Raw genomic sequence first — 115,343 nt, 5'->3', positions numbered from 1 at the left:
TTTGGCGCGGTAATCGGCACTCATTTGGGTGAAGGTGCGTTAGGAATTTGCTGGTGTTTTAAATAAGGCCAAATCTCCGTTTTTAGAGCGGAGATTTTTTTATATTCTTATTTTAATAGTTGGACAGAAAATATTCATTCAGGCATACTGTCTCGAAAGGAGGCGTGCTATGTGAATGTGCCAGTTGAAAAAAACAGTTCCTTTTCAAAAGAATTGCAGCAGACGCTTCGAAGCCGTCATTTGCTCAGGACTGAGCTCTCATTTTCCGATGAGATGATTGAATGGCATATTAAGAATGGATATATCACTGCTGAAAATTCTATATCCATAAATAAACGGAGATATAGATGTAATAGGTGCGGACAAACTGATCAGCGGTATTTTTCTTTTTATCACTCATCTGGAAAGAATAAGCTGTATTGCCGTTCCTGTGTCATGATGGGCAGAGTGAGTGAGGAGGTTCCTTTATATTCATGGAAAGAGGAAAATGAATCAAACTGGAAGTCTATTAAGCTGACATGGGATGGCAAGCTTTCAAGCGGACAACAAAAAGCCGCCAATGTTTTAATTGAAGCAATATCAAAAAAAGAAGAGCTCCTCATCTGGGCGGTTTGCGGCGCTGGCAAAACAGAAATGCTGTTTCCTGGTATAGAATCAGCGTTAAATCAAGGACTGCGTGTATGTATTGCAACACCTCGCACCGATGTTGTATTAGAGCTTGCTCCAAGACTCAAGGCTGCCTTTCAGGGTGCTGACATTTCAGCGCTTTACGGAGGAAGCGATGACAAAGGGCGGCTATCGCCGCTTATGATTTCCACTACGCATCAGCTTTTGCGATATAAAGATGCAATCGATGTTATGATCATTGATGAAGTTGACGCTTTTCCATATTCTGTTGATCAAACCCTTCAATTCGCTGTTCTAAAAGCAAGAAAGAAAAACAGCACCCTCGTTTATTTAAGTGCAACACCTCCTAAAGAATTAAAAAGAAAAGCATTGAACGGACAGTTACATTCAGTTCGCATCCCCGCAAGACACCACCGGAAACCTTTACCCGAACCGCGCTTTGTATGGTGTGGAAACTGGAAGAAGAAATTAAACCGAAATAAAATTCCGCCAGCGGTGAAAAGATGGATAGAGTTTCATGTAAAAGAAGGGAGGCCTGTTTTTTTATTCGTTCCTTCCGTTTCTATTCTGGAAAAGGCTGCTGCGTGCTTTAAAGGTGTTCATTGCCGAACCGCATCTGTGCACGCGGAAGACAAGCATAGAAAGGAGAAAGTGCAGCAATTCAGAGATGGTCAGCTCGATCTATTAATCACAACAACAATACTGGAAAGAGGCGTCACAGTCCCCAAGGTGCAAACGGGTGTACTAGGAGCGGAATCGTCTATCTTTACGGAAAGCGCACTTGTTCAAATTGCAGGAAGAACCGGCCGGCATAAAGAATATGCGGACGGCGATGTCATTTACTTTCACTTCGGCAAAACAAAGAGTATGCTCGATGCAAGAAAGCATATAAAAGAAATGAATGAATTGGCAGCAAAAGTTGAATGTACAGACTAGCCATTATTTGAAAACGTGGTACAGTATACTCATATAACCGATGATGAGGAGCTGTAAAAATGCTTGTCAATTCAAAAGAAATCGTAATGAAAGAACTGCTCGACCGATATATGGACCAGCTTCATATGGCCTGTACTTGCCAAGTATGCCAAAACGATGTATTGGCACTTTCTTTAAACAAAGTGAGTCCATCCTACGTTACTGATCTTAAAAAGATCGCATATACGAAAGCTGAGCTGGTAGATAAACAAAAAAACACAGCAATGCTTGTCATTTTGGCTGAATCTGCTGCAGTAGTTTCAGAGAGTCCAAGCGATTTATGTCAAACGAAGCAGGAGGAGGCATTCATAAACTGATCTGTTTATTATGTGATTCGCAATTTTCTCAAGATGTTACATGGAGAGCCCTTTTTTTACTAAAGCCTGATGAAAAGGTTTGTTATTCTTGCAGAAGCAAATTAAAGAAAATCACAGGACATATCTGCCCCCTGTGCGGCAGACCTCAATCTGTTCATGCCGTATGCAGGGATTGCGAGGTGTGGAGAACAAGGATCAGAGACAGTTTGCTATTGCGTCAAAACCGTTCAGTTTACACATATAATGATATGATGAAAGAAGCGCTCTCCCGTTTTAAATTTAGAGGAGATGCAGAAATCATAAATGCATTTAAAAGTGATTTTTCTTCAACCTTTTCTAAGGCTTACCCCGATAAGCATTTTGTTCTTGTACCTATTCCGCTGAGCAAGGAACGGGAAGAAGAGCGCGGTTTTAACCAGGCACAGCTCTTGGCAGAATGTTTAGACCGGCCTTCCCACTATCCCCTCATTCGCCTGAATAATGAGAAGCAGTCAAAGAAAAAGAAAACAGAACGCCTGCTGTCAGAGCGCATTTTTGATACAAAAAATAATTCAGCAGCAGGTATGAATATCATTTTAATAGACGATCTTTATACAACAGGCGCCACCTTGCACTTCGCAGCCCGCTGCTTATTAGAAAAAGGAAAAGCCGCTTCAGTGTCATCTTTTACCTTGATCAGAAGCTAAATGATTCTATTTTTATGCCGATATAATCACTAGAAATTGACACAGGCATATTATCTAATAAGGAGAAAAAAGATGGGAGAACTGGCTAATTGTCCGAAATGCAATGCTTTATTTTTAAAAACAAAGCTGCAAACCGTATGTCAGGCGTGTATTAAGGAAGAAGAAAAATCATTTGAGACTGTCTATAAATTTTTAAGAAAACAGGAAAACCGGCAATCAACTTTGAGCCGGATAACTGAGGAAACAGGTGTGGAAGAAGAGCTGATATTGAAATTCATCAGGCAGAAGCGAATTCAGATCACTCATCTTCCTAATTTGGCATACCCTTGTGAAAGGTGCGGGACATCGATTAGAGAAGGCAAGTTCTGCAAGGATTGCCAGTCCGATATTAAGGATCAAATGGATCATTTGAACCACGAGGATGCTCTGAAAATCGAGAAAGAAAATAGTAAAAAAGACACATACTATGCCTATAATACCAAAAACAGCTGATTCCCTAAACTAACTGAAAACGCAGTCGATAAAAGGGTTAAGATTGTTTAAAGACTGCAACGGAAAGCGAGAGGAATCCTATGAAAATCAATCAATTTGGAACACAATCCGTTAATCCATATCAAAAAAATTATGATAAGCAAGCGGTGCAAAAAACTGCTGCACAGCCTCAAGATAAAATTGAAATTTCATCACAGGCTAAAGAAATGCAACATGCATCCGACGCAGTCGCTGGTTCACGACAGGAAAAAATTGCGCAGCTTAAAGCGCAAATTGAAAACGGGTCATACAAAGTAGACGCAAATCATATCGCGAAAAATATGATTAATTTTTATAAAAAGCAATAAAAAAGGAGAAAGCCCATGTCAGCGAAGGCAATTATTGAACAATTGAAGCGACTTTGCGTTCTGCATGAGCACCTGCTCACGCTGTCTGAAGAAAAGACGGAAGCGCTCAAAGCCGGCAAAACAAAAGAGCTTTCTAACATTTTGACAAAAGAGCAAAAATATATTCAAGCGATCACGCAGACAGAAGATGACCGGATCAAAACAACTTCGGCCTTTCTCGGATATAGCGAAAATAATACTATTTCCGCATGTATCGCCAAAACCTCAGGCAGTGAAAAGGAAGAGCTGGAACAACTATACGAATCTCTTTCTCAAGTTCTCGGACGTCTGAAAAAAGTAAATGAGATGAATAGGCAGCTGACAAGAGACGCGCTGCAATTCATCTCTATTTCGTACGATATGCTGGTTCCTAAGGAAAATAACTTCAATTACAGCAAATCAATTAAAGCTGAGCTGCCGAAAAGCAGCCAAATGAAACTGTTTGATTCAAAAGCTTAGCAGAAAGGAATTCAGAAAATGACATCTACCTTTATGGGGCTTGAAACTGCAAGGCGGGCGTTAAGCGCTCAGCAGGCAGCTTTAAGCACTACTGCAAATAACGTGGCAAATGCCAATACTGATGGTTATACAAGACAGCGGGTCTCATTGGAGGCAACTGACTATTTCCCTGCTGTATCCAAAAACGCAGAAAAAACAGCGGGACAAATGGGTACGGGCGTTCAAGGAAAATCAGTTGAGAGAATAAGAGATATCTTTCTTGACTACCAATACCGTCTTCAAAACAACAGTGCCGGATACTATGACACGAAGGCCAAAGCGCTGTCCCAAATGGAAGGCGTTTTAAATGAAACGGATGACAGCGGCTTGAACAGTGTGCTCAATTCGTTTTGGAACTCCCTGCAGGAATTATCGAATAATACAAATGAAGAAAGTGCACGTTCTGTTGTTGCTCGAAAAGGACAAGCTGTAGCTGAAACGTTTAATTATATTTCTGAATCACTTACAAATGTCCAATCGAATTTAAAAGCAGAGCTAAATACAACTGTGTTGGATGTCAATTCTCTGCTTTCTCAATTAAACAGTTTAAATAAGCAAATTGCACAAGTAGAGCCGGTCGGGCTTCTTCCGAATGGCTTATATGATCAGCGAGATTTGCTGATCGATAAATTATCCTCAATGGTTGATATCAAAGTCAGCTACAACAAATCAGGCGGGAATGCACTTGCATCTGCTGAAGGAACTGTATCAATTGAAATCCTTGATAAAAATAAACAGTCGCTGGGAACTGTTTTGGACGGTAAAAATTACGAGGTTTCAGAACTTGCAGCCAACTATGATAATGAAACTGGGTTAGTATCAAGTATTTCAATCGGGGATACAGCTGTACAGGCGGAGTCCTTTAGCAGCAAGGGATCCCTTTTAGGATTTATAGAGTCTTATGGGTATATAACAGCAGATGGCCAAGAAAAGGGCGTATACCCGGAAATGCTTTCTGATCTTGACAATATGGCGCTTGAATTCGCGAAAGCTTTCAATGAAGTGCACAGAAATGGTGTGACCAAGAGCGGTGAACAAGGCGGAGACTTTTTTGATTTTACTGGCGGTGAAACTGAACCTGCCAAGGGCGCGGCGGGCAAGATCAAAGTAGCTGACAGCATAATAGATTCAAAAGGCGCAAACATTGCTTTCTCACTGACTGGCGCAGCCAACGATAACGCAAATGCTACAAAATTAGCAAATGTTTTAACCGGTAAAATAACCATTAACGGTAAAGAAACTAGTGTTTTAGATTATTATGCGGGTCTGATTGGCGAGCTAGGGATCGAAGCTCAAGAGGCTAATCGACTGGCGTCTAATACAGAAACACAGCTGAATGATGCTGACATAAACCGTCAGCAAATGAGCGCAGTTTCTTTAGACGAAGAAATGACGAATATGATTCAATTCCAACACGCATACAATGCAGCTGCAAGAATGGTGACTTTACAAGACGAATTGCTTGATAAAGTGATCAACGGCATGGGTGTTGGAGGAAGGTAGGTAGAGTCACATGAGAGTAACACAAGGCATGATACAGCAAAACTCACTGAGATATATCGGTTCGAGCTACTCGAAGCTGGATAAACTCCAGTCGCAGATTTCTTCAGGGAAAAAAATCTCAAAAGCTTCCGACGATCCTGTAGTAGCAATGAAAAGCTTAAAGTATAATACGCAACTGTCTCAAGTGCAGCAGTACAAAAGCAATGCTTCTCAAGCCTTTACCTGGCTCGAAAACACAGAAACAAACATTACAGAAGGAATTGACATCTTGTCAAAGGTCAGAGAATTAGCGGTTGAAGCTCAAAATGATACAAACGGCGAGTCGGAGCGGCAAGCGATTGGCGTAGAGGTAAAGCAGTTAAAGGAACAGCTTTTAAATATTGCGAATACACAAGTGAACGGCAGATATATCTTTAATGGCACAAATTCAGATAAGCCTCCGGTTACAGATAACGGAGACGGAACTTATACAATTTCTGATACAGCTGATGTCGTAGTCAATATATCAAATAATATGTCATTGAAAGTGAATTCAGATCCAAAGTCAGCTTTTGGAGGCACTTCTGAAAGCGGGCAGAATGTATTTGAAATGCTTGATTCTTTTGAGAAAGCACTAAATTCTGGTTCGCTAGATGGCATGGACAGTGTTTTAGATGATATTGATCATTTTTCTGACGGCATGAGTGCTGAACGATCTGATCTTGGAGCGAGATATAATCGTCTTGAATTGGTTAATACAAGACTGTCAGCGCAAGAAGAAACAGCTACCAAAGTGTTATCAGACAATGAAGATGTAGAACTGGAAGAAGTAATAACTGAATTTATTGCGCAGCAAAGTGTGCACAGGGCTACTCTGGCCGTTAATGCGCAAATTGTTCAGCCTACATTAATTGACTTTTTAAAGTAAGCGGCTCTCAGGAGTTCGCTTTTTTTATAGTTCAGGAGGTAGAGTGATGCAGATTCCCAGATTGATTATGCATAGTGTTCAAGGAAAAATTGGTTTAACAACGACGCCTGCCAGCTTAAAAATGGAGCAGCCTCAAGCTGATCTAGAGATCGAACAGCCGAGTGCGGAAATGGAAATATCGGTGACACCTGGAAAACTCACGATTGACCAGACACAAGCATGGGAAGAATTAGACAGAAAGCATGTTTTCAAGAGAATTGAAGAAGCCGCACAACAAGGGCATGAGGATGTAATGGAGGGAATAGCGCGTACTGCAGAAGAAGGCGACGAGCTTATGAGGATTGAAAATAAGGGGAACCCAATCGCTTCACAAGCAAGGAGGAACTCTGAAATGCACCAAATTCAATTAGGCGAAAATTATGCTCCTTCTCTATCTAGGGTGAAAATACAATATACTCCGTCACAGCTTGATGTTCAGATTACGCCGCGAAAGCCTGTTATTCAGGCTGAGCCGCATAAGCCAATTGTTGAATATACGCCAGGAAATGTTAAGGTTGACATGCTCCAATACCCTGATTTAAATATAGATGTAGAATACCCGAAAGAATCACCCGAAAAGTAAAAAGAAAAGGATCGTGAACAATGATCATTCATACGAAGTACCATGGCCAAATGAACATAAAAGAAGAACAAATCATTCTTTTTGAAAGCGGGATTCCAGGCTTTTTAGAAGAAAAACAATTTGTCATACTTCCGCTTTCAGAAGACTCTCCATTCGTGGCACTGCAGTCCGTCACTTCAGAAAATCTTGCGTTTATCGTCGTAAGTCCGTTTATCTTTTTTAAGAATTATGAATTTGATCTTGATGAATCAACTGCTGAACTTTTGGATATCGATAATATTCAAGACGTAGAAGTCATGACAATATTGACTATGGCAGAGCCATTTGAAAAGTCTACTGCGAATTTATTGGCTCCCATTATTGTGAATCGCAAGAACATGATGGCTAAGCAAGTCGTTTTACACGACTCCTCATATACGACAAAGCATCCGATTGGAGGAGAATCATGCTAGTTTTATCGCGGAAAATAAGCGAAGCGATTCAAATAGGTGCTGATATTGAAGTAAAAGTGATTGCGGTTGAGGGGGATCAAGTGAAGCTTGGAATTGACGCCCCAAAGCATATTGATATTCACAGGAAAGAAATTTATTTGACCATTCAGGAAGAAAATAACCGTGCAGCAGCGTTATCCAGCGATGTGATCTCCGCATTATCCTCACAAAAAAAGTGAGGATTTTTTTATTTTTGTATTAACAAAATCAGAGACAATCCGATATTAATGATGTAGCCGGGAGAGGGCAAAAATGGCTCCGCCGATTACAAAATTGAGGCACAAGGACGTGCCTAAACAACATATTCAGGGAGGATATAAAAATGAGAATTAACCACAATATTGCAGCGCTTAACACACTGAACCGTTTGTCTTCAAACAACGGTGCAGCACAAAAGAATATGGAGAAACTTTCTTCAGGTCTTCGTATCAACCGTGCGGGAGATGACGCAGCAGGTCTTGCGATCTCTGAAAAAATGAGAGGACAAATCAGAGGTCTTGATATGGCTTCTAAAAACTCTCAAGACGGAATCTCTCTTATCCAAACAGCTGAGGGTGCATTGACTGAAACTCACTCAATTCTTCAACGTGTTCGTGAGTTAACTGTTCAAGCGGGTAACACTGGTACTCAAGATGCAACGACAGACCTTCAAGCCATTCAAGATGAAATTGATAACCTTCTTGATGAGGTAGATGGAATTTCTCAACGTACAGCTTTTAACGGTAAAAACCTTCTTGATGGTACGCAGACAAATGGATTCACTTTCCAAATCGGTGCCAACAAAGGTCAACAATTAACAGTTAACATTGGGGATATGAGTACTGCGGCTACAGGTCTTGACATGTTAAAAGCAGATTACAAAGTAACAACAGCTACGGCAGCTAACACAGATGCGCTTTTAACTAAAGTAGATTCTGCAATTAACAAAGTATCTTCTGAGCGTGGTAAACTTGGTGCGGTACAAAACCGTCTTGAGCACACAATCAATAACTTGAGCGCTTCTGGTGAAAACCTGACTGCTGCTGAGTCTCGTATCCGTGACGTTGACATGGCTAAAGAGATGAGCGAGTTCACAAAGAACAACATTCTTTCTCAGGCTTCTCAAGCGATGCTTGCTCAAGCAAACCAACAGCCACAAAACGTACTTCAATTGTTACGTTAATTTTAAAAAAGACCTTGGCGTTGCCAGGGTCTTTTAATTTATATTTCTATCTCCGAATCATTCCTCATCCTGTCACTAACTCGTGATATAATAACCGGATTCTCCACTAACTTTTTATAAATGTATTTCCAAACAAGAAATCTAAAACAGAAGATTTTTTTCCAAAAATATGTGTAATCTTATCTCCATTTAGTCGATATAAACGATAGATTGGGGCATAGGGGATGATCAATTGAACATTGAAAGGCTCACTACGTTACAACCTGTTTGGGATCGTTATGATACTCAAATACATAATCAGAAAGATAATGATAACGAGGTTCCTGTTCATCAAGTTTCAGATACCAATCTTGCTGAAATGGTGGGGGAAATGAACAAGCTTTTGGAACCTTCGCAAGTTCATCTGAAGTTCGAGCTTCATGACAAGTTAAATGAATACTATGTAAAAGTAATAGAGGACTCTACAAATGAAGTGATCCGCGAAATTCCACCAAAACGGTGGCTTGATTTTTATGCGGCTATGACTGAATTTCTCGGGTTATTTGTAGATGAAAAAAAGTAGAATAGGAGTGGTTTGAGATGGTCACAAGAATAACAGGTCTGGCATCAGGAATGGATATAGATGATATTGTATCAAAGCTGATGCAGACAGAAAGAGCGCCGCTTGATAAGCTGAAGCAAAAAAAGCAGACTCTTGAATGGCAGCGTGACAGCTATCGTGAAGTCAATACAAAAATAAAAGAATTGCAAGATTATATGTCTAAAAATACGTTGACATATCCTAGCACGTATCAGAGCAAAACTGTGACAAGCTCTAATGAGTCTGTGTTAACTGCTACAGGAAGCGCAAGTGCACCAAACTCTTCTTCTACTGTTGAAGTGGCGAGCTTGGCAACCGCAGCAACGTATAAGGCAAACAATTATACGGGATACACTCAAGGCGATTACAATTTGGCATTTAACGTTGTTGCGCCTGGCGAAACAACGGCAAAAACAGTGAACATTAGTGTGACGAGCGCCGATACGATTGATAATGTGATTTCTAAACTTAACAGCTCAGATCTAGGAGTGTCAGCTTTTAAAGATAAAATTTGGAATGGTACAGAGTACGTAGAAACAATTGCGTTTTCTTCTAAAGCAACAGGTGCAGGAGGCAGTATACAGGCAGCAGACTCTGCTACAGCTGACTTTATGTCCGGTCAGCTTGGTTTTTCTTTGGATGCTGATAATAAGCTCACTGCTTACAAAGAAGGCACAAATGCCAAAGTCACAATTAACGGCTTTGAAATGGAGAAGCTGACAAACAATTTCACGGTGAATGGTGTTACCTACTCGATTAAAAATACAACTGCAGCCACAGGCCCTGTTACCACATCTGTTTCTACTGATGTTGATGGGATTTATAACCAAATCAAAGAGTTTGTAGATAAATACAATGAACTGGTTGACAGCCTGAATGAAAAGCTGAAAGAAGAAAAATACCGAGACTATACGCCACTCACAAGTGAACAAAAAGAAGCCATGTCCGATAAAGAGGTAGAGCTCTGGGAGGAGAAGGCGAAAAGCGGATTGCTTAGAAATGATTCCAGCATCAGCACCGGCACGAACCAAATGCGGACTGACTTTTATACTCAAGTTAATGCGGATGGGAAAACCTATCAATTGACAGAATTCGGCATAACAACCTCAAGTGCTTACCAAATGCGGGGGCATTTAGAGATTAATGAAGACAAACTGAAAGCCAAAATACAAGAAGATCCACAAAGCGTTGCCGCCTTATTTACAAGCGGAACGAATAGCAGCGCCTATAGTGATAAAGGGATTATGAAACGCATCGGTGACACCCTGAAAAGTACGGTGAAGAGCATTGAAGCAAAAGCCGGCAACTCGACAATGGGAACCAATGATTATTCAATCGGTAAAAATTTAAATACGATCAGCACTGATATTACCAAAATGCAGGACCGGTTGACCACAATAGAAAACCGCTATTATTCAAAATTCAGTGCAATGGATTCTGCGATTCAAAAAATGAACGAACAAGCGTCCTATTTATCACAGCTTCTTGTACAATAAATGTAATTTGGAGGATGACACATGGCGATCCAAAATCCATATACAGCCTATCAGCAAAATTCAGTGAATACGGCTACACCCGGGGAGCTGACGCTTATGCTGTATAATGGCTGTTTAAAATTTATAAGACTTGCCTCTCAGGCCATTGAGAATGATGATATGGAACGTAAAAATGAGAATCTGATTAAAGCGCAAAATATTATTCAGGAATTAAATTTTACACTTAACCGTAACATAGAGCTTTCCGTTTCTATGGGTGCGATGTACGATTATATGTATCGCAGATTGGTACAGGCAAATATCAAAAATGATACGGGCATGCTGGCTGAGGTTGAAGGTTATGTAACAGATTTTCGCGATGCTTGGAAACAAGCAATTCAAAGTGAACGGAAGGACCGGCACGGATCAGGCGGGATCGCATGAATAACATAGATCAACTATACACTGAGACGAAGAGTATGCTGTCACACATACAAAATACGCCGGAAAGCGATGAGCTTTTAAAACAAATTGAAGACTTTGTGGCTAAACGGTCTGAACTGATTCAGGAGATATCTCTGCCGCTTTCAGAAGAAGAGCGAAAGCAGATGAAGCTAGTGCTGACATGGGATCAGCTTATTGTGAAGGAAATGGAACGACTGAAGCAGTCAATCGCAGCAGAACTTCAGCAGATGAAAAGAAAACGTGTGATGCATACGACGTATTTAAACCCTTATAACAACATTACGATTGACGGCACATATTATGACAAGCGTAAATAGGTGAGTGCCTTGAAGAGCATTGAAGATTATACGCTTTTATCAGCTTATTATCATCTTCTTTTTACCATTGAAGAAGGGTTGTGTTATTTGATAGAGGCTGAAGAGAATTTATCAAAAACAGAAGGGGATCGGATCTACCAAGATCTGATCCAAGCCTTTTTTTATTTGGATTCAACACATTCAACACTTCTCTTCATTATGGATTCGCGGTGTGCTGAAATTTGTGTGAAAGCATTTGACCAAATTTTTGCGGAGTTTGATCAATTGGTCTCTTTCTCTTTTCCCTCTCATGAGTTCTGTGAGTATTTAAAGGAACATTTTCTGATTCATTATAGAAAATGGATGCTGTCTATTCATCAATGTATGGAACCCTTTTTAATCAATTAGGCGTGTGTGAGGTATTTGTTTCGTTCAATCAGCATATACATATACCTCCGAACCGCCAATAACAGAGCAAATACAAACAAAATTCGACAAAGTTCACTGAATTTTCACAAAAGATTTATGTTTCAGCAGGAATTGTAAAGGGTAAAAGAGAAATAGATACATATCCTTAATAAAAGGGAGGCGTTCTTTGATGAACTATAACATCAGAGGAGAAAATATTGAAGTGACACCCGCGTTAAAGGATCATGTCGAGAGGAAGATCGGCAAGCTGGAGCGCTATTTTGACCATAGCGTGGATGCTGATGTGAACGTCAACTTGAAGTTTTACAATGACAAGGAGTCTAAGGTTGAGGTTACGATTCCGATGACAGATCTGGCGCTTCGGTCCGAGGTGCATAACGAGGATATGTACAACGCAATTGATCTCGCAACAAACAAACTGGAACGTCAAATCCGTAAGCATAAAACGAAAGTAAACCGTAAATTCCGTGAGCAGGGCTCTCCAAAATATTTATTGGCAAACGGTCTTGGCTCTGATACAGATATTGCGGTTCAGGATGACATAGAAGAGGAGGAGAGCTTGGATATCGTCCGTCAGAAACGCTTTAATTTAAAGCCGATGGATAGTGAAGAAGCGATCTTGCAAATGAATATGCTTGGCCATAATTTCTTTGTTTTCACAAATGCGGAAACAAACCTTACAAATGTCGTGTACCGCAGAAATGACGGGAAATATGGCTTAATTGAACCGACTGAATAATGAAGAGAAGCCTTCCGTGATGTCCGCGGAAGGTTTTTGTTTTTCTTATTTGCAAATTCTTTGGAAATAACAAAAGGTATGATATGATAATGAGAGGTATACATGGACTAGTAAATTATTTATACATGCCTTTAAAATAGGCATGTGATGATAGAGGAGCGTTATAAATGCTTGGAATTTTAAATAAAATGTTTGATCCAACAAAACGTACGCTGAATAGATACGAAAAAATTGCTAACGATATTGATGCGATTCGCGGAGACTATGAAAATCTCTCTGACGACGCATTGAAACATAAAACAATTGAATTTAAAGAGCGTCTTGAAAAAGGGGCGACAACGGATGATCTTCTTGTTGAAGCTTTCGCTGTTGTTCGAGAAGCTTCACGCCGCGTAACAGGCATGTTTCCGTTTAAAGTCCAGCTCATGGGGGGCGTGGCGCTTCATGACGGAAATATAGCGGAAATGAAAACAGGGGAAGGGAAAACATTAACGTCTACCCTGCCTGTTTATTTAAATGCGTTAACCGGTAAAGGCGTACACGTCGTGACTGTCAACGAATACTTGGCAAGCCGTGACGCTGAGCAAATGGGGAAAATTTTCGAGTTTCTCGGTTTGACTGTCGGTTTGAATTTAAACTCAATGTCAAAAGACGAAAAACGGGAAGCTTATGCCGCTGACATTACTTACTCTACAAACAACGAGCTTGGCTTCGACTATTTGCGTGACAATATGGTTCTTTATAAAGAGCAGATGGTTCAGCGCCCGCTTCATTTTGCGGTAATAGATGAAGTTGACTCTATTTTAATTGATGAAGCGAGAACACCGCTTATCATTTCTGGACAAGCTGCAAAATCCACTAAGCTGTACGTACAGGCAAATGCTTTTGTCCGCACGTTAAAAGCGGAGAAGGATTACACGTACGATATCAAAACAAAAGCTGTACAGCTTACTGAAGAAGGAATGACGAAGGCGGAAAAAGCGTTCGGCATCGATAACCTCTTTGATGTGAAGCATGTCGCGCTCAACCACCATATCAACCAGGCCTTAAAAGCTCACGTTGCGATGCAAAAGGACGTTGACTATGTAGTGGAAGACGGACAGGTTGTTATTGTTGATTCCTTCACGGGACGTCTGATGAAAGGCCGTCGCTACAGTGAGGGGCTTCACCAGGCGATTGAAGCAAAGGAAGGGCTTGAGATTCAAAACGAAAGCATGACCTTGGCGACGATTACGTTCCAAAATTACTTCCGGATGTACGAAAAACTTGCCGGTATGACGGGTACAGCTAAGACAGAGGAAGAAGAATTCCGCAACATCTACAACATGCAGGTTGTCACGATCCCTACCAACAGGCCTGTTGTCCGTGATGACCGCCCGGATTTAATTTACCGCACGATGGAAGGAAAGTTTAAGGCAGTTGCGGAGGATGTCGCACAGCGTTACATGACGGGACAGCCTGTTCTCGTCGGTACGGTTGCCGTTGAAACATCTGAATTGATTTCTAAGCTGCTTAAAAACAAAGGAATTCCGCATCAAGTGTTAAATGCCAAAAACCATGAACGTGAAGCGCAGATCATTGAAGAGGCCGGCCAAAAAGGCGCAGTTACGATTGCGACTAACATGGCGGGGCGCGGAACGGACATTAAGCTTGGCGAAGGTGTAAAAGAGCTTGGCGGACTCGCTGTTGTCGGAACAGAACGACATGAATCACGCCGGATTGACAATCAGCTTCGAGGTCGTTCCGGACGTCAGGGAGACCCGGGGATTACTCAATTTTACCTTTCTATGGAAGATGAATTGATGCGCAGATTCGGAGCTGAGCGGACAATGGCGATGCTGGACCGCTTCGGCATGGACGACTCTACTCCAATCCAAAGCAAAATGGTATCTCGCGCGGTTGAATCGTCACAAAAACGTGTCGAAGGCAATAACTTCGATTCGCGTAAACAGCTTCTGCAATATGATGATGTTCTCCGCCAGCAGCGTGAGGTCATTTATAAGCAGCGCTTTGAAGTCATTGACTCTGAAAACCTGCGTGAAATCGTTGAAAATATGATCAAGTCTTCTCTCGAACGCGCAATTGCAGCCTATACGCCAAGAGAAGAACTTCCTGAGGAGTGGAAGCTTGACGGTCTAGTTGATCTTATCAACACAACTTATCTTGATGAAGGTGCACTTGAGAAGAGCGATATCTTCGGCAAAGAACCGGATGAAATGCTTGAGCTCATTATGGATCGCATCATCACAAAATATAATGAGAAGGAAGAGCAATTCGGCAAAGAGCAAATGCGCGAATTCGAAAAAGTTATCGTTCTTCGTGCCGTTGATTCTAAATGGATGGATCATATTGATGCGATGGATCAGCTCCGCCAAGGGATTCACCTTCGTGCTTACGCGCAGACGAACCCGCTTCGTGAGTATCAAATGGAAGGTTTTGCGATGTTTGAGCATATGATTGAATCAATTGAGGACGAAGTCGCAAAATTTGTGATGAAAGCTGAGATTGAAAACAATCTGGAGCGTGAAGAGGTTGTACAAGGCCAAACAACAGCTCATCAGCCGCAAGAAGGCGACGATAACAAAAAAGCGAAGAAAGCACCGGTTCGCAAAGTGGTTGATATCGGCCGAAATGCCCCATGCCACTGCGGAAGCGGGAAAAAATATAAAAATTGCTGCGGCCGTACTGAATAGTTCGCCCCGGCAAGTTTACTGACCGCGGCGCCTGCAGGCGCCTGCGGATCTTTTAATGAGGTGAATGAAATGGAATTATCAGAAATCAGAGCAGAGCTCGAAAATATGGCTTCTCGTTTAGCGGACTTTAGGGGGTCTCTTTGACCTCGAATCAAAGGAGGCCCGCATTGCTGAGCTAGATGAACAAATGGCTGATCCGGAATTCTGGAATGATCAGCAAAAAGCTCAAACGGTTATAAATGAAGCAAACGGTTTAAAGGATTATGTCAATTCGTATAAAAAATTGAATGAATCCCACGAAGAATTACAAATGACTCATGATCTTTTGAAAGAAGAGCCGGACACTGATCTCCAGCTTGAGCTTGAAAAAGAACTAAAATCATTAACAAAAGAGTTCAATGAGTTTGAGCTTCAGCTTCTTCTCAGCGAACCGTATGATAAAAATAACGCGATTTTAGAACTGCACCCTGGTGCTGGCGGTACAGAGTCACAGGACTGGGGCTCTATGCTTCTTAGAATGTATACAAGATGGGGAGAGCGCCGCGGCTTTAAAGTAGAAACACTCGATTATCTTCCAGGTGACGAGGCTGGAATCAAGTCAGTGACATTGCTCATCAAAGGACATAACGCTTACGGGTATCTCAAAGCAGAAAAAGGTGTCCATCGTCTTGTGCGGATCTCACCATTTGATTCATCAGGCCGCCGCCACACATCTTTCGTTTCATGTGAAGTCATGCCTGAATTTAACGATGAAATTGATATTGATATTCGTACGGAGGATATTAAAGTTGACACGTACCGTGCAAGCGGCGCGGGCGGACAGCACGTCAATACGACGGATTCAGCCGTTCGGATTACTCACTTGCCGACGAACGTAGTTGTGACATGCCAAACGGAGCGCTCACAAATTAAAAACCGTGAAAGAGCCATGAAAATGCTGAAGGCCAAGCTGTATCAGCGCAGAATTGAAGAGCAGCAGGCAGAGCTGGATGAAATTCGCGGTGAACAAAAAGAAATCGGCTGGGGCAGCCAAATCCGTTCTTATGTATTCCATCCGTATTCCATGGTAAAAGACCATCGGACCAATACAGAAATGGGGAACGTTCAAGCTGTAATGGATGGTGACATTGATACGTTTATTGATGCCTACCTGCGTTCTAAGCTTTCATAAGCTGAAAAACACACCTGATGCATACGGGTGTGTTTTTTTATTTCTTATATCCTTGATTTCACTGCTGCTTTAGCATATTACCACTGTATTTGGGTGTTATTTACATCTAATCAGGGAAGGATTAAAATGCTATCGGAGAGCATTGGAAGAAACGGAGGATATATGATGGACGTACGGAATAAAACATTGTGGATTTTGCGGGATTATGTATACATATTGATAGGAGCAGCGATTACGGCCGTGTCCTTTAATGTATTTTTGCTTCCGAACAAGATTGCCGCCGGCGGTGTCAGCGGGATCAGTACGATTTTACAATCATATGGTTTTGAAGCAGCGTATGTACAGTGGATTATTAATATCCCTTTATTTATTGCTGGCGTCATTTTGCTCGGTGGGAAATTTGGGCTAAAGACGCTTGCAGGTTCTGTGTTTTTGCCGCTAGTAGTGTTTCTGACAAGGGATATTCAGCCCGCCACTCATCATGAACTCTTGGCGGCGATTTTTGGCGGTGTCGGGATAGGTATCGGAATTGGTATTGTGTACTTAGGGAAAGGATCGACGGGAGGAACAGCCTTGGCTGCACAGATCATTCATAAGTACTCCGGTCTGTCATTGGGGAAGTGTCTCGCCATCATTGACGGAATGATCGTTGTTACGGCTATGATTGTATTTAATATTGAGCAAGGCTTATATGCCATGCTTGGCGTCTATGTGTCCAGCAAAACCATTGATGTTGTGCAAGTCGGCTTTAACCGTTCAAAAATGGCGCTCATCATTACAAAGCAGGAGCAGGCTGTCAAGGAGGCTGTCTTACAGAAGATTGACAGAGGCGTGACAAAAATCTCTGCAGTCGGCGGATATACTGACGATGACCGTCCGATTTTAATGTGCGTGGTTGGGCAAACTGAATTCACCAAATTGAAACAAATCGTCAAACAGATTGATGAGTCAGCTTTTGTAATTGTAGCAGACGCGAGCGAGGTGCTGGGCGAGGGTTTCAAACGCGCTTAAACGAGGTTATAATATGGAAGAGATCGTAAAGGAGTTGTGCTTCTCAACATGAAATCAAAGTTATCGATACTAATGATTGGATTTGCGCTTTCTGTTCTGTTGGCTGCCTGCGGATCAAACGATGCAAAAGAAGAGAAGGCAGACACTGGCAGCAAGACGGAAGCCACTGCATCTGAAGGGGAAGAATTATATCAGCAAAGCTGCGTAGGCTGCCACGGCAAGGATTTAGAAGGTGTGTCAGGGCCTAATCTCCAAGAGGTCGGAGGCAAATACGATGAACACAAAATTGAAAGCATTATTAAAAACGGCCGCGGCAATATGCCAAAGGGGCTTGTAGATGATAACGAAGCCGCTGTTATTGCCAAATGGCTGTCAGAAAAAAAGTAAGATAAAAACATCCTTGCCGAGTGCCGGCAAGGATGTTTTTATGCCTTGACAATATGAATGAAAAGAAACTGTAATAGTATTATGTCTAAATTTGACGTATAATGAAGTGTATTGAAAAAGGGAACTTTCAGATTTTTCATCTTTTTACAAATGAATGGGTCATAAATTGTCGAATGCATTCGAAGAGTATGACCGTGTGATAGATAAAATGATATAAAAGATTAGGTGATTTCATGATAGAGATGAAGGAAGTATATAAAGCCTATCCGAACGGCGTAAAAGCGCTCAATGGGATTTCTGTTACCATTCATCCCGGCGAGTTTGTGTATGTTGTTGGTCCGAGCGGAGCAGGTAAATCTACTTTTATTAAAATGATTTACAGAGAAGAAAAACCGACAAAAGGACAAATTTTAATCAATCATAAAGATCTCGCGACAATTAAAGAAAAAGAGATTCCTTTCGTGCGCCGAAAAATAGGCGTTGTCTTTCAAGATTTCAAGCTTCTTCCGAAACTTACTGTTTTTGAAAATGTGGCATTTGCCCTTGAAGTGATTGGAGAACAGCCGTCTGTCATTAAGAAACGGGTGCTTGAAGTGCTTGATCTCGTGCAGCTGAAGCATAAAGCGCGACAATTTCCTGACCAGCTTTCAGGCGGGGAGCAGCAGCGTGTATCTATTGCAAGATCAATTGTGAACAACCCTGATGTTGTCATTGCTGATGAACCGACAGGAAACCTTGATCCGGATACGTCTTGGGAAGTCATGAAGACGCTGGAGGAAATTAACAACCGCGGGACAACAGTCGTGATGGCGACACATAATAAAGAAATCGTAAACACCATGAAGAAACGTGTCATTGCAATCGAAGATGGTATCATTGTGCGTGATGAGTCAAGAGGGGAGTATGGTTCATATGATTAAAATTCTCGGGCGCCACTTGCGTGAGAGTTTTAAATCTCTCGGGAGAAACACATGGATGACATTTGCATCCATTAGTGCTGTAACCGTTACGCTGATTTTAGTCGGCGTGTTTTTAGTGATTATGCTGAATTTGAATAACATGGCCACGAATGCAGAAAAACAAGTCGAAATCAAAGTGCTGGTTGATCTGACTGCAGATCAGAAGGCACAGGACAAGCTTCAGAACGATATTAAGGAACTGAAGGGCATTCAGAGTGTCACTTTTTCATCTAAAGAAAAAGAGCTTGACCAGCTGGTTGACAGTTTTGGTGACAGCGGAAAATCCCTGACAATGAAGGATCAGGAAAACCCGCTTAATGATGCGTTTGTCGTCAAAACGACAGATCCGCATGATACGCCGAACGTGGCGAAAAAGATCGAAAAAATGGATCATGTTTATAAAGTCACTTATGGAAAAGAAGAGGTCAGCCGTTTGTTTAAAGTGGTCGGCGTTTCCCGCAACATCGGAATCGCGTTAATTATCGGCCTGGTATTTACGGCGATGTTCTTAATTTCCAACACCATTAAAATTACAATTTTCGCAAGAAGAAAAGAAATTGAAATCATGAAGCTTGTTGGTGCGACAAACTGGTTTATCCGCTGGCCGTTTTTCCTTGAAGGATTGCTGCTAGGCGTATTCGGTTCTGTGATTCCGATTGCACTGGTGCTGAGCACTTACCAATACGTTATCGGATGGGTCGTTCCAAAGGTTCAAGGATCATTTGTCTCTCTTCTTCCTTATAATCCATTTGTATTCCAAGTTTCGCTAGTGCTGATTGCAATCGGCGCAGTAATTGGAGTATGGGGAAGTCTGACTTCCATCCGCAAGTTTTTGCGAGTATAAAGTGAAAAAGCCGTTCCGTTTTCGGGACGGCTTTTCATTTGCCTTCTTTTTCTTCTATGATTACATGAAATCTCCATCCTTTACATATACTATCTCTAGGTTTTGGTAAAGACAGTCTGGCATACAGGAGGAGTAAAGGATGAATCAAAAAATAATGGCTGTGATAGCAGCAGGGAGCATGCTGTTCGGAGGCGCTGGTGTATATGCGGGAATCAACCTGCTTGAGATGGATAAGCCCCAGACTGCAGCAGTTCCCGCGACGGCACAAGCTGACTCTGAACGGGATAAAGCTATGGACAAAATCGAAAAAGCGTATGAGTTAATTTCGAATGAGTACGTAGAAAAAGTAGATAGAGAAAAGCTGCTCGAGGGAGCCATCCAGGGAATGCTGTCTACGCTAAATGATCCTTATTCTGTTTATATGGACAAGCAGACAGCTAAGCAATTTTCTGATTCTCTTGATTCCTCATTTGAAGGCATCGGGGCTGAGGTTGGCATGGAAGACGGCAAAATTATTATTGTTTCCCCATTCAAGAAATCGCCAGCGGAAAAAGCCGGGTTGAAGCCTAATGATGAAATTATCAGCATCAATGGAGAATCGATGGCCGGCAAGGATTTAAACCACGCTGTGTTAAAAATAAGAGGAAAAAAAGGGTCCAGCGTTTCAATGAAGATTCAGCGGCCTGGAACGAAGAAGCAGCTGTCATTCCGGATCAAGAGAGCTGAGATTCCGCTCGAAACGGTTTTTGCATCAGAGAAAAAAGTACAGGGGCATTCTGTCGGATATATTGCCATCTCTACTTTTTCTGAGCACACCGCAGAGGATTTTGCAAAAGCGCTGAGGGAGCTTGAGAAAAAAGAAATAAAAGGACTTGTCATTGATGTACGCGGCAACCCGGGCGGATATCTTCAAAGTGTGGAAGAAATTCTTAAGCATTTCGTTACAAAGGATCAGCCGTATATTCAGATTGCTGAACGCAATGGGGATAAAAAACGTTATTTTTCAACATTGACCCATAAAAAAGCGTACCCTGTCAATGTGATTACGGATAAAGGAAGTGCCTCTGCATCAGAAATTCTTGCCGGCGCATTAAAGGAAGCTGGCCATTATGATGTTGTAGGCGATACGTCTTTTGGAAAGGGAACGGTTCAACAGGCTGTGCCAATGGGGGACGGCAGCAACATCAAATTAACGCTTTACAAGTGGCTGACGCCAAATGGAAATTGGATTCATAAGAAAGGAATTGAACCGACCATTGCGATTAAGCAGCCCGATTATTTTTCCGCTGGGCCTTTACAGCTGAAAGAGCCGCTTAAAGTGGACATGAACAATGAAGACGTCAAGCATGCGCAGGTATTGTTAAAAGGTCTCAGCTTTGATCCGGGACGTGAGGATGGCTATTTCAGCAAAGACATGAAAAAAGCGGTTATGGCTTTTCAGGATCAAAACAAGCTGAATAAAACCGGTGTGATCGACACTCGCACTGCAGAGACATTAAATCAGCAGATAGAAAAGAAAAAATCAGATGACAAAAATGATTTGCAGCTTCAAACAGCATTGAAATCATTATTTGTCAATTAAAGGAGATGGTATTCCATCTCCTGTTTCTTTGTACTTAAAGAGATTATGGATCATAAGTCACATAAAAAATGAGTTTTTGACAAGAAATTAAAAAAATTTTCACAAATAAACATTTATAAAGGACTGTTATTACCCGATATCAATATATGAGAGAGACTTTCTAACGAGTTAATATGCATTTAAAATGAAACTTTTGCAAGTTGCCTAGTCTTTGTTTACTTCATACAATATAAGAAGGTTCTAAAAAGAACAGTAATCAGGTTAATGGCAGCTGAACGACAGGTATTTAAAGAGTAACGTTAGCGAGAATGCTTGTTAGCACTCCAGTACTGCTGCTTATACTGGCCCGTGCTTATCTGTATAAAGAAAATGGGGGTTCACAATTGAAGAGGGCAAGTATTGTGCGTGAAAAAAAATATTATGAATTAGTGGAACAATTAAAAGACAGAACACAAGACGTAACATTTTCAGCTACAAAAGCACTAAGTCTTCTTATGCTGTTCAGCAGATATTTGGTCAATTACACCAATGTCGAATCAGTAAATGACATTAATGAGGAATGCGCCAAACATTATTTTAACTACTTAATGAAAAACCATAAGCGATTAGGAATTAATCTGACAGATATAAAAAGGTCGATGCATCTAATCAGCGGGTTATTGGATGTGGATGTAAACCACTATTTAAAGGATTTTTCACTATCGAATGTCACGCTGTGGATGACGCAAGAGAGATAAACTCTCCTGAGGATATCCAAGCCATTTAATATTTGATAGAATATGAGTAACATGTTTGGCTTGAGGCGGTGAGAGATAGTGTCTGTTCAATGGGGAATTGAACTGTTAAAAAGCGCGGGCTTGTTCTTCTTACACCCGCTTTTCTGGTTTTTTATCATCATAACCCTGGCTTTCGGCTATGTAAGAATCAAACGGGAACGAAAAACCTTTCATACAAGAATAGCAGATATTTATGATGATCTGAAATTTACATATACAAAGGGACTGATTCCAGGTCTTCTTTTGTCAGTTATTTTAGGTGGACTCGGAATATCGATTCCTCTCGGTTTACTTGCGATTATTGCCGTTATCACTGCAGCGGCAGCGTTCACTCTTCGCGCAAACTGGATGTCTGCTGCATATATCGTCAGTGTGAGTATGCTGATAGGTTTTGGACTGCAAATATATCAGGCGGAGCCCTTTCTGGAGAGATTTCAGCAAGGATTTGCAGTTGTTTGGCCGGCTGTGGCTGTGTTTCTAGGTTTGCTGATTATCACTGAAGGAGCGGTTGCTTATCGTTCTGCGCATGTGAGAACATCACCGGCACTTGTCGTAAGCAGCCGCGGTTTGCCGATCGGACAGCAGCTGGCAAACCGGGTTTGGCTTTTGCCGCTGTTCCTTCTCGTGCCCGGTAATGGTTTAGAATCGCACCTTAGCTGGTGGCCCGTGTTTACTGTTCCCGGCGGCTCATTCCATTTTCTATGGATTCCTTACTTTGTCGGATTTGGACAAAGGGTACAGGGATCGCTGCCTGAAACGAGTATAAGGATCACAGCGAAACGCGTTTGTATTCTCGGTCTTGCCGTCGCAGTTCTCGGTGCAGCGAGCTTACTGTGGACGCCGCTTGCGGGTGCAGCGGTCTGTACTGCTTTGTTAGGGCGCATTTTTCTGTCCATAAAGCAAAGAGTGAATGATAACGCGGCTCCGTTTTATTTCTCGAAAAGGGATCAGGGCTTAATGGTGCTTGGGATTATCCCCAATACGCCGGCTGAGGATCTGGAATTGAAAATCGGGGAAATCATAACGAAAGTCAATGGCATACCGGTTAAGAACGTTTCTGATTTCTATGAAGCGCTTCAGCATAACCGTGCATATGTAAAGCTTGAAATTATCGGTTTGAATGGAGAAATTCGTTTTGACCAGCGAGCTTCTTATGAAGGAGAACATCATGAATTGGGCATCCTCTTCGTAAAGGATGACCGTGAAGACGAAGCAGCCGCTTCTGGATCATAAAAGGCAGCCCGGCACCGCAGGAAGATGCGATGCCGGGCTGTTTTGCGTTACGCTGAGTTTTTTTCTATCCGTGCCGTTTCATCAGATTTGATGCCCAATGAAACAAAAACGCCGATGATGGATACAGCAAAGAGAATCATAAATAGTATGTGATATCCCGAAATCAGGCCAATTAAGGCTGATGAAATGATGCTTCCGAAATAACGGAAGGTCGAGAAAATGCCGGATGCCACTCCTGACATTCCGGGGTCTACTGTGGCAAGGGATGAAACCTGCATGCTGGTCAGACCGACTCCGGAAGCGAGCCCGCCAAGGATAAGAGAGAGCATGAGGAACAAGACAGAATGCGAGCTGCTTAACAGCAAAAATAATAGATTCGCACCAGCCATCATGGCAAATGAAAGAAAAATGATTTTTTTGGCTCCCCATTTGTGATGGAGCTGCGCGCCCACCCAGTTGCTGGCTGACATGAAGATCGAAAATACAGAAAGCGCCATCCCGCTGTTAGACGTATTAAGCCCAAATTGGTTCGTCATAAATAACGGCATAATCAATAAGACGGCATACATCATCAAATTGCTTAACAAGACTGATAGATTCGCATTTGTAAAGGTTGAGCTTTTAAACAGTGCAAAGTCAATGATAGGGTGCTTGGTACGTTTTTCTCTTCTGAAAAAAAGCGGAACAAAAAGAAGTATCAATACACTGTATACCGCATATCCCCATGGAGCCTCATTTTTCGTCAGCAGGATAATTGAAACGATGCTGCCTGCAAGCAAGAGAGAGCCGATGATATCCAGCGGCGCGTCAGATTTATTTTCTTTATATTGAGGAAACATCGTTAATGCCGTAAATAAAGCAATAGCGAGGAACGGGATGTTGACCCAAAAAATCGAATGCCAGCTGAAGCTGTCAATCAGTATAGAGCCGATAAAAGGCCCGAGTGCTGCACCAAGTCCCGCGCCCAGTCCGAAAAATCCAAACACTTTCGGTAGGCGTTTTTCAGAAACAACATGCCGGATAATGGCAATGCTGTTTGGCGTAAGCAATGCCCCGCCGACAGCCTGCAATGCCCGAAAGACAATTAACAGGAGCAGACTCGGTGAAAGGGCGCAGCCTAGAGATGCGATTAGAAAAAGGCCGACTCCCCATAAGTACATTGTTTTATTACCGTACATGTCACCGAGCTTTCCTGCAATCGGCTGTGTGACTGCCATCACGATTAAATAAACGGTAACCACCCAAGTGATGCTTGCGATGGACTCGTTATACGTATGGGAAATAGATGAGAGCGCGACCGCGATCATCGTTGAGTTAATGGGAACCAGAATGGCCCCCAATAATAGCGAGACGATCAGCGCCCATTCTTTTCTTGAGCTCATTGGGATCCTCCTTTTTATTATGCCAAGGAGTTAATCAGCAGAAATTCCTTTGACAAATAGAGCTGTGCTATGCTCCAGCATTTTTTCCTGGGGCATTGATATGACCCGGTCTCCTAAGTGGAGACGGTGAATGAAATAACCGAAGATAATCGACATGAACACGTCGGCATGCTCCGCTTCATTTCTTGTCTGAATAACCCCTTTCTCACCCATCGTTTTGAGATAATCAACCAATAGCTGTTTCATAGATTGGGGATATTCAGTGACGTGGTTAATGACATCCTGAAACATGGCCGGTTCACGAAAGCTGATTTTAATGATATCTTTTCTATGTTCGAGCTCCTCCAAGAGACAGGTTCCGATATGAAGCAGGTCTTTGTACAAATCCCCTTCTGTTTGTTCCAAAATGCTGCCTCTGTTTGAAGAATGCTGAGAAAGCAAAGCCTCAACTAGTCCTTGTTTGTTTTTAAAGTTCCTGAAAATCGTCGCTTCACTTACATTTGCTTTTTCTGCAATTTCTTTTGTAGTCGTTGCGCGATATCCTTTTTTGACGAGCAGCTGCATGGCAGCATCAAGGATTCTCTTGTTTGTCGGTCTCAATACGTTTCACCTCACGAATATACTGGCAGGACAAGTATACACCCGCCCCGCTTGTATAAGAAAGAGGGGGACGCATCAGGACCGGCTGACAACTGTGATTTTGCCGCTGCTTCCGTCAACAGTGATGATGTCACCGTCTCGCAGTCTTTCGGTTGCCGTGCGTGTGCCGAGAACGGCTGGAATGCCGTATTCACGGGCAATAATCGCAGCGTGAGACAAAATGCCGCCTGTGTCTGTAATAATCGCTTTGGCGTCTTGAAACAGGCTGGTCCATAGCGGTGTGGTCATCTTGCAAACGAGTACGTCTCCAGGCGCGAATTGAGAAAATTCATTGGCGTCCCGAATGATTTTCACCGGACCTGTCGCAATGCCGCTTGATGCCGCAATGCCAAAAATATGATTCTCTGTGTTTTTTTCATCCTCTATCACAGCGCCGACAATTTCTTCAGCTGCTTTGAGCTGTTCTTTTGTCGGGGTGCCGAGGTAGGCCGGGGCTTGGGCCAGCTCATACTCATGAAAAATCTGTCTGCGTTTTTCAGCCTTTTCTTGCAGGGATACAGGGTGAAGAAGCGCTTGTTCCACTTCGTCATCATATAAGAACCAAAGGTCCTCACGATCTTGAATGACACCGTTTTCCGCCAGCAATTCACCTATCTTCAGCAGAAAGATTCTCGCCTTGGCATCCAGCATGGCGTCAATATAAAAGTGGTGATCATCTTTTATATTTGCAGAGTTCAGTGTCCATTGATAATAGCGGTCAAATTCGGTGCGTAAACCGGGATCTTCTATGTTTTCCAAGAATTCATTGTATAATTTCTCTCGTTTTTCTTTCGTTTTCTGAAATTCATTGTCAAAATGATAGCCATTACGGACATAATTTTGAATATTGGCCAGAGCGAAATACGGATTTTCCACCCAGATTTGTTCAATCAGATCATGACTTTTAACAGATCTCCATCCGTATTCTTGCAAGAATTCATGGACGTTCTTCAGGAAGTGTCTTCCCTCATCTGTTTGTTCCAATTTCTCCTGGAGCTGTTCAGGCTTGTTGTTTTCAAAAATGGCCAGAAGGTTCGGGTTCTCCTGAACTTCCACAGAAAATAGCCATAAGCAACGGTCCGTTTCCAGTGATTTGTTCATTTTTCCTGTCAGCATCTCGTAAAAATGAGCGTTTTCGGACTCTCCTTGAATGTCCTGATACATCGCTTGCAGTTTGTTTGTTAAAAGGATTTGCGGGAAAACGATATTAAAGTGCTCTTCATAAGCCGTGAGATAAAAGGCCTTTAGTTTTTGAAAAGCTTCCAGTGCGCTTTCTGCGGTATGCTCAGTTTGTGCGAGCTGGTCCAGTGTCCGGTAAAAAGGGAGGTATGTGTGATTGATGATGTCATACATATGCTCCGATAAAATCGGGAAAAGCTCTTTGCCACAGTCTTCAGAAGGAGGCTGCTGTCCGCCTTGGTTTTTGGAATAAATATGTCCGCGATAAAGTTTTACTTCATCAACAACTACACCAATCGGAAACTTTTGCATGCTCTTCTTCAAGCCATATTCCAACGCCGGCACGATGAAGGATGAAAATAACGGACTCACCGGACCTTCAATATTAGACTCCATGTTAAGCCAGAAATCATTCATATCAGTGTCGGTAATCATGAAGCTGCGTTTTTCTTCTGCCGCTTTTTTGTCCTGATCAATGGTTGTAATCGGGCGAGCTTGCAGAAGGTATATTTGATGATCAGCAATTCCAAATTCTATATCAACAGGATATCCGTACAGGTCTTCGGTTTTTTTTGTGATTTCAGCCAATTCAATCACTTGTTCATCTGTAAGGCAAAAACGGCTGCGCATGTCTTCACTCGTTTCTTTTTCAGCAATTCCTTCTGCCGCAGACTCCATGTAGATTTCCTTTGCACCTATTTCTTTCTGAATCTCAAACGAAGATTTATTAACAATGAACGTGTCTGGGGTAACACTTCCTGAAACAACAGCTTCACCCAACCCGTAGCTGGCGCTGATTAAAAGCTCTCTATCATCATGGGTAACAGGGTTGCGGCTGAAGATAACACCTGACATTTCTGAATCGATCAGCCCCTGAACGACTATTCCCATTAACGGCTCTGCGATTTGATTGTTCATTTTTTTCTTATAGCTGCTGACCCGCACAGAAAAAAATGAGGCCCAGCATTCTTTCACTTTAGCCAGAAACTCTTCCTCTGTTTTGATATTTAAGTAGGTTTCATATTGACCCGCGAATGAGGCGCCTTCTAAATCTTCCGAAGCAGACGAAGAACGCACGGCTACGGATCGATATGATTCTCTAAGCTTATAAAAGGAACTAGTCAGCTCATCTTTCAGCTCATCCGAAAATGTTCCGGAAATGATCCCGCCTTCGACGTTTTCACTAGTCTCTTGAAGCTGGTTGTCCTCCATAAAACGTGCGAGCGCATTCGTTTGAATAATAAACCCGTCCGGAACAGGAAGACCGTGTTTGGTCAATTTAATCAAATTCATTCCTTTTGCTCCAGCCAGCTGGCTGGACTCTTCTGCCTGGCGAAATAAAACAGAATACATATTTGAAACCCCTCTTTTCTTCATTCATTTTGTTTTTCTCTCTAGTCTTTTTATTGCGGAGCCTGTGTTTTAAAAAATGATAGTAAACACTATCATTCAATTGTAGGTTTTCAGGAAAATGCTGTCAAACGCAGAAAGTCCTAAATAAAATGAATAGTTAAGTTAGTTAGATTATCATGAAAAATGCGGCCGTACTGGTACTGTATGCCTATTTTCTTTTATTCTCGGAATCTGGCGGCGGACTTGATGATGTAATAAAAAAAGTGCCGCTGATTAGAACAGCGGCACCATGGAATAAGTTTTGACCGGCACCAAAATGCAAATATGGTGATTGATTTTGGCTGAAAAGGGGTATGGTGTAGTAGAGGGAGCGAATGCACGATTGTCCGATTCTTCATTTTTTACTATAATCAGATCAGATGAAGAATCCCTGAGGAGGGTTTTTGTTGATTACAAAAGCCGTTTTTGCATTGTTTTTCCCTTTTATGCTTGTTGTTCTATTTACTAGAGTCACCTTTAATCATTATGTGGCGATCGCTTTAACAGCTGCATTGCTGTTTGCCTCTTATTTAAAAGGCTATACAGAAACGTATTTTATTGTAGGATTGGATGTTGTGTCTCTTGTGGCTGGCGGACTGTATATGGCCAAAAAAGCTGCAGAGAAAAAAGAAGAATAAATCGGACATAATGAATATAAAGACTGAATACCTGCTTTTACGTTTTAAAAGCAGGTTTTTTATACACAAAAACAGCTGGAAATAAAAAACCACCGAACTTTAGTTCGTATTTTTAGTGATTTTGCTTTCCATTGTGTTACTATATCTATAGGAAGATTTCGTTAAAGAAACGGAGGCTTATTTTTGTGAAAGATCGCTTTGAGTTAGTCTCGAAATATCAGCCCCAGGGAGATCAGCCGAAAGCCATTGAAAAGCTTGTGAAAGGAATTCAGGAGGGCAAGAAGCATCAGACTCTGCTGGGTGCAACAGGAACTGGGAAAACATTTACGGTGTCCAATTTGATTAAAGAAGTCAATAAGCCGACTCTCGTGATTGCCCATAACAAAACCCTTGCTGGACAGCTTTACAGTGAGTTCAAGGAATTTTTTCCGAACAATGCTGTCGAGTATTTTGTCAGCTACTATGATTATTATCAGCCGGAGGCGTATGTTCCTCAAACGGATACATTTATAGAGAAAGACGCTAGTATTAATGATGAAATTGATAAACTGAGACACTCCGCCACATCAGCTTTGTTTGAGCGTAGAGATGTCATTATTATTGCGAGTGTGTCTTGTATATACGGCCTCGGTTCGCCTGAGGAATACCGGGAAATGGTCGTGTCACTGCGGACTGAAATGGAAATTGAGCGCAACGAGCTGCTCAGAAAACTTGTAGACATCCAATATGCCCGCAACGATATCGACTTTCAGCGCGGTACATTTCGTGTGCGCGGGGATGTAGTGGAAATCTTTCCGGCATCCCGTGATGAGCATTGTATCAGAGTTGAATTTTTCGGTGACGAAATCGAACGGATTCGGGAAGTGGATGCGCTGACAGGAGAAATTCTCGGCGACCGAGATCATGTTGCGATTTTCCCGGCATCCCACTTCGTAACGCGGGCCGAGAAAATGGAGAAGGCGATTCAAAATATCGAGAAGGAGCTTGAGGAGCAGCTGAAGGTCATGCATGAAAACGGAAAGCTCCTTGAAGCGCAGCGTTTAGAGCAGCGGACAAGATATGATCTTGAAATGATGCGTGAAATGGGTTTCTGCTCCGGCATCGAGAACTATTCAAGACATTTGACGCTGCGGCCTCCAGGTTCAACGCCGTATACGCTTCTTGATTATTTCCCAGACGATTTTATGATCGTGGTGGATGAGTCGCATGTGACAATTCCTCAGGTGCGCGGCATGTTTAACGGAGACCAGGCGCGGAAACAGGTGCTCGTGGATCACGGCTTCCGGCTTCCATCAGCGCTTGATAACCGTCCGCTTCGTTTTGAGGAATTTGAAAAGCATATGCACAATATCGTGTATGTATCAGCAACACCAGGGCCGTACGAGATTGAACATACAGATGAAATGGTCGAACAGATCATTCGTCCGACGGGGCTTCTTGACCCGCTTATTGACGTCCGTCCAATCGAAGGTCAGATTGACGACTTGATCGGCGAAATTCAAGCTAGAATCGAGCGGAATGAACGGGTGCTTGTGACAACTTTGACGAAGAAGATGTCAGAGGATCTGACCGATTATTTAAAGGAAATCGGCATTAAAGTAAACTATCTGCATTCTGAGATCAAGACGCTTGAACGGATTGAAATTATCCGCGACCTGCGCCTTGGCAAGTACGATGTGCTTGTCGGCATCAACCTGCTGAGGGAAGGTTTGGACATTCCCGAAGTATCCCTTGTTGCGATTTTGGATGCGGATAAGGAAGGTTTCCTTCGTTCGGAGCGGTCGCTGATCCAGACCATCGGACGGGCAGCGAGAAATGCGGAAGGCCGCGTCATTATGTACGCCGATAAAATAACGAAGTCTATGGAAATTGCGATTAATGAAACAAAACGCCGCCGCGAGCAGCAGGAGCGGTTTAATGAAGAGCACGGCATTACGCCGAAAACGATAAATAAAGAAATTCGCGATGTCATTCGTGCCACAGTAGCAGCTGAGGATAAAGCGGAATACAAAACAAAAGCCGCGCCGAAGCTGTCGAAAATGACGAAGAAAGAACGCCAGAAAGTCGTTGAACAGATGGAGCATGAAATGAAGGAAGCCGCCAAGGCGCTTGACTTTGAGAGAGCCGCGGAGCTTCGCGATTTACTTTTAGAGCTAAAAGCGGAAGGATGATGAACAAATGGCTATGGATCGGATAGAGGTGAAGGGAGCCAGGGCGCATAACCTGAAAAATATAGATGTAACGATTCCGAGAGATCAGCTTGTCGTTGTCACGGGTTTGTCCGGGTCAGGTAAATCCTCCCTTGCCTTTGACACGATATATGCTGAAGGACAGAGACGGTATGTCGAGTCGCTGTCTGCCTATGCCCGCCAGTTTTTAGGGCAAATGGATAAGCCGGATGTGGATGCAATTGAGGGGCTCTCTCCCGCCATCAGCATTGATCAGAAAACAACGAGCCGCAATCCGAGGTCCACTGTCGGTACGGTAACTGAGATTTATGATTATCTGCGTCTTTTATATGCGAGAGTAGGGAAGCCTCATTGTCCGGAACACGGAATTGAGATTACATCCCAGACCATCGAGCAAATGGTGGACAGAATTCTGGAATACCCGGAACGGACGAAGCTTCAGGTGCTGGCGCCGATTGTCTCGGGCCGAAAAGGCGCTCATGTCAAAGTGCTTGAACAGATTAGGAAACAAGGCTATGTCAGAGTCAGAATTGACGGCGAGATGGCTGAGCTTTCCGACGATATCGAATTAGAAAAGAACAAGAAGCATTCCATTGAGGTAGTCATTGACCGGATTGTCGTGAAAGAAGGCGTGGCAGCCCGGCTGTCAGATTCATTGGAAACGGCGCTTCGTTTAGGTGAAGGACGGGTTATGATCGATGTCATCGGTGAGGAAGAGCTGATGTTCAGCGAGCATCATGCCTGTCCGCACTGCGGATTTTCAATTGGTGAGCTTGAGCCGCGTCTGTTTTCGTTTAACAGTCCGTTCGGGGCGTGTCCGACGTGTGACGGTCTCGGAATGAAGCTTGAAGTGGATGCCGATCTTGTCATCCCCAATCAAGATTTGTCATTGAAGGAGAATGCGGTCGCCCCTTGGACACCGATCAGCTCACAATATTATCCTCAGCTGCTTGAGGCAGTCTGCACCCACTACGGGATTGATATGGATGTGCCGGTCAAAGATTTGCCGAAGCATCAACTGGATAAAGTGCTGTACGGCAGCGGGGATGACCTGATTTATTTCCGATATGAAAATGATTTTGGACAAATCCGCGAAGGTGAAATTCAATTTGAAGGCGTATTGCGCAACATTGAAAGACGCTATAAGGAGACAGGCTCCGATTTCATACGTGAGCAAATGGAGCAGTATATGTCTCAGAAGTCTTGTCCGACGTGCAAAGGCTATCGGTTAAAGAAAGAGGCGCTTGCCGTACTGATTGACGGCCGCCACATTGGGAAAATTACCGAGCTGTCTGTCGCCGACGCACTTGCCTTCTTTAAAGATCTTACCCTTTCTGAGAAGGATATGCAGATCGCCAATTTGATTTTGCGCGAAATTGTGGAGCGCTTAAGCTTTCTGGACAAAGTCGGCCTCGATTACCTGACATTGAGCAGGGCAGCGGGTACATTGTCCGGAGGAGAGGCGCAGCGCATCAGGCTGGCGACTCAAATTGGCTCGCGTTTATCCGGTGTGCTTTATATTTTAGATGAGCCGTCTATCGGTCTGCATCAGCGTGATAACGACCGCTTGATCAGCGCTCTGAAAAATATGAGAGACCTCGGGAACACGCTGATTGTTGTCGAACATGATGAGGACACGATGATGGCAGCAGATTATTTAATAGATATTGGACCGGGAGCCGGCATTCACGGCGGACAGGTGATATCTGCGGGTACGCCGGAAGAAGTGATGGAAGATCCAAACTCATTAACGGGCAGCTATTTATCAGGGAAAAAGTTTATCCCATTGCCTCCTGAAAGAAGAAAGCCGGACGGACGTTACATTGAAATTAAAGGTGCATCAGAAAACAACCTGAAAAAAGTGAATGCCAAGTTCCCGCTTGGGACGTTTACAGCAGTTACAGGTGTTTCCGGTTCAGGAAAGAGTACACTCGTTAATGAAATTTTGCATAAGGCGCTGGCGCAAAAGCTTCATAAAGCGAAAGCGAAGCCCGGCAGCCATAAAGAGATTAAAGGTTTGGATCATTTAGATAAAGTCATTGACATTGACCAGGCGCCAATCGGAAGAACGCCGAGATCCAACCCTGCGACATACACCGGTGTATTTGATGACATTCGTGATGTATTCGCGCAGACAAATGAAGCGAAGGTCCGCGGCTATAAAAAAGGCCGTTTCAGCTTCAACGTGAAGGGCGGACGATGTGAAGCCTGCCGCGGAGACGGGATTATTAAAATTGAAATGCACTTCCTTCCTGACGTATACGTTCCATGCGAGGTGTGTCACGGCAAACGCTATAACCGTGAAACGCTTGAAGTGACGTACAAAGGAAAAAGCATCTCTGATGTGCTTGATATGACGGTTGAAGATGCTCTTTCTTTCTTTGAAAATATCCCGAAAATCAAACGCAAGCTCCAAACCCTTTATGATGTTGGTTTAGGTTATATTACGCTCGGCCAGCCGGCGACGACCTTGTCAGGCGGAGAAGCGCAGCGCGTGAAGCTCGCGTCAGAGCTGCACAAACGCTCAACCGGACGCACGCTCTACATTTTAGATGAGCCGACGACAGGTTTGCATGTCGACGATATCGCCAGGCTTCTTGTCGTGCTGCAACGGTTGGTAGACAACGGAGACACTGTACTGGTTATTGAGCACAACCTTGATATCATTAAGACGGCCGATTACATTGTGGATTTGGGCCCGGAAGGCGGAGCCGGAGGCGGAACCATTGTCGCGTCTGGAACGCCTGAGGAAATCACTGAAGTGGAAGAATCGTATACAGGCCGTTATTTGAAGCCTGTTATCGAACGTGACAAAACACGCATGAAATCGCTCTTGAAAGCAAAAGAAACAGCTACATCTTAAAAAAACCTCTGTTAAGAGGGGACAGCTTGTCAGCAAGTCCATCCTTGGGCTTAGCAGGCAAGCTTTTTCTTTACGGCATAATAGGTTTAGATTCGTCTTTGGTATAATTTCTTTGGGAAAACGCCTAAACATTTACAAATTGCTGTCGATATATGAATTGAAAGGCGGATGATGATTTCCAAATTAAGCAGACAAACCCTATTAAGGGGCTTAAAGGCATCCTAAGCAATAACTGAATCTACATAGGTTAGAAGCTTTATTGGAATCTGATACGCCAGAAATCAAAGAAAAGGAAGTCTTTGATTTCAAAAACATATACACATGGAGGTATTTTTCACATGAGAATCAACCACAATATTGCAGCGCTTAACACACTAAACCGTTTGTCTTCAAACAACAGTGCGAGCTCAAAAAACATGGAGAAACTTTCTTCAGGTCTTCGCATCAACCGTGCGGGAGATGACGCTGCGGGTCTAGCGATCTCTGAAAAAATGAGAGGACAAATCAGAGGTCTTGAAATGGCTTCTAAAAACTCTCAAGACGGAATTTCTCTTATCCAAACAGCTGAGGGTGCATTGACTGAAACCCATGCAATCCTTCAACGTATGCGTGAACTTACTGTTCAAGCAGGAAACACAGGTACACAGCAAACTGAAGATTTAACTGCAATTAAAGATGAAATGGATGCTTTAACTGAAGAGATCGATGGAATTTCTCAACGTACTGAATTTAACGGAAAAAAACTTTTAGACGGTAGTGAAACAGCAGGATTTACATTCCAAATTGGTGCAAATGCTGGCCAAAATATTAATGTTACAATTGGTAACATGGATGCAACAACTTTAGGAGTAAAAGGTATCGATGTTTCAGCAGATGATTTTAGTTTTGACACTGAGATTGTTAAAATCGATAGTGCAATTACAAGTGTTTCAAACCAACGTGCTAAACTTGGTGCGGTACAAAACCGTCTAGAGCACACAATTAACAACCTTGGTGCTTCTTCTGAAAACTTAACAGCTGCTGAGTCTCGCATCCGTGACGTTGACATGGCGAAAGAAATGAGCGATTTCACAAAGAACAACATTCTTTCTCAAGCTTCTCAAGCGATGCTTGCTCAAGCAAACCAACAGCCGCAAAACGTGCTTCAATTGTTACGTTAATTTTGAACGGCTATCTCTTTCTGATAGTTACAGCTTGCCGACAGAGTCCATTAACTGGATGTGCCGGCAGGCTTTTTTTGTTACAATCATTTTGTGACAGCCAGGGAATCACTTGTTTTTTCAAAACAAAAAAGGCAAGATATTGTCATCTAACCTTTAGCTTTGTTTCAGTTATAATGAATGATATGTTTTCCGCAATTACAAAGTCTTCTTATACAGCTGCTTACTTACACTCATTAAATCTTGAACAATATGCGTGTTGCTGCTGTCGAGCAGCACTTTTATATATTGGATATCGTGAGAGATCGGGAAGGGTCCGTGAATCTGCTCAAGCTCGGCGATCATTTCACGATTCATTCTTTTTTGTTCATGAATCAGCTTTAACACTGATTCTTGTGTTACTGTATAGTCACTGGGATCTTTCTCCATTGCTTGTCCAGCCTCCTTGGTTGCCGTAAGCTTTTTACATATTGTAATCGGTATAGCCGGAAGATTCTACTTCTAAAACTTTTTAAAATCCAATTTCCGTAAATTGGGGCATGTCTAAAGAATGAATTTGAAACCTGAGAAGATTTTAAACGTATAAATAAGTAAAACGTCCCTGATCTTTTGTCATGGACAATTCACAATAGGAGTGTGGAATGAATTGAACCGTAATCAAGCTATTATTGCATCACTTTGTTATTTCAGTGTGTTCATTGCGCCAATCATTGTGCCGATTGTCGCATATTTTGTTGTAAATGAGAAAGAAACAAAACGCCATGCGATACGCTCTCTTATTTCTCACATAGTTCCGTTTGTCGGCTGGCTGTTCCTTTTTATTGCTTTACTTGGCGGAGCCGTTGCGATTGATGGAGACAGCTTGCTCCCTGTATTTGTAATCATCGGGGGAGCGGTTATTTATTTCTTAGTTGTCATTGGCATTATCATTTGGAATGTGATTCAGGGCATTAAGGTCCTGCGTGCAGCATAAGTAGACAATGGGGAGGAGATCGTAATGAAGCAAGAAAAGGAACGAATCCTTAAGCTTGTTGAGGAAGGAAAGCTTACAGCACAAGAAGCTTTGACACTGATTGAAAAGCTTGACAGCGACTACAAGGAAAAAGAAGAGAAAATCACAGCGCTCTCAGTTCACGTTCATGACGAGGAAGAGCCATTTACAACGGCAAAAAAAGAAAGCGGCAAACCGTCTTTAGGAGCCAAGCTGTTTGACTGGATTGATTCTGCTGTGAAAAAGGTCAAGGAAGTTGACCTTGATTTAAACTTTGGCCATGCGTATGATGTTCAGCACATTTTTCAATTTAAAGATACTGACTTTTCCAGTGTTGAGCTGCAAATTGCCAACGGCAGCGTGAATATCGTCCCTTGGGAAGATGACGATATCAGAGCGGAATGCCAGGCGAAGGTATATCGCGCTGACAGCCAGGATGCGGCGAGACACGCATTTCTTCAGCATATTGAATGTGAAATCAAAGGAAATAAGTTTTTTATCCGTACTGAGAAAAAGACGATGAAAACGAATGTCACTTTGTATATTCCTCAGAAGGAGTATGATAAGATTCGGGTGAAGCTGTTTAACGGTCCGGTCAGAGGGGAACATTTACATGTAAAAGAGTTCTCAGCGAAAACGACAAACGGCGTGCTGTCGTTCTCGCACTTAACAGCCGAAAAAGCCATAGCTGAAACGGCCAACGGGCAAATTAAGCTCGCCAGCCACAGCTGCGGAACGATAGAAGCGGAAACCATTAACGGATTGATCGATCTCCGAGGGAAAAGCGAATCCATTGACGTTCAAAGCTTTAACGGAAATATTGCGATTAACGTAACAGAATCAGACTGCCGCTCCATTTATGCAAAAACAACGACTGGAAGTGTGGAGCTTGCGATTCCGGACGATCTCGCAGTGAAGGCAGAGCTGAAAAGCAATCTTGGTTCGCTGTCCCATGAATTAATGGATGTTGAGATGCTGAAGGAAAAAAATGATACCATTCAAAAAGAAATGATGTTCACTTCAAATCAGGCACATGATCAAAACATCACCGTCTTCTCAGAATCACTAACAGGCGCCATCAAACTAAAGTACTCACAGAGGTGATCGAATGAATAAGCTTTATCGCTCAGAAAAAAATAAGAAAATCGCCGGTGTTATCGGAGGTCTCGCGGAATATTTCAATTGGGACGCATCACTCCTCAGAGTCATAACTGTCATCTTAGCCATTATGACAAGTGTCTTGCCGGTTTTGCTCATTTATATCATTTGGATTTTTATCGTCCCGTCAGAAAGGGATATGAAATGACATGGTAAAATGGGCAGTCAGCATTTTAGTCAATGCATTGTTATTAATCGTCATTGATGGATATATTGACTCCATCCATATCAGCAGCATCGGGGCAGCGATTATCGCCAGCCTCATTTTATCGATCTTAAACGTGCTGATTAAACCACTTTTGATTATCTTTACACTGCCAGTCACGATGGTGACGCTTGGACTCTTCTTGTTTGTGATTAACGCCATCACGCTTATGATGACCGCGTCCATTATGGGTGACAGCTTTCAAATCGACGGCTTCGGCACAGCGATATGGGCATCCGTTATCCTGTCGGTCTTCCATTTGCTGATTCAAAAAGGCATTTTAGAGCCGCTTAGAAAAAAATAAAAAAAAGCTGCCCGCAAAGGCAGCTTTTTTACATGTTCTGCAGCCTCCTTAAAAAATTGTGAAGTGAAGTGTTCGCTTTTTGTCAGCAGTCCCGCGTATATGTCGTATACTATCTGCTTTGTCAGATTGGATATTGTTTAAAAATGAACTCATAAGCTTCCCTGTTCAGACGCAAAATACATGAAAAGGGAGGTGCTTTGATGAGGAAATACACGGTTATTGCTTCTATATTATTGTCTTTTCTTTCCGTTTTGTCTGGCGGCCATCATGAATCGAAAGTTGTTCCTGTTGTTCAGCAGGAACCATTTCAGACGCCTCATTACATACCCTTGCTTGAAAATCCTCCTCAAATTGATGTGAAAGCTGAAATGAGAAGCAATCTAATGATTGAGGCTCAAGTTCGCGATAATTCGTATCAAGCATTTTCCGCCTTTCTTTTTTATAAACAAAGTAATGAGCTGGGCTACAAAATGGTGCCGATGGACCCGACCCCCGGAGCGGTCCGCAAGTTTTTGGCACAAATTCCGAAACGTTTGATTTGGAACAGCGAGCTTGAGTATTACATTGTGATGTCGAATGGGAAGCAGCGGGTTGAGTCGGAGACGAAGAAACTGAAGCTTGAAGGATACCAGGCTGACCTTGCCCATATTCCGGAGCTTCTGATCACAGAACTGGCAGTTGATACGAAGAATATAGGACGCGCAGACGGTTATGAATTTATTGAGATTTTTAATACGACTGACAGAACGATTGATTTTAAAGACTACCATATCCGTTACCGCTACCCAAAAGAAGGGCCTGACTCCGATCTGATTTGGAGACCTGATGAAAGGATCTTGATACCATCCGGCGAAACGTTTGTCGTCTGGCTGAAGCCTGCCGGGCATCCAGAATTGACGTCAGAGGATTTCAATCGTTATTATCAGACACAACTTAAAGAAGGAAAAAATCTCGCGGTGATAGACGAGACAGAGGGTATGGCCAATACGAGACCGCGGGCCGTTGTGATATCAACGAATACAGGAAAGGACATTTCGGTTGCGCATTATCGGAAACATGCGCTGCGTCGGCTGTCATCAGTGCTTTATAAGTATCCACTGAACGGAACAGCAGAACTTCTGAACATTTCAATCGGGGAAAAGAATCCGTCTCCCGGAACCGTATTACAGGCACAGGTGCCCGACCAGAAACGGAAAATCAAGCTCGATAAAGAAAAGCCGGTTATTGAGGATTTGACTGACCGCAAGCCTGTCCGCCCTGCTGAAAGCATTGAGCTGCGGGCTGACATACGGGACCGAAGTCTAGTGAAAACAGCTGCCTTTTACTACCGGACGGATGAGAACAAACCGTTTAAGCGAATTCTTGCTGAAAAAGACCGTAACGATAATCTCTACCATTATATTGTGTATTCGCCTGAATTGATCGGGAAGGATCAACTAGAGTATTATGTGGCGGCCGGGGACGGGATCAATGAAGCGAGAACGCCGGTCAAAATGATTGATATTAAACAAACAAGCAAGGCGCACGGTCTGCGGTTGAATATTGAAAACAGAGACACGCTGTCGGGAACTCAATTTCTCAAAGCCACGACAGAAGGGCGAGCTGACAGCATTAAGCTGTGGATTGACGGGAAAAAACAAGTGACAGAGCCTGCGATGGAAAAGGAAGTATATTTTGCATTCGATACGAGGAAAACGAACCTTTATTTTAAAAACGCGGTAACGATGGAAGGCAAAGTGCTGAAGGTGTTCGATGATACAACAAATAAATACCGCACCTATTCTGTTCCATTGCCAGAGACACTGCTTCGGAAAGGGAAGCAGCTGCAGCGTATTACAATACGATCGGGTTCGAAGGTGTCTCCGTTTGATACGGCTGAAAACCGTGATGACTTCTTAGTCAAAAACGCCCGATTGGTGTTATCGGATGGAACGGTGATCAGGGATCAGAGGGTGTCCCCTGAGAAGGAACTCTTTATTGGCGATAATCAGCGCTCGAATAAAAGCTGGCAATTTCAGTTCAATCTGCCTGACGGACTGTTTACATCACAGCTGCTGGAGTGGGATACATCAAAGCTTTCTGAAGGCGCTCACCATATTCAAGCAAGCGACGGCAAGGAAAATGTCAGCCTGGTTGTACGGGTAGATAATTCAGGACCTCACATTGAGCCGAATATCACCGAGGGGCAAACGTATAAAGGAAACCTTATCCTGCAGGCGGATATGTATGATAAATGGAGCAAAATCGAGGAAGCGAAGGCGTCTTTAGATGGAGAAAGCATTACACTCCCATATCATACGTCATCTTCTGACCTTTTGCCGGGAAAACATTCTCTAAAAGTGACAGCAACGGATCTCGCGGGCAATAAAACAGTGATTGAGAGGACGTTTAAAACCGAACGAGAGCATCCGGACCAGCCGGAGGTTATAGACAGCGAAGCCGACACGCATAAGGCCAAGCTTTCTGTACGGGTGAAAGATCCGACGAATGATGCCATGGATGTTGGTTTTTATAGGGGATTTCAATATACAGCGCGCAATCATGTGAAAATATTTAAGCACGCGTCACTGACTGAACCGCCGAAAAGCTTTGTGCCGGAAAGGGAGACCCCATTTACGAATAAAGAATTGGAGCGGGTATCAGCTGCTGATGGAAAAACAGTATCGACAGAAAACAAAGAGCTTTTCCCTTATCATCGCTTTGAAGTGACGGTTGATCTATCAATTGATGAGAATGATCTGGCAGAAGCAGTCTGGAAGGGCAGTTCTTTGCCGGGGAGAAAGGTGACGATGTATGCTTGGAATTATCGGACAAACGAATGGCAGCCTGTTGACAGCTTCGTCGCGAAGGATGACAAACCGTTTACGCTGAAAGCGTCTGTGATTGCCGCCGATTTTGTACGGGAGTCGAAAATGAATGTGATTGTACAGGATGAAATTCCTCCTGCTAAGGATATGTACACATTTGTCTGGATGTCTGATACACAGTATTACGCCGAAAGCTATCCGCATATTTTTGATAAACAGACCGAATGGATAAAAGATAACCAAAAGCAGCTCAATATCAAATATGTGTTCCACACGGGTGATATTGTAGATGATTCCGCCGATATCAGACAGTGGAAAAACGCTGATCGGTCAATGTCCGTTCTGGATAAGAGCGGAATACCTTACGGCGTGCTGGCCGGCAATCACGATGTCGGGCATAAGGACGGCTCCTACAGGGCGTTTGGCAAATATTTTGGCAGCGATCGTTTTGATAAAAAATTGCATTATGGCGGTTCCTATAAAAACAACCGCGGACATTATGACCTGATTTCTAGCAACGGCAATGATTATATCATGCTGTACATGGGATGGGGCATTACGGATGAAGACATCGCGTGGATGAATCAGGTGCTGAAGAAACACCCTGACCGGATGGCAATTTTAGCTTTTCATGAGTATTTGCTGGTCAGCGGAAACAGAAGCCCGATCGGGGAGAAAATATTCAAAGAAATCGTAAAGCCGAACCCGAATGTCGTGATGGTATTGAGCGGGCATTATCATAGTGCGATGAGAAAAACAGATGAGCTGGATGATGATGGTGATGGGAAGCCGGATCGTCTTGTACATCAAATGCTGGCCGATTATCAGGGCGGGCCAGAAGGCGGTCAAGGGTATTTGCGTTTGCTTCAATTTGACCAGGCCAATGACATGGTGCACGTATCGACGTATTCTCCGTATGTAAAGGATAAGAATTACTATGATACGGATACCTATGGCAACAAGGATGAATTTTCCCTTTCGCTTGATTTGAAGCCAAGAATCAAAAAGGTGGAAACCGATTATTTTGAATGTAATGTTTATACCAATGAAGAGCTCGGAAAACGGGAGCAAGTGAAGAGCGGGGATACAGCTGAATTCCGCTGGGATCACCTTGAACCGCAGTCTGTTTATTATTGGTACATTATAGTGGAAGACAGTTTTAACGGCAAAACGAAATCACCGATCTGGAAGTTCAAGACGAAAAAAGAAACATATCGTCCGGCACCAGACCAGTTTGATTTTCGCCATGTCTCCAATCCTTAAAAAGGGTTGGAGGCTTTTTTTTATGAAAGACGATCCATATAGTGGACAAATGTATAACGGTCGCCTCTGTATACGGATTTTGCATGCTCAAAAGCAGTTCCGTTCTGCAGATATGTTGTTCGTTTAATTAATAGGACTGGCGCTCCCTTTTGAATACCAAGAATGTTCGCTTCTTCCGTGGTGGCAGCGCTTGGCTCAAGCTCCTGTTTTGCACGGGAAATCGGTATGCTGTTATACCTTTCAATATGAGCATAGATCGACGACTGAAAATGCGATTCGTTCAATTCACCCGCAAGCTCAAACGGAATATGTGAGGACTCAATCGCCATTGGAATATCATTTGCCAGCCGCACCCGAGTGATTTTATGGATAGAGGAGGGGTGCCCGCAGCCTAATATAGCCGCGAGCTCCTCAGTTGAATCAATAAGCTGATAATCAATGAGCCTGCTGCCCGGTGTCATCCCGCGGCTTTTCATATCCTCGGTAAAGCTTGTCAGCCCTTGAAGTGCTTGTTCCATTTTTGGCTTGCTGACAAAGGTGCCCCGTCCTTTCAGGCGATAGAGCAAGCCTTCATTAACTAAATTAGAAAGCGCCTGGCGAACTGTCATCCGGCTGATCCCGAATTGTTCGGCATATTCGCGCTCGGAAGGAAGAGGCATATCCGGCTGCAGCTCTCCGTTCTTAATTTGGGTTTTTAATTGCTCCATAATCTGATAGTAAATCGGAATAGGCGATTGTTTATTGATATTCATAAGTCAGCATGTTCCTTTCAAGGTCTTAATGACGCGGCTTCACGATCAATCAAAACCGTAACATCGGAATGCAGGTGCAAAGCAGATGCGGGAAAATCTTCGCTGATGTTTCCTTCTAACAGCTTACGAACAGCTTCCGCTTTGCTTTTTCCAGAAATAAGCAGCAGAATGCGCTTGCTTGAGAGTATCGTTTGAATTCCCATTGTCAGTGCTTTTTTCGGCACGCTGTCTATGGAAGGAAAATATCTGGCATTCGCTTGGCGGGTTTGCTCATTTAATGTCACAACATGAGTTCGCGACTTGAAAGAGGTTCCCGGTTCGTTAAAGCCGATGTGTCCGTTTCGGCCGATGCCGAGAAGCTGAATGTCAGTGCCGCCGAGGGACTCGACTAGCTGTTCATACCGTCTGCATTCGGCTTCCAAATCGTCTGCATTTCCATTCGGAATAAAATGCCGGCTAGGCTTGCTGTCGATATGCTGAAATAAACGGTCATTCATATAGAAGTGATAGCTGTTCGGGTCATTGCTTGAAAGTCTGGCGTACTCATCCAAATTAACTGTAGTGACGTTTTGAAATGAGAGATTCTCAGTTTGGTGCAGGCGGATCAGCTCGCGATAAGTGCCTTCCGGTGTGCCGCCCGTCGCTAACCCGAGAACGGCATCAGGTTTTTCTTTGATTGTATCTGCCGTTATTCTGGCTGCTTTTTGGCTTAGCTCTTCATACGTTTGACATTCCATTACTTTCATATCTGGTCAGCCTCCTTGGATATAAATGCAATGTTTCCGCGGCAAATGGTGAGAATCACCTCGCAATCACTGCTGACAATCACCAAATCTGCATCTTTTCCCACAGTCACACTGCCTTTTCGGTCAAAGATGCCCAGCTGTTTGGCCGCGTTTGCAGAAGTTATATTAGCTATATCCGTCCAAGAGCAATTTGTAAACTCACGCATATGCCGTGCGCCCTCGTTCATTTTGAGGATCGAACCGGCAAGGGTTCCGTCTGAAAGAAGAGCTGTTCGTCCTCTTACCGTCACACTTTGGCCGCCGAACTCATAAACGCCGTCTTTCAGGCCTTTTGCCCTCATGGAATCGGTAATTAAAATGAGCTTGCTGCTGCCTTTCGCCAAAAAAGCAAGCTTTGCAGCTAAAGGATGGGAGTGAATGCCATCGGCGATAAGCTCTGTCACAAACCCATCATGGGCCAGCGCCGTTCCGATCACTCCGGGCTCTCGGTGATGAAACGGGCTCATCGCGTTGTACAGATGAGTCATATGGCTCGCCCCTGCTTTTGCGGCATCCGACAGCAATGCGGAATCGGCATCCGTGTGCCCCATGGATGCGATAATCGATTCGTCTTTCAAATGGCGGATCAGTTCAAAATGCTGATCCTCCTCTGGCGCAAGTGTAACAATTTTGATCAGTCCGCCCGCCTCCTGCTGCCACTTTTTGAAAAGCGCAACATCCGAAGGCCTAATCCACTCTTTTGGCTGCGCTCCGGCTCTTTTAGGAGAAACAAAGGGGCCCTCTAAATGAATACCGAGCAGTTCTGCACCTAATAAAGAGGACTCTTCAGCCGCTTTCCACTCTCTTGCGTTCACCAAAGCTTGAGAAATGTTCCCATGCTCTTGGGTAATCGTTGTGGCTAAAAAGCTCGTCGTGCCTTCTTCGGGAAGTCTTGACGACATGATGTCGAGCGCAGAAAAGCTTGCATCCATCGTATCTGCGCCATAGCCGCCGTGGATATGAATGTCAATCATGCCGGGAAGCAAAACGGAATCCGCAGGTGCTTGAATCTCTTTTGAATATGACTCCTTGGGCCGTTCTGTTGAGACTGTGCTGATTTTTCCGTCATTGATTCCGACATAGCCGTTTTTGATTACTTCATTTTCTGTCACGATCGCAATGTCTTTGATAAGAAGACTCTCTGCCATAGATGATCCGCCTTTCTGGAATTTGAATACCTTTATTTTACTCTTTTTCAGACTAGTGATCTAGACCAGCTGAGGTGTTTTCCCACCCTTTTATAAAATCTGTTTTAGGTTCAAGCCTGAAAGTGATAAAATGAAAGTATTGTGAGCAAGCTCGGGGCAGCCCGGAACAGGAGGAACATATCGTGGCAAAGGTTCGCACAAAAGACGTAATGGAACAGTTCAATTTGGAATTAATCAGCGGAGAAGAAGGAATTAACCGCCCGATTACAATGAGTGACCTATCAAGACCAGGCATTGAAATTGCCGGATATTTTACATATTACCCGAGAGAGCGCGTGCAGCTTCTCGGAAAAACAGAGCTTTCTTTCTTTGAACAGCTTCCTGAAGAGGAGAAAAAACAGCGAATGGATTCTCTGTGCACTGATGTAACACCAGCTATTATTCTTTCTAGAGATATGCCCATCCCGCAGGAGCTGATTGACGCCTCCGAGAAAAATGGGGTGCCTGTCCTCAGATCGCCGCTGAAAACGACAAGACTGTCAAGCCGTTTAACCAACTTCCTTGAGAGCAGGCTGGCGCCTACCACAGCAATTCATGGCGTCCTTGTCGATATATATGGTGTCGGCGTGCTGATCACAGGAAAGAGCGGCGTCGGAAAAAGCGAAACAGCGCTGGAGCTTGTGAAAAGAGGGCATCGCCTTGTTGCCGATGATTGCGTTGAAATTCGGCAGGAGGATCAGGATACCCTTGTCGGAAACGCTCCGGAATTAATTGAGCATCTCCTTGAAATCAGGGGGCTTGGCATTATCAACGTGATGACGCTGTTTGGCGCCGGCGCGGTCAGAAGCAATAAACGAATCACGATTGTCATGAACCTTGAACTTTGGGAGCAGGGCAAGCAATACGACCGGCTCGGACTTGAGGAAGAGACCATGAAAATCATTGATACAGAAATTACAAAACTGACGATTCCCGTCCGCCCAGGCCGAAATCTTGCAGTCATCATCGAAGTGGCAGCAATGAACTTCAGATTGAAGCGGATGGGGCTGAATGCCGCTGAACAATTTACCAACAAGCTGGCGGACGTCATTGAAGACGGTGAACAAGAAGAATAGGAGTTGGCGTTAAATGAATGAAGCGATAGAACCACTCAATCCGATAGCATTTCAGCTGGGGCCGTTAGCTGTCCATTGGTACGGAATCATTATCGGTCTCGGCGCTTTGCTCGGGCTGTGGATTGCGATGAGGGAAAGTGAAAAACGGGGGCTGCAGAAAGATACGTTTATTGATCTTGTCCTGTTTGCCATTCCGATTGCGATTATTTGCGCGCGAATTTATTACGTTGCCTTTGAATGGGATTATTATGCGGCACATCCGGGAGAAATCATTAAGATTTGGAAGGGCGGCATTGCCATTCATGGCGGATTAATCGGCGCCATTTTAACGGGTTATGTGTTTTCGAGAGTGAAAAAACTTTCGTTCTGGAAGCTTGCGGACATTGCCGCGCCCAGCATTTTGCTCGGCCAGGCGATCGGGCGCTGGGGGAACTTCATGAATCAGGAAGCGCACGGCGAGGCTGTCAGCAGAGCCTTTTTAGAAAACCTGCACCTGCCTGAATTTATCATCAATCAAATGTATATCAATGGGCAATATTATCATCCTACTTTTTTATATGAATCACTATGGAGCTTTGTCGGCGTCATTGTTTTACTGCTGCTGCGCAGAGCGAATTTGCGTAGAGGCGAGATGTTCTTGATCTATATCATTTGGTATTCAATCGGAAGATACTTTATTGAAGGAATGCGGACTGACAGCTTAATGCTGACTGATTCACTTCGCATCGCTCAGGTGATTTCAATCGTATTAATTGTTTTGGCTGTGGCAGCCATCATCTTCAGACGCGTCAAGGGATACTCGAAGGAGCGGTACGCGGAGTAGACGTTAACAAAGGGGGATGAGGGATGAAGAAGATCTTTCTGGCCGGTCTTGCAGCAGGTTTTCAAACAACATGGACGCTGGGTAAAGTGATTTTCCCGGTAACGCTATTGGTCACTTTGCTTCAGCATACCCCTGTCATGGATTGGCTTGTACGGCTGATTACACCGGTAATGGGTCTCTTCGGGCTTTCTGGTGAAGCGGCCATTCCGCTTGTACTGGGAAATATGCTGAATCTGTATGCGGGAATTGCCGGGATTTTAACATTGGATTTATCTGTGAAAGAAGTCTTTATTTTAGCTGTTATGCTTTCTTTCTGTCATAACTTGATTATCGAATCGACAGTTGCCGCAAAGGTTGGTATCAGAATTGGCGTCATATTGGCCGTGCGCATCGGTTTGGCCGCTGTGTCAGCCATCGTCATCAACCTCATTTGGCATGGCGGAAAGGAAACGGCGCAGTACGGTTTTATCGCTGCGAAGAGCGCGGCGCCAGACAGCTGGCTAGGAATGTTGGCAGAAGCATTAACGAAAGCCGGACTTGGTGTTTTGCAGCTGGCGGCAATTGTCATCCCGCTGATGATTATCATCCAGTTTTTAAGAGATTTAGGCTGGCTGCATCGGTTTTCCAGGTGGCTGTCGCCGTTTACGCAGCTGCTTGGCATGAATAAAAATACGTCTATGACGATGGTGGCGGGACTGACGATTGGTCTGGCCTACGGAGCGGGTGTCATGATCAAAGCTGTCGAGGATGACGGCGTGAGCAAGCGGGATATGACATTGGCATTTATATTTCTCGTTGCCTGCCACGCGGTCGTGGAAGATACACTTGTCTTTATTCCGCTTGGCATACCCGTCTGGCCGCTTCTTTTGATTCGTGTCACCACAGCAGTTCTGCTGACAATGGCTATTGCGCACACGTGGAAAAAATGGAAACCCTCAGCGGTTGGAAAGGAAGCAATATGAGTGACAAACAAGTAACGACGATTCTGTTTGATTTAGACGGAACGCTTATTAATACGAATGAATTAATTATCGCGTCCTTTTTGCATACACTGGAGCATTATTATCCGAGCAAGTATAAACGAGAAGATGTCCTTGCATTTATCGGGCCGTCTCTTTTTGATACGTTCTCTTCGATGGACCCTGATAAATGCGAGGATATGATCGCTATGTACAGAGCGTACAATCATGACATGCATGATTCACTCGTCACTGAATATGAAACGGTATATGAGACCCTGGATGCATTAAAAAAAGCCGGCTTTACATTAGGAATTGTGACAACAAAATTAAGAGATACTGTCAATATGGGCCTCAAGCTCACGGGAATCGGCGAATTCTTTGAAACAGTTGTCACCCTTGATGATGTGACGAATGCAAAGCCTGATCCCGAGCCTGTGCTGTTAGCGCTGAAACAGTTAGGAAGCAAGCCCGAGGAAGCCATTATGGTCGGAGATAATTACCACGATGTGCTGGCAGGCAAAAACGCCGGTACAAAAACGGCAGGAGTCGCATGGACGATTAAAGGGCCGGAAATGCTGGCGAAGCATGAGCCGGATTTTATGCTTGAGAAAATGAGTGATCTATTACAAATCGTTGGAGTGAAGTAATCTGTGAGAAAAACAGATCGTCATCCGGTCTCGGGGGCCAACTCACTGTGGCATGTCTATCAAACGGTACCTTTTTTAAAGGTCGTCAAAAATTTCATTGTCATTCAAATTGCGAGATATACGCCGTTTATAGGGATGAAAAACTGGCTGTACCGTACATTTCTACGGATGAAGGTTGGAAATCAGACATCCTTTGCCCTCATGGTGATGCCAGATATCATGTTTCCGGAAAAGATCTCAGTCGGAACAAATACAATCATCGGGTACAATACGACCATTCTGGCCCATGAGTATTTGATTCACGAATACCGGATCGGCACAGTTCTGATCGGAGACGAAGTGATGATTGGTGCCAACACGACCATTCTGCCCGGGGTGAAAATAGGAGATGGCGCAGTTGTGTCCGCCGGAACACTTGTCCATAAAGACGTGCCTGCCGGCGCATTTGTCGGCGGAAATCCGATGAGGATCATCTATACGAAGGAAGAAATGCAAGAAAGATTGAAAAAGTCCGCTGAATAACATCAGCGGACTTTTTTGGTTAAAATTGAGTGTTGTTGTTTTCGTAAATATGCTGAACACCAATCCATTTTTGACCGACATTAGAGTAGCGTGTATTTGTCATTCTGACCGTGCTTGTTTTGCTGTCCGTCCGGAATATCGCTTCCTTCATGTTTGTGATGGTGCACTTATCGATGATCACATCAACGTGGAAGGTTGAACCGCCAAGCTGTCTTATGAACTTTCCGCCATTGTCTGCCGTGAAGTTTTTCACTGTGAATGTACTGGCTTTATTGATTTGGAATATCTTATCTGACGCTTTTTGTGCAGAACCGCCGTCGATCGTCACTTTTCCTTCCTTCTTCACCGTTAACGCATCCTCACCAACATCTTCCCATTTCACATTCTGAATGTTAACGTTTCCATAAGTGTGTACGCCATCAGCGGCAGGGGCGCCAAGCACCACATTTTTCAGGGTTGCACCATCCTCCACACGAAAAACAGGGTCTTGGTTTTCTGACTGGCTTCCGTCGCCTAATTCTTTCCCTGCCACAAACCGCTGTCCTTTCCCGTCATATGTTGTATTTTTTGGTACGATAATTGTTTCGTGCACCACTTTGTCTGCTGCAAAAGCGGTTGATGACTGAAACTGGCTGAACCCCATAACCAAACCGAACATAAATAGGATAGACACGAATTTTTTCAATGATAAATCCTCCCCGGATATCTTTCATTTTTTGCAAGAGAAGCGTCAGCGACTTGCACCGGCTTCTCTCGCATAGATCGGGGCAAGGCTGAATCTGCTTTAATCATAAAAACAGATAGCCTGAAAGTAAAGATAATTCTGGATGATAAATGGAAAATGAATCAATCTTACCGATTGAAACAAAAAGCATGAATATTGTCGTATTTGCTCAGGATAGAGCATAGTGAGGCTTCAGGTGTTTACTTTTGAATAACCACGGCCTGGCTGCCCATTTGTTTCCACGCTTTTTCAAAGCTTGTTCTATCGGTTTTTCTGTTTTTATAGCCATACGGATCATTGAGATACACATATTTATCATCATATCCCGTAACGGCGACGCTGTGTTCGCTGTACGTAATCTCTATCGTTCCGTTTGGCGTTTTCCATGTCTGCATGTTGTCAACTGGCGTAAAGTTGGCTGTCGTAATAACCCAAACTGGATTGCCTTTTTCAAGCTGTTCATAAACAGCAGAAATGCTTTTTCCAGTCAGGTCAAACACTTTGTCTCCCGCATAGGTTTTCGCCAGCTGATAGATCGGTCGATGGTAGACACCGAGACCAGGGCCATTCGCCATATCCCCGACAAATCCGTCATTCGGATCACCCTTTAATCCGCTGCTGTATGTCAAAGGCACTGTGGCAACCTGATTTGCCAGGGTGTTTTTTGTCACGTCGTATCCCGCGTAATTCAGCACCATTGCAAGGCTTGTTACTTCACAGCCGTTATAGAGCCGGGGTGCGTCCATTTGATTGTAAAGGATGACATCCAGCGGTTTTGCGCTTCCCTTCAGCTCCTTTTTGCTATTCGCAGCTGAGTCTGTATCGCTATCAGAAACCACTTTTTTAAGGCTGTTCAAAAAAGGAATATCTATATCTTTTGCATCTATTTTAAGTCCGAAAAAAATAACGCCTGAAAGAATCATCAGGACACATAGAGTTCGCAGTGTTTTCATCTTTATCTCCTTGTTCTCTATTTGATTTGTATTATAGCATGCCAAACATAAAGAATTTGAGATATTACGTACCTTTAATACATTATTCATGATTTTTTCATAATGAGGAGAAGGATATTTGAACTAAAAATATCCTTACTGAAGTTAAGCGTTGATTTTCATTCTTTCATCTGCTAACATATTATCATATTAGCGAACTAAAGGATTCGGAATTTTCCTTCATAAGATAACAGCGGAGGTGCTCGGGTTGATGTTTATGTTTGAAAAACCGCACGGCATGAGAGATACACTGCCCGGTTTATACGAAACGAAAAAAAAGGTGAGACGATCGTTAACCGATTTGATTGATAAATGGGGATATCAATTTATGGAAACGCCGACACTGGAGTTTTACGATACGGTTGGCGTCCAGTCAGCAATTGAAGAGCAACAGCTGTTTAAGCTACTTGATCAGGACGGCAAGACATTGGTGCTTCGCCCGGATATGACGGGGCCGATTGCAAGGGTGGCGGCATCGAAGCTTCTGAAACACGGTCATCCGCTAAGAGTCGGCTATGCGGCAAATGTATTCAGGGCTCAGGAGCGTGAAGGCGGACGTCCGGCTGAGTTTGAGCAGGTCGGAGTGGAGTTAATCGGTGACGGCACGACGAGTGCGGATGCGGAGGTCATTGCTTTAGTCGTCGGGGCATTGAAAAACGCTGGGCTGGCATCCTTTAAAATTGCCATTGGCCATGCTGGCATTGCGGATGCTTTGTTTGTTGAGGTGCTCGGGAACGTTGAACGAGCTGATGTGCTGCGGAGGTTCTTATATGAAAAGAACTACGTCGGCTACAGAGAGCATGTCAAGTCTCTCCCGCTTTCCTCCATTGATAAAAGCAGGCTGCTTGAGCTCCTTGAACTGCGGGGCGGTATAGAAGTATGCGGACGTGCCGAGGAAATCGTCGATTCTGCGCAAGGAAAAAGCGTGGTTGATGAGCTGAAGGCGCTGTGGGACATTCTTGAGGATTACGGATGTACGGAAAATGTCCGCCTGGATCTGAATATGGTCAGCCACATGAGCTATTACACAGGGATTTTATTTGAAGTGTACGCCGAGAATGTCGGTTTTGTCATTGGAAGCGGCGGCCGTTACAACAAGCTGCTGGGCCATTTTGATTCACCTGCACCGGCAACAGGCTTCGGGCTTCGGATCGACCGGCTGATTGAAGCCCTTCATATGAAAGAAGAACCTTGTGATATAGACGCTGTTATTTTCAGCAAAGAGCAGCGGGCGCAAGCCATCGCTTATGCGAATGAAGAACGCATGAAAGGGAACAAAGTGGTTCTTCAAGATTTATCGGGAATAGAAAATATCGACCAGATGACAAAATCTTTTGCAAACGTCACTTATTTTATCGGTGCCAGAAAGGAAGAGCAAAATGGGTAAGTTACTCACAATGGCGATGCCAAAGGGCCGGATATTTGAAGAAGCGGCAGGGCTGCTGAGGCAGGCAGGCTACAGGCTCCCTGAGGAGTTTGAAGATTCGAGAAAATTGATCATCGATGTGCCGGAGGAAAATCTTCGTTTCATATTAGCGAAGCCGATGGACGTAACTACGTATGTGGAGCATGGCGTGGCAGACGTCGGAATTGCGGGCAAGGATGTCATGCTGGAGGAGGAACGCGACGTGTATGAGGTACTGGATTTAAAAATCAGCAAATGCCACTTAGCTGTCGCCGGACTTCCGAATACAGACTGGAGCGGAGTAGCGCCAAGAATCGCGACAAAGTATCCGAATGTGGCTTCCAGTTATTTCAGAGAGCAGGGAGAACAAGTCGAGATTATTAAGCTCAACGGTTCAATTGAACTGGCTCCGCTCATTGGGCTTGCAGATCGGATAGTGGACATTGTTTCCACAGGACAGACGCTGAAAGAAAATGGGCTTGTTGAAACGGAGCACATTTGTGACATTACCTCTCGCTTTATTGTCAACCCGGTAAGCTATCGCATGAAAGACGATGTGATTGACGAAATGGCATCCCGCCTATCTCTCGTTGTGGAAGGAGAGACGGCAAAATGAAGATCAAAACCATCAGCGGAGCGGAACGGCTTTCTCTCAAGCGTTCCATCGATGCCGGAACGGAAGAGCAAAGAAAGACGGTCCGGTCCATTATAGAAGATGTTAAAGCAAACGGTGATCAGGCGGTTCGCAGCTACACGGCGAAATTTGACGGCATCGAAATAGACAGTCCGCTGGTCACAAAAGAAGAATTTGAGGAGGCATACACCTCACTGGATTCACGTCTTCTTCAGGTGATTAGGCAGGCAATCGAAAATATTAGGGAATATCACGAAAGACAGCTGCAATCCTCCTGGTTTTATCACAGAAAGGACGGCACAATGCTGGGGCAGAAAGTGACGGCGCTGGATTCCGCCGGTGTATATGTGCCGGGGGGAACGGCCGAATATCCTTCATCTGTTTTGATGAATGTGATTCCGGCGCTCGTAGCGGGCGTTGAAAGAATCGTTCTCGTCACGCCTCCGGGAAAAGACGGTCTGCTGTCTCCTGGAGTTTTGGTTGCAGCAGCCGAGCTGGGCATAAAAGATGTTTACAAAATGGGCGGCGCTCAGGCGATTGCGGCGTTAGCATACGGAACAGAAACCATTGAACCGGTGGATAAAATCACGGGTCCGGGCAACATTTATGTCGCGCTTGCCAAACGAGAAGTGTTCGGCGATGTCGATATCGATATGATTGCCGGACCTAGTGAAATCGTCGTGCTGGCTGATGAAACAGCGATTCCGAGCGAAATTGCAGCCGATCTGCTGTCACAGGCGGAACACGATAAGCTCAGCTCATGTGTGTTTGTCACAGATTCCATGGCGCTGGCCGAGGCGGTTTCAGCCGAGGTGAGTAAGCAGCTGAAAACCTTGCCGCGAAGAGAAATAGCGGAAACTTCAGTGAGAGATTACGGTTGTATATATGTGGCGGAAACAATGGTGGAAGCGATTAATACTGTCAATACACTCGCGCCAGAGCATTTAGAAATCATAACACAGTCTCCGGAAGCTTTGCTTGGCAGTATCAAACATGCGGGTGCAATTTTCTTAGGCAGATACAGCCCTGAGCCTGTCGGTGATTATTTTGCTGGACCGAACCATGTGCTTCCGACAAACGGAACAGCCAGATTTTCAAGTCCATTAAACGTAACTGATTTTCAAAAGAAATCGAGCATTATTTCTTACAGTCAATCAGCCTTTGAAGAACATGCCGAAAGCATCGCGGCTTTTGCCAGACTGGAAGGGTTAGAAGCCCATGCCAGATCAATTGAAGCGAGAGAACGGAGGATTTCTAAATGAGAAAAGCGGAACGCGTCAGGAAAACAAACGAAACAGATATTGAGCTGGCATTTACAATAGACGGCGGGGGACAAGCGGATATCAAAACAGATGTGCCGTTTATGACACATATGTTGGATTTATTCACGAAACACGGCCAATTCGATCTTTCCATTAACGCAAAAGGTGATGTTGATATAGATGATCACCACACGACTGAAGATATCGGCATCTGCTTAGGGCAGGCGCTGCTCAAAGCGTTGGGCGATAAAAAAGGAATCAAACGCTACGGATCGGCGTTTGTGCCGATGGATGAGGCACTTGCTCAAGTTGTGATTGATTTAAGCAACCGGCCGCACTTAGAAATGCGCGCTGATTTCCCGGCTGCTAAAGTCGGAACTTTCGATACGGAGCTTGTACATGAATTTTTGTGGAAGCTGGCGCTCGAAGCTCGAATGAACCTGCACGTCATCGTTCATTATGGCACAAACACCCACCACATGATTGAAGCCGTTTTTAAAGCACTGGGACGTGCGCTTGATGAAGCGACAACGATCGATCCGCGAGTTAAAGGAATACCGTCAACGAAAGGGATGCTGTAAATGATCGGCGTGATAGATTACGGAATGGGGAATTTATACAGTGTCTCAAAGGCGCTTGAACGTGTCGGCGTGTCGTATTTTGTTTCTGAAAAGCCGGAGGAGCTGAAAGAAGCTGATGCCTTCATTTTGCCGGGAGTTGGTTCATTTGGAGACGCGATGGACAATTTGCGCTACACGAAGCTTGATCAATTGATTCACGATATGGTCTCAGAGGGAAGACTGCTTCTAGGGATCTGCCTCGGCATGCAGCTTTTATTTGAAGAAAGCGAAGAAAACGGCACCGCTTCAGGACTCGGGCTGTTAAAAGGAAAAGCAGTCAGGCTGAAAGCAGAAGATGAAAAAGGAAACAAGCTGAAGGTTCCGCATATGGGCTGGAATCGTCTTTCTTTTCATAATGAATCTCCGCTGCTGACTAAAACAGAACAAGGCTACGCTTACTTCGTTCATTCCTATTACATTGACGGGATGGAGGAGAACGCGCTTCTGGCAAGCGCCGATTATGGTGTACGAGTGCCTGCTGTAGTCGGAAAAAGAAACGTCTTCGGCGCCCAATTTCATCCGGAAAAAAGCAGCACGGTCGGAATGTCTATTTTAACTCAATTTACGAAAATGGCAGCAGAACAGAAGGTGAAAAAATGAGTGCTTTTACATTATATCCGGCAATTGATATGAGAAACGGCAAATGTGTCCGCCTTGTTCAAGGGGATTACAATAAGGAAACGATATATGGCGATTCACCGTACGACATGGCTGAGTTATTTGCGAAAGAGGGTGCCGAATGGATCCATCTCGTTGATCTCGACGGGGCCAAAGAAGGGAAAAGAGTGAATGACCGCCATGTGATTGAGATTACGCAAAAGCTGAACCTGAAAGTCGAAATCGGTGGCGGGATCCGTTCCGAAAATGACGTCTATGAATATTTATCAGCAGGAGTCGATCGGGTGATCCTGGGAAGCTCAGCAGTTTCTAACCCTCCGTTTGTCAAAAAAATGCTGAAACAATATGGCGAGAAAATTGCAATCGGACTGGATGCGAGAAACGGTTTTGTTTCAACAGAGGGATGGCTGGAAACATCAACCCTTAAGGCAACTGAACTGGGCAAAGAGCTAGCCAATGAAGGTGCGGAAGTCTTTATTTTTACTGACATCGCGACAGACGGAATGCTGTCAGGCCCCAATGTTAAAAGCACGGTCGAGCTTGCTAAGGAAACGGGGAAATCGGTGATCGCTTCCGGCGGAGTCAGCTCCGTCGCGGATCTCGAAGCTCTCGCCCGCTATGAGGCGGACGGCGTCTCTGGAGCGATCATCGGAAAAGCGCTGTATACCAATCAGTTTACGCTGTGTGAGGCGCTTGAAAGGGTGAAGCGCAAATGATCACAAAACGGATTATTCCATGCCTTGATGTCAAAGAAGGACGCGTTGTCAAAGGAATTCAATTTCTCGAATTGAAGGATGCAGGTGACCCAGTTGAACTCGCTGAAGTGTACGACCGGGAAGGTGCGGATGAACTTGTTTTCCTTGATATCTCCGCCTCGCACGAAGGACGAAAGACGATGGTTGACGTTGTGGAGCAGGTTGCCGCGAAGCTTGCCATTCCGTTTACAGTCGGCGGCGGCATCAATCAGCTCAGCGATATGAAAACGATACTGCGTGCCGGAGCGGACAAAGTGTCGGTGAACACGGCAGCTGTTCTCCGCCCTGAGCTGATTACAGAAGGAGCCGAGTTTTTCGGTTCTCAATGCATCGTTCTTGCCATTGATGCCAAGTATGACAAAGAATCTGACACATATAATGTCTACACGCACGGCGGCAGAAAGAAAACAGATTGGGAGGTTACCGCGTGGGCAAAAGAGGGCGTCAAACGCGGGGCAGGAGAAATATTGCTGACAAGCATGGACTCCGACGGTGAGAAAAAAGGCTTCGACCACACGCTGACAAAGCTTGTTTCCGAAGCTGTCCCCGTCCCTGTTATCGCTTCGGGAGGCGCGGGAAACGCACAGCATATGCTTGAGGCTTTTACAAAAGGAGAAGCCGATGCCGCGCTGGCCGCCTCAATTTTTCATTATAAAGAAACATCGATTAAAGAAGTGAAATCATACTTGAAAGAGTACGGGGTGAATGTGAGATGAAACAGGCAGATGAACTGCGTTTTAACGAGGACGGATTAATTCCTGCTATCGTGCAGGATGCGGCAAGCAAAGAAGTGCTGACACTTGCGTATATGAACAAGGAATCGTACGAAAAAACGCTGGAAACGAAGGAAACATGGTTTTACAGCCGCTCACGCCAAGCGCTATGGCATAAAGGAGAAACCTCAGGGAACACGCAAGCCGTCAAAGGTATCCGGTATGACTGCGATCAAGACGCGCTGCTCGTACTCGTAGAACCGTCAGGCCCGGCATGCCACACTGGCAGCTACAGCTGTTTTACAAAGGAACAAACAGAAGAACAGGCCGCGGACCGATTCGGCATCATGAACGAACTGGAGCGGGTGATCGCGGAACGCCAAGCGGAAATGCCTGAAGGAGCTTACACCACGTACCTCTTCCGTGAAGGCGTCGATAAGATTTTGAAAAAAGTAGGAGAAGAAGCATCCGAAGTCATCATCGCCGCGAAAAACCGGGATCATGAGGAACTCAAATGGGAAGCGGCAGACCTGCTGTATCACCTGCTTGTCCTGCTCAGAGAACAATCCCTGCCGCTGGATGATGTGCTTGACGTATTGAAAAAACGCCATTCTGAGAAAGAAGAGTAAAGAGCCGTATGATACGGCTCTTTTTGTTTTGTGAAAAAAGTAATAGGTATTTAGATTTATATTAGGTGTTATATATGAATAGTTAATAAAAGGAGATCAAAACCGAGTCTGATTTCCTATTTATCCAAATTCAGCCATGATGTAACATGAAAAAGGATAAAATAATCATTTCTTAAGCAGGTCAATAGAATTATTTTAGTATGAAAATAGAATTCTATTCTCACAAAACCCGTGGAGGTTCGTAATGAAAAAGATCATCTTTATTTGCTTCAGCTTATTACTTGCCCTGACAGGAGGATGCAGTATGAATGACAATGATAAAAACAGCACAAATGACAATAAAACAGAAGCCGTAAAACCAAAAGAAATGGATCCAAAAGACCTGCCGCAAGTTCCGGCGTTTCAAGATGAAAAAACGAGAGAGTACATGGTGTCAACGAAAGAAGAGGAGCCAGGGTATTATTTGCTTGAATCTAAGCTGAAAGGGTTTAGGATGTTGTTTCCGGAGGATGGGGAGTATGTACCTGATCTTTCAAGTAAAGGTGAAAATGAGGAAACAATAGTATTTGATAGTTTCAATAAAAAAACTAACATTCAATATGACGGGCAATTAGATTATCATCAAGAAAAAAGTTTTGCGAATGACAAGGATACAATGCTTGACATTGTAAGCGGCAGAAATAGCTATAAAGGAAAATACGAAGAAAGAGAGCTATCTGATAAAATTGTATATTCTGCTCAAAAGAAAAGCAGTTTTGATGATGTGGATGAAAAGAATAATTTTTCTTATAGATTTTTTGGTTATGTTAAATCTAAAAAAGAGGAATATTTAGGAATAGAGTATTCTTTTCGTTTTTCTTGCTATAAGGGTAAAGAGGTTTGTTCATTAAAGAAAGAAGAAGCAGAAAAAAAAGTTCGAAAAATAATTGATTCTATCACCTTTTTAAAAGTTAAAAAGGAGAAATAGAGAAAATGGAAAATAAGAATATATTTGAAAATGAAAATGTAAAGCTGCGTTTAATTGACTTGGAGTACGATTATAAAGAAAAATTTGCTTCTAATATTGAAAGTGAAATAAAGAGAGCTAAAACAGGTTTTGAAGTCGAGGTGCGTCGAATATACAAAGAAGAAACACATCGAGATCTTCCAAAAAATCTGGAAATATACACATCTAATGAACTTATTAAAAAAAATTCGAAAATAGATACATCAATAAGAGAGTCCGGATATGATGGTACAGCTATTTATATTAAGGATGATAAACAACACGTTAATCAACTTCATATTATTTCAGAGGGGAGTGCTGATAACGAAGACTGGTCATACAATTTCTTTGGTCTCTTTTTAGGGATAGATGACAGCCAGTACCAAGCGACAAAAGAGTTTGTAAGAAATGCCAAAAGAGAAACAGAGAATTCTCATGATTTAAAGACCTTTGCTATGGGCCACTCACTGGCAAATAATAATCAGGTGATGGTTCAATTAATTGACGGAGAATTTGATGAGGTTTATGGGGTTAACGGAGCTCAAATAAGCGTTGACCACCTGCTAGCAACTGATTTGAATTTGAGAGATAGGCTAATGCATAAATTTCATATTAGACGCTTAAAAGATATAAATGATATCCCACCAGATAAGCTAAAAAAAGAAATCCAAAAATATTATGAAGACAAAGGCGTAACAGCAAACATCATCCAACGCATCTCAAAAGATGACCCGCTGTATGGAGTCAGCGGCAAGGCCGATTTCATTACATTCGGTGATGTGAAGATGGCAGATACAAATACAAGTGTAAAAGGCATCCGAAACATTATGGATGGGGTTCCTGACGAAGATGTGAGGTCAATTCAAAAATTCCTTCAAAAATATAAGGATGACTATGAAAAAGACGGCTTGAACGGTTTTATAAAGGCAGCCAGCGGGATAGACATAGACCTGATTGAGAAAGTGAAAAACACAGACGGCGCTTTAAAGAAAGTAAGTGTTCTATATGAGCATTTTGATGATGTTAAGCAAATGTATGGCCGAATAAAAGAGGAACTGCCGTCGTTTTTAGGTTTTCTTCATACCTTGTTGAGAAACAGCGGACCGGTCGTAGATCAGTTAGCTGAAAACGGTTATATTGATGAAACGCAAAAGAAAGTGATCAAAAAAGAATTTACGAATATTAATGCGAGTATGCGAGGCATAGAATCACGGTACGAACATTTCATTGACCATTTAAAGCATGGCCAATTTATGCAAGCTTTGAAAGACGTTGGTGAAATAGTGGACTATGTAAAATCAATTCTGTCCTCATTGAAAACACTCGACACAGAAACAAAAGACGCACTAAAACTTATCGTCGACGGCCACAGTATCGTTCAAATGCTCAACGCCTTGTCAAAGGAAAAAGGCTTCAGCTATAAAGGCACCGATATTTATTTTACAGGGAAGAGCGGCTCGGGAGAAACGATTCAAGTCAATCTCTCATCCGCTGTCAGAATCTATCAAAACGGTATGAAAATCGTTGAAGATATGGAAGATGCGATTTCTAAGTACCAGAAGGTTTACAGTCAGGAAATCGATGAAGACTTCATAGACAAAAAGCAGGCGATCATCACGGCTATTCATCATATGGAAGAAAACCCTTCGCATTATGCCTTCGATCTTCAATTCCGGCTTGCAGCTGGTTTCAGCCACACATTCGATAAATTGGAGAAAATCTCAGTTCATGAATCATTCCACACAGGTGCGCTTCCTGCTAATGATGGAATTGTTGCTGAATTAAAAAAACAGACAACAGAAAAAAGAGATTTTATCAAAAATATCCGCGAGAGTATTGAAAAGCTGTTTGAAAAAGAAGAAATGATTTCTCAGTTATTTGATTTTCAGCCTTAGGAGGAATATGAAGAGTGACTTCCTTATTTTCAGAAAGTGAAACAGAAATTGTATCAACGACCTATATGTTTCTTACCCAAGATGAAATGAAGGGGAAAGCGGGCACCCTCAATCAACCGATCAACGACTTTCTCAGCCTGACAAAGAAATTTGAGTCTTCATTAAAAGAGGAAATCAAAGGGCAAAAAGGGTTGATTGTAAAAAAAATAAAAAAAGAGCTTGAGTCTAATAGCGAAAAACGAAAAGCTGCCCTTCAGATGATAAAAGAAGAACATACCGCAAAAGTTGATCGGTACAAAATGATAATAGAAGACCTGCGACAGCAGGATGTAACATTGACTTACAGAAAAAAGAAGCCAGTGAAAGATGTCTAACACAAAAATCTCCTATTCAAACAATGAGTGGGAGATTTTTATTTTGATCACGGCAAAAATATACTGAAAAAGTCTTTCTCCATTGATATGATTGAGAAAGAGTAAAAATCATCCTTTTGCTATGACTTTTCACCTTTCTGAACGCTGAAACAGGAGGAAAATATATGCCAACCAAGAAACAAAAATCTAAAAGTAAATTGAAACCCTTTTTTGCCTTAGTAAGACGGACCAATCCTTCTTATGGAAAGCTCGCCTTTGCGCTTGCCCTCAGTGTAGTAACCACGCTGGTCAGCCTGCTCATTCCATTATTAACGAAGCAGCTTGTCGATGGTTTTTCTATGTCAAATCTGTCAGGCACGCAAATCGGTTTGATCGCGCTGGTGTTTTTCGTTCAGGCGGGTTTAAGCGCTTATGCCACCTATGCGCTTAACTATAATGGACAAAAAATCATTTCCGGGCTGCGGGATTTATTATGGAAGAAATTAATTAAGCTGCCTGTCTCTTATTTCGATACAAATGCTTCCGGAGAAACAGTCAGCCGTGTAACGAACGATACGATGGTTGTCAAAGAATTGATTACAACCCATATCAGCGGATTTATTACAGGCATCATTTCTGTCATTGGATCATTGACAATCTTGTTTATTATGAACTGGAAGCTGACACTGCTTGTGTTAGTGGTCGTTCCGCTGGCCGCTCTTATTTTGGTGCCGATTGGACGGAAAATGTTCTCCATTTCACGGGAAACACAAGATGAAACAGCCCGTTTTACAGGCCTGCTGAATCAAATTCTCCCGGAAATCAGACTTGTCAAAGCTTCAAATGCGGAGGATGTCGAATACGGCCGCGGGAAAACAGGGATTTCCTCATTATTTAAGCTTGGCGTTCGAGAAGCTAAGGTTCAATCACTTGTCGGCCCGCTTATCTCACTCGTGTTAATGGCAGCCCTTGTCGCAGTCATCGGATATGGCGGCATGCAGGTATCTTCAGGCGAGCTCACAGCCGGAGCGCTCGTGGCTTTTATTTTATATTTGTTTCAAATTATTATGCCGATGGGCCAGATTACAACGTTTTTCACACAGCTGCAAAAATCAATCGGTGCAACAGAACGAATGATTGAGATTTTAGCAGAGGAAGAGGAAGATACAGTGACAGGAAAACAAATTGAAAATGCGCATCTCCCTATCCAGCTGGATTGCGTGTCTTTTGGATATAAGCCTGATCAGCTGATCTTAAAAGAGGTCAGCGCTGTCATTGAAGCAGGTAAAGTCACAGCGATTGTCGGTCCGAGCGGCGGGGGGAAAACGACGCTGTTTAAGCTGCTTGAACGTTTTTATTCTCCGACTGCAGGGTCCATTCGGCTGGGGGACGAGCCGATTGATACTTATTCGCTTGAATCGTGGCGGGAGCACATCGGGTATGTATCGCAGGAAAGCCCGTTAATGTCCGGGACAATCAGAGAAAATATTTGCTACGGGTTAGAACGAGATGTGACGGATGCTGAGATCGAAAAAGCCGCGGAGATGGCATATGCGCTCAATTTTATAAAGGAGCTGCCGAATCAGTTTGATACAGAAGTAGGCGAACGCGGCATTATGCTGTCAGGCGGACAAAGGCAAAGAATCGCGATTGCGAGAGCGCTTCTCCGTAACCCAAGCATTCTTATGCTCGATGAAGCTACCTCAAGTCTCGACAGCCAATCTGAAAAATCAGTTCAGCAGGCGCTGGAGGTGCTGATGGAGGGCCGCACAACGATTGTTATCGCTCACCGCCTATCTACCGTTGTAGATGCGGACCAGCTTTTGTTTGTTGAAAAAGGGGAAATTACCGGTCGTGGAACACACCATGAGTTAATGGCTTCCCATGGTCTTTATAGGGATTTTGCTGAACAGCAGCTGAAAATGAATGCGGACTTAGAAAACAAAGCTGGGTAAATTCTGGTCGAATCAGCCAATAAAAAAGAGGAGGGATTTTCCCAATCCTTCCTTTTGAACTATTGAGGGGCTTACGATTTATGGTATACTACTGACGGTAATATTGTATAAAACGGAGGGTAGTTGTGGGAAAACACACTTCTGAACATAAAAATCACGCACAAATTGTCCAGCTGCTTCAAGATGGACAATATTTTTTTCATAAAGGCTTGAAAGCGTATAAAGAGCGCAATCTAAAACGAGCAAGCAAACTGATTCAGCGCGCGGTTCATTTGGAGCCGGAGGATTCAGAGATGCTTTCACAGCTTGCGGTCATTTATTCGGAAATGGGCCAGTATCAAGAGTCGAACGATCTTCTTGACTATATCATGGCAAATCTGGAGGCCGAAATGCCGGAGTGCCATTACTTTAAAGCGAATAACTTTGCCCATCTGGGGCTCTTCCAGGAAGCTTATAAAGAAGCGGCCGCTTATTCTGATGCGGACCCGGATGGTGAATTCGCCGAAGAAAACGATAGTCTGCTTGATTTGCTCGATTTAGGAGACGACGGCATTGAAGATTCGTTGTATGATCAGGATGAACTGCTGGTGAAACAGGATCGGGCAAAGTCATTGCTGGAAAGCGGCCAGCTTGCTGAAGCGGTTGCGGCGCTTGAGGAAATCACAGCTGAATATCCGGAGCTTTGGTCAGCATACAACAATCTCGCGCTTGCCTATTTCTATTCAGGAAACGTTGTAAAAGCGAAGCAAACCGCTTATGAAGTGCTTTCTCATAATGAAGGAAATCTTCACGCCTTATGCAATCTTCTCGTTTTCTACTATTATGAAAGAGAAGACGAAAAAGTGGCGGAATTGAGTGATCAGCTCTCCAATGTCTATCCGATGCTATTGGAGCAGCGTTATAAATTGGGTGCTACATTGGCGCTTGTCGGCCGCTACGAGATCGGATATAAATGGCTCAAATCATTATATAAAACCGGCTTTGAAGGTGACGACACCTTCTTTTACTGGCTTTCCTGCTCTGCTTATTTTACGGGACATACCGACTTTGCCGAGACGATCTGGAGAAAAGTCGAGTCGCAATATCCCGGCGAAGACCGCCCGGCGCCTTGGATTGAGCGGAGGGAAGCTCTTCCTTCATCTGTGGAGCAGCGTCTCGCAGCCTATTATATCAGCAGCACAAAGGGAGAAACAGAGCATCTGGAAGCGGTGATACGATCAAAGAGAATTACCGCTCCTTTTGAAAATCATTTTGTAAAGCTGCTTCTGAATGGAGATTCTGCTGCTGCTGACGTTTCAGAGGATGCACTTTTCGCTTATCAAACGGTCAAATTATTAGAGCAAGCTGAAAAAGAAGAGATGAAAACAGAAGTCATGAGCTGCTGGGTTTTCCAGGTCATCCAGCAAATTCGTGCAGCTGCTCCGTTGAAGAATGAGAAAGGCTGGGCAGCAGCCATCTGTTATATTTGGAAAGAAGCCCATGGCAAGCAAGACACGAAAAAACACACAGCGGCCCGATTCGGCATCTCTCCGGCAACGTTGACGAAATATATGAAATATATTGATGATATTCTAGAATAGTAAATTTTAAAGAGTCGATTTATTTAATCGACTCTTTTTTTGTTAGATAGATTATATTGAGAAAATAATATCGACAGTTTTTTTGCACGCTTAAGAAAAATGACAAATGATGTGTGACTTGACATCTGTTTGAAACATAAATGTAATAAAATTTATCGCTAATTTGTCGAAACTTGATGGTATAATGATTCTCGTACATAAGGAATTAGTGTTTTTTACATATGATGTGAAATAAACGCTATACAACCAGAATAAGAGATGCACAGAATAATTAACCATAAACAACCATCATTCCTCGTAGAGTATGAGGAACGAAACTTGATGTTCAAAATACGATTCCAAATGAGGACAGGTTCACAGTAAAAGGGAGGATATAAAAAGTGAGAAAGAGTTTAATTACACTTGGTTTGGCTTCCGTCATCGGGACAAGCAGTTTTTTGATCCCATTTACAAGTAAAACTGCATCGGCGGAAACATTAGATGAAAAGAAACAAAAAATCGAAAGCAAGCAATCTGAGGTTGCTTCCAGCATTGAAGCGAAGGAAAAAGAATTAACTGAGCTTCAGGAAAATCAATCAAAGATTGAAAAAGAACTGAAAGACATTAACGCTAAGGCGCTTGATACAAGCAACAAGATCGAAGATAAAAAAGAAGAAAATGATAAAACAAAAGAAGAAATCAAAAAACTGAAAAAAGAGATTAAAGAAACTGAAGCACGCATCGAAAAACGCAATGAAATCCTGAAAAAACGCGTTCGTTCTTTACAGGAAAGCGGCGGATCTCAAGGATACATAGATGTTCTTTTAGGATCAACAAGCTTTGGTGACTTTATCTCTCGTGCGACTGCGGTTTCATCTATTGTGGACGCAGACAAAGATTTAATCAAACAGCAAGAGCAGGATAAAGCGAAGCTCGAAGATTCTGAAGCGGATTTGAATGACAAGCTGAAAGAAGTTCAAGCTGCATTGGCTAAATTAGAAACAATGCAAAAAGACCTTGATAAACAGCTTAATGAAAAAGACAAGCTTTTCGACGAAGCAAAAGCAAGCCAAAAGAAAACGGCTAAAGCGATTTCTGAATTAAAATCAGAGGCGTCTGAACTTGCAAATCAAAAAGCAAATACTGAAGCTGAACAAGCACGCATCAAAAAAGAACAAGAAGCAGCGGCTGCTTTGATCAAAAAGCAGGAAGAAGCACAAAAAGCATCTGATGAAACACAAACAGATGACAGTCAAACGGCGACAACTGAATCAGCAAAAGCAAGCTCATCTGATGATTCTTCAGACAATTCTTCTAACGGTTCATCAAACAGTTCGTCAAACGGCTCATCTTCTAAGAAGAGCAGCGGCTCAAACAGCAATTCAGGCGGCACTATTATCAGCAACTCTGGCGGAATTGAAGGCGCGATCAGCGTTGGTTCAAGCATTGTAGGACAATCTCCGTACAAGTTTGGCGGCGGACGCAGCCAATCTGATATCAACAACCGTATTTTTGACTGCTCATCATTCGTACGCTGGGCATACGCTTCTGCAGGTGTTAACCTTGGACCTGTAGGCGGGACAACTACTGATACGTTAGTTGGCAGAGGACAAGCTGTCAGCGCGTCTGAAATGAAACGCGGAGACCTTGTGTTCTTTGACACTTACAAAACAAATGGACACGTAGGAATCTACTTAGGAAACGGTACTTTCCTAAACGACAATACATCTCATGGCGTATCTGTTGACTCTATGAGCAATCCTTACTGGAAAAAAGCATTTAAAGGCGTTGTAAGACGTGTTGTTCAATAATAAATATGACAAGGGCCTTCTAAAACAGAAGGCTCTTTCTTTATTAACATATACCCTTTTCGAATACATTTAATCGTGTTGAGCAAAAAAATAGCGTATCACCATGAGATTTTATAGGATATGGGTAAGGAATACGTTTGATGGGGATTCTTATCTTATAAGAAGGAGCCCAAACTTGAAAAGATGGTTTAAGGAGTGAATAGTGTGTCAGAAGAAAAAATTTATGACGTGATTATAATCGGCGCGGGCCCTGCTGGGATGACGGCCGCTGTATACACATCAAGAGCGAATTTATCAACATTAATGATTGAAAGAGGAATTCCTGGCGGACAAATGGCCAATACGGAAGATGTAGAAAACTATCCTGGATTCGAAAGTATCCTTGGGCCTGAGCTTTCTAACAAAATGTTTGAACATGCGAAAAAATTCGGCGCTGAATACGCTTATGGCGATATTAAAGAAGTCGTTGACGGCAAAGAGTACAAAGTAGTCAAAGCTGGTTCAAAAGAATATAAAGCCCGTGCTGTCATCATTGCTGCTGGTGCGGAATATAAAAAAATCGGCGTGCCTGGCGAAAAAGAATTGGGCGGCCGCGGTGTATCTTATTGTGCAGTATGTGACGGCGCTTTCTTTAAAGGCAAAGAACTAGTCGTTGTTGGCGGCGGAGATTCCGCGGTTGAAGAAGGCGTATATCTGACTCGTTTCGCCTCAAAAGTAACGATTGTGCACAGACGTGATAAACTCCGTGCTCAAAGTATTCTTCAAGCGAGAGCATTTGATAATGAAAAAGTTGACTTCCTATGGAACAAAACCGTGAAGGAAATTCATGAGGAAAACGGCAAAGTCGGTAACGTAACGCTTGTCGATACAGTAACCGGTGAAGAAAGTGAATTCAAAACAGACGGCGTATTCATTTACATCGGCATGCTTCCTCTGTCTAAACCGTTTGAAAACCTGGGCATTACGAATGAAGAAGGCTATATCGAAACAAACGACCGCATGGAGACAAAGGTTGAAGGGATTTTCGCTGCCGGAGACATCCGCGAAAAATCACTGCGCCAAATCGTAACGGCTACAGGAGACGGAAGTATTGCGGCACAAAGCGTACAGCATTATGTCGAAGAGCTCCAAGAAACGCTGAAAACCTTAAAATAAAAAGGGCTGTCATACGAGTTTCACATTACGTTACTGGGTTTTAATTCCGCTGTAACACATGTGTAATGCTTTTCGGTTATGATTAATAAAGTAATTGACCCCCTTTTTATAATGAATACACTTTTTTGGCACGGATTCTCCAGTTATCCGTGTCCTTTTTTTGTCCATAAATAAAAGATGAATGCCAGTTACAGCAAAATCATCTGAATTAAGGAATGAATATGCTGTAAAATAGAAGAAAAGATTGTCAATGTCTCTTCATTGTGGGAGGCATCTTGAAGCGGTATAATAAAGAGACGATGACAGGACGAAGGTTAGGTGACGTACTTGCAAAGAGTGACAAATTGTGTGCTTCAGACGGATGACAAAGTTCTTCTGCTTCAAAAGCCGAGACGCGGATGGTGGGTCGCGCCGGGAGGCAAGATGGAGAGCGGAGAATCAGTCAGAGACTCCGTCATCAGAGAGTACAGAGAAGAGACTGGTATCTATATCATAAATCCTCAATTAAAAGGCGTTTTTACCTTTATTATTAAAGACGGTGACCACATTGTCTCCGAGTGGATGATGTTTACGTTTGTCGCGGATTCTTATACAGGACAAAATGTATCAGAATCAGAGGAAGGCAAACTGCAGTGGCACGATGTCAATGACATTCAGAACCTGCCTATGGCCCCTGGAGACGGCCATATCCTTGATTTTATGATGAAGGGACAAGGGCTGCTGCACGGCACATTTACGTATACACCGGAATTTGAGCTGCTCAGTTATCGTTTAGACCCGCAGCACATCAAATAGAAAGACAAGTCAGGGGGGAGAAAGATGAGTGTTAGTGAATCACATGATATTCAGCTTGTCATTATAACCGGAATGTCGGGAGCCGGGAAAACTGTCGCGATCCAAAGCTTTGAAGATCTCGGCTATTTCTGCGTCGATAATCTTCCGCCTTCATTGCTTCCGAAGTTTTTAGAGCTGATGAAGGAATCAAATTCGAAAATGAGCAAAGTTGCGCTTGTGATGGATTTGCGCGGCCGCGAATTTTTTGACCGGCTGATTGAAGCGCTGGATGAAATGGCCGAAAATCCGTGGATCACACCGCGAATTTTATTCCTGGACGCGAAGGATTCCATTCTCGTCACAAGATATAAAGAAACGAGACGCTCGCATCCTTTGGCAGCGACTGGCCTGCCGCTTGAAGGCATCGCGCTGGAACGAGAGCTGCTTGAGGAATTAAAAGGCCGCTCTCAAATCATTTACGATACGTCTGACATGAAGCCGCGTGATTTGCGTGAAAAAATCGTGAAGCACTTTGCGACAAACCAAGGAGAGACATTTACCGTGAATGTCATGTCATTTGGTTTTAAATACGGTATTCCAATTGATGCAGATCTCGTCTTTGATGTCAGATTTTTGCCGAATCCGTACTATATCGAAAGCATGCGGCCGCTGACTGGCAAGGATAAAGAGGTTTCCTCTTACGTCATGAAGTGGAATGAAACACAAAAGTTCAATGAGAAATTAATTGATCTGCTGAGCTTTATGCTTCCATCTTACAAAAGAGAAGGAAAAAGCCAGGTTGTCATTGCGATCGGCTGCACAGGGGGCCAGCACCGCTCTGTGACATTAGCCGAGAATTTAGCTGATTATTTCAAAAAGGATTACTATACTCATGTTACTCACCGGGACATTGAAAAGAGAAGCCGGAAATAAGATGGGACAAAAGCCGAAAATTGCAATCTTTGGCGGCGGTACAGGTCTTTCTGTATTGCTTAGGGGCTTAAAGCATAAACCTGTTGACATCACGGCCATTGTAACAGTTGCCGATGATGGGGGAAGCTCTGGCCGTCTGCGGAATGAACTGAAAATTCCGCCTCCCGGAGACATCAGAAATGTGCTTGCCGCTTTATCCGATGTGGAGCCGCTTGTTGAAGATCTTTTTCAGCACCGCTTCAATAAAGGGAATGACTTAACAGGCCATTCTCTCGGGAATTTGATTTTGGCAGCGATGACAAATATAACCGGTGATTTTTTTCACGCTGTCACTGAAATGAGCAAGGTGCTGAATGTAAGAGGAAAGGTTTTGCCGGCTGCCAATGCCAGTGTCGTTTTGCATGCTGAGATGGAAGACGGCCGCGTGGTCTCAGGCGAGTCAACGATCCCGGAATACGGACAGCGTATTAAGCGTGTTTTTCTCACGCCTGAACAGATTGATCCGCTGCCGGAAACAATAGACGTGATCAGGGAAGCGGATTTGATTATTATCGGCCCGGGAAGCCTCTATACAAGCATTCTTCCCAATTTGCTCGTCCCAAAAATCGGGGAAGAAGTGATAAAGGCGCCGGCGAAAAAAGTATACATTTGCAACGTGATGACTCAGCCCGGCGAAACGCTCCATTACACCGCTGCTGATCATGTGAAAGCGCTCAATCAGCATATGGGCTGTGGTTTTATTGATACGATATTAGTAAACAGTGAAGACATTCCCGACGAAATAAAGCGTAAGTACGAAATGGAATCGGCGCGTCCTGTTGATTTTGATATTGAAGAGCTGAAAGCGATGGGGCTTGAAGTCATCAGAGATCAAATTGTAACGTATAAAAATGACGTAATACGTCACGATACACATAAAGTGGCCTCTCTTCTTGTTGATTTACTGAAAGAATGAAGCCTTGAAATGAGGTGGCTATATGTCATTTGCATCAGAAACAAAAAAAGAATTAACGAATCTGGAAGTGAAGGACTGCTGCATTAATGCCGAGCTGTCTGCACTCATTCGGATGAATGGAGCTTTATCATTTACAAACCGCCATCTCGTACTCGATGTTCAAACTGAAAACGCGGCGATTGCCCGCCGCATCTATACATTGCTGAAAAAACAATATGATGTGTCGGTCGAGCTGCTGGTCAGAAAGAAAATGCGGCTGAAAAAGAATAACGTCTATATTGTGCGTTTTTCAGAAAATGCAAAAACGATCTTAGAGGATTTAAAAATACTCGGGGAGAATTTTGTGTTTGAACGAAGTATTTCGAAAGAGCTGGTCAAAAAGAGATGCTGCAAGCGTTCTTATATGAGAGGAGCATTTTTGGCAGGAGGTTCGGTCAATAACCCGGAAACCTCCTCGTATCATTTAGAAATCTTCTCTCTTTATAAGGAGCATAACGATTCATTATGCGACCTGTTAAATGAGTTTCAGTTAAACAGCAAAACGCTTGAACGGAAAAAAGGCTACATTACCTATTTAAAAGAGGCTGAGAAGATTACAGAGTTTCTGAACGTAATTGGCGCTCACAATTCGCTTCTGCGATTTGAGGATGTCAGAATCGTCCGGGACATGAGAAATTCGGTCAACCGCCTCGTCAATTGTGAAACAGCCAACTTAAACAAAACAATCGGCGCATCGCTGAGACAGGTGGAAAATATTAAATACATCGATGAAAGAATCGGCCTGGAGGCGCTGCCTGAAAAACTTCGGGAAATTGCGCAGCTTCGGATTGATTATCAGGAAGTGACGCTGAAAGAGCTGGGGGAAATGGTAGCAAGCGGGAAAATCAGCAAATCAGGGATCAATCACAGGCTGAGAAAACTTGACGAAATCGCAGAACAGCTGCGGACAGGGCAAACCGTCACTTTAAAATAACCGTAAAGAAAAGGGGAGATCTTATGGTTCAACAGAAAGTGGAAGTTCGATTAAAGACAGGACTGCAAGCACGTCCTGCTGCTTTGTTTGTACAAGAAGCAAACCGGTTTACGTCAGATGTGTTTCTTGAGAAGGATGGGAAAAAAGTAAACGCCAAAAGCATCATGGGGCTGATGAGCCTTGCGGTAAGCACAGGCACTGAGGTTACCTTGATTGCCCAGGGAGAAGATGAACAAGAGGCGCTGGAGAAGCTGGCTGCTTACGTTCAAGAAGAAGTTTAGGTGATAAAAATGAGTGACTTTCTAAAAGACTGCTTTCAGAAAATTGGCTGGGAGAAAGATCATGTCAGCTTCGGCGATCTTCCCCTTTTTCTCAAAGCAATGGCATACCGTTTTCCATTCGAAAACCGTGCCGTACTTGCAAAAGAGAATTATAAGATCACAAAAGAAGAGCTATGGCGACGTCTGCTCAAAGATCAGCACGGCGGCCTATGCTACGATCTAAATGGTTTCCTTTATTTTGTCTTGCGTGAGGCCGGGTTTCACGTGAAGCTCATTCGAGGAACGGTTTATGCAGGCAATCAAGAGGGATGGGCACTAGAAGGGACGCATGCTGCTGTATGGCTGTCTGCGGAAAACGGCGATTACCTCGTTGATATCGGCTTCGGCATCAACCTGGCGCTCCAGCCGATACCGCTTTCCGGAGAAACGGTACAGTCACCAGTCGGGTCATTCCGAATCAAAAGAGAAGAGACAGAAAAGGGCAGCCATGTTCTGCTGATGGACAAGGGAGAAGGCTGGCAAATCGGGTACGCCTTTACTCTTGAAGAGAGTGATCTCGGTGATTTAGATAACATGAAGGACATCATTCACTCTCATGAAAAATCTCCTTTTAACAAATCCCTGCTTGCCTCAAAGCTGACGCCGAGCGGAAGGATGGTCATGTCAGAGCGCCATTTTACGATTCATGAAAACGGCGGTGACATTCAAAAAAGCGACATCGGCCCTTCAGGATTTGAAGAGAAATTAAATACTCATTTTTTGTAACGTGAAAAGCTTGCAGGTTATCTGCAAGCTTTTTCTTATGAACAAGTGTAGATCGCTGTATCAAATGCATCTTCTGGGATATACAGTTTTCCCTTTTCGTATTTATAAGGAATTTCATTCTCTTTAAAACACTCTTTGGTATAGTCAGTTAGTGTATCCCCAATTTCTATGTATTTCCCGGTATAGTTGGGCTGACATGCTGAAAGAATTGACGTCATTGCCAGAAACAGCATGATTTTCTTCATCACGACACCTGCCTATTATGAAAATTTTACCTTTATCATTCTATCATAACAAAAAGAAAAAGACCGATTTACTATTCCGCACATGCTATAATAATTTTGGAATCTTCTAGAAAAATCATCGTGATGTACATATAAGGGGGATCAACGTGTATCGGATTTTGCTTGTGGAAGATGATGAGCGGATTGCTTCTTTGCTGGGCGGTCATCTTCAAAAATACGGATATGAAGTGAAAATTGCTGAACAGCTGAATGATATAAAATTGGAATTTGCAGAAATGAAGCCTGATCTTGTGCTGCTTGATATCAACCTGCCTTTTTTTGACGGGTTTTATTGGTGCAGGCAAATCCGTACCATTTCCAATGCGCCGATTATCTTTATATCGGCACGGACCGATGAGCTGAATCAGGTAATGGCGATTGAAAATGGCGGCGATGATTATATCACAAAACCGTTCCATTTAGAGGTAGTGATGGCCAAAATCAAAAGCGTCCTGCGCCGCACATATGGTGAATACTCGCCCTCTTTGCCGCAGGAATCTAGAATAGTGGAGCTTGGCGGGCTGACGATTTATCCTGATCAAAATGAGGCCGAATGGAACAGCGTCCGTATTCTGTTTTCCCAAAAAGAATTTCAGCTTCTCTCTATTTTTGTGAGGGAGCATAAAAAAATTGTCTCTCGTGATGAACTATTGGAGGCGTTATGGGATGACGTTGATTTTGTCGATGACAATACGTTAACGGTCAATGTCAACCGGCTGCGGAGAAAACTGGAGAATGCAGGACTGACAGATTGCATTTCCACAATCAGAGGACAAGGCTATCAATTTCAAGTCAATCGGAAGGATGAAGCGGAGTGTTAAAGACTTATCTCATCGACCGCTTAGCCATTATTCTATTTTCATTATTAGGGATAGGGTCCGCCATGCTGATTGCGTATTTAAGCATTGTAGAGAGCGGCGCAGAACCTTCCAAAGAAAATATGATGTACATATGGATTTTGCCCGGTACTCTTTTAGCCGCAGGTTTTGCTGTTGATTATGTTCGGCAAATTTCCTTTCTCACATATGTTAAAAAGCTTGCAGAACAAGCCTCTTCTTCGAATGACATCGGACAGTCTTTGAAAGCCAGAAAGCCAAGAACAGGAGAGCAAGTGCTTTGGACGAAGATGATCAACGCACTCGGGCAGCAATACGAAAGCAGGCTCTCACAATATATCAATCAGCAAAAACAGCATTATACCTTCACCAACCAATGGGTCCACCATATGAAAACACCGGTATCCGTCATATCCTTAATGATTCAGGAAGGAAAAAACGGAACTTCATCCTCTTTTCCGACGTTTTTAGAGGAGCTGGAGGATGAGAATGAGAGATTTCGCCACGGTCTTGATATGATGCTGCAAACGGCCCGGCTGGAGGAATTTGCATTTGATGTAAAGCCGCAAACCTTTGATTTGACAGAAATGGTTCGTTCACTGATCAATCAGGAAAAACGTCAGTTTATTAAACGGCGCCTTTTTCCAACATTACATGTGCCGCCAAATGCCGTTCAGATTTCCAGTGATCAAAAGTGGCTTTCCTTTGTTGTCGAGCAAATCCTTTTCAACGCCTTAAAATATTCAAAGCAAGGTGTGGGAGACCCTATTACAATCCGGATTGAAACACAGGGACATGAGACGCGCTTGTCGGTTGCCGACGAAGGAATCGGTATACCGCCGCAGGATCTGCCGCGGATTTTTGACGCGTTTTTTACCGGAGAAAACGGACGAACCATGAAAGAGGCAACTGGAATGGGCCTTTATTTGGCAAAACAGGTGTGCAGCCGTCTCGGCCATAAACTGTATGCGGAATCAAAAGAAGGGGCTGGCACTGTGATGACCATCGTGTTTTCAAGTGACACCCTCGTGAATGTGACAGCATTGTAAGGTTGGGGAGCGGAATTGCAAGAAAGTTCGATGGGAGGATGCTGACTTCCTTTTTATAATAAAGAAAAAGGAGGAGCAGAACATGAACGTGTTGCAAACAACGAACCTATCGAAAACGTACTATTCAAATAAAGGAACAATATCATACCAAGCGCTCAGCGCCTTTGATCTCAGTGTGTCAAAAGGGGAATTTGTCGGGATTATGGGGCCGTCGGGAAGCGGAAAAACCACGCTTTTGAATTTGCTGGCTACCATTGATAAGCCGACCCAGGGCGAGATGATGATCAACGGCATTCAGCCGAAAACGTTAAAGGACCAAGAGCTGGCTTTGTTTCGCAGAAGAGAACTCGGCTTCGTCTTTCAGGATTTTAATCTGCTTGATACGCTGACGATTCGTGAAAATATTCTCTTGCCGCTCGCATTGGATAAGGTAAAGCTGAGAGAAATGGAAGCCCGATTGGATGAACTGGCGGATACGCTGCAAATCAAGCATATTCTCGATCACCGCACATATGAGGTGTCGGGCGGACAGCAGCAGCGGGCAGCCTGTGCCAGAGCGATTATTCACAATCCGGCGCTCATTCTTGCTGATGAACCGACAGGAAACCTCGACTCAAAATCGGCAAAGCAAGTGATGAACACACTGGCTCAGCTGAATGAGGAAAAGGAAGCGACGATTCTGTTGGTTACGCATGATGCCACAGCAGCAAGTTTCTGTAAACGAATTGTTTTTATTAAAGACGGACGTTTCTTTTCAGAGATTCACAGAGGAACAAACAGGCAGGTGTTTTATCAAAGTATATTGGATACCTTGAGTGTGTTGGGAGGCGATTTTCATGAATTTGAGAACTATCGCCCGTAAAAACATTCTTGGGAATCTGCAACGGTATGTGGCCTACTTTTTAAGCTGTGTGTTTGCCGTTTCGGTGTTTTTTGTCTTCACATCATTTATTTTTCATCCTGATGTCAATGAAGACAATATATATGGCGGAAGCCTTGTCAAAACATGCTTGAGCGCAGCTCTTGTCGTCATCATTGTGTTTTGTATATTTTTCATCACATATTCCAATTCAGCGTTTTTGCAGGCAAGAAAGAAAGAGTTTGGGCTGCTGACACTGTTTGGCACATCAAAGCAGCAGCTTCGCAAGATGATTTATTATGAGCAGTCACTTATTTCTCTTGCGGCGATTGCGGCCGGCATTGGAGCAGGCCTGTTATTTTCAAAACTGTTTTTTATGATTATGACATGGATGCTCAGCGTGAAGGTGCCGATTTCGTTTGCCATTGTGCCGAAAGCGTTTGTGATGACAATTGCCGGCTTTCTCATCCTGTTTCAGACGCTGCTCATTTTATCACTGGGACGGATTCGGAAGCTGGAAATCATTGAACTGATTAAATCGGCCAAAAAGCCGAAAAGTTTGCCGGTTTATTCGAAATGGCTCACTGTATTGTCTTTGCTATGTCTTGGCAGTGGTTATTATCTATCTGCAACAGCCAATGCCATTGACATGATGTTTCGGGTATTTCCAATTTTGATTTTAGTGTTAGTTGGCACGTATTTCTTTTTTACACAAAGCAGTGTGGCGTTTTTCCGCATGCTGTACCGAAAGAAACACAGCTTCTACAAAGGCACGAATATCATTGTGCGTTCCAACATGATATTCAGGCTGAAGGATCATGCACGCATGCTGTTTTTAACCTCTGTCATTACAGCGGTCATACTAACAGCTACAGGTGTCATCTATATGTTTTATTCCGATTTACAAAGGCAGGAGGAGCAAAGCATTCCTCAGTCTGTTTCCTGGGTGGAAAAGGATGCTTCCCGCTTTCAGGTCATGAAGCCTGAGACAGCTGAGAATACATTGAAAAAAGCTCATGCTGTTATCAAGTATAAGGTGGATGCCACAGGGATTCCTGTCACTTTTCAGTCAGACTTGCCGTATGGAAATAAGAAGATGGAAGCGGAAGCTTTGCTGATTTCAGAAAAAGTCTATAATCAAGTCGCAAAGGAAAAAGGGTTCCCAGTTATTCATTTACAAGAAAATGAAGCATTTATTAATGTTTCTTTTCAAATGATGGTGAAAGACACATTTGGAGAAGGGGAAACAGCAGCATTTCATATGAAGTCAGGAAAAACCCTTTCCTACGTCATAAAAAAGCAGCAAAACAAAGGGATATTGATGTCTGTCGATGGAGTCAGCCGTTTATTGGTTGTCAGCGAAAAGAGCTTTGACAGTCTGTCACAGGATGTGCCGCTGAAGGAACAGATGAGAATGGTAGGTTATGAGCTTGAGCATTGGCAGGAGACGGTGGATGTCTCTGAAAAGCTTGAAAACATGGTGCCGAAAGAACATACATCTGATTTTCAAACACGTGCTCCTAGTTATCAAATTGTGAAGCAGGGAGTTGCATTAATGCTGTTTATTGGTCTGTTTGTCAGCGTGCTGTTTTTTATCGTGCAAGGAAGCATGCTGTATTTGCGGATGTTTACGGAAATAGAAGATACGAGAGTGCAGGTGTTAGCCTTAAAAAGGATAGGGGTTACGGACAAAGAGATTCACTCGATCCTTGGAAAGCAAATAGGATTTTTATTCTTCATCCCATTTATCGCAGGTACGATTCACGCGGGCTTTGCGTATGCAGCGTTAAGTAATATGCTGAATTCCAATTTATTTCTTGAGGCCGTAATTGTCATCTTCATTTATTTTGTATTCCAGGCTGTTTATTATATCGTCACCCGCCATATTTATAAGCGTGCTGTTCTTCAGCGTATGTAATATGAAATCCGGTCTGTTATCAGACCGGATTTTTGATTTATTGAAATTCTCTTGTGAGATTTTTCGGTGTTTGCCCTTGGATCGCTGCGAGCATATTTTCGGCAGCCTGTTTGCACATGTTGAAGCGCACTTTAGCTGTTGCTGAACCGATATGAGGAAGCAGCGTGACATTATCCAGCTGCAGGAGCGGATTATCTTGGGTGACAGGCTCTTTTTCGTATACATCTAAGCCGGCTCCCCTGATCCAGCCTTCCTGAAGAGCGCGAATCAGTGCTTTCTCATCAACTGTCTTTCCCCGGGAAATATTGACGAAAATTGCTGAATCCTTCATCAACTTAAATTCGCGTTCTCCTATCATGTGATAGGTTTCATCAGTCAGCGGCGTAATGAGAAGAATAAAATCAGATTGCTCCAGCAATGTATCAAGCTCTGCATACTTAACGCCGATGCTGTCTTCTGTTTCTTGTTTGCGATGTCGGTTATGATAAAGCACTTCCATATCAAAACCAAATTTGGCGCGTCTCGCTGCTTGTTCTCCAATTCTGCCCATGCCGATAATGCCTAACGTTTGATGATGAACATCAATTCCGAAAAGCGCTTCCTCTTCCACGGTTCCCCATTTTCCTGCTCTGACAAAACGGTCCAGTTCGGCAACACGTCTGGCGGAAGACAGAATCAGTGAAAAAGCCAGATCTGCAACTGTGTCATCCAGTGTATAAGGTGTATGAGTCCCGACGACTCCTCTTTCTTTCATTGCTTCTATATCGAAGTTATCGTAGCCTACTGATTGGTTGCTGACCACTTTGAGCTTAGGCGCGTGTTCCAGCAACTCACGATTGATTGACGGCCCGGACGTCCCTGATGTTAAAAGTCCCTCCGCTTCTTTTAATTTTTCAAATAGCACGTCACTCGGAAGCGTATCCTCCTGCCATACTTCATAACGGCAATGTTCACCGATGAATGCTTCAATCTCTTCAGGAATCGGTTTTGTGATAAATACAAATGGTTTCAACAAGGCTCCCCCTTTATGGCTGTTGTCTATTTCATTATATCGAAAATAAATAGGTGTTAAAAATATAGCTGCGTTTTTTTAGTTTCTGGTTCTTTTGAACTTAAAATGAAGATCGAACAGCTATATCTGCTTAAAAAAGTTTTTTAATTATCAGAATTCACCCATATTTTTTGTCAGACAAATCATCAATATGCGAGCTGCAGCCGGATTATAGGATTCATTAAATATAAATTTTATTATCTTTGAAAGATATAAATGTTTATGTTTTGATTCTACAGTCCAATTATAGTGTCTTTTTTTGAAAGCCTTTTCTTGGCTTATTCCTATGCTATAATTCCTTACTGTAAGCTGGGTAAGAAGGCTTGCAAAATCATATGGATGGGAGATGAATCAAATGGTTTCTTTAACATCAATTTTGGAACACAATCAGCGGTTTGTCAGTGAGAAGAAGTATGAACCGTACAAAACGACAAAGTTTCCTTCGAAAAAGCTCGTCATTGTCACCTGTATGGATACAAGGCTTACAGAACTTCTTCCGCAAGCAATGGGGCTTAAAAACGGTGATGCTAAAATTGTAAAAAACGCGGGAGCCATCGTTTCTCACCCATTTGGAAGCGTGATGCGAAGCATACTGGTCGCGATTTATGAATTGCAGGCTGAAGAGGTATGCATTGTTGGCCATCATGAATGCGGAATGTCAGGGCTGAATGCGTCCTCGATTCTTGAGAAAGCAAAGGAACGCGGGGTGGAGGATAGCTGCCTGAATTTGCTGACGAGCGCCGGACTTGATTTGAAAACGTGGCTGACTGGTTTTAACAGCGTGGAAGAAAGCGTTTCCCACAGTGTGAACATGATTAAGAACCATCCGCTGCTTCCGAAAAAAGTGCCGGTTCACGGGCTTATCATTCACCCTGAAACAGGAAAACTTGATGTGGTCATTAACGGTTATGAAACTGAGCTGATAAACAATCACTCATAAGGGAGGTTATAACAAAATATGCGATTCTCAGGGAGATTCAAGGGATATAATTTACAGAAATTTCAGAAAGACTTAATTGCAGGTATCGTAGTAGGTGTCGTGGCAATTCCTTTAGGAATGGCGTTTGCCATTGCCTCGGGAGTCGAGCCCGAATACGGGCTGTACACTGTGGTTATAGCGGGGATTTGTATCTCTTTGTTCGGGGGATCTAAATATCAAATTGGCGGTCCGACAGGCGCCTTTGTCCCGATACTGTTCGGCATTATCATGCAGTACGGATTAGAGAATCTGCTGATCGCAGGGTTTATGGCAGGGGTAATGCTGGTACTGTTTGGGCTGTTTAAGCTCGGAAAAATAATGAAATTCGTGCCTAAACCCGTTATCGTCGGTTTTACAGCCGGAATTGCCGTGCTGATCTTTACGGAACAAATCGCTAATTTTCTCGGATTGAGAAATGTTGAAAAACATGAGAACTTTCACCACAACATGTTTGAAATTGTACAGCAGCTCGGCACCTTTAACGTGTATGCCATTTTGACAGCTGTGATCGGGCTCGTCATTTTGCTTGTATCCGCCAAGGTGATGCCTAAAGTGCCGGGCGCTTTGTTGGCGCTTCTTATTTCCACAGTGGTCGCGGTTGTCTTTTTCCCTGACCGCATGGCAACGATTGGGTCAACTTATGGAGAAATCCCCCGCCATTTGCCTGAATTTCAGTTTCCTGAGCTTACTTTGGATAAAATGGTTATGCTGTTTCCGGCTGCGCTTGTCATCGCGCTTCTTGGAGGACTTGAGTCGATTTTGTCCGCAATGGTCGCTGATAACATGAAGGGCTCAAAGCATGACAGCAACAAGGAGCTTGTCGGCCAGGGGATTGCGAATATGGCAGCGCCCCTGTTTGGCGGAATCCCGGCTACAGGAGCGATTGCGAGAACGGCGACCAATATAAAAAACGGAGCGGTTTCCCCAGTTTCCGGCGTCGTTCACGGCGTAGTCGTTCTCCTTGTCCTGCTTGTATTTGCGCCTTATGCGGCCCATGTGCCGCTCGCCAGTATGGCACCGATTCTCATGGTGGTCGCATGGAATATGAGTGAGCGCAAGGAAGTCGCAAACATGCTGAGACTGAAAAATGCTGATTCCTTTATTTTGGCGGCGACCTTCGCCCTTACGGTTCTTTTTGACTTAATCATCGGTGTGGCAACCGGATTGCTGCTTGCATTCGTGTTCTTTATCAGAAGAATGAGCGAAGCGACCCGCATTCACAATCAGGAAACGCATCCTGTTCTGGCGAAGAGAGAAGATCCATCTGTCAGCATGTATGCCATAGAAGGGCCGCTGTTTTTCGGATCAATTGATTCCCTTGAATCGTCATTGCTGGAGCATGTACAGAAAAAACCGAAAACCCTTATTCTGCTCATGAATAAGGTGCACTATATGGATACGTCAGCTGAAGCGGTGCTTGGGAACATTATGAATCGAATTAAACGCCACAATGGAAAGCTGATGATTGTAGGATTGCAATCGCAGCCGAAGGAGCTGCTGCATAAAACAGGCCTTTTTCACAAAATAGGAAAGCAGCATTTCTTTGATCACCATGATGAAATCACAGGTTAAAAAAAGCGGCCATCGCGGCCGCTTTTTTATGCATGCTCAAATCGTTTTGTCAGTTTTTCTTGGTGGGCCTTCATGACGTCTTCTAAAGAGACACCATACATATCAGCAAGAATGGCGATATTTCCGATGACATCTCCCATTTCTTCAATCAATTCTTGTTTTTGCTCAGCGCGTGACGATTCTTTCTCATCCGGCCGGTCTCTGCCGATTTCATACGCCCTGACAGCCCGGGCCAGTTCTCCGGCTTCCTCCATTAAAAAGCCGACGCGAATAAAAGGTCCGTATTCTGTCCAGCCTCTTTTTTCGTAAAACTCTTTCATCCATTTTTCTGCATCAGCCAGCTGCAACCTCATCACTCCTGCATTCTTTATGTATTTCATATTGATATTATCACATGAAGATGGGACAATATATAGTGTGTTTTTGAAAGTTTAACACGATATATAGATGCGGAGATGACAAGATGAAAACCATTTGTGTATTTGCGGGATCAAACCCTGGGGGAAATGAAGCGTATAAAAGAAAAGCGGCAGAGCTTGGCGTGTATATGGCTGAGCAGGGAATCGGCCTTGTCTATGGGGGCTCCCGCGTCGGCTTGATGGGCACGATTGCTGACGCGATTATGGAAAACGGCGGAACTGCAATCGGGGTCATGCCGAGCGGTTTATTCAGCGGGGAGGTTGTCCATCAAAACCTGACTGAGCTGATTGAAGTAAACGGGATGCATGAACGAAAGGCTAAAATGAGCGAGCTGGCGGACGGCTTTATCTCGATGCCGGGCGGCTTCGGTACATATGAAGAATTATTTGAAGTGCTGTGCTGGGCACAGATCGGCATCCACCAAAAGCCAATCGGACTGTACAATGTAAACGGATATTTTGAACCAATGATGAAAATGGTGAAATACAGCATTCAAGAAGGGTTTTCTAACGAATCACACCTAAAACTGATTCACAGCTCGTCACGGCCGGATGAGTTAATTGAGCAAATGCAAAATTATTCTTATCCGATTTTAGAAAAAAAGTGGACAGAAATTTAAAAAAGAGACTTTCTCATGGAAGTGGAGAGAATGAGTCTGCCACCTAGCGTATGAATCCATGAAAAATCGAGTGTTTTTAACAAAGTGAGGTTTCCTTAAGGGAAATCTCTTTTTTATTTCTCTTTTGCCTGCATCGTATATTTAACAGTAATAGAGGACTTTATCACTAGTTTGGATAATAAGCACAGATAAGGAGGGGATGAAAATGGCAACATTGTCAGATGTGGCGAAAAAAGCAAATGTTTCGAAAATGACGGTATCACGAGTGATCAATCACCCTGAGACGGTGACAGATGAATTGAAAAAGCTTGTTCATTCTGCGATGAAAGAGCTGAATTACATCCCTAATTATGCGGCGAGAGCGCTCGTGCAAAACAGAACACAGGTTGTGAAACTATTGATACTTGAGGAAATGGATACGACAGAACCATATTACATGAACCTGCTGACAGGAATCAGCAGGGAGCTGGATCGCAATCACTATGCTCTCCAGCTTGTAACAAGAAATTCTCTTAATATTGGCCAATGTGACGGCATTATTGCCACCGGCTTGAGAAAGAACGATTTTGAAGGTGTAATAAAAGCGTTTGAGAAGCCGCTTGTCGTATTTGGACAAAATGAAATGGGCTATGACTTTATCGATGTGAATAACGAGAAAGGCACTTTTATGGCAACCCGCCATGTTATGGGGCTGGGGGAGCGGGAAGTTGTCTTTTTTGGCATTGATTTAGATGAGCCTTTCGAACGTGCAAGAGAACAGGGGTATATACGGGCGATGAATAAAAGCTTTAAAAAATCGAATATGTTTCGGATCGACAACAGTTCTAAGAAAAGTGAAGGCCTTGCAAGAGAACTGCTGAAATCCATGGACAATCAAGCCGCATTTGTCTGCGCATCTGATCGAATCGCGCTCGGCGTCATTCGTGCGGCGCAATCCCTTGGAAAGAGAATTCCGGAAGACGTTGCGGTTACCGGGAATGACGGTGTGTTTCTTGATCGCATCTCCTCGCCGCGCTTGACTACGGTCAGACAGCCTGTTGTTGAAATGGGGGAAGCCTGTGCGAAAATGTTGCTGAAAAAAATGAATGAAGACGGTGCTGCACAAGGAAGTCTATTTTTTGAACCAGAGTTAATTGTACGAGAATCAACGCTGTAAGCGCCGTATTCTGTTATCGGTAACAGGGTGAAAAGGATTGTTCCCACAATTTCATCATGATACTTTCAAACTATGAGCCGGCTTCAATAAAACGGAAATCAAAGGGGGAAACATGATGGAATATGCAGCGATTCACCACCAGCCATTCAGCACAGATGCTTATTCTTATGATGGGCGGACTGTGCATATCAAGATTCGGACGAAAAAAGGTGATGCAGATCACATTCGATTCATTTGGGGTGATCCCTATGAGTACAACGACGCCAAGTGGTCGGCAAACGAGCAGCCGATGAGAAAAATTGCTGCTACAGAAATGCATGACTATTGGTTTGCTGAAGTGGTGCCGCCATTTAGGCGTTTACAATATGCGTTTGTTGTAACAGACGATCATGAAGACATCTTTTTCGGAAGTTCGGGTGTATGCCCTTATAACGAAAAAACACTGGAAACGATTCATTATTACTTTAAATTTCCGTTTGTTCACGAGGCTGATACATTTCAAGCGCCTGAATGGGTCAAGTCAACGGTTTGGTATCAAATTTTTCCGGAGCGTTTTGCAAATGGAAGAGAAGACTTGTCACCGAAGAATGCATTGCCGTGGGGGAGCAAGGACCCGGGCGTCAATGATTTTTTTGGAGGGGATTTACAAGGAATTGTTGACAAGCTTGATTATTTAGAGGATTTAGGGGTGAACGGCATTTATCTGACACCGATCTTTTCCGCGCCTTCTAATCATAAATACGACACGCTGGATTACTTTTCTATTGATCCGCATTTCGGGGATCCTGAGCTTTTTCGTACATTGGTCAGCCAGCTGCATCAGCGGGGGATGAGAATTATGCTTGATGCGGTTTTTAACCATATAGGAAGCGCGTCTCCGCAATGGCAGGATGTCGTCAAAAACGGAGCTCGATCCCGCTATAAAGACTGGTTCCATATTCACTCTTTTCCCGTCACAGGCGACAATTATGACAGGTTTGCTTTTACAGCTGATATGCCGAAGCTAAACACGGCTAATCCCGAAGTGCAGAAATATTTGCTTGATATTGCTTTGTACTGGATTCGCGAATTTGACATTGACGGCTGGCGTTTGGATGTCGCAAATGAAGTGGATCACGTGTTTTGGAAGACATTCAGGCAGGCTGTATCTACTGAAAAGCCTGACGTTTATATTTTAGGTGAGATCTGGCATTCTGCCGAACCCTGGCTTAGAGGGGATGAATTTCATGCGGCGATGAATTACCCTTTTACAGAGCCTATGATTGAATATTTTGCTGACCGGACGATCCCAGCCTCACGTATGGCCTACCGTGTCAATGCACATTTGATGAATGGAATGAAGCAGGCCAATGAGGTGATGTTTAATTTACTGGATAGCCATGATACAAAGCGCCTTTTGACCAGGTGCCGCAATGATGAGAAGAAAGCACGCGCGTTGCTGGCCTTTATGTTTGCCCAGACAGGCTCACCATGCATTTATTACGGAACGGAAATCGGGCTGGACGGCGAAAATGATCCATTATGCCGGAAATGTATGGTTTGGGAAAAGGAGAAGCAAAACCAAGACATGCTGCAATTTATGAAACGGTTAATTGCTTTACGCAAGCAGGAAAACACTTTATTGACTGAAGGACATCTTGAGTGGAATCTGCTGGACGACAAAAATGATTTCATTAGCTTTTCGCGGACTCTTGATGAAAAAATACTGATTTATTTCTTTAATCAAGGGAATGTGGTTCAACACGTCAGTTTACGAGAGTTGAATATTGATAGGAATAAGAAAATCTGTGATGCATGGACAGAGCAGCCGCTTCATCATCACGATGTCATTACCGTTCAGCCGGGAGAATTTTTGATTTTGAGTGCTGCCGCCCCTGTATAACATTCTGTTATCGGTAACAAATCAAAAGTTGTTGTAACCGCTTTCTATAGGACAATACAATTGTTATAGTTTCGTAAATAGAAGGGGGAAAAAGAGATGGTTCTTTTAAAAAAGGGGTTCGCCATATTGGCGGCATCATTCCTGGCAATCGGCCTTGCCGCCTGCTCAAGTTCAAAAAATCCAGCAAGCGCTGATGGCAAAAAGGTGCTGACTGTGTCTGTCGAAGAAACGTATAAAGAATACATTGAAAGCATAAAAACAAGGTTCGAAAAAGAGAATGATGTCACAGTAAAAATTGTTGAAAAGCAAATGTTCGAACAGTTGGAGGCGCTTCCTCTTGATGGCCCGGCGGGTAATGCGCCTGATGTTATGCTTGCTGCATATGACCGGATCGGCGGTTTGGGACAGCAAGGACATTTGCTTGACATTAAGCCATCTCATACAAAAAGCTTTGGTGATAAAGAAATGCAGCAGGTGACAGTTGACGGCAAAGTGTACGGAATGCCGCTAGTCATTGAGACACTTATTTTGTATTACAACAAAGATCTTTTAAAAACAGCGCCAAAAACATTTAAAGACCTTGAAAAGTTAACGGAAGATCCTCGATTCGCGTTTGCTTCGGAAAAAGGAAAATCAACCGGATTTTTAGCAAAATGGACTGACTTTTATATGTCGTACGGCTTATTGGCTGGATACGGCGGATATGTGTTTGGAAAAAACGGCACAGATTCCGGGGACATCGGCCTGAACAATAAAGGAGCTGTAGAAGCGGTGAAATATGCGGAGAAATGGTTTGAAACATATTGGCCGAAAGGAATGCAAGACAATTCAAGCGCAGACGACTTTATTCAGCAGATGTTTTTAGAAGGCAAAGCGGCTGCGATCATTGGCGGTCCTTGGTCAGCTGCCAATTATAAAGAGGCTAAATTGAACTACGGAGCGGCTCCCATTCCGACATTGCCCAATGGAGAAGAATATGCCCCTTTTGCGGGTGGGAAGGGCTGGGTAGCTTCAAAATATACAAAAGAGCCCGAGCTGGCTGAAAAATGGCTTGAGTATGCTGCAAATGATGCCAATGCTTACGCTTTTTATGAGGATACAAACGAAGTTCCGGCCAACACGGCTGCAAGGAAGAAAGCCGATGAGCAAAAGAATGAACTGACGTCAGCTGTGATTAAACAATATGAAACAGCAACGCCGACTCCAAATATTCCGGAAATGGCTGAAGTATGGACAGGAGCGGAAAGTTTAATTTTTGATGCAGCTTCAGGAAAAAAATCGACACAAACATCAGCGAATGATGCTGTAAACGTCATAAAGGAAAATATTAAAGAAAAGTATGTGAAATAAAACGGCGGGATAGCGTCCGGAAGAATAGAGGGCGGAAAAAATGAATAAACATCACACACTTGCAAAGCAAAAACGAAAGGCAGGGCTTTTATCGATCATTCCAGGACTTGGGCAGATTAAGAATCAGCAATTGTCAAAGGGGCTCTTATTTCTTGCCATCACAGGCTTGTTTGCTTTTGAATTATGCGTTTTCGGTATACAGGCGCTAACCGGATTGATGACATTGGGAAGTGTTCCCGGTGAAGATCACTCGCTGTTTATGCTGATTGAAGGCACGCTGCAATTGATCGTGACGGTGATTTTCCTCATGTTCTATATCTTTAATATCCATGATTCGCGTAAGACCGCTGCTATGAAAGCGGCGGGTTTGGAAGTCAATACAACAGCCAAGGATATGATCTGTCATGCGGGCGATAAAGGGTTTCCATATCTATTTACACTTCCGGCATATATCATGATGGTGTTTGTGATTATTTTTCCGGTTTTGGTGACTCTGTTTGTTGCATTAACAAACTATGATTTTTATCATATTCCGCCTAATCGTCTGATTGACTGGGTCGGGTTTAAAAATTTCTTAAATATTTTTTTCCTTGGCTCCTATCGTGAAACATTTGTGAATGTACTGGGCTGGACGGTTATCTGGACAATCTGTGCAACAACGCTGCAAATCATTTTAGGTATTGTGACGGCACTTTTCGTCAATCAGGATTTTATAAAAGGCAAGCGGATATTTCGAATGATTTTCTTATTTCCATGGGCTGTTCCGGCGTTTATTACAATCATGAGTTTTTCCAACATGTTTAACGACAGCATAGGAGCGGTGAATGCACAGGTGATTCCACTATTCAATCACCTGCCGTTTGTTGAGCTGCCTGCGATCGCGTGGAAGACTGATCCTTTCTGGACAAAGACAGCCCTCATTATGATTCAGACGTGGCTCGGCTTTCCATATATTTATGTCATGGTAACGGGAGTGCTTCAGGCGATTCCAGGTGAATTGTATGAAGCGGCAAAGATTGACGGGGCCACTTTTATTCAGCGTTTTCGGCATATTACATTCCCGATGATTTTATTTGCCACAGCACCCGTGATGATTACTCAGTATACGTTTAATTTCAATAATTTCTCGATCATCTATTTATTTAATGAGGGAGGGCCAGGCAGTGCGGGAGCCGGGGCCGGATCGACCGATATCTTAATTTCGTGGATTTATAAACTGACAACAGGCACATCACCCCAATATTCCGTTGCGGCGGCTGTGACACTGTTAATTTCTTTCATTGTCATTGGAATTTCACTGATTGCTTTCAAAAAATCGAATGCTTTTGGCAATGAGGAGGTTATGTAGGTGAACGCGAGCACTGCCAGAATGCTTAATAAAATCTGTACGTATTTCTTTTTGACGCTTTTAAGTATTGTCATTATCTATCCGTTGCTGATTACGGCATCATCAGCCTTCCGTGTGGGGAATTCGGCGGCTTTTCAGCTCGATTTTTCGGGTCCTTGGACATTGGATCATTTTAAGCGGCTATTTGACGAAACGCTTTATCTCAATTGGTACAGCAATACACTTGTCATCGCGCTATCGGTCATGGTTTTGCAGGTTACGATTGTGACACTTGCCGGGTACTCGTACAGCCGTTATCGGTTTGCAGGCAGAAAAAAGAGCCTGATATTCTTTTTAATCATTCAAATGGTGCCGACAATGGCGGCGCTGACTGCTTTTTATGTCTTGGCGATGCTAATAGGCGCACTCGATCAATACTGGTTTTTAACAGCGATCTATATCGGCGGCGGAATTCCGATGAACACGTGGCTGATGAAAGGTTATTTTGATACTGTGCCGAGAGAAATTGATGAAGCCGCGCGAATTGACGGAGCGGGACATCTGAGGATTTTCGCTTCAATTGTTCTGCCGCTTGTTAAGCCAATGCTCGCGGTACAAGCGCTTTGGGCGTTTATGGCACCGTTTGGCGACTATTTGCTGGCGAAATTTCTGCTTCGCTCACCGGAAAGGCTGACCATCGCTGTAGGATTACAATCCTTTATTTCTAATCCGCAGCAGCAAAAAGTAGCTCTATTTGCGGCCGGTGCCATACTAGCCGCACTGCCGATATGCGTCTTATTCTTTTTTCTCCAAAAGAACTTTGTGTCCGGATTGACAGCCGGCGGAACAAAGGGGTAATTCAATGAAGAATCTGGAGAATAAAAGCTTTATCATCCGCTGCCTGAAGGCGGCTGCATCCCCATCAGGTGTTTGCCGCTACGGGAATACCTTCAGCTGGCTGCAGCTCTCTTTTCTCTTTCTGTTTTTAACGGCCTGCTTAATGGCGCCGTTAGCGGTTTCGTTTGTGAAAATGGATCGCTTCAGCGTTGCATCTATTATGCCGTCAGCGATTCAAGGGGTTAATGATCAATTTGCTGATCAATTGCAGGGTTTTCAAATCAGGAACGGAAAACTAACAGGCGGGAAGAGCTCTGAGAGGATTGAAGATGGGCAGAATGTGATGGCAGTCGATATGAAGCATGAATATGAGACAAGCGGTGAAAATGGGCGATTGAAAGTAACTGGATTTGAAAACGCCGTCATATTTCAACCTGATCAACTGGTGATCACCGATCAAAACGAAACGGGGTTTTCTGTTGGCTATGCGAAAATGGACGTTAAGCTCGAGAAACCAAACGTCCATGATGTAGAGGTTTTGATCGATACATTGTGGTTGGCACAGTATAAGCCGATGATCATGATGCTGGCATATACGGTGGTTTCTATGATCCAGCTTTTGTTAACGTTTGTTCTTGCCGGAGGCCTCTGGATCACAAAAAGATCAAACATGGTCTCTATTGCATCATTCAAGGAAGCGGCCTCTATAGCGATTTGCGCATCAGCACTGCCGGCATTTGCGGCAGCTGCTATCGGCATGGTTCATTTTGATTTGATTACTGTATTGATGATCCATTCGTGTGGCGTTACTTTGATGATCTCTTTTGCATTTAGATATTTAACCAAAACCCGCCGTGATAATGGAAACTTACATTCGGGAGGAAATGATGATAAATCAGCGGTTATTTGAGATTGATGAATGGAAAATCAAAACAAATACATTTAATAAGGAGCATACACGTCTGCTGGAAAGCCTGACGTCTCTTGCCAATGGCTATATGGGGGTCAGAGGGAATTTTGAAGAAGGCTATTCAGGCGACAGTCACCAAGGCACATATATTGCAGGCGTGTGGTTCCCCGACAAAACGCGAGTAGGCTGGTGGAAAAACGGGTATCCAGAATATTTCGGAAAAGTGATCAATGCGATGAACTTTATGGGCATAGGCCTATATGTTGACGGTGAAAAAATCGATCTCCATCAAAACCCAATCGAATCATTTGAGGTAGAACTCAATATGAAAGAGGGGATTCTGCGGCGAAGCGCTGTTGTCCGCATTCAAGATAAATCCGTCAGAATCAGCTCGGAGCGATTTCTTAGCCTTGCTGTAAAAGAACTCTGTGCGATTCATTATGAAGCGGAGTGCCTGACGGGAGATGCTGTCATTACGCTTGTTCCTTACCTGGATGGAAATGTGGCAAATGAAGATTCTAACTACCAAGAACAGTTTTGGCAGGAGGAAGCGAAAGGTGCTGATTCTCACAGCGGCCATTTAGCGGCAAAAACAATCGAAAATCCATTTGGAACACCGCGCTTCACGGTTTTAGCCGCAATGGCAAACGAGACGGAGGGTTTTGTCCATGAAAGCTTTAAAACGACTGAAATGTATGTCGAGAATCGCTACAGCTACCAAACGAAGGCATCTTTGAAAAAGTTTGTGATTGTCACGACTTCACGTGATTTTCGTGAGGAAGAGCTTTTATCAAAAGCCAAGGAGCTTTTGGCGGATGTGGTTGAGTACGGCTATGAAAAAGCAAAACGGAGGCACACTGATCGATGGAAGGAAAGATGGGCAAAAGCGGACATTGAGATTAAAGGAGATGAGGAGCTTCAACAAGGAATCCGCTACAATATCTTTCAGTTATTCTCGACATATTACGGGGGCGATGCCCGTTTGAATATCGGGCCGAAAGGATTTACTGGCGAGAAATATGGAGGTGCCGCATATTGGGATACTGAGGCGTACGCCGTTCCGATGTATTTGGCGACAGCCGAGCCGGAGGTGACGAAAAACCTGCTTTTGTATCGCTATCATCAGTTGGAGGCTGCCAAACGAAACGCTGCAAAATTGGGGATGAAGGGGGCACTTTATCCGATGGTGACGTTCACCGGTGATGAATGCCACAACGAATGGGAAATCACCTTTGAAGAAATTCACCGCAATGGCGCGATCTGTTATGCGATCTACAATTATATCAATTATACAGGCGACCGAGACTATATGGAAGAATACGGGATAGACGTACTTATGGCAGTCAGCAGATTTTGGGCCGACCGTGTTCACTTCTCGAAACGAAAAAATAAGTATATGATCCATGGCGTCACAGGGCCGAATGAATACGAAAACAACGTTAACAACAATTGGTATACGAATGTCATTGCGGCTTGGACGTTGGAGTATACTCTACAAAGTCTCGAAAGTATCTCAGCGGAGAAACGCCGCCATCTGGATGTGCAGGAAGAAGAATTGAAAGTCTGGAGAGAAATCATCCAGCACATGTACTATCCGTATAGTGAAGAACTGCAAATTTTCGTTCAGCATGACACGTTCTTGGACAAAGATCTGCAAGCAGTTGATGAATTAGATCCAGCGGAGCGGCCTCTTTATCAGAAATGGTCATGGGACAAGATTCTCCGCTCCAATTTTATTAAGCAGGCAGATGTTCTCCAAGGCATTTATCTTTTTAATGACCGTTTTACAATGGAAGAAAAACGGCGGAATTTTGAATTTTATGAACCGATGACTGTTCATGAATCAAGCCTATCGCCCTCTGTCCATGCGATTCTCGCAGCCGAACTCAAGCTGGAAAAGAAAGCGCTCGAATTATATAAGCGCACAGCAAGGCTTGATCTTGATAATTACAATCATGATACGGAAGAAGGCTTGCATATTACTTCAATGACGGGTAGCTGGCTGACAATCGTTCATGGCTTTGCAGGCATGCGCACCGCGAATGAGATGCTGTCATTTGCTCCGTTTTTGCCGAAAGAATGGGACGAATATTCATTCAACATCAATTATCGAAACCGATTAATCAATGTGACGGTTGACGAAAAGCGCGTTATTTTTGAGCTTGTAAAAGGCGAGCCGCTGCACATGAACGTTTATGAGGAACCAGTTGTCCTACAGGGACGATGTGAAAGGAGAACGCCTAATGAGTGAATGGTGGAAAGAAGCTGTCGTTTATCAAATTTACCCGCGCAGTTTTTATGATGCCAATGGAGATGGATTCGGGGATTTGCAAGGTGTGATTCAAAAGCTGGATTACATCAAAAATCTCGGGGCGGATGTCATCTGGCTCTCCCCGGTATTTGATTCCCCGCAGGATGACAACGGATATGATATCAGCGATTACAAAAACATGTACGAAAAGTTTGGGACAAATGAAGATATGTTTCAGCTGATTGATGAAGCCCATAAACGCGGAATGAAAATCGTCATGGATTTGGTCGTGAACCACACATCAGATGAGCATGCTTGGTTTGCTGAAAGCCGCAAGTCGAAGGACAATCCTTACCGGGATTATTATTTTTGGAAAGATCCTAAACCGGACGGCTCAGAGCCGAATAATTGGGGATCGATCTTTTCAGGCTCAGCGTGGACATACGATGAAGGAACAGGGCAGTATTATTTGCACTACTTTTCGAAAAAACAGCCTGATTTAAATTGGGAAAACGAAGCCGTTCGCCGGGAAGTTTATGATGTAATGAGATTCTGGATGGATAGAGGCGTTGACGGCTGGCGGATGGATGTGATCGGCTCTATTTCTAAATACACCGATTTTCCGGACTACGAAACGGATCACAGCCGCAGCTATATTGTCGGCCGTTATCACTCTAACGGCCCCCGTCTTCATGAGTTTATTCAAGAGATGAACAGGGAAGTGCTTTCTCATTACGACTGCATGACAGTCGGAGAGGCAAACGGCTCTGATATTGAAGAGGCGAAAAAGTACACAGATGCAAGCAGGCAAGAGCTGAATATGATCTTTACATTTGAACATATGGATATTGATACAGAACAAAACTCGCCAAATGGGAAATGGCAGATCAAGCCGTTTGATTTGATTGCTTTAAAAAAGACGATGACAAGGTGGCAGACCGGGTTAATGAATGTCGGCTGGAATACCCTTTATTTTGAGAACCATGACCAGCCGAGGGTTATTTCCCGCTGGGGCAATGACGGGAAGCTGCGTAAGGAATGTGCGAAGGCATTTGCAACGGTTCTGCACGGCATGAAAGGAACGCCGTTTATTTACCAGGGAGAAGAAATCGGCATGGTCAACAGCGATATGCCGCTGGAGATGTATGATGATCTTGAAATAAAGAATGCATATCGTGAACTAGTCGTCGAAAACAAAACGATGTCAGAAAAAGAGTTTGTCAAAGCCGTGATGATAAAAGGAAGGGATCATGCGAGAACACCGATGCAGTGGGATGCCGGAAAACATGCGGGATTCACAGCCGGAGACCCGTGGATATCGGTAAATTCCCGCTATCAAGATATCAATGTGAAAGAGTCCTTGAAAGATCAAGATTCGATTTTCTTTTACTATCAGAAGCTCATTCAATTACGAAAGCAATATAAGATTATGATATATGGCGATTATCAGTTGTTGCAGGAGAATGATCCGCAGGTCTTTTCTTACCTTCGAGAATATCAAGGGGAAAAGCTTCTTGTCGTTGTGAATTTATCGGAAGAAAAGGCTCTGTTCGAAGCGCCTCCAGAACTGATTCAAGAACGTTGGAAAGTGCTGATTTCAAACTATCCGCAGGAGTGGGCTGACTTAAAGAGTATTAGCCTCAAACCTTATGAAGCTGTGATGGGCATTAGTATATGAAAGCGGTCATTTTTGATTTAGACGGAGTGATAACAGATACTGCTGAATATCATTTTCTCGCTTGGAAGCACATCGCAGAACAAATCGATATCCCTTTTGACAGAGACATGAATGAAAGGCTAAAAGGAATCAGCAGAGAAGAGTCACTTGAAAGCATATTGATCTTTGGCGGGGCGGAAACAAAGTATACAAATGCGGAGAAACAAGAGCTTATGCATCGGAAAAATCGCGATTATCAAATGCTGATCAGCAAATTGACGCCGGAAGATCTTTTACCGGGGATTGGCAGGCTTCTATGTCAATTGAAAAACGAAAATATAAAAATCGGGTTAGCATCTTCAAGTCGCAATGCCCCTGAGATTTTAAAGCGTTTGGAGATCATTGATGATTTTCATGCCATTGTTGACCCGACCGCTCTCGTGAATGGGAAACCTGATCCTGACATCTTTTTAACAGCTGCAGCGATGCTCGATGTTTCCCCTGCTGATTGCGCGGCAATAGAAGACGCAGAAGCAGGCATTTCTGCAATCAAATCTGCGGGGATGTTTGCGGTTGGTGTCGGTCAAGGACAGCCGATGCTTGGTGCTGATCTGGTTGTGAGGCAGACGAATGATTTGACGCTTGAGCTGTTACATGAGGAATGGGAGCAGTATAGAATAAAAAGTGTTTAAGGGAGTCAATTCCTTGAAATGAAAAAAACCTGCAAGAGACGCAGCTCTTGCAGGTTGTGTTATTACTTTTTGTCTTCTGTGTGAGTCAAAATTTTGTCAATCAGGCCGTATTCAAGCGCTTCTTCAGCAGACTTGAAGTTATCACGGTCTGTGTCGCGTTCGATCACTTCAAGCGGCTGGCCAGTACGTTCAGCAAGGACTTTGTTTAATTTGTCGCGAAGCAAGAGAATGCGTTTAGCGGCAATTTCAATTTCTGTCGCCTGACCTTGCGCACCGCCAAGTGGCTGGTGAATCATGACTTCACTGTTTGGAAGCGCATAGCGTTTGCCTTTTTCGCCGGCTGCAAGCAGGAACGCGCCCATTGACGCAGCCATACCGATACAAATTGTAGATACCTTCGGCTTAATAAACTGCATGGTATCATAGATCGCCATACCGGCTGTAATAGAGCCGCCCGGGCTGTTGATATAAAGAGAAATTTCTTTTTCAGGGTCTTCTGCTGCTAAGAATAAAAGCTGTGACACGATGGAGTTCGCAACGTTGTCATCAATCGCAGATCCAAGCATGATGATACGATCCTTTAATAGACGAGAATAAATGTCATACGCTCTTTCCCCGCGGTTCGTTTGTTCAATGACTGTAGGTATTAAATTCATAATGCTCCTCCTTCACCTTTTAGGTAAGTATGTAGTTACATGATACATTTTTGGTCAATAAAGGTCAAACAAAAAGCTGGCCTGATATGCAAAGTCGTCTCTTTTTCCCATTTTCCCCAAAAATACAGGGGTTCAAACCATCGTATGTCAGATTGCCAATTAAGATGCTTTGTCTATTTAAAAAACGGCCTCTCGAAATAGAGGGTTGTTATTTGAATGGAATTATCGTATAATTAGTTGTGCTGACGTTCTCATAACGCAGTCATTCTGCGCTCGTAGCTCAGTTGGATAGAGCGGTGGTTTCCGGTACCACGTCTGTCGGGGGTTCGAATCCCTCCGAGCGCGTCCAATAGAACAACAGGAAAGACAAGGGTTTGGCGATTTGCCGCTCTTGTCTTTTTTGTGTGAAAAAGGGAATTGCATACCTTAGAGTAACATTTCAATTACATTCTTTAGTTTGAACCCTCACTTTCAAAAGAAGAAGTATGAATTGATTTTTTCATTCATCTTATTAGCTTGTGATTAACAAACCTTTAAAAAAATCCGGTTCTACCCATTGCCTGTATTTATTTTGAGAATCTTCTCTCGGACAAAATTGGATAAGCGAGAATAGTTTTAAAATAAAAATTTATTTGCTTCCCCAGTTCTTCTCTATAAATTGAATTGCAGGCTGTAAGTTGGTTTTGTTCGCAATTTCAATGACAGCGGGAACGACGGCAGGGTCCGTTTTGGAGAAGTTCGGAATCCGTGGATCTAACCGGAAAAAACGATCTCCCAGAAGATTCGCACTGACCATGGATTCATAGTACCCATTACCGCCAGCAATCATCTGAAGAAATGGCAGTAAAGGTTCATTAGGCGACCTGTCCAAAAGAACTCCCCAATTTGGAGGAAGGTTCTTCAGATTTTCGGGGCGGATGTTATCTGCACTTACCATTCCCCATCCCTTCGTATCTCTTCTTAACCGGGTCGGGGCTTCACCTGTTCCGATGGACAATACCGCAATTTGATCCAATGGCACATTGGCTTTACCAACTGCAAACGCGATACTGGCTGTACTAGGGTTCGTTGCTACTACATACCCATCCACATAGTTTTGATAGGCCCGTTGCGTCGCGGGAGCACCGCTGCTCCGCAGTATGACATCACTTACTTTCTCATTTAAATAGGGAGAGCCGGGAAAATTGTGAAATAAGACAGGAGTCCAACGATCCAGTTTTTGAGAGTATAATTTGAATGATGGGACAACAATTCGTTTTCTTAAATCTATAAGTTGAAGATCTGCTGGGAAAAAATTTCTTACCGCTTTAATAAAACCGGAATAGGGTAATTGTTGGTTGAAAACAGGTCCGCCTGGCCGGGAAATGCTGAATGCCGGCAGGATTTCATCCTCAAAATACTGAAGTGTTTCCCTCGGAGATCTTCCGCTTGCTAATGCAAGGGCAGTAAATGAACCGATTGAATTTCCCGAAAATACATGGGTTCGACTAATTAATTTCGGGTTTTGCCTAGCCAATCTGTTTAACAGTTGTAAACTTAAAGCACCTAAGGTACCGCCGCCGTCAAAGGTCATAATCCGATATTTTGCCAAAGCTGATGTCTCCTTTCTACATACATTCAGTATATGATGATCTAGAGTCTGTTGTATGGATGTATACCTCTGGTACTAAACACTTCTTCATCTCTCTTTTCTTTTGGCCTAAACGAATATTCACTCCGAAAAAAACTGGACACTGCTCCTAAAAACGATAAGAAAAAACGCTTGTTGGAGGATTGGACAGGAAGTTTGCTCAAAATTGTTTGAAAAATGTTTTCTCAGCAGACCTTACCGACGAAAAAGGCCTTAGCGTATTATATTTATAGTTCGTAGATCATTTGTCTATGCGATTATCCAGCTCCTGCATATTTTAGTATCTGAATCGAATTTCTTTGGGAGTGAAATAATATATGGGATCAACACAGTTGACAGGGCGTGTAATCTTCAAAGGAGACCCCGGCTATACAGAGGCTATTAAGAATTGGAACCCTTATGTGGATGTCTATCCTCTTGTCTTTGTTTTTGCGCAAAATTCATACGATGTAAGTAATGCCATTAAATGGGCTCGTGAGAATAAAGTGCCCTTACGTGTCAGAAGCGGTCGCCATGCTTTAGATAAGAACCTTTCAGTAGTAAGTGGAGGAATTGTTATTGATGTGAGTGACATGAATAAAGTTTTCTTAGATGAAGAAAACGCGATTGCAACCGTTCAAACTGGTATTCCCGTTGGCCCGCTTGTAAAGGGATTAGCTCGAGACGGTTTTATGGCTCCGTTTGGAGATAGCCCAACAGTTGGAATCGGGGGAATTACGATGGGCGGCGGATTTGGTGTACTCTCACGATCGATTGGCCTTATAAGTGATAACCTTCTCGCGCTGAAAACGGTAGATGCAAAAGGAAGGATTATTCATGCAGATCAATCTCACAATGAGGATTTGCTATGGGCTTCTAGAGGCGGAGGAGGAGGTAACTTTGGATATAATACCCAATATACATTCAAAGTTCATCGTGCCCCTAAAACTGCAACCGTCTTCAATATTATCTGGCCGTGGGAACAATTAGAAACGGTATTTAAAGCTTGGCAGAAATGGGCTCCGTTTGTAGATGAACGATTAGGATGCTACCTTGAAATTTACAGCAAAATAAATGGTTTGTGTCATGCAGAAGGAATTTTCCTCGGTTCGAAAACTGAATTGATTCGATTATTAAAACCTTTATTACATGCGGGAACTCCAACAGAAGCAGATATCAAAACATTATACTATCCAGATGCTATAGATTTCTTAGACCCTGACGAACCCATCCCTGGCAGAAATGATCAGAGTGTTAAATTCTCCTCGGCTTGGGGTCATGATTTTTGGTCTGACGAACCCATTTCAATCATGAGAAAATTTTTGGAAGATGCTACTGGAACAGATGCCAATTTCTTTTTTATCAATTGGGGTGGTGCTATAAGCAGAGTCCCTAAAGACGAAACTGCCTTTTTTTGGCGCCATCCAATATTTTATACGGAATGGACGGCTAGTTGGAAAAATAAATCACAAGAAGATTCAAATCTTGCATCAGTTGAAAGAGTGCGTCAGCTGATGCAACCATATGTAGCAGGTTCATATGTTAATGTTCCAGATCAAAACATTGAAAACTTCGGAAAAGAATATTATGGCGCAAACTTTGCGCGGCTTCGAGAAATAAAGGCGAAATATGACCCCGAAAATGTATTTCGTTTTCCGCAAAGCATCCCGCCATCTCGTTAAAGTTTATTAAAGACAGAATCAATGACTCATACTAAAAAGCACTTGAATGGTTTCCGGTATCTTGTCTGTCGGGGTGCGAATCCCTTCAGTGCGTCCAATCAAACAACAGGAAAGACAATGGTTTGGCAACTTGCCACTCTTGTCTTTTTTGTTTTGTTTCATTTCATAAATCTTTTCCGCTGAAACATAAATGTTCCTCCGCTTGGGCACGTTATGAAATGTGCAATATTGAATATGGGAGGAGGATGAACATGGGTATTTTAAGCGGAAATCCGCAGGATGAACCGATGCATTACGGTGAGGTATTCGGCTTGTGGAGTTATGTGATGGCGGGCAATAAAATGGTCGGCAATTACCAAATGCTATTGAATCATGTCGGTGATGACGACCTGAAGAAGCTGCTTCGTGAGTCTATTGAGAAATGCCAAGATGAAATCAAACAGGTCAGCACGATCCTGAAAGAAAACGGGGTGGCGCTGCCGCCGGCTTCTCCTGAACCGCCGACAGCAGATCTTAACGACATTCCGCCTGGCGCACGGTTTCTCGATCCGGATGTGGCGGCCTCCGCGGCAGCAGAAAATGCTGCAGGTCTGGTGACATGCAGCAAAATGATGGGGCAATCGATTCGTGAGGATATTGCCATGATGTTTGGGCAATTTCATATGTCGAAAGCGGCAACCGGCGCAAAATACTTAAGGCTGCTAAAAAACAAAGGCTGGCTCATCCCACCGCCGCTTCATCTTCAAAAACATCACGAAGCTTAATGGCAAAGGCATATACAGCTGTATATGCCTTGATTTTATGAAGATGACGTAAGACGCAGGCCGATGACGCCAGCTAGGATAAGGCAAAGTGAAATCACCTGTGAAAGCTGAAACCGCTCCTTAAACCAGATGAGCCCGACCGCCGAAACACCAATGCTTCCAATGCCAGTCCAGACGGCATATGCGACTCCGGCAGGCAGGACGATCATCGCTTGGGAAAGGCAGTAAAAGGATAAGCCGAATCCAACAGTCATCACAATGATTGGCCATTTTTTTCTTGTTCCGTCTATATATTTCATGGCAATGGCAGCTATAATTTCTTCTATGCCGGCAATCACTAATAAAAACCATGCCATTATTGTTCACCTCCCGGCTGAGATTCGCTTTCTTTCGTAAATAATTTCATTCCTAAAATGCCAGCCAGCAATAAAGCTAAAAAGAACATTTGGGCTGCTGAGAAGGATTCGCCCAGAACAATTCCAGTCAGATATGTTCCGACGGTTCCGATTCCCACAAACACAGTGTACGCCGCGGCCATCGGGATTTTTTGATAAGAGCGGATCAACAGGATAAAGCTGACCGCGATTAAGATAAAAATGATGATCCAATCCAAAAGCGAATCGGCATGTTTGAGGGAAGAGGCCCAAACAACTTCTAAAAGCCCTGCAATAAAAACAAGAACCCAATTCAAATGAAACACCTCTCTATTTTTATGAATGAACGTCAGTCATTTTTAGAATATTAAAAAATGAGCGGTGTTACCCAGTCATTTTTTAAGCAGTACCTAAGCTCCGTTTTAAGAAAGTAAAGATTTCTTTTTTATACACTTCAACATTTTCATCTTGTTCAAATCCGATATAGAATCGTTCTGCAGTATTCTCGACCAAGTTGATAATCGTTCTGGCCGTCCATTTTGAATTGATTCCTTCCGTTACCTCATGGTTTGCAATGGCCTTGTTGATGATTTTTTCAAGCCAGGAATAATAAGGCTGATAGATCGTCTCCCATTTTTCCATGGAGTGGTCGATCGCAAGCCCGGAATAACAGAGGACAATAATATCCTTATGGCGTTCTGTAATGAGAAATGTCTCATCAATTAATATATCTAAAACGGTCCAAAAATCCTCGTCCCCATGCAGCCTACCTTTGATTTGATCAAGTGTATGGGTGAGAAGATTTTCTGCAATGGCCGGTATGAGGGCATTTTTAGATGAAAAATACAAATAGAATGTTCCTTGGGCAGTGCCGGCCTTTTTGACAATATCAGAAATAGAAGCTTTGTCGAGGCCTTTTTCAGAAATGACTTCTATGGCCGCCTGCAAAATTTTTTCGTATTTACCCGATGTTTGTTTTGGCATGAGGAACACCTCCAGTAATGACTGACTCTCATTCATTTTATCGCGTGTATGTTTGTTTGTAAAGAATAAAGAAGCAAGAAAACCTCTTGCTTCTTTATTTATCATAATCAATGGCGGCTTTTGGGAGCCCGGTATACTTTGCCCAGTAATAAATCGCAAGTGAGCCGATCGCGACTAAAATGAGGTCGACGGGATTGCTGATAATCCCTAAACCATGTCCGAAAGAACCGATGTAGGAAAAGATTAGCATCATAATATAAAACCCGATAAGCCACCAGGCTGATTTCAGCTGCTGAGCAAGGCTGACATCTTCTTTAGGCGTATATTTGCTGAAACAGAGATAGATCAAAAACATCACGAGTTGTGAACCGAGCAGCCAGGAGACTGTTTTCCATCCTGACCAGTACACGATAAACGCTGTAAATATAAAGGAAAGCGGCCCGATAATGCTCATTCCCTTTAAATAAAACGGCCTGTTTAAGTCCTTCGCGTTGACCCTCAGCGCAGCTGAAGAAATGGGTGCAATCGCATATGAAAGAATGAGCGCGACTGAACAGACATTGACGAGCGCGTTCCACGAAGGAAAGGGAAGTGTCCAGAAAATGGACAGGGCAAACGAAAGCCAAAGCGAAGCGCGGGGTGTCCCCGTATCTTTATTGACCTTTGAGAATATGCCAAATAATGTGCCGTTACGCGCCCAGGCGTAAACAAGGCGGGATGTCGTATTCATAAAGATATTCCCGTTTCCACCGGGAGACAGAATGGCGTCTAAAATGACAAGCGTTGCAAGCCAGCCTAACCCGAGCATGACCGCAATATCCTTAAACGGCAATGAGAACTCCCGGCCAATTGCCGGCCAGCCATGTTTCAGTGTTTCTGTCGGGATTGCACCAATAAAGGTGACCTGCAAAACAGTATAAATGATGGTTGAAACGATGATGCAAATAATTAAAGCGATCGGGATATTGCGTTTTGGATTTTGGACTTCACCTGCTACAGATACAATCGGATGCAGGCCGAGATACGCAAACATGACGCCGCCTGTCGAGATGGCAGCCTGAATACCTGTAAATCCAAACGGTGCAAATCCTTGAACGGATAAATTCTCCGGCTGAAAATGAAAGATCAGCACAATAATGATGGTAATCGGCACAATATATTTAAAAATCGATATGATGAAATTCGCCTTAGCGAAGGTTTTGACGCTCCAATAATTCAGCAGGAAAAACAAGCATAATAGGGCAAACTGCAAGATCCAGCCGGAAATGGTCGGCGAATCAGATCCTTTAATGGTCAGGCCGGGAAACCAATAGGCCACATACTGGCGCACAGCTGTCACTTCAATTGAAATCAAGCTTGTATAAGCGACAATCGTGACAAACGAAATTAAGTAGCCGACAAGGTGGCCATGTGAATAAACGGGGTATCGAATGATGCCTCCGGTACGGGGCAGAGCGGCTCCGAGCTCCGCATATACAAGCCCGATTAACAAAATAATGGCTCCTCCGAGGATCCAGGAAAAAGCGCCGGAGGGCCCTGCTTTTGAAGCGACATTACTGACAGCGAACAGCCACGCTGATCCAAAGATGGCTCCCATCCCAATCAAAATCAGATCAAACAGCGACATTGATTTTTGAAAATTTCCTTGTTTAGACATTCGCTTCCTCCTTTGAAACCAGCCTTATATTCCTTACAATGCCCAATATGTAACAGAGAATACCGCTCCTAATAAAAAAACAGGGGCAGCCTGCGCCGCCCCTGTTTTTATTCATGAATCGAATCAAAGTGTTTCACTGTTATATTTTTGAAGGAGGCTGTGCCGCCGTCAGAATAAAGGGTAATTCCTTTATCTTCAGGCTTTGGGAAGACTTCATTTGAAAAAACGGTTTTCCCGTCGCCAACAAATACTTCTATCGTTGTTTTATCGACAAGTATTTTCAAATGCACCTTACGTTTGTTTACATCATAAGGAGCTTTGCTTTCGACATAGGTATTGCTTTTGTCAGGCTGATTTGTGGCTGCTCTATTGACATAAGCATAGCCGCCTTCAGCGAAAATACCGACATCAATATGGCGTTTTTGGTCTTCTGATTCTCTGAGCCTGACGCCTGCATTCTTTAGCTCTGACCAAGAAAGATCCGTATCAAGCTGGTACGTATCACCTGTTATCGACAATGTTTTTGATCCGTTCACATCCTGATCCTCTATTTCGTCAGTTGAAACAGTCAGCTGCTCCAAAGCTTCAATCGGCTGTGAGACGAGGCTGTATGTTCCATCCTGCTCCTTCAGCCGGAGTTCGCGTATGACAGAATCTGTGCCGTTAAAGCCGTTCTTCATTGTCGGGGTGTTGTTGGCATAATCCCAATTGTTCATCCAGGCAAGCGCATACCGCTTTTCTAATGGATCTGTGCTTTTGCTGTCTTCGAACGTCACACCGCCATACCAGTCGAAGCCATAGTCAAGCCATTGGGCTTCAGTCTGATCCGCTTTGAATTCTTTTCCGTCGAAGCTTCCGGTCCAGTAGGCGTACGTATTTGGTTTGCCCCACGGTTTGCCATTCGCGCTGGCACCGAGAACCCACTTATTCGTTCCGTCGCTTGCCCGCATCATGTAGAGGTCGGGACATTCCACCATTCCCGCCTGTTCTGGGAAGAATCCGCTTGTGTAATGCCAGTCCTTAAGATTATCGGATTCATAAAAGCCGATTTTTGATCCTTCAGCCATGACCATGACCCATTTGTTATCCTGGTCATCCCATATGACTTTCGGATCTCTGAAATCGTCTGTACCCGGATTAGGCATAACGGGGTTGCCACTGTAGAATTTGAATGATTTTCCCTTATCTGTGCTGTACCACAAATATTGTTCCTGTTTTTTGTCTTTGGCTGAGGGCTGTGTCACAATCGCGACAAGCGCATTTTTCCCAAAGCCGGCTGTGTTCTCTTTATCAACCACGACGGAACCGGTCCAAATGTCACCGTCCGGGTTTGTATATTTCGGAATCGCCACGCCTTCATCGGTCCAGTGCACCAAATCCTCTGAGACGGCATGGCGCCATTCTGTGCCGTTGCCTTTTGGGTAATCCCGGTTATATAGATAGAAATAATGATACTTGCCATCAAAATAGATCGGTTTTTGAGGGTCATTTTTCCATTTATCCGGCGTCGTAAAATGATATGCCGCCCGGTAGTCCGGCTTCTGTTTTGATTTTGTTTTTTGGTCATGTTCTTCTTTTGGAAATAAGTCGATAAACAGCAATATTCCTAAAAAGGTTAGGAATACGGTTAGCCATTTGCCTGCTTTTATATAGTTCATATGGGATTCACCTTTATGTTGATAAGAAATAAAAGAAAATGCCAATAGGATATCGGCATTTTCTTTTGCGTTTTTATTTGTTAACTGTTAATTGTCCTTGTTCAAGGATGCTGTCTTTGACAACAGATGTTTTCTTGCCTTTGATGTTCAGCAGGAAGCTTGGCGCAAACGTTGATTGTTTGTCTGCGTAGAATCCTCTGTTTGTCATATAGCTTGTAATCACGACATTGTTTCCTTTCGCTTGAGGTACAGCGAAGTGTGAGTAAGTAAAGGTTACATCGTTAGGATCAAGATCCATTTTTAACACAAGGCCAGTTTTGTTCAGCGGCTTGTATGGGCCAGTTAAAGAATTAGAAACATAGCCAAGCATGTAAATATCGTTAGACGTGATGCCGTCAATCGTCATTTTTGACCCGCGGGAGTCAGTGAACAGGTACCATTTGCCGTTCATTTTAAAGACGTTCGCGCGTTCAATTTCATCTGTTACTGTGTTAGATGCAATCAGCGGTTTCATCACTTTTTTCAGTGTGTAATCATCGTTTAGCTCAATCATACCGAGAGCGCCGTTAGCTAATTCAGCAGTGCGTTTTTTATCACTTTGCAGAAGCTTTTGACTTTCTTGACGGAAGAATGATGTGCTTTTGCCATAGTATGCTTTGTTAAATAAAGATTCTTCGCCTTGGTAGCCATCTTCAGTTCCAGTGTTTGCTTCAAATACTAAGTATTTGTGGCCTTTATCTTCTACGTAGTGAGGATCTCTCAGCGTATGGTTGTCGCCTGAGCTGTAGTTGCCTTCATCGATGAACTGCTGTACATTTTGATACGTTTTGCCGTCACCGTCAAAGATTGATTTATAATCCTCTACACCGTTGATGTTCAGAGAGCTGTCTGATGCTGATACGTTAACTTGTGCAGTTGTCAGTGTTTGTTTGCCGTAATGTTTACCGGAGAAATCAGTGTAGAATAAACGGATTTTTCCGTCAGATGTAAATGTGGCTGAACCTGACCATTCTTGCGTTTGGTCTTTTAGGATAGAATCATTTGCATCGAATTTGTCGCTGTCTTTAAAGACGCGGCCAGCGTTTTTCCAGCTGTCAATAGAAGTTTCGCCGACTTTTTGATAGAACATGTAAATCGATGTGTCATCCGCATTTTTAGGATCTCCGGCTAATGCAAAGACGATGTGGTAGCCGTGATAGTTTGCGACAGTGCCGTCAGCGTTTTGTAATGGCCAGCTGTCCCAAACGTCCAGGCCTTTTGCAGAAGAGATATTTTTAATTGTGGACGAATCGAATTCAGGAACTTGATATTTTTCATTTTTTTGCTGTTCAGGGATTTGCAGCATATCATGGCGTGTAATATGGGAAATGCCGTATGTTTCCTTATATGGCTTTTGGTTCGTTTCTTTCGCAAACGCTTGAGTTGCGCCTCCTGCCAGCAGTGCGGTAGTAAAGGTTAATACTGTTGCTTGTTTTGCAAACTTTTTGATGTTCATCGTTCATGTCTCCTTTTTTATGTACTGTGTTAGCGGTCTGCTTCTTCCAGCCCTCCTGTTTGAAGATGGCAAGTTAGTTACGCACAATAAAAAAAGACCTAAAATATGTAAGGGGTGACGCCAAAGTATACACTTTGCCCTTTACACATTTTAGGTCTTGCCTGCTTTATCAGTAACAAACCCGCTCGATTTACTTTTCGACCTCATTCTATTAGACTCTCGTTTGGATTGCAACTGGTCTATTTTCCTCTTTTGTTTGATAGAAAATCATAAAAGGATTTGCGGTCTACGGGCCTAAAGAACTAAAAAATCTATCTGTTTCTTTTCATTCTCTGTATTTTTTATAGCTTCTGTTGCATGGGCATAAAGTTGCCTTTTTAATCATAATTCAGAAAATATCATAATATCTCATTTCACTAAATAATAGTGAAAGACAGGTATATGTGATGTTTTAAAAAGGATCTCTAACTGAAGTATTTTTCGAAATATTTGAAACATTAGTAGGTTAGTAACGTACAGAGATATGGGAGGTGGAGGAATGAAGCAGAATAAAAGAAAGCATCTTCAGACGTTATTTGAGACATTAGGCGAAAAACATCAGTTTAACGGGACGGTTCTGGCTGCGGAGGGTGGTGATATTTTATATCACCACTCTTTTGGCTATGCGGAAATGACGGAAAAACGCCCGTTGAAAACCAACTCTTTGTTTGAGTTAGCGTCTTTGTCAAAGCCTTTTACAGCATTGGGAATCATCTTGCTGGAGGAGAAGGGGATTCTTGGCTATGAGGATAAAGTGGATCGCTGGCTGCCCGGTTTTCCGTATCAGGGCGTAACGATTCGGCATTTATTGAACCATACGTCAGGGCTTCCTGATTATATGGGATGGTTTTTTGCCAATTGGGATTCACACAAGATTGCGGTGAATCAGGATATTGTCGATATGCTGATGAATGAGGGGCTATCTGGTTATTTTGAACCGAATGAAGGCTGGATGTACAGCAATACGGGGTATGTGCTGCTGGCGGTTATCATTGAAAAAGCATCTGGCATGAGCTATGCGGATTTTATGAAAACAAGTATTTTTTTACCGGCAGGCATGAATGAAACAAGAGTGTATAACAGGAGGCTTTCGCCTGAGCGAATTGATCATTATGCATATGGATATGTGTATGATGTACATTCCGAAACATACGTCCTCCCTGATGAGCTGGAGGAAACGAACTATGTTGTGTATCTCGATGGCATACAGGGAGATGGGACGGTGAACTCTGTCACAAGCGATTTGTTTCGATTTGATCAGGCTTTATATCAGGACGATTTCATCAGCAAGGCTTCTAAGGAATCTGCGTTTTCCCCAGTGCGCCTCAACAATGGAGAAACAATTGATTATGGCTTTGGCTGGGTACTGCAAAATAGTCCTGAAAAAGGGCGGATTGTCAGCCACAGCGGAGGATGGCCCGGCTATTCGACGTTGATGATCCGATATATCGATCATCGTAAAACACTGATCTATTTGAGTAATAAGGAAGAGGATACTGAATATGAACAAGCGATTCTGAAGGCGGCGGAACATATTCTATTTGGCCAGCCATATGAGGTCCCGGAACGTCCTGCTGATAAAAAGAAAAAAGCAATTGATACGGCGATATACAGCCGCTATGTTGGCAGCTACCTGTTGCAGGATGGAACGGCTGCACAGGTGACAGCCGAGAATGAACGGCTTTATTTGGAGATCACCGGACAGCTGAGACTGGAGTTATTCCCTTCCTCGGAAACGCGTTTTTTTCTGCGAGCATTGTCTGTTGAAGTCGAGTTTATGTTAGGCGGGGATGCTGCGAAAAGCTTTATCCTCTATGAGGATGGCTCAGAAGAAGAAGCGGTCCGTACGAATTAGAAAGGAATGAATTTGATGATCGGAATATTAGCCGGAATGGGGCCGAAATCGACCTCGCCGTTTATTGATAAGGTGATTGATTACTGTCAGAAGCTGTATGGGGCTTCAAACGATATTGACTATCCGCACATGATGATCTATTCATGCCCGACGCCCTTCTATGCAGATCGTCCAATTGACCATGACGAGATGAAAAAAGCGATTATCGACGGAGCGGTAAAGCTCGAGAAAACAGGCGTGGATTTCATTGCGCTGCCTTGTAATACGGCGCATGTCTACTATGAAGAGATTCAGCAGGCATTGTCGGTTCCTATGTTGCATATCGTTGAAGAAACGATAAAAGAGATTCCGCATCCTGCAAAAAAAGCGGTGGTTTTAGGAACAGAGCCAACCATCCAATCCGCCATCTACCAAAAAGTTCTGAAGGAAAATGGACAAGAAGTTGTTCACAAGGACCATTGGCAGCAGTCTGTGAACCAGCTTATCGCCGCAATCAAACAGCCAAATCATATGCAGCATACACAAGTATTGTGGCAGACGCTATATGAAGAAATCAGTCAGAATGCAGACATCATCGTTTCAGCCTGCACGGATTTAAATGCGGTGTTAGATCATATTCAAAGTGAGATTCCGATTATAGATTCCTCTGCCTGTCTTGCCAAAAGCACTGTCAGCACATATCTTGCTTATCAAAGCTAGCTTCAGACAAGGACTGTCTTCAAACAGTCCTTGTTTTTTTATGTTCCTATTGTTTGACAGTTAACTGCAATAGTGTTAAATTAAACATGTAAATAGTTACATGATTTTTTCTGAAGGTGAGGTGGTTCTCGTGAAGAAGCCGGTTTTAAAACCATTCGCCTCTTTAGAAATCAAGGTTGATCCGCCTATCACGATTGGTGAGACAGGCCTGGGACTGAGACGATTCATTCCGATTCGTTCGGGAACAATAACCGGGGAAGTAAAGGGACGTATTTTGCCGGGCGGTGCCGATTCACAAATGATTCGCGCTAACGGCAGAACAGATTTATCTGCCAGGTATGTGATTGAAACAGCAGATCATGAACTGATTTACATTGAAAACAATGGAATACGGCAAGTCAGCGAGCCGTTTCGAAAACAAGCGGCAGCCGGGGAAATTATTGAACCGGAGCATGTTTATTTTCGTACGGTACCGACGTTTGAAACAGGCAGTGAAGTCTATCAATGGCTCCATGACCGCTTGTTTATCGGTTCCGCAGAAAGAACCCCTGATTACGTTCGACTAGACATTTATGAAGTACAGTAAAAGACTAAGGAGAGTGTGTAAGATGGAAAACTTTATCGGAAGCCACATGATTTATACGTATGAAAACGGATGGGAATACGAGATTTATATTAAAAACGACCATACAATTGATTATAGAATTCATAGCGGAATGGTTGCCGGACGCTGGGTTCGGGATCAGGAAGTGAATATTGTCAAACTGACAGAAGGCGTATATAAAGTGTCTTGGACAGAGCCGACTGGCACGGATGTTTCATTAAACTTTATGCCAAATGAAAAACGCATGCATGGCATTATTTTCTTCCCGAAATGGGTGCATGAATATCCTGAAATTACGGTTTGCTACCAAAATGACCACATTGATTTGATGAAAGAATCCCGCGAAAAATATGAAACGTATCCAAAATACGTTGTACCTGAATTTGCGGAAATTACATTTCTGAAAAATGAAGGAGTCGACAACGAAGAAGTGATTTCGAAGGCTCCTTATGAGGGAATGACAGACGATATTCGCGCGGGAAGATTATAATAAACATAAAAACCCAGAAAAGAGAATTACTTCTCTTTTCCGGGTTTTCTTTTTGCTGAGTATGCGGGAACCATCACAATTCCCGCGAAAAACAGTATGATGCCAGTCCAGCGCATAGGCTGGTAATAGACTGTGTCCCGTAAACATACCACGGCCGACAAAATAATGATACAAGCTGCCACAACAATGGCAGCACCAATGTATCCTGTTTTCTCCATATTTATTCTCCTTTTGAAGGGAATAGCTTCTGCCTTTTTTCAGATTCGGGATCGTTTTCGATCGTAATCTCTGAGTCTAAAATCACCGTCTCTCTCGTTTCTTCATGATACGCCGGCCAATTCACAGCTTCGGTGCTTGGGTTTCCTGTTTTAGCGAACGTGATCCACGCGGATTGTATCGTGTGAGAAAGCTGTTTCACCTCATCCGTAATCTCCGCTTTTGCCATTCGTTCCAATCCGTCCAGATTTCCAAAGACAAAAGGAAGCTCTAATGCGTGAAACGCTTTATTGTACGGCGGCTTCTCCGGGTGCCAATCGAACCGGTACATCCAGACAGGGGCGTAATGAGACTGTGCGGATGCATAGGCGACGGCAGGGCGCCAAAATAATAAATCAGTCATCATATGAATTTGGCTTTCCAGAGAACGCGGATACAAATCGGCAGCTTTCTCTGCCAGCGGCTTCCCTAGTAAATACTCGAGTGCTGCATCAAGCGTTTCCTGAGAATGAACGTCTGAATCCGGGGTGAAAAATAAATATCCTTCATCACGGGTTGTTCCAATCAATAGCGGAATGCCGGAAGCAGCCCCTTCTGCGATCGCTTTTTCTGGTTCTTCAGGCAGCGTTTTCGGATCAAGGGCGGGCTGGAAGAACAGCTGAAAGATATTTTCTTTTTCTGCAATCCGAAGCTGATCAGCCGCTTTTAGCAAATCTTCCGCAGAAACCGTATGCAATTTATCCAGTTGGCCCTCGTTAATCCCAAGGACCTGTAAAAAGGCTGCCGAGGTGCTCGCCGCTTGTTCTTTCGTCATCGTTCGAGAAGCGCCGCTTTCCATGATTGCTTTCTGGAACAGGCCTTTTGCCGCAGGCATAGCGAGAAGCGCGGCAATGCTCATCCCGCCGGCGGATTCTCCAAATACTGTTACGTTATCGGGATCACCGCCAAACGCTGAAATATTCTCCCGCACCCATTTCAGTGCGGCGGCTTGGTCTAAAAGCCCAAGGTTATCGGAATACGCCTCATCAAACGAAGACAAGTGCAAAAAGCCAAACGGCCCCAGCCGATAGTTCAATGTAACGACAATGACTTCTCCCTGTGCCGCAAGTTTTGATCCGTCATACAATGGCTCACTGCCCGCTCCAAGATAAAAAGCGCCTCCGTGAATCCACACCATGACAGGAAGATTTTGACTTGGAGTGTCAGGCGCAAATACATTGACATACAAGCAATCCTCGGACTGGCGGGGCAGCTCTGTATACGACAGTGAGAGCAAATCAGACGGCTGCGGGCAAATAGGGCCGTACGCTGTGGCATCAAGGACATCTTCCCACACTTCAGGCGGCTCAGGTGCTTTAAAACGCCATTGTCCGACAGGCGGCTTGGCATAGGGGATGCCTTTCCACTTATGTACGCCGTTTTTCCGTTGTGCCTTTTACTTTGCCGTATTGAGTCGTTACTATTTGATGAGTCATTATGTTCTCTCCCTTTTTCCCCCATTATAAACAGATTTACCCTATAGATGCGAACGTTAGCCCTTAACCGATCATCATCTTCCCATTGTTTTTAAAAAGGATTTGACTTCATGGACAGTCAAGCCGATTTCTCTTGCTTCCGCCATCAGCGCTTTCCATTCTTCTATATTGGATTCCGTCAGTTTGCGGTTGCGGTAAGAGGCAGTTTCGGGCTGTTCTTTCTTTAGTCTGTTCGTAAAAGTGAACAATTCTTCCTTTTCCATCCCGGCTTGTACGGCTTGCACTAAATGTACGCGCCATTCTTCTTCACCGCCGCTGATTTTTTCATACATCATTGTTTCTGCGTCAAATAATTCTGTTAATTCAACTTCCAGTGTGGCAGAAACTTTTTTTAAAAATTGAACGGACGGATTCGTGTGAACGCCTCTTTCAATCTTGCTTAAATAGGATTTGGATACGCCTGACTCAACAGCCAGTTGATTAATAGAATAGCCTTTTCTTTTACGGTACAAACGGATAATTCTTCCAATCATAATATGAAATTCTCCTCTATTCCTGTCGTTATTTCGTTCATTATAAGGAATTTTTCGTTCTTTATAAAATTTAAAATAATAAGGGAAGTGCAGTAAATTAGAGGAAAATCATGATTTTGTTCTCTAAAGAGAACTTATTGGCTTATTTTGCAATTTTTAAATAATAACGTTTTCTTTTATAATCCAATCATTAACAGAAAGGGGCGCGGGAAGCCAGCCGCGGGAAGGCTGAAGGCTATGAATACATGAATGAGAATATGAGTTTCAAAGAATTATATGCGATTGTCAGACACAGATTCGTGCTGATTCTGCTCATCACAATCGGCGTCACCCTTATTATGGGTTTTGTGCAATTTAAGGTCATTTCACCGACCTACCAGGCGTCGACACAGGTGCTGGTTCATGAATCAGACGGTGAAGAAAACTCGAATCTCAGTGACATCCAGCGAAATCTTCAGTATAGCAGCACGTTCCAATCGATTATGAAAAGCACTGCCTTGATGGAAGAAGTTAAGGCGGAATTGCACCTATCTGAATCGGCTTTCTCGCTGAAAGGAAAAGTGGTTACCAGCAGTGAAAATGAATCAGAAATCATTAACGTTGCCGTTCAGGATCACGATCCGGCGAAAGCGGCTGAGATTGCGAACACGTTAGTGAACAAGTTTGAAAAAGAAGTAGATGAAAGAATGAATGTACAAGGCGTACATATATTATCAGAGGCGAAGGCTTCGGAAAGCCCGATGATCAAGCCGGCCAGGCTGCGAAATATGGTCATGGCTTTTGGCGCTGCTGTCATGGGCGGCATTACACTGGCATTTTTTCTGCATTTTCTCGATGATACATGCAAAAGCGCACGGCAGCTCAGCGAGAGAACCGGATTGCCATGCTTAGGCTCCGTTCCTGATGTCCACAAAGGGCGGAATCGCGGGATAAAACATTTCGGGGAGTGAAGCGAGTGATCTTTAGAAAAAAGAAAGCAAGGCGAGGTTTGGCTCAAATATCTGTTTTACACAATAAATCAGTTGTTGCGGAACAATATCGCACCATTCGGACAAACATTGAGTTCTCATCTGTCCAGACCAGCTTGCGATCTATCCTCGTCACCTCCTCTGTGCCTGGTGAAGGTAAATCGTTCAGTGCAGCGAATCTTGCGGCTGTCTTTGCGCAGCAGCAGGAAAAGAAAGTACTGCTGGTGGATGCCGATTTAAGAAAGCCGACCATCAATCAGACGTTTCAGGTTGATAATGTAACCGGGCTGACAAATGTGCTGGTCGGCAATGCTTCACTCAGTGAGACGGTGCAAAAGACGCCGATCGATAACTTATATGTACTGACAAGCGGGCCGACCCCGCCAAACCCGGCAGAACTGTTGTCTTCAAAAGCAATGGGAGATTTAATATCTGAGATCTATGAACAATTCAGCCTCGTCATCTTTGATTCCCCTCCTCTTTTGGCTGTTGCAGATGCTCAGATTCTAGCAAATCAGACAGACGGCAGCGTGCTCGTCGTTTTAAGCGGAAAAACAAAAACCGATACCGTTCTGAAAGCAAAAGATGCACTGGAACAATCCAATGCGAAGCTGTTAGGCGCTCTTTTAAACAAAAAGAAAATGAAAAAATCGGAACACTATTCCTACTAGTTTTTGTAAAGGTGATGTCTCCTGACCTGTATCAATGGAGGCACTCGGCTCTGCTGTGGGCAGCTGAAGTTGCTGCCTTAGATGCTGGTCGTCGCTGGCGGGGCGTGAGGATGGGTTAAATGCCCACTTATCTCATATATACATAGGACGTATTGTCGGTTTAGCTGCTGCCGATTTTTTGGAGAGACGAAAACCGCCGCAGCTAAACCGATAAAAGAATTAGGGGGGAAAAGGTTGAGTTACCGGAGAAGACTGTCAATGATTATTGCGCTGGATACTTACCTCGTTTTAAATTCAGTTATTGCAGGATATCAATTTTTAAAAGATTCCTATCAATTTTATGACTCCGGAGCATTACTGCTTACCGCTGTCAGCTTGCTCCTCAGCTATCATGTGTGTGCTTTCCTGTTCAATCAGTATAAACAGGTGTGGACATACACCGGGCTTGGCGAGCTGATTGTCCTGCTTAAGGGCATTACGCTTTCAGCCGCTGTGACCGGCGTCATTCAGTATGCTGTGTATCACACGATGTTCTTCCGTCTGTTAACCGCGTGCTGGGTGCTTCAGCTTTTGTCTATTGGAGGGACCCGTATTTTATCCAGAGTATTAAACGAAAGCATCAGGAAAAAACGCTGCGCCTCGTCCCGCGCGCTGATTATCGGGGCGGGCTCAGGTGGGACTCTGATGGTCAGGCAGCTGCTTTCGAAAGATGAACCTGATATCATACCTGTCGCTTTTATTGATGACGACCAAACGAAGCATAAATTAGAAATTATGGGGCTGCCCGTAATCGGCGGAAAAGAAAGTATCATGCCTGCGGTGCAAAAGCTCAAAATTAATTATATTATTATTGCCATTCCTTCACTCCGCACCCATGAGCTTCAGGTGTTATATAAAGAATGTGTGCGAACCGGAGTAAGCATTAAAATTATGCCTCATTTTGATGAAATGCTGCTTGGCACACGAACTGCCGGACAAATCAGAGATGTAAAAGCTGAGGACTTGCTCGGCAGAAAGCCGGTAACCCTCGACACTAGCGAAATTTCGAACCGCATCAAAGGAAAAACAGTTCTCGTCACGGGAGCGGGCGGATCCATCGGCTCGGAAATCTGCCGTCAGATCAGCGCGTTTCAGCCTAAGGAAATTATTCTGCTCGGCCATGGGGAAAACAGCATTCATTCGATTTATACAGAGCTGAACGGACGATTCGGCAAACACATTGTGTTCCATACGGAAATCGCTGATGTGCAGGACCGCGATAAAATGTTTACCTTGATGAAAAAATACGAACCGCATGTTGTCTATCATGCAGCTGCCCATAAGCATGTGCCTTTAATGGAACACAATCCTGAAGAGGCGGTCAAAAACAATATTATCGGAACAAAAAATGTCGCGGAAGCAGCCGATATGTCGGGAACAGAGACATTCGTGCTGATTTCATCGGATAAAGCGGTGAACCCAGCCAATGTAATGGGGGCGACAAAACGATTCGCAGAGATGATTATTATGAATCTTGGGAAAGTCAGCAGAACCAAATTTGTCGCTGTTCGCTTCGGCAATGTACTCGGGAGCCGCGGCAGCGTCATTCCAATTTTCAAAAAACAGATTGAAAAAGGCGGCCCAGTGACAGTAACACATCCGGCAATGACTCGCTATTTCATGACGATTCCCGAGGCATCAAGGCTTGTGATTCAGGCTGGGGCACTGGCGAAAGGGCGTCAAATTTTCGTTCTCGATATGGGAGAGCCCGTAAAGATTGTGGATCTTGCCAAAAACCTCATTCATTTGTCCGGCTACACGACTGAGCAGGTTCCAATAGAATTCACAGGCATTCGTCCGGGCGAAAAAATGTATGAAGAATTGCTGAACAAAAATGAAGTCCATGCTGAACAAATCTTTCCAAAAATTCACATCGGTAAAGCGGTGGACGGCGATTGGCCGGTGCTGATGCGCTTTATCGAGGATTTTCATGAGCTGCCGGAAGCCGACCTGAGAGCGAGGCTGTTTGCGGCAATCAATACATCAGAAGAAATGACGGCTGCCAGCGTTCATTAGGGGGAGTGAAAATGACGAAAAAGATATTGTTTTGCGCGACTGTTGATTATCATTTTAAGGCCTTTCACCTCCCTTATTTTAAATGGTTCAAGCAAATGGGCTGGGAGGTTCATGTCGCCGCGAACGGACAAACCAAGCTGCCGTATGTGGATGAGAAATTCTCCATCCCGATTCGCAGGTCACCTTTTGACCCTCAGAACCTGGCCGTTTATAGGCAGCTGAAGAAAGTGATTGACACCTATGAATACGACATTGTCCATTGCCATACACCGGTCGGCGGCGTTCTCGCCAGACTGGCGGCGAGGCAGGCACGGCGGCACGGAACAAAGGTGCTGTACACAGCGCACGGATTTCACTTCTGCAAAGGGGCACCGATGAAAAATTGGCTTCTTTACTATCCGGTTGAGAAATGGCTTTCAGCATATACAGACTGCCTGATTACGATTAATGAAGAGGATTACATACGGGCGAAAGGACTTCAAAGGCCGGGCGGAAGGACGCAGAAAATTCACGGCATTGGCGTCAATACCGAGCGTTTCCGGCCTGTCAGTCCGATAGAGCAGCAAAGACTCAGAGAAAAGCACGGGTTCCGTGAAGATGATTTTATATTGGTTTATCCGGCTGAGCTCAATCTGAACAAAAACCAGAAGCAGTTAATTGAAGCCGCAGCCTTGCTAAAAGAAAAAATTCCCTCACTCCGCCTTGTGTTTGCCGGGGAAGGGGCAATGGAACATACGTATCAAACGTTAGCTGAAAAGCTTGGTGCCTCCGCCCATGTCTGTTTTTACGGCTTTTGCAGCGACATACATGAGTTGATTCAGCTTGCGGATGTATCTGTCGCATCCAGCATTAGAGAAGGCCTCGGTATGAATGTGCTTGAGGGAATGGCGGCAGAACAACCGGCGATCGCCACAGATAATCGCGGGCATCGGGAAATCATCCGCGACGGAGAAAACGGTTTTCTGATCAAAATCGGTGACAGTGCTGCTTTTGCCCGCCGGATTGAACAGCTTTACCATAAGCCGGAGCTCTGCCGAAAGCTGGGACAGGAAGGCCGAAAAACAGCCTTGCGCTTCTCGGAGGCGCGAACGGTGGAAGAAATGGCAGATATTTATTCCGCGTACATGGATATGGATACAAAGGAGAAAAGCGTATGAACTCAGGACCGAAAGTTTCTGTCATTATGGGCATTTATAATTGCGAACGCACTTTGGCAGAAAGCATAGAATCCATACTCAGCCAATCCTATAAAAATTGGGAGCTGATTTTGTGCGATGATGCGTCAACAGACGGCACGCTCCGTATCGCGAAGCAGTATGCCGCTCATTACAGCGACCGCATCAAACTGATTCAAAACAAAACAAATAAGCGGCTTGCCGCATCATTAAATCATTGTCTTTCGCATGCGACAGGCGATTATATCGCACGTCAGGATGGAGATGACCTTTCGTTTCCGCGCCGTCTGGAAAAGCAGGTCGCGTTTTTAGAAAAGCACCGACACTATCAGGTGGTTGGCACCGGCATGCTTGTGTTTGATGAATTTGGCGTAAGAGGCACCCGCATTCTGCCTTCTGTTCCGGAGCCGGGCATCATGGCAAAAGGGACTCCATTTTGCCACGGCACGATTATGATGAGGGCGAGTGCCTACCGCACGCTGAAAGGCTACCGGTCGGTGCGGCGGACGAGACGAATGGAAGATATTGATTTGTGGCTTCGCTTTTTTGAAGAGGGCTTCAGGGGCTATAATCTTCAGGAAGCCTTGTATAAAGTGAGGGAAGACAGCGATGCATTCAAACGGCGGTCATTTACGTATTCAATTGACAATGCCATCCTTGTCTATCAGGCGTGCAGACGCTTGAAGCTTCCTTTATCTGATTACATATATATCGCAAAACCGTTAATTCGCGCCTTTATGCCTGCAGCTGTGATGAATCGCTACCATAAAAAAAGAGTGATGAACCAAAAGGAAGGGCTTGTCAAGCATGAATAGCAGCCAAAAGCGCGTGCTCCATGTTCTCAGCGGCATGAACAGGGGCGGCGCGGAAACCATGGTAATGAATTTATATCGGAAGATGGACAAAAGCAAAGTGCAATTTGATTTTTTAACGTATCGAAATGATCCGTGCGCTTATGATGAAGAGATTTTATCTTTAGGCGGGCGGCTTTTTTATGTCCCGAGCATTGGGCAAAGCAATCCCCTTACATTTGTGAGGAATGTGAGAAACGCGATAAAA

113 protein-coding genes, 1 tRNA gene and 1 pseudogene (2 of these 115 running past the window's edge) are annotated in these 115,343 nt (G+C 43.7%); 92 read left to right on the top strand and 23 right to left on the bottom strand.

From position 1 onward, the window contains the following. The 28 genes from NSU05_RS17900 to minJ form a co-directional block, all read left to right on the top strand. On the top strand, positions 1-66 hold the end of the coding sequence (locus tag NSU05_RS17900; RefSeq protein ID WP_038429731.1) for a DegV family protein. The gene continues 780 nt to the left of window position 1, outside the view; 66 of the gene's 846 nt are visible here — the last part of the coding sequence; its start codon lies off the left edge, out of view; it ends in the stop codon at positions 64-66. A 105-nt stretch (positions 67-171) separates the two neighbouring features. Next, positions 172-1,563 (top strand): ATP-dependent helicase ComFA, encoded by a 1,392-nt coding sequence (gene comFA, locus NSU05_RS17895; protein ID WP_038429730.1) that lies wholly within the window; start codon positions 172-174, stop codon positions 1,561-1,563. 59 nt (positions 1,564-1,622) lie between these two features. After that, positions 1,623-1,919 (top strand): late competence protein ComFB, encoded by a 297-nt coding sequence (gene comFB / locus NSU05_RS17890; RefSeq protein ID WP_015483764.1) that lies wholly within the window; start codon positions 1,623-1,625, stop codon positions 1,917-1,919. Continuing rightward, entirely contained in the window at positions 1,883-2,605 is a 723-nt protein-coding gene (comFC, locus tag NSU05_RS17885; RefSeq protein WP_038429729.1) for a comF operon protein ComFC, read from the top strand. The genes comFB and comFC overlap by 37 nt, the downstream gene beginning before the upstream one ends. Before the next feature lie 72 nt (positions 2,606-2,677). Continuing rightward, positions 2,678-3,097 carry a TIGR03826 family flagellar region protein gene (locus NSU05_RS17880; protein ID WP_038429728.1) on the top strand — a complete coding sequence of 140 codons (420 nt, stop codon included), beginning with the start codon at positions 2,678-2,680 and terminating at the stop codon, positions 3,095-3,097. Positions 3,098-3,177: 80 nt separating this feature from the next. After that, positions 3,178-3,444 carry a flagellar biosynthesis anti-sigma factor FlgM gene (gene flgM, locus NSU05_RS17875; protein WP_015384783.1) on the top strand — a complete coding sequence of 89 codons (267 nt, stop codon included), beginning with the start codon at positions 3,178-3,180 and terminating at the stop codon, positions 3,442-3,444. Between the two features lie 15 nt (positions 3,445-3,459). Further along, positions 3,460-3,942, top strand: a complete 483-nt coding sequence (gene flgN, locus NSU05_RS17870) for a flagellar protein FlgN (RefSeq protein ID WP_014481048.1) — start codon at positions 3,460-3,462, stop codon at positions 3,940-3,942. Positions 3,943-3,960: 18 nt separating this feature from the next. Continuing rightward, positions 3,961-5,484, top strand: a complete 1,524-nt coding sequence (flgK, locus tag NSU05_RS17865; protein WP_003228001.1) for a flagellar hook-associated protein FlgK — start codon at positions 3,961-3,963, stop codon at positions 5,482-5,484. A 10-nt stretch (positions 5,485-5,494) separates the two neighbouring features. Next, positions 5,495-6,391: a flagellar hook-associated protein FlgL gene (gene flgL, locus NSU05_RS17860; RefSeq protein WP_015714797.1), complete on the top strand. Its 897-nt coding sequence runs from the start codon at positions 5,495-5,497 to the stop codon at positions 6,389-6,391. A gap of 46 nt (positions 6,392-6,437) precedes the next feature. Further along, on the top strand, positions 6,438-7,013 hold the full coding sequence (locus NSU05_RS17855) for a DUF6470 family protein (RefSeq protein WP_015384781.1): 576 nt from the start codon (positions 6,438-6,440) through the stop codon (positions 7,011-7,013). A gap of 20 nt (positions 7,014-7,033) precedes the next feature. Further along, complete coding sequence (gene fliW, locus NSU05_RS17850; RefSeq protein WP_003228007.1) at positions 7,034-7,465, top strand: flagellar assembly protein FliW; 432 nt, start codon at positions 7,034-7,036, stop codon at positions 7,463-7,465. Continuing rightward, positions 7,459-7,683, top strand: a complete 225-nt coding sequence (gene csrA, locus NSU05_RS17845; RefSeq protein ID WP_033884178.1) for a carbon storage regulator CsrA — start codon at positions 7,459-7,461, stop codon at positions 7,681-7,683. Before fliW ends, csrA begins: the two co-directional genes overlap by 7 nt. Positions 7,684-7,826: 143 nt before the next feature. After that, entirely contained in the window at positions 7,827-8,666 is an 840-nt protein-coding gene (gene hag / locus NSU05_RS17840) for a flagellin Hag (RefSeq protein ID WP_033884628.1), read from the top strand. A 232-nt stretch (positions 8,667-8,898) separates the two neighbouring features. After that, positions 8,899-9,228, top strand: coding sequence for a flagellar protein FlaG (flaG, locus tag NSU05_RS17835; protein WP_015714794.1), 330 nt, complete (start codon positions 8,899-8,901; stop codon positions 9,226-9,228). Between the two features lie 17 nt (positions 9,229-9,245). Beyond that, entirely contained in the window at positions 9,246-10,742 is a 1,497-nt protein-coding gene (locus tag NSU05_RS17830) for a flagellar hook-associated protein 2 (RefSeq protein ID WP_038429727.1), read from the top strand. Between the two features lie 21 nt (positions 10,743-10,763). Then, entirely contained in the window at positions 10,764-11,165 is a 402-nt protein-coding gene (gene fliS, locus NSU05_RS17825; protein WP_038429726.1) for a flagellar export chaperone FliS, read from the top strand. Next, positions 11,162-11,503, top strand: coding sequence for a flagella biosynthesis regulatory protein FliT (gene fliT, locus NSU05_RS17820; RefSeq protein ID WP_014481040.1), 342 nt, complete (start codon positions 11,162-11,164; stop codon positions 11,501-11,503). The genes fliS and fliT overlap by 4 nt, the downstream gene beginning before the upstream one ends. A gap of 9 nt (positions 11,504-11,512) precedes the next feature. Next, on the top strand, positions 11,513-11,890 hold the full coding sequence (locus NSU05_RS17815) for a hypothetical protein (protein WP_003244377.1): 378 nt from the start codon (positions 11,513-11,515) through the stop codon (positions 11,888-11,890). 190 nt (positions 11,891-12,080) lie between these two features. Next, entirely contained in the window at positions 12,081-12,650 is a 570-nt protein-coding gene (gene hpf, locus NSU05_RS17810; RefSeq protein WP_003228031.1) for a ribosome hibernation promotion factor, read from the top strand. 167 nt (positions 12,651-12,817) lie between these two features. After that, complete coding sequence (gene secA / locus NSU05_RS17805; protein WP_003228033.1) at positions 12,818-15,343, top strand: preprotein translocase subunit SecA; 2,526 nt, start codon at positions 12,818-12,820, stop codon at positions 15,341-15,343. Positions 15,344-15,412: 69 nt separating this feature from the next. Further along, a protein-coding gene (gene prfB, locus NSU05_RS17800; RefSeq protein WP_010886623.1) for a peptide chain release factor 2 occupies positions 15,413-16,514 on the top strand; the annotation gives its coding sequence in 2 pieces (ribosomal slippage) (positions 15,413-15,484 and positions 15,486-16,514; 1,101 coding nt in all). Between the two features lie 165 nt (positions 16,515-16,679). Continuing rightward, entirely contained in the window at positions 16,680-17,525 is an 846-nt protein-coding gene (locus tag NSU05_RS17795; RefSeq protein WP_003242677.1) for a YitT family protein, read from the top strand. Between the two features lie 48 nt (positions 17,526-17,573). Further along, complete coding sequence (gene cccB, locus NSU05_RS17790; RefSeq protein WP_038429725.1) at positions 17,574-17,912, top strand: cytochrome c551; 339 nt, start codon at positions 17,574-17,576, stop codon at positions 17,910-17,912. Positions 17,913-18,145: 233 nt separating this feature from the next. Beyond that, entirely contained in the window at positions 18,146-18,832 is a 687-nt protein-coding gene (gene ftsE / locus NSU05_RS17785) for a cell division ATP-binding protein FtsE (protein ID WP_003228039.1), read from the top strand. Next, positions 18,825-19,715 carry a permease-like cell division protein FtsX gene (gene ftsX / locus NSU05_RS17780; protein ID WP_015251119.1) on the top strand — a complete coding sequence of 297 codons (891 nt, stop codon included), beginning with the start codon at positions 18,825-18,827 and terminating at the stop codon, positions 19,713-19,715. Before ftsE ends, ftsX begins: the two co-directional genes overlap by 8 nt. A 139-nt stretch (positions 19,716-19,854) precedes the next feature. Continuing rightward, positions 19,855-21,297 (top strand): carboxy-terminal processing protease CtpB, encoded by a 1,443-nt coding sequence (ctpB, locus tag NSU05_RS17775; RefSeq protein WP_038429724.1) that lies wholly within the window; start codon positions 19,855-19,857, stop codon positions 21,295-21,297. Positions 21,298-21,680: 383 nt separating this feature from the next. Then, the gene (swrA, locus tag NSU05_RS17770) at positions 21,681-22,034 is read left to right on the top strand and encodes a swarming motility protein SwrAA (protein ID WP_015251121.1); all 354 of its coding nucleotides are present in this window, start codon (positions 21,681-21,683) and stop codon (positions 22,032-22,034) included. Between the two features lie 78 nt (positions 22,035-22,112). Next, complete coding sequence (gene minJ, locus NSU05_RS17765; RefSeq protein ID WP_038429723.1) at positions 22,113-23,306, top strand: cell division topological determinant MinJ; 1,194 nt, start codon at positions 22,113-22,115, stop codon at positions 23,304-23,306. Positions 23,307-23,353: 47 nt separating this feature from the next. Here the strand turns inward: minJ and NSU05_RS17760 are convergent, their stop codons facing one another. The 3 genes from NSU05_RS17760 to NSU05_RS17750 all read right to left on the bottom strand — a co-directional run bounded on the left by NSU05_RS17760 (position 23,354) and on the right by NSU05_RS17750 (position 27,859). Continuing rightward, positions 23,354-24,688, bottom strand: a complete 1,335-nt coding sequence (locus NSU05_RS17760; protein WP_014481033.1) for an MFS transporter — start codon at positions 24,686-24,688, stop codon at positions 23,354-23,356. Positions 24,689-24,718: 30 nt separating this feature from the next. Next, the gene (locus NSU05_RS17755) at positions 24,719-25,288 is read right to left on the bottom strand and encodes a TetR/AcrR family transcriptional regulator (RefSeq protein WP_029725984.1); all 570 of its coding nucleotides are present in this window, start codon (positions 25,286-25,288) and stop codon (positions 24,719-24,721) included. Positions 25,289-25,363: 75 nt separating this feature from the next. Next, complete coding sequence (locus NSU05_RS17750; protein ID WP_038429722.1) at positions 25,364-27,859, bottom strand: PEP/pyruvate-binding domain-containing protein; 2,496 nt, start codon at positions 27,857-27,859, stop codon at positions 25,364-25,366. A gap of 446 nt (positions 27,860-28,305) precedes the next feature. On the opposite strand from NSU05_RS17750, the gene NSU05_RS17745 reads away from it, so the two are divergent. The 4 genes from NSU05_RS17745 (at position 28,306) to hag (NSU05_RS17730) (ending at position 34,748) form a co-directional block, all read left to right on the top strand. Next, a complete protein-coding gene (locus NSU05_RS17745) occupies positions 28,306-28,536 on the top strand; it encodes a CsbA family protein (RefSeq protein WP_003228053.1) in 231 nt (76 codons plus the stop codon). Between the two features lie 185 nt (positions 28,537-28,721). After that, positions 28,722-30,707 (top strand): excinuclease ABC subunit UvrB, encoded by a 1,986-nt coding sequence (uvrB, locus tag NSU05_RS17740; RefSeq protein ID WP_003228054.1) that lies wholly within the window; start codon positions 28,722-28,724, stop codon positions 30,705-30,707. A gap of 7 nt (positions 30,708-30,714) precedes the next feature. Beyond that, complete coding sequence (uvrA, locus tag NSU05_RS17735) at positions 30,715-33,588, top strand: excinuclease ABC subunit UvrA (RefSeq protein ID WP_003228057.1); 2,874 nt, start codon at positions 30,715-30,717, stop codon at positions 33,586-33,588. Between the two features lie 338 nt (positions 33,589-33,926). Continuing rightward, positions 33,927-34,748, top strand: a complete 822-nt coding sequence (gene hag, locus NSU05_RS17730; protein ID WP_029318328.1) for a flagellin Hag — start codon at positions 33,927-33,929, stop codon at positions 34,746-34,748. Between the two features lie 198 nt (positions 34,749-34,946). On the opposite strand, the gene NSU05_RS17725 is transcribed toward hag (NSU05_RS17730), so the two are convergent. Beyond that, on the bottom strand, positions 34,947-35,177 hold the full coding sequence (locus NSU05_RS17725) for a hypothetical protein (RefSeq protein WP_003235419.1): 231 nt from the start codon (positions 35,175-35,177) through the stop codon (positions 34,947-34,949). Positions 35,178-35,394: 217 nt separating this feature from the next. Here NSU05_RS17725 and yvlA point away from each other — a divergent pair, with 217 nt between their 5' ends. The 5 genes from yvlA (at position 35,395) to NSU05_RS17700 (ending at position 41,476) form a co-directional block, all read left to right on the top strand. Next, positions 35,395-35,721 carry a protein YvlA gene (yvlA, locus tag NSU05_RS17720; RefSeq protein ID WP_003244375.1) on the top strand — a complete coding sequence of 109 codons (327 nt, stop codon included), beginning with the start codon at positions 35,395-35,397 and terminating at the stop codon, positions 35,719-35,721. 24 nt (positions 35,722-35,745) lie between these two features. Further along, complete coding sequence (locus NSU05_RS17715) at positions 35,746-36,843, top strand: DUF4097 domain-containing protein (protein ID WP_014478112.1); 1,098 nt, start codon at positions 35,746-35,748, stop codon at positions 36,841-36,843. Between the two features lie 4 nt (positions 36,844-36,847). After that, the gene (locus tag NSU05_RS17710; RefSeq protein ID WP_003228065.1) at positions 36,848-37,045 is read left to right on the top strand and encodes a PspC domain-containing protein; all 198 of its coding nucleotides are present in this window, start codon (positions 36,848-36,850) and stop codon (positions 37,043-37,045) included. A 1-nt stretch (position 37,046) separates the two neighbouring features. Further along, positions 37,047-37,406, top strand: a complete 360-nt coding sequence (locus NSU05_RS17705) for a phage holin family protein (protein WP_003228066.1) — start codon at positions 37,047-37,049, stop codon at positions 37,404-37,406. A gap of 200 nt (positions 37,407-37,606) precedes the next feature. Further along, positions 37,607-41,476 carry a metallophosphoesterase gene (locus NSU05_RS17700; protein WP_038429721.1) on the top strand — a complete coding sequence of 1,290 codons (3,870 nt, stop codon included), beginning with the start codon at positions 37,607-37,609 and terminating at the stop codon, positions 41,474-41,476. A 20-nt stretch (positions 41,477-41,496) separates the two neighbouring features. On the opposite strand, the gene nagR is transcribed toward NSU05_RS17700, so the two are convergent. From nagR to nagA, 3 genes are read right to left on the bottom strand one after another with little or no spacing between them, the layout of a single operon-like run. Further along, on the bottom strand, positions 41,497-42,228 hold the full coding sequence (nagR, locus tag NSU05_RS17695) for an N-acetylglucosamine utilization transcriptional regulator NagR (RefSeq protein WP_038429720.1): 732 nt from the start codon (positions 42,226-42,228) through the stop codon (positions 41,497-41,499). 17 nt (positions 42,229-42,245) lie between these two features. Next, positions 42,246-42,974: a glucosamine-6-phosphate deaminase gene (nagB, locus tag NSU05_RS17690; protein WP_015714785.1), complete on the bottom strand. Its 729-nt coding sequence runs from the start codon at positions 42,972-42,974 to the stop codon at positions 42,246-42,248. Next, on the bottom strand, positions 42,971-44,161 hold the full coding sequence (nagA, locus tag NSU05_RS17685; protein WP_268554959.1) for an N-acetylglucosamine-6-phosphate deacetylase: 1,191 nt from the start codon (positions 44,159-44,161) through the stop codon (positions 42,971-42,973). Before nagA ends, nagB begins: the two co-directional genes overlap by 4 nt. Positions 44,162-44,343: 182 nt before the next feature. Here nagA and hprK point away from each other — a divergent pair, with 182 nt between their 5' ends. Genes hprK through hprF form a run of 5 tightly spaced genes read left to right on the top strand, consistent with a single transcriptional unit; the run spans position 44,344 to position 48,230 of the window. Then, a complete protein-coding gene (hprK, locus tag NSU05_RS17680; protein WP_003228097.1) occupies positions 44,344-45,276 on the top strand; it encodes an HPr(Ser) kinase/phosphatase in 933 nt (310 codons plus the stop codon). A gap of 13 nt (positions 45,277-45,289) precedes the next feature. Further along, complete coding sequence (gene lgt, locus NSU05_RS17675) at positions 45,290-46,099, top strand: prolipoprotein diacylglyceryl transferase (RefSeq protein ID WP_021480693.1); 810 nt, start codon at positions 45,290-45,292, stop codon at positions 46,097-46,099. A 23-nt stretch (positions 46,100-46,122) separates the two neighbouring features. Further along, positions 46,123-47,061: a nucleoside recognition domain-containing protein gene (locus tag NSU05_RS17670; protein ID WP_017695286.1), complete on the top strand. Its 939-nt coding sequence runs from the start codon at positions 46,123-46,125 to the stop codon at positions 47,059-47,061. After that, on the top strand, positions 47,058-47,708 hold the full coding sequence (gene ppaX / locus NSU05_RS17665) for a pyrophosphatase PpaX (RefSeq protein WP_017695285.1): 651 nt from the start codon (positions 47,058-47,060) through the stop codon (positions 47,706-47,708). The genes NSU05_RS17670 and ppaX overlap by 4 nt, the downstream gene beginning before the upstream one ends. Before the next feature lie 3 nt (positions 47,709-47,711). Continuing rightward, positions 47,712-48,230: a heptaprenylglyceryl phosphate O-acetyltransferase gene (gene hprF, locus NSU05_RS17660; protein ID WP_003228107.1), complete on the top strand. Its 519-nt coding sequence runs from the start codon at positions 47,712-47,714 to the stop codon at positions 48,228-48,230. 19 nt (positions 48,231-48,249) lie between these two features. On the opposite strand, the gene pelC is transcribed toward hprF, so the two are convergent. Next, on the bottom strand, positions 48,250-48,915 hold the full coding sequence (gene pelC, locus NSU05_RS17655; RefSeq protein ID WP_015251135.1) for a pectate/pectin lyase PelC: 666 nt from the start codon (positions 48,913-48,915) through the stop codon (positions 48,250-48,252). A 239-nt stretch (positions 48,916-49,154) separates the two neighbouring features. Further along, positions 49,155-49,907: a C39 family peptidase gene (locus NSU05_RS17650; RefSeq protein ID WP_015251136.1), complete on the bottom strand. Its 753-nt coding sequence runs from the start codon at positions 49,905-49,907 to the stop codon at positions 49,155-49,157. 250 nt (positions 49,908-50,157) lie between these two features. Between NSU05_RS17650 and NSU05_RS17645 the strand changes: the two genes are divergently transcribed. The 21 genes from NSU05_RS17645 to NSU05_RS17545 all read left to right on the top strand — a co-directional run bounded on the left by NSU05_RS17645 (position 50,158) and on the right by NSU05_RS17545 (position 70,976). Then, positions 50,158-51,333 carry an ATP phosphoribosyltransferase regulatory subunit gene (locus NSU05_RS17645; RefSeq protein WP_014481016.1) on the top strand — a complete coding sequence of 392 codons (1,176 nt, stop codon included), beginning with the start codon at positions 50,158-50,160 and terminating at the stop codon, positions 51,331-51,333. Further along, entirely contained in the window at positions 51,326-51,967 is a 642-nt protein-coding gene (hisG, locus tag NSU05_RS17640; RefSeq protein ID WP_015251138.1) for an ATP phosphoribosyltransferase, read from the top strand. The genes NSU05_RS17645 and hisG overlap by 8 nt, the downstream gene beginning before the upstream one ends. Further along, positions 51,964-53,247 (top strand): histidinol dehydrogenase, encoded by a 1,284-nt coding sequence (gene hisD, locus NSU05_RS17635; protein ID WP_038429719.1) that lies wholly within the window; start codon positions 51,964-51,966, stop codon positions 53,245-53,247. Before hisG ends, hisD begins: the two co-directional genes overlap by 4 nt. Next, the gene (gene hisB, locus NSU05_RS17630) at positions 53,244-53,828 is read left to right on the top strand and encodes an imidazoleglycerol-phosphate dehydratase HisB (RefSeq protein WP_015714780.1); all 585 of its coding nucleotides are present in this window, start codon (positions 53,244-53,246) and stop codon (positions 53,826-53,828) included. Before hisD ends, hisB begins: the two co-directional genes overlap by 4 nt. Further along, positions 53,829-54,467, top strand: coding sequence for an imidazole glycerol phosphate synthase subunit HisH (gene hisH, locus NSU05_RS17625; protein ID WP_038429718.1), 639 nt, complete (start codon positions 53,829-53,831; stop codon positions 54,465-54,467). Further along, positions 54,464-55,201 (top strand): 1-(5-phosphoribosyl)-5-[(5-phosphoribosylamino)methylideneamino]imidazole-4-carboxamide isomerase, encoded by a 738-nt coding sequence (hisA, locus tag NSU05_RS17620; RefSeq protein WP_017695280.1) that lies wholly within the window; start codon positions 54,464-54,466, stop codon positions 55,199-55,201. Before hisH ends, hisA begins: the two co-directional genes overlap by 4 nt. Further along, entirely contained in the window at positions 55,198-55,956 is a 759-nt protein-coding gene (gene hisF, locus NSU05_RS17615) for an imidazole glycerol phosphate synthase subunit HisF (RefSeq protein WP_015251142.1), read from the top strand. Before hisA ends, hisF begins: the two co-directional genes overlap by 4 nt. Next, entirely contained in the window at positions 55,953-56,582 is a 630-nt protein-coding gene (gene hisIE / locus NSU05_RS17610) for a bifunctional phosphoribosyl-AMP cyclohydrolase/phosphoribosyl-ATP diphosphatase HisIE (protein WP_015251143.1), read from the top strand. Before hisF ends, hisIE begins: the two co-directional genes overlap by 4 nt. Positions 56,583-56,826: 244 nt before the next feature. Next, positions 56,827-57,549, top strand: coding sequence for a hypothetical protein (locus NSU05_RS17605; protein WP_038429716.1), 723 nt, complete (start codon positions 56,827-56,829; stop codon positions 57,547-57,549). A 5-nt stretch (positions 57,550-57,554) separates the two neighbouring features. Continuing rightward, positions 57,555-59,462, top strand: coding sequence for a DUF6792 domain-containing protein (locus tag NSU05_RS17600; protein ID WP_038429714.1), 1,908 nt, complete (start codon positions 57,555-57,557; stop codon positions 59,460-59,462). A gap of 14 nt (positions 59,463-59,476) precedes the next feature. Next, a complete protein-coding gene (locus NSU05_RS17595; RefSeq protein ID WP_003228131.1) occupies positions 59,477-59,836 on the top strand; it encodes a hypothetical protein in 360 nt (119 codons plus the stop codon). A gap of 164 nt (positions 59,837-60,000) precedes the next feature. Next, positions 60,001-61,770 (top strand): multidrug resistance ABC transporter ATP-binding protein/permease BmrA, encoded by a 1,770-nt coding sequence (gene bmrA / locus NSU05_RS17590; protein ID WP_038429712.1) that lies wholly within the window; start codon positions 60,001-60,003, stop codon positions 61,768-61,770. 125 nt (positions 61,771-61,895) lie between these two features. After that, positions 61,896-63,350: a tetratricopeptide repeat protein gene (locus NSU05_RS17585; protein ID WP_033885400.1), complete on the top strand. Its 1,455-nt coding sequence runs from the start codon at positions 61,896-61,898 to the stop codon at positions 63,348-63,350. Between the two features lie 380 nt (positions 63,351-63,730). Then, entirely contained in the window at positions 63,731-65,140 is a 1,410-nt protein-coding gene (gene cwlO, locus NSU05_RS17580; protein ID WP_038429709.1) for a peptidoglycan DL-endopeptidase CwlO, read from the top strand. 204 nt (positions 65,141-65,344) lie between these two features. Then, on the top strand, positions 65,345-66,295 hold the full coding sequence (gene trxB, locus NSU05_RS17575) for a thioredoxin-disulfide reductase (RefSeq protein ID WP_003228139.1): 951 nt from the start codon (positions 65,345-65,347) through the stop codon (positions 66,293-66,295). A gap of 318 nt (positions 66,296-66,613) precedes the next feature. Continuing rightward, complete coding sequence (locus NSU05_RS17570) at positions 66,614-67,090, top strand: 8-oxo-dGTP diphosphatase (protein WP_010886622.1); 477 nt, start codon at positions 66,614-66,616, stop codon at positions 67,088-67,090. Between the two features lie 24 nt (positions 67,091-67,114). Then, positions 67,115-68,002, top strand: coding sequence for an RNase adapter RapZ (gene rapZ / locus NSU05_RS17565; RefSeq protein WP_003243903.1), 888 nt, complete (start codon positions 67,115-67,117; stop codon positions 68,000-68,002). Position 68,003: 1 nt separating this feature from the next. Continuing rightward, positions 68,004-68,957 carry a gluconeogenesis morphogenetic factor gene (mgfK, locus tag NSU05_RS17560; RefSeq protein WP_003244450.1) on the top strand — a complete coding sequence of 318 codons (954 nt, stop codon included), beginning with the start codon at positions 68,004-68,006 and terminating at the stop codon, positions 68,955-68,957. 22 nt (positions 68,958-68,979) lie between these two features. Next, positions 68,980-69,930, top strand: a complete 951-nt coding sequence (whiA, locus tag NSU05_RS17555) for a DNA-binding protein WhiA (RefSeq protein WP_003228147.1) — start codon at positions 68,980-68,982, stop codon at positions 69,928-69,930. 23 nt (positions 69,931-69,953) lie between these two features. Continuing rightward, on the top strand, positions 69,954-70,211 hold the full coding sequence (locus NSU05_RS17550) for an HPr family phosphocarrier protein (RefSeq protein ID WP_003219835.1): 258 nt from the start codon (positions 69,954-69,956) through the stop codon (positions 70,209-70,211). Beyond that, complete coding sequence (locus NSU05_RS17545; protein WP_072692779.1) at positions 70,212-70,976, top strand: arylamine N-acetyltransferase; 765 nt, start codon at positions 70,212-70,214, stop codon at positions 70,974-70,976. A gap of 35 nt (positions 70,977-71,011) precedes the next feature. Here NSU05_RS17545 and NSU05_RS17540 read toward each other — a convergent pair whose 3' ends face one another. Beyond that, the gene (locus tag NSU05_RS17540; protein WP_003243327.1) at positions 71,012-71,221 is read right to left on the bottom strand and encodes a lipoprotein; all 210 of its coding nucleotides are present in this window, start codon (positions 71,219-71,221) and stop codon (positions 71,012-71,014) included. A 146-nt stretch (positions 71,222-71,367) separates the two neighbouring features. Here NSU05_RS17540 and psdR point away from each other — a divergent pair, with 146 nt between their 5' ends. From psdR to psdB, 4 genes are all read left to right on the top strand, one after another. Continuing rightward, positions 71,368-72,081 (top strand): two-component system response regulator PsdR, encoded by a 714-nt coding sequence (psdR, locus tag NSU05_RS17535; RefSeq protein ID WP_003244535.1) that lies wholly within the window; start codon positions 71,368-71,370, stop codon positions 72,079-72,081. Further along, on the top strand, positions 72,075-73,145 hold the full coding sequence (gene psdS, locus NSU05_RS17530; RefSeq protein ID WP_038429708.1) for a two-component sensor histidine kinase PsdS: 1,071 nt from the start codon (positions 72,075-72,077) through the stop codon (positions 73,143-73,145). Before psdR ends, psdS begins: the two co-directional genes overlap by 7 nt. Before the next feature lie 82 nt (positions 73,146-73,227). Continuing rightward, on the top strand, positions 73,228-74,007 hold the full coding sequence (gene psdA / locus NSU05_RS17525; RefSeq protein WP_003228167.1) for a lantibiotic ABC transporter ATP-binding protein PsdA: 780 nt from the start codon (positions 73,228-73,230) through the stop codon (positions 74,005-74,007). Continuing rightward, positions 73,982-75,922 carry a lantibiotic ABC transporter permease PsdB gene (gene psdB / locus NSU05_RS17520; RefSeq protein ID WP_038429706.1) on the top strand — a complete coding sequence of 647 codons (1,941 nt, stop codon included), beginning with the start codon at positions 73,982-73,984 and terminating at the stop codon, positions 75,920-75,922. The genes psdA and psdB overlap by 26 nt, the downstream gene beginning before the upstream one ends. Positions 75,923-75,959: 37 nt before the next feature. On the opposite strand, the gene NSU05_RS17515 is transcribed toward psdB, so the two are convergent. Continuing rightward, complete coding sequence (locus NSU05_RS17515; RefSeq protein ID WP_015251153.1) at positions 75,960-76,937, bottom strand: D-glycerate dehydrogenase; 978 nt, start codon at positions 76,935-76,937, stop codon at positions 75,960-75,962. A gap of 382 nt (positions 76,938-77,319) precedes the next feature. Between NSU05_RS17515 and NSU05_RS17510 the strand changes: the two genes are divergently transcribed. Continuing rightward, positions 77,320-77,913 carry a carbonic anhydrase gene (locus NSU05_RS17510; RefSeq protein WP_082200977.1) on the top strand — a complete coding sequence of 198 codons (594 nt, stop codon included), beginning with the start codon at positions 77,320-77,322 and terminating at the stop codon, positions 77,911-77,913. Positions 77,914-77,931: 18 nt separating this feature from the next. Then, the gene (locus NSU05_RS17505; protein WP_038429702.1) at positions 77,932-79,524 is read left to right on the top strand and encodes a SulP family inorganic anion transporter; all 1,593 of its coding nucleotides are present in this window, start codon (positions 77,932-77,934) and stop codon (positions 79,522-79,524) included. 26 nt (positions 79,525-79,550) lie between these two features. On the opposite strand, the gene NSU05_RS17500 is transcribed toward NSU05_RS17505, so the two are convergent. Next, positions 79,551-79,871: a MazG-like family protein gene (locus tag NSU05_RS17500; RefSeq protein WP_003242570.1), complete on the bottom strand. Its 321-nt coding sequence runs from the start codon at positions 79,869-79,871 to the stop codon at positions 79,551-79,553. A 116-nt stretch (positions 79,872-79,987) separates the two neighbouring features. On the opposite strand from NSU05_RS17500, the gene NSU05_RS17495 reads away from it, so the two are divergent. The 10 genes from NSU05_RS17495 to pgmB all read left to right on the top strand — a co-directional run bounded on the left by NSU05_RS17495 (position 79,988) and on the right by pgmB (position 92,625). Then, positions 79,988-80,563: a TIGR00730 family Rossman fold protein gene (locus tag NSU05_RS17495; protein WP_003228180.1), complete on the top strand. Its 576-nt coding sequence runs from the start codon at positions 79,988-79,990 to the stop codon at positions 80,561-80,563. A gap of 205 nt (positions 80,564-80,768) precedes the next feature. Continuing rightward, entirely contained in the window at positions 80,769-81,719 is a 951-nt protein-coding gene (locus NSU05_RS17490; RefSeq protein ID WP_029318349.1) for a LacI family DNA-binding transcriptional regulator, read from the top strand. 112 nt (positions 81,720-81,831) lie between these two features. After that, positions 81,832-83,601: a maltogenic alpha-amylase gene (gene mdxD, locus NSU05_RS17485; RefSeq protein WP_038429699.1), complete on the top strand. Its 1,770-nt coding sequence runs from the start codon at positions 81,832-81,834 to the stop codon at positions 83,599-83,601. A 96-nt stretch (positions 83,602-83,697) separates the two neighbouring features. Further along, on the top strand, positions 83,698-84,951 hold the full coding sequence (gene mdxE / locus NSU05_RS17480; protein ID WP_038429697.1) for a maltodextrin ABC transporter substrate-binding protein MdxE: 1,254 nt from the start codon (positions 83,698-83,700) through the stop codon (positions 84,949-84,951). A gap of 40 nt (positions 84,952-84,991) precedes the next feature. Next, positions 84,992-86,299 (top strand): maltodextrin ABC transporter permease MdxF, encoded by a 1,308-nt coding sequence (gene mdxF, locus NSU05_RS17475; protein WP_038429695.1) that lies wholly within the window; start codon positions 84,992-84,994, stop codon positions 86,297-86,299. Further along, the gene (gene mdxG / locus NSU05_RS17470) at positions 86,300-87,136 is read left to right on the top strand and encodes a maltodextrin ABC transporter permease MdxG (RefSeq protein ID WP_038429693.1); all 837 of its coding nucleotides are present in this window, start codon (positions 86,300-86,302) and stop codon (positions 87,134-87,136) included. 4 nt (positions 87,137-87,140) lie between these two features. After that, positions 87,141-88,025 (top strand): DUF1189 family protein, encoded by an 885-nt coding sequence (locus NSU05_RS17465; RefSeq protein ID WP_038429691.1) that lies wholly within the window; start codon positions 87,141-87,143, stop codon positions 88,023-88,025. Beyond that, the gene (gene mdxK, locus NSU05_RS17460; RefSeq protein WP_038429690.1) at positions 88,003-90,276 is read left to right on the top strand and encodes a maltose phosphorylase; all 2,274 of its coding nucleotides are present in this window, start codon (positions 88,003-88,005) and stop codon (positions 90,274-90,276) included. Before NSU05_RS17465 ends, mdxK begins: the two co-directional genes overlap by 23 nt. After that, positions 90,269-91,954, top strand: a complete 1,686-nt coding sequence (malL, locus tag NSU05_RS17455) for an oligo-1,6-glucosidase (protein WP_038429689.1) — start codon at positions 90,269-90,271, stop codon at positions 91,952-91,954. Before mdxK ends, malL begins: the two co-directional genes overlap by 8 nt. Continuing rightward, complete coding sequence (gene pgmB / locus NSU05_RS17450) at positions 91,951-92,625, top strand: beta-phosphoglucomutase (RefSeq protein WP_038429687.1); 675 nt, start codon at positions 91,951-91,953, stop codon at positions 92,623-92,625. Before malL ends, pgmB begins: the two co-directional genes overlap by 4 nt. Positions 92,626-92,687: 62 nt before the next feature. On the opposite strand, the gene clpP is transcribed toward pgmB, so the two are convergent. Continuing rightward, positions 92,688-93,281 carry an ATP-dependent Clp endopeptidase proteolytic subunit ClpP gene (gene clpP, locus NSU05_RS17445; RefSeq protein WP_003228214.1) on the bottom strand — a complete coding sequence of 198 codons (594 nt, stop codon included), beginning with the start codon at positions 93,279-93,281 and terminating at the stop codon, positions 92,688-92,690. A 269-nt stretch (positions 93,282-93,550) separates the two neighbouring features. Between clpP and NSU05_RS17440 the strand changes: the two genes are divergently transcribed. Next, a tRNA-Arg gene (locus NSU05_RS17440) sits at positions 93,551-93,626 on the top strand. 283 nt (positions 93,627-93,909) lie between these two features. Here the strand turns inward: NSU05_RS17440 and cotR are convergent. After that, a complete protein-coding gene (gene cotR / locus NSU05_RS17435) occupies positions 93,910-94,872 on the bottom strand; it encodes a sporulation hydrolase CotR (protein ID WP_029725962.1) in 963 nt (320 codons plus the stop codon). A gap of 356 nt (positions 94,873-95,228) precedes the next feature. On the opposite strand from cotR, the gene NSU05_RS17430 reads away from it, so the two are divergent. Next, on the top strand, positions 95,229-96,572 hold the full coding sequence (locus NSU05_RS17430) for an FAD-binding oxidoreductase (protein ID WP_029725961.1): 1,344 nt from the start codon (positions 95,229-95,231) through the stop codon (positions 96,570-96,572). Between the two features lie 251 nt (positions 96,573-96,823). After that, entirely contained in the window at positions 96,824-97,336 is a 513-nt protein-coding gene (locus NSU05_RS17425) for a DUF3231 family protein (protein ID WP_003243249.1), read from the top strand. 35 nt (positions 97,337-97,371) lie between these two features. Here NSU05_RS17425 and NSU05_RS17420 read toward each other — a convergent pair whose 3' ends face one another. The 6 genes from NSU05_RS17420 to sacB form a co-directional block, all read right to left on the bottom strand. Next, positions 97,372-97,692, bottom strand: a complete 321-nt coding sequence (locus NSU05_RS17420; protein WP_003228222.1) for a QacE family quaternary ammonium compound efflux SMR transporter — start codon at positions 97,690-97,692, stop codon at positions 97,372-97,374. Further along, positions 97,692-98,027 carry an SMR family transporter gene (locus NSU05_RS17415; protein ID WP_038429685.1) on the bottom strand — a complete coding sequence of 112 codons (336 nt, stop codon included), beginning with the start codon at positions 98,025-98,027 and terminating at the stop codon, positions 97,692-97,694. The genes NSU05_RS17420 and NSU05_RS17415 overlap by 1 nt, the downstream gene beginning before the upstream one ends. Before the next feature lie 82 nt (positions 98,028-98,109). Next, positions 98,110-98,694 carry a TetR family transcriptional regulator gene (locus NSU05_RS17410; protein ID WP_003244443.1) on the bottom strand — a complete coding sequence of 195 codons (585 nt, stop codon included), beginning with the start codon at positions 98,692-98,694 and terminating at the stop codon, positions 98,110-98,112. 94 nt (positions 98,695-98,788) lie between these two features. Next, complete coding sequence (aspP, locus tag NSU05_RS17405; protein WP_003228228.1) at positions 98,789-100,351, bottom strand: aspartate/proton symporter AspP; 1,563 nt, start codon at positions 100,349-100,351, stop codon at positions 98,789-98,791. Positions 100,352-100,458: 107 nt separating this feature from the next. Then, positions 100,459-102,009 (bottom strand): 2,6-beta-fructan 6-levanbiohydrolase, encoded by a 1,551-nt coding sequence (gene levB, locus NSU05_RS17400; RefSeq protein WP_003243729.1) that lies wholly within the window; start codon positions 102,007-102,009, stop codon positions 100,459-100,461. A 73-nt stretch (positions 102,010-102,082) separates the two neighbouring features. Next, positions 102,083-103,504, bottom strand: a complete 1,422-nt coding sequence (gene sacB, locus NSU05_RS17395; RefSeq protein WP_001022105.1) for a levansucrase — start codon at positions 103,502-103,504, stop codon at positions 102,083-102,085. Positions 103,505-104,042: 538 nt separating this feature from the next. On the opposite strand from sacB, the gene NSU05_RS17390 reads away from it, so the two are divergent. From NSU05_RS17390 to padC, 4 genes are all read left to right on the top strand, one after another. Continuing rightward, positions 104,043-105,398, top strand: a complete 1,356-nt coding sequence (locus tag NSU05_RS17390) for a serine hydrolase (RefSeq protein ID WP_038429683.1) — start codon at positions 104,043-104,045, stop codon at positions 105,396-105,398. A gap of 15 nt (positions 105,399-105,413) precedes the next feature. Next, entirely contained in the window at positions 105,414-106,097 is a 684-nt protein-coding gene (gene racX / locus NSU05_RS17385) for a broad specificity amino-acid racemase RacX (RefSeq protein ID WP_038429682.1), read from the top strand. A gap of 130 nt (positions 106,098-106,227) precedes the next feature. Then, positions 106,228-106,683 (top strand): DUF3237 domain-containing protein, encoded by a 456-nt coding sequence (locus tag NSU05_RS17380; RefSeq protein WP_038429680.1) that lies wholly within the window; start codon positions 106,228-106,230, stop codon positions 106,681-106,683. 22 nt (positions 106,684-106,705) lie between these two features. After that, the gene (gene padC / locus NSU05_RS17375; protein ID WP_038429678.1) at positions 106,706-107,191 is read left to right on the top strand and encodes a phenolic acid decarboxylase; all 486 of its coding nucleotides are present in this window, start codon (positions 106,706-106,708) and stop codon (positions 107,189-107,191) included. Positions 107,192-107,217: 26 nt separating this feature from the next. Here the strand turns inward: padC and NSU05_RS17370 are convergent, their stop codons facing one another. The 3 genes and pseudogenes from NSU05_RS17370 to slrR all read right to left on the bottom strand — a co-directional run bounded on the left by NSU05_RS17370 (position 107,218) and on the right by slrR (position 109,415). After that, entirely contained in the window at positions 107,218-107,409 is a 192-nt protein-coding gene (locus tag NSU05_RS17370; RefSeq protein ID WP_038429676.1) for a hypothetical protein, read from the bottom strand. 2 nt (positions 107,410-107,411) lie between these two features. After that, positions 107,412-108,882 (bottom strand): annotated as a pseudogene (gene pnbA, locus NSU05_RS17365) (para-nitrobenzyl esterase). Positions 108,883-108,956: 74 nt separating this feature from the next. Continuing rightward, complete coding sequence (slrR, locus tag NSU05_RS17360) at positions 108,957-109,415, bottom strand: transcriptional regulator SlrR (RefSeq protein WP_003228245.1); 459 nt, start codon at positions 109,413-109,415, stop codon at positions 108,957-108,959. Between the two features lie 245 nt (positions 109,416-109,660). Between slrR and NSU05_RS17355 the strand changes: the two genes are divergently transcribed. The 6 genes from NSU05_RS17355 to NSU05_RS17330 form a co-directional block, all read left to right on the top strand. Beyond that, positions 109,661-110,365 carry a YveK family protein gene (locus NSU05_RS17355; RefSeq protein ID WP_038429674.1) on the top strand — a complete coding sequence of 235 codons (705 nt, stop codon included), beginning with the start codon at positions 109,661-109,663 and terminating at the stop codon, positions 110,363-110,365. A gap of 5 nt (positions 110,366-110,370) precedes the next feature. Further along, a complete protein-coding gene (gene epsB / locus NSU05_RS17350; RefSeq protein WP_021480653.1) occupies positions 110,371-111,054 on the top strand; it encodes a protein tyrosine kinase EpsB in 684 nt (227 codons plus the stop codon). A 234-nt stretch (positions 111,055-111,288) separates the two neighbouring features. Next, complete coding sequence (locus NSU05_RS17345) at positions 111,289-113,109, top strand: nucleoside-diphosphate sugar epimerase/dehydratase (RefSeq protein WP_019712407.1); 1,821 nt, start codon at positions 111,289-111,291, stop codon at positions 113,107-113,109. An 11-nt stretch (positions 113,110-113,120) separates the two neighbouring features. Continuing rightward, on the top strand, positions 113,121-114,266 hold the full coding sequence (locus NSU05_RS17340) for a glycosyltransferase family 4 protein (RefSeq protein ID WP_003242735.1): 1,146 nt from the start codon (positions 113,121-113,123) through the stop codon (positions 114,264-114,266). After that, positions 114,263-115,099, top strand: coding sequence for a glycosyltransferase EpsE (gene epsE / locus NSU05_RS17335; protein ID WP_003228255.1), 837 nt, complete (start codon positions 114,263-114,265; stop codon positions 115,097-115,099). The genes NSU05_RS17340 and epsE overlap by 4 nt, the downstream gene beginning before the upstream one ends. Next, a protein-coding gene (locus NSU05_RS17330; protein ID WP_029725956.1) for a glycosyltransferase family 1 protein crosses the window boundary here: on the top strand, positions 115,092-115,343 show its 5' portion. Its footprint extends 903 nt past the window's final position; the window shows 252 of its 1,155 coding nt (coding positions 1-252); the start codon lies at positions 115,092-115,094; its stop codon lies off the right edge, out of view. The genes epsE and NSU05_RS17330 overlap by 8 nt, the downstream gene beginning before the upstream one ends.

Source organism: Bacillus sp. EU52 (assembly GCF_037964975.1).
GTDB classification, from domain to species: Bacteria; Bacillota; Bacilli; order Bacillales; family Bacillaceae; genus Bacillus; species Bacillus subtilis.
This window is presented reverse-complemented; position numbering and strand designations above follow the sequence as displayed.

Coding starts and splice junctions, on each gene's coding strand:
- NSU05_RS17750 (WP_038429722.1), bottom strand. CDS start 27,859: ATGTATTCTGTTTTATTTCGCCAGGCAGAAGAGTCCAGCCAGCTGGCT.
- NSU05_RS17710 (WP_003228065.1), top strand. CDS start 36,848: ATGAATAAGCTTTATCGCTCAGAAAAAAATAAGAAAATCGCCGGTGTT.
- NSU05_RS17410 (WP_003244443.1), bottom strand. CDS start 98,694: ATGCCAAAACAAACATCGGGTAAATACGAAAAAATTTTGCAGGCGGCC.
- NSU05_RS17425 (WP_003243249.1), top strand. CDS start 96,824: ATGGGTATTTTAAGCGGAAATCCGCAGGATGAACCGATGCATTACGGT.
- hag (WP_033884628.1), top strand. CDS start 7,827: ATGAGAATTAACCACAATATTGCAGCGCTTAACACACTGAACCGTTTG.
- NSU05_RS17495 (WP_003228180.1), top strand. CDS start 79,988: ATGAAAACCATTTGTGTATTTGCGGGATCAAACCCTGGGGGAAATGAA.
- NSU05_RS17880 (WP_038429728.1), top strand. CDS start 2,678: ATGGGAGAACTGGCTAATTGTCCGAAATGCAATGCTTTATTTTTAAAA.
- slrR (WP_003228245.1), bottom strand. CDS start 109,415: ATGATTGGAAGAATTATCCGTTTGTACCGTAAAAGAAAAGGCTATTCT.
- mgfK (WP_003244450.1), top strand. CDS start 68,004: ATGGGACAAAAGCCGAAAATTGCAATCTTTGGCGGCGGTACAGGTCTT.
- NSU05_RS17705 (WP_003228066.1), top strand. CDS start 37,047: ATGGTAAAATGGGCAGTCAGCATTTTAGTCAATGCATTGTTATTAATC.
- NSU05_RS17760 (WP_014481033.1), bottom strand. CDS start 24,688: ATGAGCTCAAGAAAAGAATGGGCGCTGATCGTCTCGCTATTATTGGGG.
- NSU05_RS17540 (WP_003243327.1), bottom strand. CDS start 71,221: ATGAAGAAAATCATGCTGTTTCTGGCAATGACGTCAATTCTTTCAGCA.
- NSU05_RS17490 (WP_029318349.1), top strand. CDS start 80,769: ATGGCAACATTGTCAGATGTGGCGAAAAAAGCAAATGTTTCGAAAATG.
- cccB (WP_038429725.1), top strand. CDS start 17,574: ATGAAATCAAAGTTATCGATACTAATGATTGGATTTGCGCTTTCTGTT.
- NSU05_RS17715 (WP_014478112.1), top strand. CDS start 35,746: ATGAAGCAAGAAAAGGAACGAATCCTTAAGCTTGTTGAGGAAGGAAAG.
- NSU05_RS17650 (WP_015251136.1), bottom strand. CDS start 49,907: ATGAAAACACTGCGAACTCTATGTGTCCTGATGATTCTTTCAGGCGTT.
- secA (WP_003228033.1), top strand. CDS start 12,818: ATGCTTGGAATTTTAAATAAAATGTTTGATCCAACAAAACGTACGCTG.
- lgt (WP_021480693.1), top strand. CDS start 45,290: ATGAATGAAGCGATAGAACCACTCAATCCGATAGCATTTCAGCTGGGG.
- pgmB (WP_038429687.1), top strand. CDS start 91,951: ATGAAAGCGGTCATTTTTGATTTAGACGGAGTGATAACAGATACTGCT.
- bmrA (WP_038429712.1), top strand. CDS start 60,001: ATGCCAACCAAGAAACAAAAATCTAAAAGTAAATTGAAACCCTTTTTT.
- nagB (WP_015714785.1), bottom strand. CDS start 42,974: ATGAAAGTAATGGAATGTCAAACGTATGAAGAGCTAAGCCAAAAAGCA.
- levB (WP_003243729.1), bottom strand. CDS start 102,009: ATGAACTATATAAAAGCAGGCAAATGGCTAACCGTATTCCTAACCTTT.
- NSU05_RS17370 (WP_038429676.1), bottom strand. CDS start 107,409: ATGGAGAAAACAGGATACATTGGTGCTGCCATTGTTGTGGCAGCTTGT.
- NSU05_RS17510 (WP_082200977.1), top strand. CDS start 77,320: ATGAATCAAATGGTTTCTTTAACATCAATTTTGGAACACAATCAGCGG.
- NSU05_RS17725 (WP_003235419.1), bottom strand. CDS start 35,177: ATGGAGAAAGATCCCAGTGACTATACAGTAACACAAGAATCAGTGTTA.
- ctpB (WP_038429724.1), top strand. CDS start 19,855: ATGAATCAAAAAATAATGGCTGTGATAGCAGCAGGGAGCATGCTGTTC.
- mdxK (WP_038429690.1), top strand. CDS start 88,003: ATGATAAATCAGCGGTTATTTGAGATTGATGAATGGAAAATCAAAACA.
- flgM (WP_015384783.1), top strand. CDS start 3,178: ATGAAAATCAATCAATTTGGAACACAATCCGTTAATCCATATCAAAAA.
- NSU05_RS17600 (WP_038429714.1), top strand. CDS start 57,555: ATGGAAAATAAGAATATATTTGAAAATGAAAATGTAAAGCTGCGTTTA.
- mdxE (WP_038429697.1), top strand. CDS start 83,698: ATGGTTCTTTTAAAAAAGGGGTTCGCCATATTGGCGGCATCATTCCTG.
- sacB (WP_001022105.1), bottom strand. CDS start 103,504: ATGAACATCAAAAAGTTTGCAAAACAAGCAACAGTATTAACCTTTACT.
- clpP (WP_003228214.1), bottom strand. CDS start 93,281: ATGAATTTAATACCTACAGTCATTGAACAAACGAACCGCGGGGAAAGA.
- padC (WP_038429678.1), top strand. CDS start 106,706: ATGGAAAACTTTATCGGAAGCCACATGATTTATACGTATGAAAACGGA.
- NSU05_RS17550 (WP_003219835.1), top strand. CDS start 69,954: ATGGTTCAACAGAAAGTGGAAGTTCGATTAAAGACAGGACTGCAAGCA.
- ppaX (WP_017695285.1), top strand. CDS start 47,058: ATGAGTGACAAACAAGTAACGACGATTCTGTTTGATTTAGACGGAACG.
- fliT (WP_014481040.1), top strand. CDS start 11,162: ATGAATAACATAGATCAACTATACACTGAGACGAAGAGTATGCTGTCA.
- racX (WP_038429682.1), top strand. CDS start 105,414: ATGATCGGAATATTAGCCGGAATGGGGCCGAAATCGACCTCGCCGTTT.
- ftsE (WP_003228039.1), top strand. CDS start 18,146: ATGATAGAGATGAAGGAAGTATATAAAGCCTATCCGAACGGCGTAAAA.
- NSU05_RS17430 (WP_029725961.1), top strand. CDS start 95,229: ATGGGATCAACACAGTTGACAGGGCGTGTAATCTTCAAAGGAGACCCC.
- epsE (WP_003228255.1), top strand. CDS start 114,263: ATGAACTCAGGACCGAAAGTTTCTGTCATTATGGGCATTTATAATTGC.
- NSU05_RS17795 (WP_003242677.1), top strand. CDS start 16,680: ATGGACGTACGGAATAAAACATTGTGGATTTTGCGGGATTATGTATAC.
- ftsX (WP_015251119.1), top strand. CDS start 18,825: ATGATTAAAATTCTCGGGCGCCACTTGCGTGAGAGTTTTAAATCTCTC.
- psdB (WP_038429706.1), top strand. CDS start 73,982: ATGAATTTGAGAACTATCGCCCGTAAAAACATTCTTGGGAATCTGCAA.
- NSU05_RS17645 (WP_014481016.1), top strand. CDS start 50,158: ATGTTTATGTTTGAAAAACCGCACGGCATGAGAGATACACTGCCCGGT.
- hisIE (WP_015251143.1), top strand. CDS start 55,953: ATGAAACAGGCAGATGAACTGCGTTTTAACGAGGACGGATTAATTCCT.
- psdA (WP_003228167.1), top strand. CDS start 73,228: ATGAACGTGTTGCAAACAACGAACCTATCGAAAACGTACTATTCAAAT.
- hisH (WP_038429718.1), top strand. CDS start 53,829: ATGATCGGCGTGATAGATTACGGAATGGGGAATTTATACAGTGTCTCA.
- flgL (WP_015714797.1), top strand. CDS start 5,495: ATGAGAGTAACACAAGGCATGATACAGCAAAACTCACTGAGATATATC.
- NSU05_RS17420 (WP_003228222.1), bottom strand. CDS start 97,692: ATGGCATGGTTTTTATTAGTGATTGCCGGCATAGAAGAAATTATAGCT.
- flgK (WP_003228001.1), top strand. CDS start 3,961: ATGACATCTACCTTTATGGGGCTTGAAACTGCAAGGCGGGCGTTAAGC.
- malL (WP_038429689.1), top strand. CDS start 90,269: ATGAGTGAATGGTGGAAAGAAGCTGTCGTTTATCAAATTTACCCGCGC.
- hisF (WP_015251142.1), top strand. CDS start 55,198: ATGATCACAAAACGGATTATTCCATGCCTTGATGTCAAAGAAGGACGC.
- uvrA (WP_003228057.1), top strand. CDS start 30,715: ATGGCTATGGATCGGATAGAGGTGAAGGGAGCCAGGGCGCATAACCTG.
- NSU05_RS17700 (WP_038429721.1), top strand. CDS start 37,607: ATGAGGAAATACACGGTTATTGCTTCTATATTATTGTCTTTTCTTTCC.
- NSU05_RS17340 (WP_003242735.1), top strand. CDS start 113,121: ATGACGAAAAAGATATTGTTTTGCGCGACTGTTGATTATCATTTTAAG.
- csrA (WP_033884178.1), top strand. CDS start 7,459: ATGCTAGTTTTATCGCGGAAAATAAGCGAAGCGATTCAAATAGGTGCT.
- whiA (WP_003228147.1), top strand. CDS start 68,980: ATGTCATTTGCATCAGAAACAAAAAAAGAATTAACGAATCTGGAAGTG.
- fliS (WP_038429726.1), top strand. CDS start 10,764: ATGGCGATCCAAAATCCATATACAGCCTATCAGCAAAATTCAGTGAAT.
- hisB (WP_015714780.1), top strand. CDS start 53,244: ATGAGAAAAGCGGAACGCGTCAGGAAAACAAACGAAACAGATATTGAG.
- nagR (WP_038429720.1), bottom strand. CDS start 42,228: ATGAATATCAATAAACAATCGCCTATTCCGATTTACTATCAGATTATG.
- mdxD (WP_038429699.1), top strand. CDS start 81,832: ATGATGGAATATGCAGCGATTCACCACCAGCCATTCAGCACAGATGCT.
- hag (WP_029318328.1), top strand. CDS start 33,927: ATGAGAATCAACCACAATATTGCAGCGCTTAACACACTAAACCGTTTG.
- flgN (WP_014481048.1), top strand. CDS start 3,460: ATGTCAGCGAAGGCAATTATTGAACAATTGAAGCGACTTTGCGTTCTG.
- hisG (WP_015251138.1), top strand. CDS start 51,326: ATGGGTAAGTTACTCACAATGGCGATGCCAAAGGGCCGGATATTTGAA.
- NSU05_RS17355 (WP_038429674.1), top strand. CDS start 109,661: ATGAATGAGAATATGAGTTTCAAAGAATTATATGCGATTGTCAGACAC.
- mdxF (WP_038429695.1), top strand. CDS start 84,992: ATGAATAAACATCACACACTTGCAAAGCAAAAACGAAAGGCAGGGCTT.
- nagA (WP_268554959.1), bottom strand. CDS start 44,161: ATGGCAGAGAGTCTTCTTATCAAAGACATTGCGATCGTGACAGAAAAT.
- NSU05_RS17605 (WP_038429716.1), top strand. CDS start 56,827: ATGAAAAAGATCATCTTTATTTGCTTCAGCTTATTACTTGCCCTGACA.
- rapZ (WP_003243903.1), top strand. CDS start 67,115: ATGAGTGTTAGTGAATCACATGATATTCAGCTTGTCATTATAACCGGA.
- hpf (WP_003228031.1), top strand. CDS start 12,081: ATGAACTATAACATCAGAGGAGAAAATATTGAAGTGACACCCGCGTTA.
- NSU05_RS17855 (WP_015384781.1), top strand. CDS start 6,438: ATGCAGATTCCCAGATTGATTATGCATAGTGTTCAAGGAAAAATTGGT.
- aspP (WP_003228228.1), bottom strand. CDS start 100,351: ATGTCTAAACAAGGAAATTTTCAAAAATCAATGTCGCTGTTTGATCTG.
- NSU05_RS17830 (WP_038429727.1), top strand. CDS start 9,246: ATGGTCACAAGAATAACAGGTCTGGCATCAGGAATGGATATAGATGAT.
- NSU05_RS17390 (WP_038429683.1), top strand. CDS start 104,043: ATGAAGCAGAATAAAAGAAAGCATCTTCAGACGTTATTTGAGACATTA.
- comFC (WP_038429729.1), top strand. CDS start 1,883: ATGTCAAACGAAGCAGGAGGAGGCATTCATAAACTGATCTGTTTATTA.
- NSU05_RS17670 (WP_017695286.1), top strand. CDS start 46,123: ATGAAGAAGATCTTTCTGGCCGGTCTTGCAGCAGGTTTTCAAACAACA.
- NSU05_RS17465 (WP_038429691.1), top strand. CDS start 87,141: ATGAAGAATCTGGAGAATAAAAGCTTTATCATCCGCTGCCTGAAGGCG.
- fliW (WP_003228007.1), top strand. CDS start 7,034: ATGATCATTCATACGAAGTACCATGGCCAAATGAACATAAAAGAAGAA.
- hisA (WP_017695280.1), top strand. CDS start 54,464: ATGAGTGCTTTTACATTATATCCGGCAATTGATATGAGAAACGGCAAA.
- comFB (WP_015483764.1), top strand. CDS start 1,623: ATGCTTGTCAATTCAAAAGAAATCGTAATGAAAGAACTGCTCGACCGA.
- NSU05_RS17505 (WP_038429702.1), top strand. CDS start 77,932: ATGCGATTCTCAGGGAGATTCAAGGGATATAATTTACAGAAATTTCAG.
- hisD (WP_038429719.1), top strand. CDS start 51,964: ATGAAGATCAAAACCATCAGCGGAGCGGAACGGCTTTCTCTCAAGCGT.